124 protein-coding genes, 1 tRNA gene and 1 riboswitch (1 of these 126 cut by a window edge) are annotated in these 110617 nt (G+C 63.8%); of the genes, 35 read left to right on the top strand and 90 right to left on the bottom strand.

Translation table 11 applies throughout. The annotated features are described in order from the left end of the window. A protein-coding gene (gene coxB, locus ACQ5ID_RS11370; protein ID WP_429912560.1) for a cytochrome c oxidase subunit II crosses the window boundary here: on the bottom strand, window positions 1–67 show its beginning. Its footprint begins 800 nt before the window's first position; only the first 67 of its 867 coding nucleotides appear in the window; its start codon is at window positions 65–67; the stop codon falls past the left edge of the window. A gap of 214 nt (window positions 68–281) precedes the next feature. Between coxB and ACQ5ID_RS11365 the strand changes: the two genes are divergently transcribed. From ACQ5ID_RS11365 to ACQ5ID_RS11350, 4 genes are all read left to right on the top strand, one after another. Next, the gene (locus tag ACQ5ID_RS11365) at window positions 282–863 is read left to right on the top strand and encodes a tetratricopeptide repeat protein (protein ID WP_429912559.1); all 582 of its coding nucleotides are present in this window, start codon (window positions 282–284) and stop codon (window positions 861–863) included. Between the two features lie 454 nt (window positions 864–1317). After that, the gene (gene tldD, locus ACQ5ID_RS11360; protein WP_429912558.1) at window positions 1318–2742 is read left to right on the top strand and encodes a metalloprotease TldD; all 1425 of its coding nucleotides are present in this window, start codon (window positions 1318–1320) and stop codon (window positions 2740–2742) included. Continuing rightward, complete coding sequence (locus ACQ5ID_RS11355; protein WP_429912557.1) at window positions 2726–3628, top strand: retropepsin-like aspartic protease; 903 nt, start codon at window positions 2726–2728, stop codon at window positions 3626–3628. The genes tldD and ACQ5ID_RS11355 overlap by 17 nt, the downstream gene beginning before the upstream one ends. Window positions 3629–3753: 125 nt before the next feature. After that, window positions 3754–5766, top strand: coding sequence for a TonB-dependent receptor plug domain-containing protein (locus tag ACQ5ID_RS11350; RefSeq protein WP_429912556.1), 2013 nt, complete (start codon window positions 3754–3756; stop codon window positions 5764–5766). 45 nt (window positions 5767–5811) lie between these two features. On the opposite strand, the gene ACQ5ID_RS11345 is transcribed toward ACQ5ID_RS11350, so the two are convergent. Beyond that, window positions 5812–7719, bottom strand: a complete 1908-nt coding sequence (locus ACQ5ID_RS11345; RefSeq protein ID WP_429912586.1) for a peptide MFS transporter — start codon at window positions 7717–7719, stop codon at window positions 5812–5814. Between the two features lie 225 nt (window positions 7720–7944). Here ACQ5ID_RS11345 and ACQ5ID_RS11340 point away from each other — a divergent pair, with 225 nt between their 5' ends. Continuing rightward, window positions 7945–8616, top strand: coding sequence for a class I SAM-dependent methyltransferase (locus ACQ5ID_RS11340; RefSeq protein ID WP_429912555.1), 672 nt, complete (start codon window positions 7945–7947; stop codon window positions 8614–8616). A 200-nt stretch (window positions 8617–8816) separates the two neighbouring features. Here ACQ5ID_RS11340 and ACQ5ID_RS11335 read toward each other — a convergent pair whose 3' ends face one another. From ACQ5ID_RS11335 to ACQ5ID_RS11320, 4 genes are read right to left on the bottom strand one after another with little or no spacing between them, the layout of a single operon-like run. Further along, entirely contained in the window at window positions 8817–9245 is a 429-nt protein-coding gene (locus tag ACQ5ID_RS11335; protein ID WP_429912554.1) for a DUF1178 family protein, read from the bottom strand. Next, complete coding sequence (locus tag ACQ5ID_RS11330; RefSeq protein ID WP_429912553.1) at window positions 9242–10066, bottom strand: carbon-nitrogen hydrolase family protein; 825 nt, start codon at window positions 10064–10066, stop codon at window positions 9242–9244. The genes ACQ5ID_RS11335 and ACQ5ID_RS11330 overlap by 4 nt, the downstream gene beginning before the upstream one ends. Further along, a complete protein-coding gene (gene grxC, locus ACQ5ID_RS11325; RefSeq protein WP_429912552.1) occupies window positions 10066–10332 on the bottom strand; it encodes a glutaredoxin 3 in 267 nt (88 codons plus the stop codon). The genes ACQ5ID_RS11330 and grxC overlap by 1 nt, the downstream gene beginning before the upstream one ends. Window positions 10333–10372: 40 nt before the next feature. Next, a complete protein-coding gene (locus ACQ5ID_RS11320) occupies window positions 10373–11098 on the bottom strand; it encodes a ComF family protein (protein WP_429912551.1) in 726 nt (241 codons plus the stop codon). 47 nt (window positions 11099–11145) lie between these two features. On the opposite strand from ACQ5ID_RS11320, the gene ACQ5ID_RS11315 reads away from it, so the two are divergent. Then, window positions 11146–12069: a methyltransferase domain-containing protein gene (locus ACQ5ID_RS11315; RefSeq protein ID WP_429912550.1), complete on the top strand. Its 924-nt coding sequence runs from the start codon at window positions 11146–11148 to the stop codon at window positions 12067–12069. Between the two features lie 6 nt (window positions 12070–12075). Here the strand turns inward: ACQ5ID_RS11315 and ACQ5ID_RS11310 are convergent, their stop codons facing one another. Both ACQ5ID_RS11310 and ACQ5ID_RS11305 read right to left on the bottom strand, forming a co-directional pair. Continuing rightward, window positions 12076–12660, bottom strand: coding sequence for a hypothetical protein (locus tag ACQ5ID_RS11310; RefSeq protein WP_429912549.1), 585 nt, complete (start codon window positions 12658–12660; stop codon window positions 12076–12078). 3 nt (window positions 12661–12663) lie between these two features. After that, a complete protein-coding gene (locus tag ACQ5ID_RS11305) occupies window positions 12664–13671 on the bottom strand; it encodes an AraC family transcriptional regulator (RefSeq protein ID WP_429912548.1) in 1008 nt (335 codons plus the stop codon). A 114-nt stretch (window positions 13672–13785) separates the two neighbouring features. Between ACQ5ID_RS11305 and ACQ5ID_RS11300 the strand changes: the two genes are divergently transcribed. Further along, window positions 13786–14592: a DUF2306 domain-containing protein gene (locus tag ACQ5ID_RS11300; protein ID WP_429912547.1), complete on the top strand. Its 807-nt coding sequence runs from the start codon at window positions 13786–13788 to the stop codon at window positions 14590–14592. 26 nt (window positions 14593–14618) lie between these two features. Here the strand turns inward: ACQ5ID_RS11300 and ACQ5ID_RS11295 are convergent, their stop codons facing one another. From ACQ5ID_RS11295 to ACQ5ID_RS11285, 3 genes are read right to left on the bottom strand one after another with little or no spacing between them, the layout of a single operon-like run. Further along, a complete protein-coding gene (locus ACQ5ID_RS11295; protein ID WP_429912546.1) occupies window positions 14619–14867 on the bottom strand; it encodes a Flp family type IVb pilin in 249 nt (82 codons plus the stop codon). Then, window positions 14783–15202, bottom strand: coding sequence for a (deoxy)nucleoside triphosphate pyrophosphohydrolase (locus ACQ5ID_RS11290; protein WP_429912545.1), 420 nt, complete (start codon window positions 15200–15202; stop codon window positions 14783–14785). The genes ACQ5ID_RS11295 and ACQ5ID_RS11290 overlap by 85 nt, the downstream gene beginning before the upstream one ends. A 48-nt stretch (window positions 15203–15250) precedes the next feature. After that, on the bottom strand, window positions 15251–16294 hold the full coding sequence (locus ACQ5ID_RS11285; protein WP_429912544.1) for a peptidylprolyl isomerase: 1044 nt from the start codon (window positions 16292–16294) through the stop codon (window positions 15251–15253). Between the two features lie 146 nt (window positions 16295–16440). Here ACQ5ID_RS11285 and secA point away from each other — a divergent pair, with 146 nt between their 5' ends. Further along, entirely contained in the window at window positions 16441–19200 is a 2760-nt protein-coding gene (secA, locus tag ACQ5ID_RS11280) for a preprotein translocase subunit SecA (RefSeq protein WP_429912543.1), read from the top strand. A 96-nt stretch (window positions 19201–19296) separates the two neighbouring features. On the opposite strand, the gene ACQ5ID_RS11275 is transcribed toward secA, so the two are convergent. From ACQ5ID_RS11275 to ACQ5ID_RS11260, 4 genes are all read right to left on the bottom strand, one after another. Further along, window positions 19297–20598 (bottom strand): pentapeptide repeat-containing protein, encoded by a 1302-nt coding sequence (locus ACQ5ID_RS11275; protein WP_429912542.1) that lies wholly within the window; start codon window positions 20596–20598, stop codon window positions 19297–19299. 120 nt (window positions 20599–20718) lie between these two features. Beyond that, window positions 20719–21858, bottom strand: coding sequence for a substrate-binding domain-containing protein (locus ACQ5ID_RS11270; protein WP_429912541.1), 1140 nt, complete (start codon window positions 21856–21858; stop codon window positions 20719–20721). A 116-nt stretch (window positions 21859–21974) separates the two neighbouring features. Beyond that, entirely contained in the window at window positions 21975–23978 is a 2004-nt protein-coding gene (phnE, locus tag ACQ5ID_RS11265) for a phosphonate ABC transporter, permease protein PhnE (protein WP_429912540.1), read from the bottom strand. Continuing rightward, on the bottom strand, window positions 23975–24775 hold the full coding sequence (locus ACQ5ID_RS11260; protein ID WP_429912539.1) for a phosphonate ABC transporter ATP-binding protein: 801 nt from the start codon (window positions 24773–24775) through the stop codon (window positions 23975–23977). The genes phnE and ACQ5ID_RS11260 overlap by 4 nt, the downstream gene beginning before the upstream one ends. 215 nt (window positions 24776–24990) lie before the next feature. Here ACQ5ID_RS11260 and ACQ5ID_RS11255 point away from each other — a divergent pair, with 215 nt between their 5' ends. Next, a complete protein-coding gene (locus ACQ5ID_RS11255) occupies window positions 24991–26241 on the top strand; it encodes a type III PLP-dependent enzyme (RefSeq protein WP_429912538.1) in 1251 nt (416 codons plus the stop codon). Continuing rightward, complete coding sequence (locus ACQ5ID_RS11250; RefSeq protein WP_429912537.1) at window positions 26242–27288, top strand: 1,9-bis(guanidino)-5-aza-nonane synthase; 1047 nt, start codon at window positions 26242–26244, stop codon at window positions 27286–27288. It abuts the gene before it with no gap. Between the two features lie 170 nt (window positions 27289–27458). Here the strand turns inward: ACQ5ID_RS11250 and ACQ5ID_RS11245 are convergent, their stop codons facing one another. Continuing rightward, complete coding sequence (locus tag ACQ5ID_RS11245) at window positions 27459–28832, bottom strand: glutamate--cysteine ligase (protein ID WP_429912536.1); 1374 nt, start codon at window positions 28830–28832, stop codon at window positions 27459–27461. A gap of 140 nt (window positions 28833–28972) precedes the next feature. On the opposite strand from ACQ5ID_RS11245, the gene ACQ5ID_RS11240 reads away from it, so the two are divergent. After that, entirely contained in the window at window positions 28973–29752 is a 780-nt protein-coding gene (locus tag ACQ5ID_RS11240; protein ID WP_429912535.1) for a tetratricopeptide repeat protein, read from the top strand. Here ACQ5ID_RS11240 and ACQ5ID_RS11235 read toward each other — a convergent pair. Next, on the bottom strand, window positions 29731–30516 hold the full coding sequence (locus tag ACQ5ID_RS11235) for a 16S rRNA (uracil(1498)-N(3))-methyltransferase (RefSeq protein WP_429912534.1): 786 nt from the start codon (window positions 30514–30516) through the stop codon (window positions 29731–29733). The genes ACQ5ID_RS11240 and ACQ5ID_RS11235 overlap by 22 nt on opposite strands. Before the next feature lie 83 nt (window positions 30517–30599). On the opposite strand from ACQ5ID_RS11235, the gene ubiA reads away from it, so the two are divergent. From ubiA to ACQ5ID_RS11215, 4 genes are all read left to right on the top strand, one after another. Continuing rightward, window positions 30600–31550, top strand: a complete 951-nt coding sequence (ubiA, locus tag ACQ5ID_RS11230; RefSeq protein ID WP_429912533.1) for a 4-hydroxybenzoate octaprenyltransferase — start codon at window positions 30600–30602, stop codon at window positions 31548–31550. Window positions 31551–31616: 66 nt separating this feature from the next. Then, window positions 31617–32117: a peptide-methionine (R)-S-oxide reductase MsrB gene (gene msrB, locus ACQ5ID_RS11225; RefSeq protein WP_429912532.1), complete on the top strand. Its 501-nt coding sequence runs from the start codon at window positions 31617–31619 to the stop codon at window positions 32115–32117. Between the two features lie 39 nt (window positions 32118–32156). Beyond that, complete coding sequence (locus tag ACQ5ID_RS11220) at window positions 32157–32804, top strand: class I SAM-dependent methyltransferase (protein ID WP_429912531.1); 648 nt, start codon at window positions 32157–32159, stop codon at window positions 32802–32804. Window positions 32805–32842: 38 nt separating this feature from the next. Beyond that, window positions 32843–33280, top strand: coding sequence for a MarR family winged helix-turn-helix transcriptional regulator (locus tag ACQ5ID_RS11215; RefSeq protein WP_429912530.1), 438 nt, complete (start codon window positions 32843–32845; stop codon window positions 33278–33280). A 202-nt stretch (window positions 33281–33482) separates the two neighbouring features. On the opposite strand, the gene ACQ5ID_RS11210 is transcribed toward ACQ5ID_RS11215, so the two are convergent. The 5 genes from ACQ5ID_RS11210 to ACQ5ID_RS11190 all read right to left on the bottom strand — a co-directional run bounded on the left by ACQ5ID_RS11210 (window position 33483) and on the right by ACQ5ID_RS11190 (window position 39140). Continuing rightward, entirely contained in the window at window positions 33483–34022 is a 540-nt protein-coding gene (locus tag ACQ5ID_RS11210; protein WP_429912529.1) for a DUF3035 domain-containing protein, read from the bottom strand. 94 nt (window positions 34023–34116) lie between these two features. Continuing rightward, window positions 34117–34662, bottom strand: coding sequence for a signal peptidase II (gene lspA, locus ACQ5ID_RS11205; RefSeq protein ID WP_429912528.1), 546 nt, complete (start codon window positions 34660–34662; stop codon window positions 34117–34119). Further along, on the bottom strand, window positions 34659–37616 hold the full coding sequence (gene ileS, locus ACQ5ID_RS11200) for an isoleucine--tRNA ligase (RefSeq protein WP_429912527.1): 2958 nt from the start codon (window positions 37614–37616) through the stop codon (window positions 34659–34661). Before ileS ends, lspA begins: the two co-directional genes overlap by 4 nt. 169 nt (window positions 37617–37785) lie before the next feature. After that, a complete protein-coding gene (locus ACQ5ID_RS11195; protein ID WP_429912526.1) occupies window positions 37786–38697 on the bottom strand; it encodes a bifunctional riboflavin kinase/FAD synthetase in 912 nt (303 codons plus the stop codon). Beyond that, window positions 38694–39140, bottom strand: a complete 447-nt coding sequence (locus tag ACQ5ID_RS11190; RefSeq protein WP_429912525.1) for a MaoC family dehydratase — start codon at window positions 39138–39140, stop codon at window positions 38694–38696. Before ACQ5ID_RS11190 ends, ACQ5ID_RS11195 begins: the two co-directional genes overlap by 4 nt. A 145-nt stretch (window positions 39141–39285) precedes the next feature. On the opposite strand from ACQ5ID_RS11190, the gene ACQ5ID_RS11185 reads away from it, so the two are divergent. Both ACQ5ID_RS11185 and ACQ5ID_RS11180 read left to right on the top strand, forming a co-directional pair. Continuing rightward, window positions 39286–39672: a response regulator gene (locus tag ACQ5ID_RS11185; RefSeq protein WP_127565869.1), complete on the top strand. Its 387-nt coding sequence runs from the start codon at window positions 39286–39288 to the stop codon at window positions 39670–39672. A 49-nt stretch (window positions 39673–39721) separates the two neighbouring features. Then, on the top strand, window positions 39722–40390 hold the full coding sequence (locus tag ACQ5ID_RS11180; protein WP_429912524.1) for a protein phosphatase CheZ: 669 nt from the start codon (window positions 39722–39724) through the stop codon (window positions 40388–40390). Window positions 40391–40463: 73 nt separating this feature from the next. Here the strand turns inward: ACQ5ID_RS11180 and panD are convergent, their stop codons facing one another. Continuing rightward, complete coding sequence (panD, locus tag ACQ5ID_RS11175; RefSeq protein ID WP_429912523.1) at window positions 40464–40829, bottom strand: aspartate 1-decarboxylase; 366 nt, start codon at window positions 40827–40829, stop codon at window positions 40464–40466. A gap of 150 nt (window positions 40830–40979) precedes the next feature. Between panD and ACQ5ID_RS11170 the strand changes: the two genes are divergently transcribed. Continuing rightward, window positions 40980–41882, top strand: a complete 903-nt coding sequence (locus ACQ5ID_RS11170) for a hypothetical protein (protein ID WP_429912521.1) — start codon at window positions 40980–40982, stop codon at window positions 41880–41882. Continuing rightward, on the top strand, window positions 41879–42781 hold the full coding sequence (locus ACQ5ID_RS11165) for a M23 family metallopeptidase (RefSeq protein ID WP_429912520.1): 903 nt from the start codon (window positions 41879–41881) through the stop codon (window positions 42779–42781). The genes ACQ5ID_RS11170 and ACQ5ID_RS11165 overlap by 4 nt, the downstream gene beginning before the upstream one ends. Before the next feature lie 358 nt (window positions 42782–43139). Here ACQ5ID_RS11165 and ACQ5ID_RS11160 read toward each other — a convergent pair whose 3' ends face one another. Then, window positions 43140–43577 (bottom strand): nucleoside deaminase, encoded by a 438-nt coding sequence (locus ACQ5ID_RS11160; protein WP_429912585.1) that lies wholly within the window; start codon window positions 43575–43577, stop codon window positions 43140–43142. Between the two features lie 65 nt (window positions 43578–43642). Between ACQ5ID_RS11160 and ACQ5ID_RS11155 the strand changes: the two genes are divergently transcribed. Both ACQ5ID_RS11155 and rsmD read left to right on the top strand, forming a co-directional pair. Then, window positions 43643–44608: a pseudouridine synthase gene (locus ACQ5ID_RS11155; RefSeq protein ID WP_429912519.1), complete on the top strand. Its 966-nt coding sequence runs from the start codon at window positions 43643–43645 to the stop codon at window positions 44606–44608. Beyond that, window positions 44583–45143 carry a 16S rRNA (guanine(966)-N(2))-methyltransferase RsmD gene (gene rsmD / locus ACQ5ID_RS11150; RefSeq protein WP_429912518.1) on the top strand — a complete coding sequence of 187 codons (561 nt, stop codon included), beginning with the start codon at window positions 44583–44585 and terminating at the stop codon, window positions 45141–45143. Before ACQ5ID_RS11155 ends, rsmD begins: the two co-directional genes overlap by 26 nt. A gap of 177 nt (window positions 45144–45320) precedes the next feature. Here rsmD and mutL read toward each other — a convergent pair whose 3' ends face one another. Genes mutL through ACQ5ID_RS11135 form a run of 3 tightly spaced genes read right to left on the bottom strand, consistent with a single transcriptional unit; the run spans window position 45321 to window position 48564 of the window. Next, window positions 45321–47165, bottom strand: coding sequence for a DNA mismatch repair endonuclease MutL (mutL, locus tag ACQ5ID_RS11145; protein WP_429912517.1), 1845 nt, complete (start codon window positions 47163–47165; stop codon window positions 45321–45323). 32 nt (window positions 47166–47197) lie between these two features. After that, window positions 47198–47791 carry a GNAT family N-acetyltransferase gene (locus tag ACQ5ID_RS11140; RefSeq protein WP_429912516.1) on the bottom strand — a complete coding sequence of 198 codons (594 nt, stop codon included), beginning with the start codon at window positions 47789–47791 and terminating at the stop codon, window positions 47198–47200. After that, window positions 47788–48564 carry a TSUP family transporter gene (locus tag ACQ5ID_RS11135; RefSeq protein WP_429912514.1) on the bottom strand — a complete coding sequence of 259 codons (777 nt, stop codon included), beginning with the start codon at window positions 48562–48564 and terminating at the stop codon, window positions 47788–47790. Before ACQ5ID_RS11135 ends, ACQ5ID_RS11140 begins: the two co-directional genes overlap by 4 nt. A gap of 68 nt (window positions 48565–48632) precedes the next feature. On the opposite strand from ACQ5ID_RS11135, the gene ACQ5ID_RS11130 reads away from it, so the two are divergent. From ACQ5ID_RS11130 to ACQ5ID_RS11100, 7 genes are all read left to right on the top strand, one after another. After that, entirely contained in the window at window positions 48633–49850 is a 1218-nt protein-coding gene (locus ACQ5ID_RS11130; protein ID WP_429912513.1) for an acyl-CoA dehydrogenase family protein, read from the top strand. 15 nt (window positions 49851–49865) lie between these two features. Then, window positions 49866–50657 carry an enoyl-CoA hydratase gene (locus ACQ5ID_RS11125; protein ID WP_429912512.1) on the top strand — a complete coding sequence of 264 codons (792 nt, stop codon included), beginning with the start codon at window positions 49866–49868 and terminating at the stop codon, window positions 50655–50657. 55 nt (window positions 50658–50712) lie between these two features. Further along, entirely contained in the window at window positions 50713–52050 is a 1338-nt protein-coding gene (locus tag ACQ5ID_RS11120) for a serine hydrolase domain-containing protein (protein WP_429912511.1), read from the top strand. Between the two features lie 23 nt (window positions 52051–52073). Continuing rightward, window positions 52074–52991 (top strand): aminotransferase class IV, encoded by a 918-nt coding sequence (locus ACQ5ID_RS11115; protein WP_429912510.1) that lies wholly within the window; start codon window positions 52074–52076, stop codon window positions 52989–52991. Window positions 52992–53002: 11 nt separating this feature from the next. Continuing rightward, window positions 53003–53737, top strand: a complete 735-nt coding sequence (locus tag ACQ5ID_RS11110; RefSeq protein ID WP_429912509.1) for an HAD family hydrolase — start codon at window positions 53003–53005, stop codon at window positions 53735–53737. A gap of 28 nt (window positions 53738–53765) precedes the next feature. Beyond that, window positions 53766–54077, top strand: coding sequence for a GNAT family N-acetyltransferase (locus tag ACQ5ID_RS11105; protein ID WP_429912508.1), 312 nt, complete (start codon window positions 53766–53768; stop codon window positions 54075–54077). 213 nt (window positions 54078–54290) lie between these two features. Beyond that, window positions 54291–55790, top strand: a complete 1500-nt coding sequence (locus ACQ5ID_RS11100) for a UbiD family decarboxylase (RefSeq protein WP_429912507.1) — start codon at window positions 54291–54293, stop codon at window positions 55788–55790. 402 nt (window positions 55791–56192) lie between these two features. On the opposite strand, the gene ACQ5ID_RS11095 is transcribed toward ACQ5ID_RS11100, so the two are convergent. The 6 genes from ACQ5ID_RS11095 to ACQ5ID_RS11070 form a co-directional block, all read right to left on the bottom strand. Continuing rightward, window positions 56193–57536: a dihydrolipoamide acetyltransferase family protein gene (locus ACQ5ID_RS11095; protein WP_429912506.1), complete on the bottom strand. Its 1344-nt coding sequence runs from the start codon at window positions 57534–57536 to the stop codon at window positions 56193–56195. Window positions 57537–57538: 2 nt separating this feature from the next. After that, window positions 57539–58555 (bottom strand): alpha-ketoacid dehydrogenase subunit beta, encoded by a 1017-nt coding sequence (locus ACQ5ID_RS11090; RefSeq protein ID WP_429912505.1) that lies wholly within the window; start codon window positions 58553–58555, stop codon window positions 57539–57541. Between the two features lie 3 nt (window positions 58556–58558). Then, entirely contained in the window at window positions 58559–59788 is a 1230-nt protein-coding gene (locus tag ACQ5ID_RS11085; protein WP_429912504.1) for a thiamine pyrophosphate-dependent enzyme, read from the bottom strand. Window positions 59789–59961: 173 nt separating this feature from the next. Continuing rightward, window positions 59962–60849, bottom strand: coding sequence for a dTDP-4-dehydrorhamnose reductase (gene rfbD / locus ACQ5ID_RS11080; RefSeq protein WP_429912503.1), 888 nt, complete (start codon window positions 60847–60849; stop codon window positions 59962–59964). 5 nt (window positions 60850–60854) lie between these two features. Next, entirely contained in the window at window positions 60855–61424 is a 570-nt protein-coding gene (rfbC, locus tag ACQ5ID_RS11075; protein ID WP_429912502.1) for a dTDP-4-dehydrorhamnose 3,5-epimerase, read from the bottom strand. Between the two features lie 342 nt (window positions 61425–61766). After that, window positions 61767–61853, bottom strand: a tRNA-Leu gene (locus tag ACQ5ID_RS11070). Window positions 61854–62007: 154 nt separating this feature from the next. Between ACQ5ID_RS11070 and ACQ5ID_RS11065 the strand changes: the two genes are divergently transcribed. The 5 genes from ACQ5ID_RS11065 to ACQ5ID_RS11045 all read left to right on the top strand — a co-directional run bounded on the left by ACQ5ID_RS11065 (window position 62008) and on the right by ACQ5ID_RS11045 (window position 65263). Then, complete coding sequence (locus tag ACQ5ID_RS11065) at window positions 62008–62736, top strand: exopolysaccharide biosynthesis protein (protein ID WP_429912501.1); 729 nt, start codon at window positions 62008–62010, stop codon at window positions 62734–62736. Between the two features lie 59 nt (window positions 62737–62795). Continuing rightward, window positions 62796–63341: a disulfide bond formation protein B gene (locus tag ACQ5ID_RS11060; RefSeq protein ID WP_429912500.1), complete on the top strand. Its 546-nt coding sequence runs from the start codon at window positions 62796–62798 to the stop codon at window positions 63339–63341. Beyond that, complete coding sequence (locus tag ACQ5ID_RS11055; protein ID WP_429912499.1) at window positions 63341–63895, top strand: demethoxyubiquinone hydroxylase family protein; 555 nt, start codon at window positions 63341–63343, stop codon at window positions 63893–63895. Before ACQ5ID_RS11060 ends, ACQ5ID_RS11055 begins: the two co-directional genes overlap by 1 nt. 108 nt (window positions 63896–64003) lie before the next feature. Next, window positions 64004–64702 (top strand): pirin family protein, encoded by a 699-nt coding sequence (locus ACQ5ID_RS11050; RefSeq protein WP_429912498.1) that lies wholly within the window; start codon window positions 64004–64006, stop codon window positions 64700–64702. A 336-nt stretch (window positions 64703–65038) separates the two neighbouring features. After that, window positions 65039–65263 carry a hypothetical protein gene (locus ACQ5ID_RS11045; protein WP_371393886.1) on the top strand — a complete coding sequence of 75 codons (225 nt, stop codon included), beginning with the start codon at window positions 65039–65041 and terminating at the stop codon, window positions 65261–65263. Between the two features lie 12 nt (window positions 65264–65275). Here the strand turns inward: ACQ5ID_RS11045 and queE are convergent, their stop codons facing one another. Beyond that, window positions 65276–65905, bottom strand: coding sequence for a 7-carboxy-7-deazaguanine synthase (gene queE, locus ACQ5ID_RS11040; protein WP_429912497.1), 630 nt, complete (start codon window positions 65903–65905; stop codon window positions 65276–65278). Then, a complete protein-coding gene (gene queC, locus ACQ5ID_RS11035) occupies window positions 65902–66630 on the bottom strand; it encodes a 7-cyano-7-deazaguanine synthase QueC (RefSeq protein ID WP_429912496.1) in 729 nt (242 codons plus the stop codon). The genes queE and queC overlap by 4 nt, the downstream gene beginning before the upstream one ends. Before the next feature lie 63 nt (window positions 66631–66693). Here queC and cutA point away from each other — a divergent pair, with 63 nt between their 5' ends. After that, complete coding sequence (cutA, locus tag ACQ5ID_RS11030) at window positions 66694–67041, top strand: divalent-cation tolerance protein CutA (protein ID WP_429912495.1); 348 nt, start codon at window positions 66694–66696, stop codon at window positions 67039–67041. Window positions 67042–67306: 265 nt separating this feature from the next. On the opposite strand, the gene ACQ5ID_RS11025 is transcribed toward cutA, so the two are convergent. Further along, window positions 67307–69145, bottom strand: a complete 1839-nt coding sequence (locus ACQ5ID_RS11025; protein WP_429912494.1) for an ATP-binding protein — start codon at window positions 69143–69145, stop codon at window positions 67307–67309. Between the two features lie 118 nt (window positions 69146–69263). Here ACQ5ID_RS11025 and ACQ5ID_RS11020 point away from each other — a divergent pair, with 118 nt between their 5' ends. Then, entirely contained in the window at window positions 69264–69836 is a 573-nt protein-coding gene (locus tag ACQ5ID_RS11020; protein ID WP_429912493.1) for a DUF3299 domain-containing protein, read from the top strand. Here ACQ5ID_RS11020 and ACQ5ID_RS11015 read toward each other — a convergent pair. From ACQ5ID_RS11015 to tuf, 54 genes are all read right to left on the bottom strand, one after another. Beyond that, on the bottom strand, window positions 69833–71758 hold the full coding sequence (locus tag ACQ5ID_RS11015) for a TonB-dependent receptor plug domain-containing protein (RefSeq protein WP_429912492.1): 1926 nt from the start codon (window positions 71756–71758) through the stop codon (window positions 69833–69835). The two genes, ACQ5ID_RS11020 and ACQ5ID_RS11015, sit on opposite strands and share 4 nt — an antisense overlap. 21 nt (window positions 71759–71779) lie before the next feature. Next, window positions 71780–72535: an ABC transporter ATP-binding protein gene (locus ACQ5ID_RS11010; RefSeq protein WP_429912491.1), complete on the bottom strand. Its 756-nt coding sequence runs from the start codon at window positions 72533–72535 to the stop codon at window positions 71780–71782. Continuing rightward, complete coding sequence (locus ACQ5ID_RS11005; protein ID WP_429912490.1) at window positions 72532–73515, bottom strand: FecCD family ABC transporter permease; 984 nt, start codon at window positions 73513–73515, stop codon at window positions 72532–72534. The genes ACQ5ID_RS11010 and ACQ5ID_RS11005 overlap by 4 nt, the downstream gene beginning before the upstream one ends. Next, the gene (locus ACQ5ID_RS11000; RefSeq protein WP_429912489.1) at window positions 73512–74348 is read right to left on the bottom strand and encodes an ABC transporter substrate-binding protein; all 837 of its coding nucleotides are present in this window, start codon (window positions 74346–74348) and stop codon (window positions 73512–73514) included. The genes ACQ5ID_RS11005 and ACQ5ID_RS11000 overlap by 4 nt, the downstream gene beginning before the upstream one ends. Before the next feature lie 183 nt (window positions 74349–74531). After that, window positions 74532–74737, bottom strand: a riboswitch (cobalamin riboswitch). Between the two features lie 28 nt (window positions 74738–74765). Next, window positions 74766–75743: a type II secretion system F family protein gene (locus ACQ5ID_RS10995; protein ID WP_429912488.1), complete on the bottom strand. Its 978-nt coding sequence runs from the start codon at window positions 75741–75743 to the stop codon at window positions 74766–74768. 280 nt (window positions 75744–76023) lie between these two features. After that, complete coding sequence (locus ACQ5ID_RS10990) at window positions 76024–77010, bottom strand: type II secretion system F family protein (protein ID WP_429912487.1); 987 nt, start codon at window positions 77008–77010, stop codon at window positions 76024–76026. 6 nt (window positions 77011–77016) lie between these two features. After that, window positions 77017–78501: a CpaF family protein gene (locus tag ACQ5ID_RS10985; RefSeq protein ID WP_429912486.1), complete on the bottom strand. Its 1485-nt coding sequence runs from the start codon at window positions 78499–78501 to the stop codon at window positions 77017–77019. A 16-nt stretch (window positions 78502–78517) separates the two neighbouring features. Continuing rightward, window positions 78518–80068, bottom strand: a complete 1551-nt coding sequence (locus ACQ5ID_RS10980; protein ID WP_429912485.1) for an AAA family ATPase — start codon at window positions 80066–80068, stop codon at window positions 78518–78520. A 30-nt stretch (window positions 80069–80098) separates the two neighbouring features. Further along, window positions 80099–80752 (bottom strand): CpaD family pilus assembly lipoprotein, encoded by a 654-nt coding sequence (locus ACQ5ID_RS10975; RefSeq protein WP_429912484.1) that lies wholly within the window; start codon window positions 80750–80752, stop codon window positions 80099–80101. A 4-nt stretch (window positions 80753–80756) separates the two neighbouring features. Next, a complete protein-coding gene (locus ACQ5ID_RS10970; RefSeq protein WP_429912483.1) occupies window positions 80757–82229 on the bottom strand; it encodes a type II and III secretion system protein family protein in 1473 nt (490 codons plus the stop codon). After that, window positions 82229–83029, bottom strand: coding sequence for a Flp pilus assembly protein CpaB (gene cpaB / locus ACQ5ID_RS10965; protein ID WP_429912482.1), 801 nt, complete (start codon window positions 83027–83029; stop codon window positions 82229–82231). The genes ACQ5ID_RS10970 and cpaB overlap by 1 nt, the downstream gene beginning before the upstream one ends. A 132-nt stretch (window positions 83030–83161) precedes the next feature. Continuing rightward, a complete protein-coding gene (locus ACQ5ID_RS10960) occupies window positions 83162–83665 on the bottom strand; it encodes an A24 family peptidase (RefSeq protein ID WP_429912481.1) in 504 nt (167 codons plus the stop codon). 100 nt (window positions 83666–83765) lie between these two features. After that, window positions 83766–84539 (bottom strand): TadE/TadG family type IV pilus assembly protein, encoded by a 774-nt coding sequence (locus tag ACQ5ID_RS10955; RefSeq protein ID WP_429912480.1) that lies wholly within the window; start codon window positions 84537–84539, stop codon window positions 83766–83768. Beyond that, the gene (locus ACQ5ID_RS10950) at window positions 84536–85081 is read right to left on the bottom strand and encodes a TadE/TadG family type IV pilus assembly protein (protein ID WP_429912479.1); all 546 of its coding nucleotides are present in this window, start codon (window positions 85079–85081) and stop codon (window positions 84536–84538) included. Before ACQ5ID_RS10950 ends, ACQ5ID_RS10955 begins: the two co-directional genes overlap by 4 nt. Window positions 85082–85173: 92 nt before the next feature. Further along, window positions 85174–85620: a pilus assembly protein N-terminal domain-containing protein gene (locus ACQ5ID_RS10945; RefSeq protein WP_429912478.1), complete on the bottom strand. Its 447-nt coding sequence runs from the start codon at window positions 85618–85620 to the stop codon at window positions 85174–85176. A 56-nt stretch (window positions 85621–85676) separates the two neighbouring features. Then, entirely contained in the window at window positions 85677–86417 is a 741-nt protein-coding gene (locus ACQ5ID_RS10940; RefSeq protein ID WP_429912477.1) for an ATP12 family chaperone protein, read from the bottom strand. Then, on the bottom strand, window positions 86414–87106 hold the full coding sequence (locus ACQ5ID_RS10935) for an HAD-IA family hydrolase (protein WP_429912476.1): 693 nt from the start codon (window positions 87104–87106) through the stop codon (window positions 86414–86416). Before ACQ5ID_RS10935 ends, ACQ5ID_RS10940 begins: the two co-directional genes overlap by 4 nt. Further along, the gene (locus tag ACQ5ID_RS10930; protein ID WP_429912475.1) at window positions 87103–88086 is read right to left on the bottom strand and encodes an RluA family pseudouridine synthase; all 984 of its coding nucleotides are present in this window, start codon (window positions 88084–88086) and stop codon (window positions 87103–87105) included. Before ACQ5ID_RS10930 ends, ACQ5ID_RS10935 begins: the two co-directional genes overlap by 4 nt. A 60-nt stretch (window positions 88087–88146) precedes the next feature. After that, window positions 88147–88545 (bottom strand): fluoride efflux transporter FluC, encoded by a 399-nt coding sequence (locus tag ACQ5ID_RS10925; RefSeq protein ID WP_429912474.1) that lies wholly within the window; start codon window positions 88543–88545, stop codon window positions 88147–88149. Further along, the gene (locus ACQ5ID_RS10920) at window positions 88542–88925 is read right to left on the bottom strand and encodes a fluoride efflux transporter FluC (protein ID WP_429912473.1); all 384 of its coding nucleotides are present in this window, start codon (window positions 88923–88925) and stop codon (window positions 88542–88544) included. Before ACQ5ID_RS10920 ends, ACQ5ID_RS10925 begins: the two co-directional genes overlap by 4 nt. Before the next feature lie 53 nt (window positions 88926–88978). Then, entirely contained in the window at window positions 88979–89437 is a 459-nt protein-coding gene (locus ACQ5ID_RS10915; RefSeq protein WP_429912472.1) for a MarR family winged helix-turn-helix transcriptional regulator, read from the bottom strand. Beyond that, window positions 89434–90588 (bottom strand): Acg family FMN-binding oxidoreductase, encoded by a 1155-nt coding sequence (locus tag ACQ5ID_RS10910; RefSeq protein WP_429912471.1) that lies wholly within the window; start codon window positions 90586–90588, stop codon window positions 89434–89436. Before ACQ5ID_RS10910 ends, ACQ5ID_RS10915 begins: the two co-directional genes overlap by 4 nt. Before the next feature lie 78 nt (window positions 90589–90666). Then, on the bottom strand, window positions 90667–91044 hold the full coding sequence (locus tag ACQ5ID_RS10905) for a TonB-dependent receptor (RefSeq protein WP_429912470.1): 378 nt from the start codon (window positions 91042–91044) through the stop codon (window positions 90667–90669). 92 nt (window positions 91045–91136) lie between these two features. Next, window positions 91137–92444 carry a replication-associated recombination protein A gene (locus ACQ5ID_RS10900; RefSeq protein ID WP_429912469.1) on the bottom strand — a complete coding sequence of 436 codons (1308 nt, stop codon included), beginning with the start codon at window positions 92442–92444 and terminating at the stop codon, window positions 91137–91139. 33 nt (window positions 92445–92477) lie between these two features. Then, window positions 92478–93920, bottom strand: a complete 1443-nt coding sequence (locus ACQ5ID_RS10895; RefSeq protein WP_429912468.1) for a DegQ family serine endoprotease — start codon at window positions 93918–93920, stop codon at window positions 92478–92480. Between the two features lie 328 nt (window positions 93921–94248). Continuing rightward, entirely contained in the window at window positions 94249–94665 is a 417-nt protein-coding gene (rplQ, locus tag ACQ5ID_RS10890) for a 50S ribosomal protein L17 (protein ID WP_127565818.1), read from the bottom strand. Between the two features lie 45 nt (window positions 94666–94710). Further along, window positions 94711–95730, bottom strand: coding sequence for a DNA-directed RNA polymerase subunit alpha (locus ACQ5ID_RS10885; protein WP_429912584.1), 1020 nt, complete (start codon window positions 95728–95730; stop codon window positions 94711–94713). 117 nt (window positions 95731–95847) lie between these two features. Then, window positions 95848–96237: a 30S ribosomal protein S11 gene (rpsK, locus tag ACQ5ID_RS10880; RefSeq protein ID WP_127565817.1), complete on the bottom strand. Its 390-nt coding sequence runs from the start codon at window positions 96235–96237 to the stop codon at window positions 95848–95850. A 12-nt stretch (window positions 96238–96249) separates the two neighbouring features. After that, window positions 96250–96618 (bottom strand): 30S ribosomal protein S13, encoded by a 369-nt coding sequence (rpsM, locus tag ACQ5ID_RS10875; RefSeq protein ID WP_429912467.1) that lies wholly within the window; start codon window positions 96616–96618, stop codon window positions 96250–96252. 212 nt (window positions 96619–96830) lie between these two features. Beyond that, window positions 96831–97394, bottom strand: coding sequence for an adenylate kinase (locus tag ACQ5ID_RS10870; RefSeq protein ID WP_429912466.1), 564 nt, complete (start codon window positions 97392–97394; stop codon window positions 96831–96833). Then, entirely contained in the window at window positions 97391–98740 is a 1350-nt protein-coding gene (gene secY / locus ACQ5ID_RS10865) for a preprotein translocase subunit SecY (protein WP_429912465.1), read from the bottom strand. The genes ACQ5ID_RS10870 and secY overlap by 4 nt, the downstream gene beginning before the upstream one ends. An 88-nt stretch (window positions 98741–98828) precedes the next feature. Then, complete coding sequence (rplO, locus tag ACQ5ID_RS10860; RefSeq protein ID WP_429912464.1) at window positions 98829–99305, bottom strand: 50S ribosomal protein L15; 477 nt, start codon at window positions 99303–99305, stop codon at window positions 98829–98831. 33 nt (window positions 99306–99338) lie between these two features. Next, entirely contained in the window at window positions 99339–99530 is a 192-nt protein-coding gene (gene rpmD, locus ACQ5ID_RS10855; RefSeq protein ID WP_036512062.1) for a 50S ribosomal protein L30, read from the bottom strand. An 11-nt stretch (window positions 99531–99541) separates the two neighbouring features. After that, window positions 99542–100138 (bottom strand): 30S ribosomal protein S5, encoded by a 597-nt coding sequence (gene rpsE, locus ACQ5ID_RS10850; RefSeq protein WP_371393846.1) that lies wholly within the window; start codon window positions 100136–100138, stop codon window positions 99542–99544. A 9-nt stretch (window positions 100139–100147) separates the two neighbouring features. Next, the gene (rplR, locus tag ACQ5ID_RS10845) at window positions 100148–100510 is read right to left on the bottom strand and encodes a 50S ribosomal protein L18 (RefSeq protein ID WP_036512057.1); all 363 of its coding nucleotides are present in this window, start codon (window positions 100508–100510) and stop codon (window positions 100148–100150) included. 14 nt (window positions 100511–100524) lie between these two features. Further along, a complete protein-coding gene (rplF, locus tag ACQ5ID_RS10840; protein WP_429912463.1) occupies window positions 100525–101061 on the bottom strand; it encodes a 50S ribosomal protein L6 in 537 nt (178 codons plus the stop codon). Between the two features lie 14 nt (window positions 101062–101075). Then, a complete protein-coding gene (rpsH, locus tag ACQ5ID_RS10835) occupies window positions 101076–101474 on the bottom strand; it encodes a 30S ribosomal protein S8 (protein ID WP_429912462.1) in 399 nt (132 codons plus the stop codon). A 13-nt stretch (window positions 101475–101487) separates the two neighbouring features. Continuing rightward, entirely contained in the window at window positions 101488–101793 is a 306-nt protein-coding gene (rpsN, locus tag ACQ5ID_RS10830; protein WP_371393840.1) for a 30S ribosomal protein S14, read from the bottom strand. A gap of 51 nt (window positions 101794–101844) precedes the next feature. Next, window positions 101845–102405 carry a 50S ribosomal protein L5 gene (gene rplE / locus ACQ5ID_RS10825; RefSeq protein ID WP_429912461.1) on the bottom strand — a complete coding sequence of 187 codons (561 nt, stop codon included), beginning with the start codon at window positions 102403–102405 and terminating at the stop codon, window positions 101845–101847. Further along, entirely contained in the window at window positions 102398–102712 is a 315-nt protein-coding gene (gene rplX, locus ACQ5ID_RS10820; protein ID WP_371393837.1) for a 50S ribosomal protein L24, read from the bottom strand. The genes rplE and rplX overlap by 8 nt, the downstream gene beginning before the upstream one ends. A 2-nt stretch (window positions 102713–102714) precedes the next feature. Then, window positions 102715–103083 (bottom strand): 50S ribosomal protein L14, encoded by a 369-nt coding sequence (rplN, locus tag ACQ5ID_RS10815; RefSeq protein ID WP_371393836.1) that lies wholly within the window; start codon window positions 103081–103083, stop codon window positions 102715–102717. 46 nt (window positions 103084–103129) lie between these two features. After that, the gene (gene rpsQ / locus ACQ5ID_RS10810; RefSeq protein ID WP_127565805.1) at window positions 103130–103366 is read right to left on the bottom strand and encodes a 30S ribosomal protein S17; all 237 of its coding nucleotides are present in this window, start codon (window positions 103364–103366) and stop codon (window positions 103130–103132) included. A gap of 3 nt (window positions 103367–103369) precedes the next feature. Beyond that, window positions 103370–103573 (bottom strand): 50S ribosomal protein L29, encoded by a 204-nt coding sequence (rpmC, locus tag ACQ5ID_RS10805; protein ID WP_127565804.1) that lies wholly within the window; start codon window positions 103571–103573, stop codon window positions 103370–103372. Between the two features lie 4 nt (window positions 103574–103577). Continuing rightward, complete coding sequence (rplP, locus tag ACQ5ID_RS10800) at window positions 103578–104003, bottom strand: 50S ribosomal protein L16 (protein ID WP_127565803.1); 426 nt, start codon at window positions 104001–104003, stop codon at window positions 103578–103580. A 27-nt stretch (window positions 104004–104030) separates the two neighbouring features. After that, entirely contained in the window at window positions 104031–104735 is a 705-nt protein-coding gene (gene rpsC, locus ACQ5ID_RS10795) for a 30S ribosomal protein S3 (protein ID WP_429912460.1), read from the bottom strand. After that, window positions 104735–105115, bottom strand: a complete 381-nt coding sequence (rplV, locus tag ACQ5ID_RS10790) for a 50S ribosomal protein L22 (RefSeq protein WP_127565801.1) — start codon at window positions 105113–105115, stop codon at window positions 104735–104737. Before rplV ends, rpsC begins: the two co-directional genes overlap by 1 nt. A 4-nt stretch (window positions 105116–105119) precedes the next feature. Beyond that, a complete protein-coding gene (gene rpsS, locus ACQ5ID_RS10785) occupies window positions 105120–105398 on the bottom strand; it encodes a 30S ribosomal protein S19 (protein ID WP_036512026.1) in 279 nt (92 codons plus the stop codon). 17 nt (window positions 105399–105415) lie between these two features. Further along, complete coding sequence (gene rplB, locus ACQ5ID_RS10780) at window positions 105416–106252, bottom strand: 50S ribosomal protein L2 (protein ID WP_429912459.1); 837 nt, start codon at window positions 106250–106252, stop codon at window positions 105416–105418. A 25-nt stretch (window positions 106253–106277) separates the two neighbouring features. After that, on the bottom strand, window positions 106278–106571 hold the full coding sequence (locus ACQ5ID_RS10775; RefSeq protein ID WP_429912458.1) for a 50S ribosomal protein L23: 294 nt from the start codon (window positions 106569–106571) through the stop codon (window positions 106278–106280). After that, window positions 106571–107209, bottom strand: coding sequence for a 50S ribosomal protein L4 (gene rplD / locus ACQ5ID_RS10770; RefSeq protein WP_429912457.1), 639 nt, complete (start codon window positions 107207–107209; stop codon window positions 106571–106573). Before rplD ends, ACQ5ID_RS10775 begins: the two co-directional genes overlap by 1 nt. Next, on the bottom strand, window positions 107206–108006 hold the full coding sequence (rplC, locus tag ACQ5ID_RS10765; protein WP_429912583.1) for a 50S ribosomal protein L3: 801 nt from the start codon (window positions 108004–108006) through the stop codon (window positions 107206–107208). The genes rplD and rplC overlap by 4 nt, the downstream gene beginning before the upstream one ends. Before the next feature lie 22 nt (window positions 108007–108028). Next, window positions 108029–108343 carry a 30S ribosomal protein S10 gene (rpsJ, locus tag ACQ5ID_RS10760; protein ID WP_371393829.1) on the bottom strand — a complete coding sequence of 105 codons (315 nt, stop codon included), beginning with the start codon at window positions 108341–108343 and terminating at the stop codon, window positions 108029–108031. Window positions 108344–108581: 238 nt separating this feature from the next. After that, a complete protein-coding gene (locus ACQ5ID_RS10755; RefSeq protein ID WP_429912456.1) occupies window positions 108582–109334 on the bottom strand; it encodes a 2OG-Fe(II) oxygenase in 753 nt (250 codons plus the stop codon). Window positions 109335–109454: 120 nt separating this feature from the next. After that, a partial coding sequence (tuf, locus tag ACQ5ID_RS10750) for an elongation factor Tu (RefSeq protein WP_429912455.1) occupies window positions 109455–110617 on the bottom strand: 1163 nt, incomplete at its 5' end.

Below are 110617 nucleotides of genomic sequence, written 5' to 3'. Positions count from 1 at the left end.
TCGTGGCCGATGCCGCGCCGGTCAGTACGGCGGCGAGACCCGCTCCGGCTATGAGCTTCAAACGCATGGAACCCCCAAGACTTTTTCTGGCAGCCTGCAGGGCGCGGCCCTGCTTCGTGCAGCGGAATATAGAACCGGCCTGCGCCGGTGTCATTGCGACATGAGCGCCTTTTTGTCGCAAGGCACCCACATAATTCAGTTCCGCCCGGACATTCGGTTTGATGCGGGCTTGCGCTGTCTGCTAGCCTTACACGAAGAAAATCTCAAGCGCCGGAGACGTCATGAACGCCCTTATTGCGCACAAGCGCCGTCAGATCGCCTGCCTCGCCGGCCTTGTAATTGCCGTCACCAGCAGCGCCGGAGCCTTTGCCCAGGAGCGTGCACCAGCGGTGCGTTCGGCCATTTCCGAATGTGAGGCGGCAGCGCTTTCAGGCACTGATGCTGCCCGCGCGCTTGGCGCATGTGACTTTGCGCTGCGTGATTCGAGCCTCGGTGACGAGGAGCGCGCCCGTCTGCATCTCAATCGCGCCGCCCTGTCGGCGGCACGCGGCGATGGCCGCAATGCCATGACGGACCTGAATGCCGCGCGCACGCTGCTGGACGATCTGCCGCAGCTTCATCTGACGCTCTCGGCAGCGCAGATACGCATCGGGGATTTCAACGGTGCGCAGGCTTCGGCCCGCCGCGCGCTGGAGCTGGGACTGGAGCCATCGCATCTGGCCCATTTCAACCGCGCCATCGCGCTGGAACGCCTCGGCCAGTATGACGATGCCTACGACGCCTATCGCGAAGCAGCGCGCCTTGCACCGGAGAACGCGCTGCTGGCCGCCCAGCCGCGCCGTTTTGCAAGGCATCAGCCTTAGGGCGTAAACCTTTCATCCTCTTCCGCCTCCATCTGTCATCACCCGCTTCATGCGGGTGATCCATGCCTCTTTTAGTTCCGCAACGCGTCCTCCGGCTTGATCGGGGATCGTGCTTTTCAGGCCGCTTTGCGGCCTGTCAGATATCCTGCAAGCCCCCTCCACCGGGGTCCCCCGCCCCGACGGGGGACCCATGGAATGTTTCGAGAGCTGAAAACATGGGTCCCGGGTCAAGCCCGGGAACCCGGTTGAAAGGCTCGATGGCAACCACCGGGGTCCCGGCCTCTGAGCCGGGATCCATGCCATTTTGCACGGACTTCGCTCTTCGATCTCTGGATCCCCGCCTGCGCGGGGATGACGAGGTGTTGAGCATCAGGAAAAGACCTGCGAGAGCAGGGTCGATAAGGCGGGCGCACGTCCCTATGTTGGGTGCTAGACGCCCAAGCAGGAGAGCCCGATGGCCAGCACGCCTTCCACCGATCCGTTTGACGGATTTGCCTTCGATGCCGAAGACGCTGGCCGCGTATTGCGCGACAGCCTTGCCGGAGCGGACGATGGCGAGCTGTTCCTTGAAACAGAAGCCAACGAGACTCTGGCCTTCGATGATGGACGGCTAAAAGCGGCGAGCTTTGATGCCGGGCGCGGTTTTGGCCTGCGCGGCGTGTTTGGCGAGACCACCGGCTTTGCGCACTCCAATGATGTAAGCCTTGCCGCGCTCAAACGTGCCGGCGAAACAGCCGCAGCCGCCCGGCAGGGCCGCAACGCGGTGATGGCGCCGCCCCCGCACGGCACCAACGTGAAGCTCTATGATGATGTCGATGTGATCGGCGAGCCGGGCTTCGAGGCAAAAGCCGCCCTTCTGGGCGAGATAGACGCATGGCTGCGCGCGCGCGATCCGGAAGTGGTGCAGGTGGGCTGTTCCATCGCCGCCTCGCGCCGTGTCATCGGCATTGTGCGCGCCGATGGCTACATGGCCCATGATGTACGCCCGCTGGTACGGCTGAACATCTCCGTCACCGTGGAGCGCAATGGACGTCGCGAAAGCGGCAGCGCTGGTGCCGGTGGCCGCGCGGAATTCTCCCAATGGCTGTCGCCTGAAAGCTGGCAGGGTCTTGCCGACGAGGCCCTGCGCGTGGCCAAGGTCAATCTCGAAGCAGTGGACGCCCCCGCAGGCGAATGGGAAGCGGTGCTGGGCGCAGGCTGGCCAGCTATTTTGCTGCACGAGGCGGTGGGCCACGGCCTGGAAGGCGATTTCAACCGCAAGGGCACCAGCGCGTTCGCCGGCCGGGTCGGCAAGCGTGTTGCCGCGCCGGGCGTCACCGTCATTGATGACGGCACCATTCCCAATCGCCGCGGCTCTTTGACCATTGATGATGAAGGCACGCCGACGGGCCGCACGACGCTGATCGAGGACGGCATTCTGGTCGGCTTCATGCAGGACCGGATGAATGCCCGCCTGATGGGCGTTGAACCCACGGGCAATGGACGGCGCGAAAGCTATGCCCACGCGCCCATGCCACGCATGACCAACACGATCATGACCGGTGGAGAGCACGATCCGAAGGAGATCCTCGAAAGCCTGGACGACGGCATCTATGCCGCCAATTTCGGCGGCGGGCAGGTGGACATCACCTCTGGCAAATTCGTCTTCCGCTGCACCGAGGCCTACCGCGTGCGCGGCGGCAAGATCGCCGAACCGATCAAGGGCGCAACCCTGATCGGCGACGGCCCCAGCGCCCTCACCCGCATCTCCATGATCGGTAATGATTTTGCCATGGACCCCGGCATCGGCACGTGCGGCAAGGCAGGCCAGGGCGTACCGGTTGGCGTTGGCCAGCCGACCCTGAAAATCGCCGGGATCACCGTTGGCGGCGCAGGCTAAGCCCCTCACAGCTGCCTCTGCGGCTCTGGCCGTAGCGGTTCTGGCCGTAGCGGTTCTGACCCTCTGCCCGGCCGCCTTCGCCGATCCCGTTTCCTTAAGCCGCAGCGCGGACGGCCACGCCGTGGTGGAGCTTTCCACCCCGTCCGGCACTCTGCGGCTGGCGCTCGATACCGGGGCGGAAACCAGCGCCCTGACCGAAGCGGCCATTACGCGATTGGGCCTCGCCTCTGCATCCACAGGCAGTGCGTCCCTCACCGCCCTTACCGGCCAGTCCCGTGTGGACCGCTACACCTTGACTGGCGCGCAGTTGGGCGGGCTGGACCTGCCTGAGCTTTTGCCCGTAGCCCTGTCTGACGCTCCGGATTCGGGCGGGCAACTGGACGGGTTTCTGGGACTGGATGCGCTGATCGGGCGAAGTTGGCGCATTGATCTCGCCGCGAACCGGCTGGAACCGGTCCCCGACCGGCCCTGCACACCGGGTGCGCCATCCCTCCCGGCCATCGAAGGCGAGATCAACAGCCGCGCGATTCTGATTATGGTCGATACCGGCCTGACCGGATCGGTGGGCAACCCTGCTCTCGCCCGCCAGCTATCGCCTGTAGCAGGACGCACGGGACGCGCCACAATCATCGGAGCGGATGGCGAGGCGATCCCGGCCCGCATGATGCGCGCCCGGCTTTTGCGCGCTGGCGGCCTGGATCGGCGCAATGTGGAAATCGCCATCGCCGCCCTGCCCGTCTTCGAGGCGATGGGCATGACGGACCACCCCGCCCTCTTCGCTGGCATGGATTTGCTGAACGCCAGCATTATCACGCTGACCGTAACCGGCGGCACAGCCTGTGTAGAGTTAAGCGCAGCCCGGCACACCTCATTTTCGGCAGAATAGCTGCAGCGCAACATTACAGGAAAGCAATTAAATAACTGAAATGTGAGGCACATTTCTGCATCGTAACTATTATATGACGCGCAGGAAGCGCACACACCCTCCCATGTCTTGGGAGGGACCATATTGTGAAACACCTGTTCTGTTCGGCGGCCATCGCGCTCGCCATCACCGCCCCCGCTGCGCTCGCGCAGGAAAGCCTGCCTGCCCAGAGCGGCGCGGCTGAAAACATCCTCGTCTACGAACCGGACTTCTTCGCGGCGGCCAATCCGTCCAATGCGCTGGACATGGTCAATCGCATTCCCGGCTTCTCGGTCAGTGACGGTGCCTCGGTGCGCGGGTTTGCGGGCGCCGGCGGCAATGTGCTGATAAACGGAGCGCGGCCGGCCTCCAAGGACGATACCGGCACATCCGTGCTGACGCGCACCCCGGCAAGCCGGGTGGAGCGGATCGAGCTGATCCGTGGCGGCGCGCCGGGCATCGACATGCAAGGCCAGAGCGTGGTCGTGAACGTCATTCTAAGCCGCGAGATGTCACGCCAACATACCGTTCAGGCCCAGCTTCACGCCTTCGAGGGCGGCCCTGCAATGCCGTCTGCGCGCTACGAGTTCTCTTCCAGCAACAACGACACCCAGTGGGGCTTTCAGGTGGGGCGCACAATCGCCATGAACGATTCCACCGGCTGGGGCACATCAACCCGGCGCGACGCATCCGGCGCAATTATCTCCGAGGAGCGTCAGCGCAACCGTTTCGACGGCGGGGGCTGGAGTACGCGCGGCAACTGGTCCGGGCCGGTTGGCCAGGGGCGGCTGGAAATCACCGGCGGCTATAACTGGTTTGAATTTGAAGATGAGCTGTCGTTCAGCGTGCCGGGATCGCCTGAGCGGCTATTCACGTTCGACGATGATGTCAGCCGGGCCGATCTGGGGCTGAGATATGAACGCGCGCTGGGCGAGACGCTGAACCTGGAAACCCGCCTGATCCAGAATTACCGCTGGGGCGGGTTTGCCAACAGCGCGCAAGGCCCCGGCCTCGACCAGCGGTTCGAAGCGGACCGCACCTCCGGCGAGACGATTGCGCGCGGCGTGCTGCGCTGGGAGCGCAGCGAGAGCCTGACCTGGGAAGGCGGCGGTGAGCTGGCCTACAACTTCATGGACACCGACCAGAGCTTCTTCAGCGATGGCGCGCCGGTTGCCCTGCCGCTGGCGTCCACGCTAGTGGAAGAAATCCGCGGTGAAATGTTCGGTCAGGCCAGCTGGAGACGCTCCGAACGGCTGCGCCTTGAAGCTGGCTTGAGGCTGGAACACTCCACCATCCGCCAGAGCGGAGACGCCTCGGCCGAACGCAGCTTCTTCTATCCAAAGCCGCGCCTTGCCCTGACCTTCGACCCGGTTGAGAACCGCCAGATACGCCTGCGGTTCGAACGCGAGGTCGGCCAGCTCAATTTCGGTGATTTTGCTGCCTCCAGCTCGCTGTCGAGCGATCAGGTGCGCGGTGGCAATTCGCAGATTCGCCCGCAACAGAACTGGGTCAGCGAGGCGGTATTTGAGCAGCGTTTCAATGGCGAGGGGGTCGCCACACTGACCTTGCGCTACGACACGATATCCGACGTGATCGATGTCATTCCGCTAGATGACGGGCTGACGGCCATCGGCAATATCGGCGATGGCAGCCTGGCACGCATTGCCGCCAATGTTCGCCTTCCCTTGCGCGATGTGGGGCTGGAGCGCGGGCGCGTCACCTTCGATGTCCGGTACGATCATACGCGCGTGACCGATCCCACAACGGGTGCGGACCGTCAGATATCACGCGTGCGCCCGCTGACCGGTAGCATCAACTTTGAAAACGACGTGCCGGACTGGAATTTGCGCTGGGGCGTGAACTACCTGCCATACTACCGCGAAACGAGTTTCCAGCCGGACCAGAAGCGCTGGTTCGAGCTGCACAACTACGTCACGCTGTTTGCCGAGTACACGTTCGACAACGGGTTGGCAGCCTATCTGGCCGTGACGGTCTGGGACGATTTCCGCGTCGACAGGGAGGTTTACGCAGACAGGGCGACACAGGCCCTCGCCTTCCGCGAGGAACAGCGCATCGATCCGCGTGATTTCCTTCAATTCCGCCTGCGCCGGACGTTCTAGGGATCAGAAAATGCGGCCCGGAGGTCACACCTCCGGGCCTGCCTTCTAGTCCCGCACCGGCACGTCCGGTCCCGGCTCTGAAGGTCTGGCCATCTGGTCCTCGGCAAGGCCATGGCCGAGGCGTTTGAGCCAGAAGCTCGCCAGCCCCATCACGACGCCCAGCCCGATCCCGACCAGCCCCACCGTGCCGAACACGTCCGCATAGCCCGCAAGCGCACGCTCAGGGTCCAGCACCTGCCCGGCCACGGTGTCGGTGGCGGTCAGGGCGGCCAGCAGGCCCGCCACATATTGCGAGAAGGCGAGTGCGAGGAACCAGCCTGCCATCATGAAGCTGACCACCGCTGCCGGGGAGAGCTTGGTAATCGCGGAAAGGCCCACGGGCGACAGGCACAGCTCGCCGGTCGTGTGTAAGAGATAGGCCAGCGCCAGGAAGAAGAGCGGCACGCGGTAATTATCGTCGGCGAACTGCATCCCCCAGACCAGTACGAGGAAGCCAAGCCCCACCTGCACCAGAGCCAGTCCAAACTTCAGCGGCGTGTTGGGATTGCGCTGCAGCTTCGCCAGAAACGCCCACAGGCCCGCAAACAGCGGGGCGAAGATGAGGATGAAACCGGCATTGAAGGACTGGGTCTGGGAGGCGGTCAGCGTCATATCGAGCGCAATCGGGCCAAACGCGATCAGGCGTTCAGGCGACAGCTCCAGATTGGTATTGCGCGCGGCAAACAAATTCATCGACGAACCGGCCTGTTCAAACAGCGCCCAGAACACCACCGAAACCACGGTGAGGATGAGCGCGAGGATGAGCCTTTGTGTCTCCTCGGCCGTGCAGTTGGCGCGCATGAACCAGCCGATATAGCCCATGAAGAGCACTGCTCCGGCGATCAGCAGAAGCAGCATCGCGTCCACCCCGCCAACACCGGGCAGCTGCAGGCTGAGCTGGTGGGCCTGGATGAGGAACCAGACACCGCCCACGCCCAGAAAACCGAGCAGATAGATTACCGTCTCACGGCTGAGCGGCCCCAGCACGCGCGCTTTCAGCGCCACCGGATCGGGTGGATTGCCAACATCGGCGATCTGGCTCTTGCCGGGCAGGAAGAAAGCCAGCCGGCCGCGCACGAAGACGATCCAGCCGAACGCCATGCCAAGGCCGGCCAGCCCGAAACCGGCCCACCAGCCGACCGTCTCGCCCAAGAGGCCGCACAATATGGCCGCCCAGAAAGCTCCCAGATTGATGCCGTAATAGTAGAGCGTGAACCCGCCATCGCGGCGCGGATCGTGCTCCTCGTAGAGCTGGCCGACGATTGAAGAGATATTCGCCTTGAGAAAGGCTACCCCCATGATGATGAGCGAGAGCGCAAAATAGAGGATGGCGAGGCCGCGCCCGTCGCGATAGGTGACTTCCGTTTCAAAGCTGCCGGCAGGCAGGAGGGCGGGCAGGCTGGCCTCTGCGGGCAGGTCCGCGATGATGAGATCGCCTTCCCGGTTGGCCGAGAAGCTGTAAAGCGCGCCATCGACCTCCAGCTGGACGGTGCGCAAGCCCCCGCGCCCCTCGGCAACCAGCGAGTAGCCCGCACCGTCATAGCGCAACTCTTCCTCTGACGGGCGGCCCTCAATCCCCATGGCGAGGTGCCCGGCGACCAGCAGTAGCGCGCCGTAAGCAATGGCTTTGCGCGTGCCCAGATACCGGTCGGCCAGGAAACCGCCGATGAGCGGCATCAGATAGACCAGCGCCGTATAGGCCCCGTACTGGGTGCTGGCGAAGGCATCATCAAAGAGGAAATGCTGGGTCAGGTAGAAGATGAGGAGCGCGCGCATCCCGTAATAGGAGAAGCGCTCCCACATCTCGGCAAAGAAGAGGATATGCAGGCCCTTGGGGTGCTTTCGCATCTGGGTGATGACCGGCACTATCGTCACCAGCGTGACGAGAATCCCCACCAGCACAACGATATTGATGACCATGACTGCCCCCGACACGGGCCGGTCTCTGACGGCCGCCCCTGATCCTGATGTGCGCAACAGGATCACGCTCCGGCCCGTTCGGCAAGGTGGCGGGCGTATTGAAAGGCGCGGTGCGCAGGTATATTCAGGGCGCTGCTCTGGTGGAGCCGCGGGCTGTGACCACGCGAAAACTAAGTGCCCCGCGCCGGACGGTCTCCGGTCTGCGATGGAGCACGACCCATGAAAACCCCTATCTTCCTTGATGTCGAAACCGCCTATGATCGCTGGGCAGCAAGCTATGACGCCTACGATAATCCGATGGTGTATGCCGCCACGGCGGCGCTGGAACGCCATCTGGAGCGCTTCGCCGGTCAATCCGTGGCAGAGCTTGGCTGTGGCACTGGGCGCAATCTGGCGGCTCTGAGGCGTGCTAGCGCTGCCCGTCTATGGGGCTGTGACCTTTCGGCTGGCATGCTGGAAAAGGCGAAGCACGCCGCACCGGGTGCCACACTGGTCCAGCACGACATCACGCTGCCCCTGCGCGTTGAAACCGGCCATTTCGACGCCGCCCTTGTCAGCCTTGCCTATGAACATGTCGCAAAGCTGGACGAGCCAGCCGCCGAACTCGCCCGCATCGTCCGGCCCGGCGGGTTCGCGCTGATCCTCGAAATCCACCCCTTCATGACGCTTTCCGGCGTCGGCGCGCATTTCCCGGACGGTGATCACGACATTCACATGCCAAGCTATCCGCACAGCTTTTCAGACTGGCTCACGGCCTTTCGTCACGCAGGCCTGACGGTTTCGGGCTGCACCGAATGGCGGGGCCGCGACTTCGGACCGGACGCGCCTTCCAAACTGCGCGAGCGCTATGCCGACACGCCCTTCCTGGTGGAGTGGTCGGTGAGCCGGTAGGGCAATAACGTGCGAGCCAGTGTCTCCCCCCGCCTGCGGGGGGAGTGCCGCGAAGCGGCGAGGGGGGCAACTTAAAAACTTCCCCCCTCCGGTCCTTCGGACCACCTCCCCCGTAAACGGGGGAGGAAATCGCGTTGCAGGTATGGGTCCGCCGGACCTTGCTATCGCTCGGCCGGAGGATGACAAACGAGCGACAGCCCCTAATTCGCCTTCTTGGGCGGGGTGGGCGCAAAGGGTTCCGGCAAGGGTGCGCACGGCACCCCGTCCTCGGCCAGCTTTGCGCGTTCCTCCGGCGTCGTCTCGCCATAGATCAGGCGCTCGGGCTTTTCGCCCTCATGGATGGCGCGGGCTTCTGAGGCGAAGTCCGGGCCGACATAGTCGTAATTTTTACGGATATGGGCGCGCACCTTGCGGGCGACCGCTTCCATGTCCGGCTCGCCATTAGTGCTGGTTTCCCGGCCCTTGCTGGTACGCACAGAAGGGGCCATCACCGCGCGCGTGACAGCGACAGAGCCGCATTCAGGGCATTCGACCAGGCCGCGCGCTTCCTGGCTTTCATAGTCCTCGCTGGAGGAGAACCAGCCCTCAAAGCCATGGCCCTCATCGCATTGCAGGGCGTAGCGGATCATGGGCCGGTAAACTCCCGCCCGCCCTTTAGCGCCGGGATGCGCTGGCGGGCCGACAGCGCGTCTTCCGCGTCGATATCGGTATAGAGAATGCCCGGCTCATCATGGTCCAATACGCCGATCACATCGCCCCACGGACCCACCACCATGGAGCGTCCCCATGTCTTGCGGCCATCCGCGTGCGTGCCGCCCTGCGCGGGCGCGAGGATGAAGCTGCCCGTCTCAATGGCGCGGGCGCGCAAGAGCACCTCCCAGTGCGCCTTGCCGGTCGGGCGGGTGAAGGCGGCCGGCACTGTGATGGCGACCGCGCCGCCTATCGCCAGCGCGCGGTAGAGATAGGCAAAGCGCACATCGTAGCAGATGGTGAGGCCCAGCTTCATGCCCGCCGCCTCGGCGATCACCGCATGGGCGCCGGGCGCGTAATTGGTGCTCTCCGACCAGATCTCACCATTGCCGATGGCGACATCGAACATGTGGATCTTGTCGTAATGGGCTTTCAGCGCCCCATCCGGCCCGAACAGCATGGAGCGGTTCACCGCCCGGGCATCTGTGCCTTTAAGGGCCATTGAACCCGCCAGCAAATCGATCTTCAGCTCGGACGCCAGCGCCGCGAGGCGTTTGACGCCCCCATCCTCATCCGGCGCACGCAGGGTCTCGAACAGGGCCTTGGCATCCTTCTGCACCAGATTGGTCACTTCCGGCGTTGCCACCAGCTTTGCGCCCTCGCCCGCCGCCTGACGGATCGCAGCCTCGGCAGCGTCCATATTACGCTCCGGGTCCGTCCCTGAGCGCATCTGGACAAGGGCGATCTTCGTCTTCGCCATTACGCACCAGCCTTCAGTAGGGAATCGAGCCTGCCTTCAGCCTCCAGCGCGAAGAGATCATCGCAGCCGCCCACATGCGTCTCGCCGATAAATATCTGCGGGAAGGTATTGCGGCCCGAACGCTGCTGCATCTCTGCGCGCAAGACCGGATCAAAGCCCGCCTCGATCTCCTTCACCTCAACGCCCTTATCCTTCAGCAGCGACAGCGCGCGCGAGCAGAAGGCACAGAAGGGGCGGGTATAGATGGTGATGGCGGGAATGGTCATGGGCTTGGCTTTCGTGAATCAGCAAAATCAGGTCTGGCGCTTATGTAATGACGTCGCTGGTTCTGACAACGCGCGCAAGCGTCAGGGCATCAACGCGCGCCGCCCCTGCCCGTTTCAGGGCACGCGCGCACGCCTCCAGCGTCGCCCCGGTGGTGTAGACATCATCGATGAGGATCAGGCGCGCGCCCTTGATCCTCTCTTTTGCGCTTTGGCGCACCGCAAAGGCACCGGCGACATTGCGCCTGCGCCCCTTCGCGCTCTGCCCGCCCTGGCTGGGCGTGGCGCGGCGGCGCATGAGAATATGCGGATCGCATGTCACGCCGGAGAGCTTGGCCAGTGATTGCGCCAGCAATAGCGACTGGTTGAAGCGGCGCTGGCGCAGGCGGCGCGGATGCAGCGGTACAGGCACCAGATAATCGGCCTCTGCCAGCATGTCCCTGCCCGCCCGGCGCATCCAGCCGCCAAAGGCGGCAAGCCCGTCCACCCGCCCGCCATGTTTCAGCGAGAGGACGAGGCGGCGGCTTTCCGGCGTGTAGACGAAGGCGGAACGCGCGGTATCAAACGCGGGCGCACGCGCGGCGCACGGCCCGCACACCGCTCCTTCGCCCGGCGGCCAGTCGAACGGAAACCCGCACGAGGCACACTGCGGGTCATCAAGGAAAACGATCTTCGACCAGTCGGCAGGCGATAGCTGGCCATGGGCCGATACCGGCTCGTAGGAGAGCAGCGAAACCGGCGGCCAGATGAGGTCGGCAAAACCCCTCATCACCCGCGAGGCTTCCCTCGCGAGGCGTGCCGGTCCATATCCGCCCCATGGCATCATCCTCTGACACCCCGCCTCATCTGTTTGACCGCGCGCTGCTGCGTCGGCGCCGGACCCGTGCGGCAAGAGGCTATGAGGAATTTGCCTTTCTGGCGAGCCGTGCCGCCGACGATCTGGCCGACCGGCTGATGGCGGTGAACCGCACGTTTGACCGCGCGCTGGTGATCGGCGGGGCGGGCGCAGTGGGCCGGGCGATTGCCGCGCGCCCGGAGCTCGCCTCGAAAATCGGAACGCTGATCGAGGCGGATATATCGCCCGCCATGGCCACCAAAGCATCAGGCGCGGCACTGGTGATGGACGAGGAACGCCTGCCGATCGCCGACGAAAGCGCCGATCTCGTCCTCTCCTGCCTCTCCCTGCACTGGACGAATGATCTCGTTGGCGCGCTGATCCAGATCAATCGGGCCTTGAAGCCCGATGGCTTCTTTGCCTGCGCCATGCTGGGCGGAGCGACCCTGACAGAGCTGCGCCAATCCCTCATGGCTGCAGAGGACGAAATCTACGGACAGGTGTCGGCGCGCGTCTCGCCCTTTGCCGACACGGTGGATCTCGCCGGTCTGCTGGCGCGCGCTGGCTTTGCCATGCCGGTCTCGGATGTGGACCGGCTGACCGTGCGCTATGGCAATGCCTTCGTGCTGATGCGCGATTTGCGCCGCATGGGCGAGACGAGCGTGCTCGCGAGCCGCTCGCGCACGCCCGTCCACCGGCAATTCTTCGTCAAAACCGCGCAAGTTTACGCCGAGAGCTTCGCCGAAGCCGATGGCCGCATTCCGGCCAAATTTGAAATCCTGCACGCAGCCGGCTGGGCGCCCCATGAGAGCCAGCCAAAGCCCTTGCGCCCCGGCTCGGCGAAAGTGCGTCTCGCTGACGCGCTAGGGGTGACTGAGACAGGCACAGGCGAAAAGGCGGGCTAGCCCGCCTCACTCCGCGCGTATGGCCTCCCATACATTCTCCCGGCCGACGCGGGCCTCCCATTCGCGGTACTGCCCGGCCCAGCCTTGCGCATAATCCGGCAGGCCGCCCGGCGGCGGATCGCTGACATGAAAGGCCATGCCTTCCTTGAACCAGATAGGCGTGCGCTCGCGCCCCAGCAGGCCAAGCTCCTGCGCCTGCACCATGTGTATCAGCTCATGTTCCACGATATATGTCTGCCAGGCATGGGGCGCGATCACGATGCCCAGATCAAACACCGCAACACCGGCGCCCCTGCCCCCGAACGCGCGATAGCATGCGCGCGTCGAGCAGAAGACGGCGCGCGGCGGACGGTTCAGCGCGGTAAGCTTGGCGGCAACGTTCGCCATCCCTTCGGCATAGAGCTGCTCTGCCATGGGCAGGGCCGCGATATCGTCCACACAGACCGGCCCGGCGCAGGTAACGCCATTCAGCTCAGGGGCGATGATCCGGATGGGCTTGAAAAAGAGCCAGGCCGCCGCCGGTATCATCACGGCAATCAGCAGCAACGCACCGGCCAGCGCAATAACCAGCCCACCACGGCCAAACCGCATGCCCTAACCCTTCATCATGCTGGGCGGCTCGCCCGTCCAGCGCTTGAACGCACGTGAAAACGCCGCCGGATCGGAAAAGCCCAATAGATAGGCCGTCTCCTTCACCGACACCTTGCATCCGGCTAAGTAATGCAGGGCGAGCTGGTGGCGCAAGGCGTCAAGTATCTGCTCAAAGCTGGTCCCCTCGCCCTTCAGGCGGCGATAGAGCGTCTGGCGGCTGATGCCGAGCTGGCCAGCCACCGCCTCGGCGGACACCGTGCCGGTGTGCAGGGCAGGCAGTGCGGCAGCTTCCACCCGCGCGCGCAGGCTCTGCCCCTGCCCGATCCGCTCCAGCATCCGGTCAGCATGGGCGGCCAGCACGCCAAACACATAGCGCGGCTGCTCGGCAATGGTGTGGGAGAGCCACGCCTCGTCGATCCGCATCGCGTTCCAGCTCGCTCCAAACCGTACCGGTGCGCGGAAAATCTCCTGATACACGTCGCCATAACCCGGGTCGGGATAGCTGAGCTGTACTTCATGCACGAAGGGCGTATCGCCAAAACGGCGCGTGCCGCTGACCATCAGGGCAAAGCTGGTTTCCACCAGTTCGGGAAAGTCCGGCGGGATCACCCGGTTATCCACCAGCCACAAGGCACCGCCCTTGCGTTGCAGGGAGAAGCGCTCACCGCCATCGGCATTGGCCGCCTCCACCACCAGCTGGCCATAGCGGTTCATCTGGGCGAACGCGTCCAGCATGGTTTCCGACGCCAGGCAGATCAGGCCCAGTATCGAGATGTCCGACAGATCCACTGCCGCGCCATAGCGCAGCGCAAGAGCCGGATCGCCCGTCATCGCCTTGGCCGCGCGCATGAGGGCCACATAGCGCTCGAATGGAATGCGGGCATCGTGGTCGGCTAGGCTGTCAGGGGCGATGCCCGCAGCCTGCAACAACGCGTGGCGGCTGGCACCGCTGCGCTGGGCAAAATCCACCAGCGTAGCGGCATACCCGGCTGCGACCGTCGGCCCGCTCAACGGCAATCACCCGTGCTGGGTCCGCAGATCATGCCCGCGATACGTCCGGTCATGGAGCACCATCCGCGCAGCGATAAGCTCGCGGCAGGTCGATAACTCAAGGATAACAAACCCATGACTCGTCAAACTCCGCCCGGCGGCCTGCCCGCACGCCTGCTGCAAGCTTCGGCCGCACTCTGGTTCATCATTGCCGCCGCCTTCCAGCTTCTCTTCGCGTTCTACATCGCCGCGCTTTACGGCACCGGCACGTTACGCGGCGATAGCGCGGTGTGGAACCTCATCATGCGCAACGGGCATATCGAGGGCGATCCTGCAGGCAATGCAGCCATGATGGCCCATGTGCTGCTGGCCTGCCTGATTACGATTGGCGGACTGGCCCAGCTCACCCCCCAGATACGCAACCGGTTTCCGGCCTTTCACCGCTGGAATGGACGCTTTTACCTCACGCTGGCGGTTGTCATCTCGCTGGCCGGCCTGTTCCTGACCTGGACGCGCCCGGCGGCCAGCGGGCTTTCCAACGACGTCTCGATCTCGCTCAACGGCGTGCTGATCCTGATTTTCGCTGCCTTCACCGTGCGCCACGCCATGGCCCGCCGGATCGATACTCACCGGCGCTGGGCCACACGGCTCTTTCTGGCGGTCAGCGGGGTCTGGTTCCTGCGCATCATGATCTCCGGCTGGATCATGCTCCATCAGTCACCGCTCTGGCTGGGCGACCGGCTGGATGGCCCGGCAGGCGTATTCTTCGGCTTTGCCTCATTCCTCCTGCCGCTGGCCGTGTACGAGTTCTATCTGCGCGCTGGTGATGGCCAAAAAGCGGGAACAAAGCTCGTCATGGCGGCTCTCATCACCGGTCTGGCCGGGCTGACAGCGTTCGGAGGGTTTGCCGCCGCCATGATCATGTGGCTGCCGCACGTCTGAGCATTACGGAAGGTGGAAGCGGGCCGTTAGCTCCCCTCGCCCGATAGTGCGCTGGTAACCTCGGCCTCGACATTGGCCCACATGCCGCCATTGCCGCCGCTCAGAAGCGTCAGCGCGCTAATAAGCACGAGCGCGATCAGGCCCGCCATCACGGCGTACTCGATGGCGGTAGCGCCGCCTGTATCGGCTATCAGAGCCGGTCGCGCAGCTCTGCGGCCAAGGGAATGTCGGCGGGCAGAAGCGCATACCTGCTCAAATCGTGCGGTTTCACCCACGCGATGTCCTGGCCCTCTTTCGGGTCCGGGAACCCGTCCCATTTCCGGCACACATAAAGCGGCATCAGCAGATGGCGCCCGTCCTCCAGCGGATGGGATGCAAAGGCGAAGGGCTGCAGGCAACGCTCGCATGGCTCCACTCCCAGTTCCTCGCGCAGCTCGCGTACGACGGCCGCTTCGGGGTACTCACCCGGTTCCACCTTGCCGCCGGGAAACTCCCATTGCCCGGCAAACGCCTTGCCTGGCGGGCGCTGCGCGATCAGCACCCGGCCATCGGGGTCAATGAGAGCGCACGCCGCCACCAGCAAGAGGTGGGCTTTCTCAGCCGGCATCATGCCTCATCCTTCGTTAAATCGGAGTGTGTGGACACGGTTAGCGCGAACCTAACGCTCAGATGCCTCGCCGGCGTCATCCAGGTCGGCATCATCGGGTTCGTCATCGCCGGATTCTTCAGGGTCACCGGGCTGAACAGGGCCGGGCGCGCGTATCTGGGAGGGGGCAGGCACGCCACTGCGGGTGACCGGATATGTCTGGCGCACAGTGTCCAGCAACGTCTGTATCCCCTCCAGCGTCAGGAAGCGCACGATATTGCCGCGCAGGGATTCCAGCCCCGGGCGCGGCTGTACCCGCCGGTCGGCGACGCGCAGAACATGCCAGCCATAATCGGTCTGGAAGGGCTCGGAGATCACGCCCACTTCGGTGTCAAATGCCTGCCGGGAGAAAGCCTGCACCATGCCGTCGCGCGTGAAATAGCCCAGATCCCCGCCATCAAGGCGTGTGCCGGGATCCTGGCTGACCTGCCGGGCCAGCTGGGCGAAGTCCTCACCCTCGGCCAGCAGGCGGGCAACTTCCTCTGCCTCCTCTCGCGTCGTGACGAGGATGTGGCTGGCGCGCACTTCCTCCACACGCGGGGCAAGGCGGTTCTGCTCCTGGTAAATCCGCTCAATGGCCTCGTCAGTGATGGAGTTGGCCACCACGGTCTCGACCAGGATATTGCCCAGAATGCGTTCCTCGGCAGCGGCCAGACGGCGGCGCGCCTCGATATCGCGGTCCATGCCACGCCGCAGCGCTTCCAGGGCCAGCAGGCGCTGCTCGGTCAGCTCTGACAAAACCTGCTGGAAAATGGGGTCTGACGGCGCGACGCTGGCCGGGCTGTCATGCAGGCTGCGCGCAGCAATTTCGCGGCGCACATCAGAGGCATAGATGACGGTAGTCCCCACCTCTGCGACCACGGAATCGTCCGGCCCGGCAGGCTCCAGCGCGAGGAAGCGCGCCAGCACATCTACCCGCCCCTCGGCCCGCACGGCGGGTTCAACAGGTTCTGCCTGACGGTCAGGTTCAGCGCCGCACGCGGCGAGCACAGCAGCAGAGACGAAGATTGCGAGAGCTGCACTGCAGCGTCTGGCGGTCCGGTTCGATTGACACACTATGCCTGCCTCCTTAAGTCCCTGATCTAGAGCGCGCTGCTTCAGGGCCAGCGCCGCACAGGCGCCAGGGCCGCGTACGGGGACTGCCTTGTACACTGGCCCGGTGCGTCTGATCACCCATTTCGCCCCGCGACGGCTGATAAAACATGCTTTCTTTTACCCGCAAACTCTTTGGCTCCTCAAACGACCGTACCGTAAAGCGCATGATGCCCAAGGTGCATCAGATCAATGCGCTGGAGCCGGAATTCGAGCTGCTCGATGACGCAGCCCTGCAGGCCAAAACCGGCGAATTCAGGGCAAGGCTGGAAAAGGGCGAGACGCTCGACAGCCTGCTGATAGAAGCGTTTGCCGCCGTTCGCGAAGCCGCCAAACGCTCCCTCGGCCAGCGCCATTACGATGTGCAGCTGCTCGGCGGGATGGTACTGCACGAGGGCGGCATTGCCGAGATGAAGACCGGCGAAGGCAAGACGCTTGTCTCCACGCTCGCCGCCTATCTCAATGCGCTGCCGGGTAAAGGCGTGCATGTGGTCACGGTCAACGATTACCTGGCCCAGCGCGACTCCGAGTGGATGGGCAGGGTGTTTGAACGCCTCGGCATGAAGACCGGCGTCATTCTCAACCAGATGCTCGATGAAGAGCGCCGCCGCGCCTATGCCTGTGACATCACCTACGGCACGAATAACGAGCTTGGCTTCGACTATCTGCGCGATAACATGAAGTATTCGCTGCGCGAGATGGTGCAGCGCGGCCATGCCTACGCCATTGTCGACGAGGTGGACTCCATCCTGATCGACGAGGCGCGCACCCCGCTCATCATTTCCGGGCGCACAGATGACCGCTCCGATTTCTACAAGACGATCGACAAGCTGATCCCCTTCCTGAATGACGAGGATTTTGCGCTCGACGAGAAGAACCGCTCCGTCACCTTCACCGAGGAAGGCAACGAGCATATCGAGGAACTTCTGCGCGAGCACGGCCTGCTGGATGAGGGTGATCTCTACGATATCGAGAACATCGCGACGGTTCACCACGTGAACCAGGCCCTCAAGGCCCACAAGATGTTCCAGCGCGACAAGGATTATATCGTCCGCGACGACAAGGTGATGCTCATCGACGAGTTCACCGGGCGGATGATGACGGGACGGCGCCTGTCGGACGGCCTGCATCAGGCCATCGAGGCGAAGGAAAATGTCGAGATCCAGCCTGAGAACCAGACGCTGGCCTCCATCACCTTCCAGAACTATTTCCGCCTCTACAAGAAGCTGTCAGGCATGACCGGCACGGCCTCGACCGAAGCTGAGGAATTTGCCGGCATTTACAGCCTTGGCGTCTCGGAAATCCCGACCAATCGCCCCGTCCAGCGTATTGACGAGGAAGACGAGCTCTACCGCACCGCCAAGGAAAAATACGACGCGATCATTACCAGCATCGAGGAAGCGCACGGGCGCGGCCAGCCCATCCTCGTCGGCACTGTGTCCATCGAGAAATCCGAAGTGCTCTCCGAGCTTCTGAAGAAGCGCAAGATCAAGCACCAGGTCCTCAATGCGCGCTATCACGAGCAGGAAGCCTCCATCATCGCGCAGGCCGGCGTTCCCGGTGCCGTAACCATCGCCACCAACATGGCCGGGCGCGGCACCGACATCCAGCTCGGCGGCAATGTCGACTTTCTGGTCAATGACTGGCTGAGCGAAGAGCGAAAAGCCGGTCGCGAGCCGGACGACACGGCCGTTTCCGAAAAGCGCAAAGCCATCGAGGCCGAAGTCGCCGAACGCAAGAAAGCCGCGCTGGAAGCAGGCGGTCTCTACGTGATCGGCACCGAGCGCCATGAATCGCGCCGGATCGATAACCAGCTGCGCGGTCGGACGGGCCGTCAGGGTGATCCGGGCCGCTCGAAATTCTTCATTTCGGTGGAAGACGACCTGCTGCGCATTTTCGCGCCGGAGCGCCTCGACACCATCATGCGCACCATGGGCATGAAGGAAGGCGAAGCCATCCAGCACCCCTGGATGTCCAAAGCGGTCGAAACCTCGCAGAAGAAAGTCGAGCAGCGCAATTTCGACATCCGCAAGAACATTCTCAAATACGACGACGTGATGAACGATCAGCGCAAGGCGATCTTCGAGCAGCGCATCGAGTTCATGGAATCGGAGAATGTGTCCGACGTCGTAAAGGACATGCGCCATCAATGCGCCGAAGACCTCGTCGAGCGTCACATGCCGCCGCGCGCCTATGCCGACCAGTGGGATACTGACGGCCTGCAGGAAGAGGTCGAGAAGCACTTCAACGTCCAGCTTCCGATCAAGGAATGGGCAGCAGAAGACGGCATCGCCAACGAGGAAATCCTTGAGCGCATCCTGAAAGCGGCTGATGAGGCGTACGCCGAGAAGGCCGCCAATACGGGGCCGGAGCTGATACGCCGGATCGAAAAGCAGATGCTGCTGCAGACTATCGACCATAACTGGCGCGAGCATCTGCACCAGCTTGACGCGCTGCGTTCGGTGATTGGTCTGCGCGGCTATGCCCAGCGCGATCCGCTGAACGAGTACAAGAGCGAGGCGTTCGCGCTGTTTGAAAGCCTGCTGGACAATCTGCGCTTTGAAACCACGCGCATCCTGTCCTCCATCCGGGTCGAGCCTGCCGCGCCGCCTCCGGAAATGCCGCGCGCACCGCAAAACATGCAGGCCAGCCGCGTCGATCCGACGACCGGCGAGCCTGTCTCGGGCGATGGTGCGCCCCGGACACCGGCGCGTGGCCCGGCGGTCAGCCGCGCTGCTGCCGCGACCTTGGACCCGAACGACCCGTCCACCTGGGGTCGCGTGCAACGCAACGCCCCCTGTCCGTGCGGATCAGGCAAGAAGTACAAGCATTGCCACGGGGCTATCGGGGCTGAATCCCCCGCGCCCTGAACTCCCGGAAGCCCGAAGGGCTATCCGGGACCTCGTGCAAGAGAAGCGGAGAGAGACCCCGGCTAGCTGCTGCGCAGCGTCCGGGGCTTCACCGTGTCAGGCGGCATCCAGATCGACAACACCGTCAAGGTCATCGGCATGCTCGCGGAAACCGTCCGGCAGGGCCGTGCCCGTAAAGCATGAGCCGGTAAAACGGCCACGCCGCACGTCACAGTCTTTCAGGCTGGCGTAGGAGAAATCCGCGCCCGTCGCGCTGATATCGCGCAGATCCGCTCCCTCAAGATCGGCATAGCGCAGCACGGCGGCAGCAAGGCTCGCCGCCAGCTTGCGGTCATTGGGCAGCAGGAGCGCGCCTATCTTCGCACCGCGCAGATCGGCATTGTTCAGGCGCGCGCCGGTAAGGTCGGCCCCGCGCAAATCCGCACCGCGCAAGGACGCCATGCGCAGATCAGCCCTCTCCAGCCGCGCGCCCTGCAGCTGGGCACCGCCCAGATCAAGCCCGTAAAGCGTCGCACCGCGAGCCTGCAAGGCTGTGAGATTGCGCCCGGAGAGCGTTTTCAGCCCACGCATATCGGCACCGTCAAACGTCGATGGCGCGCCTTGCGCCCCGCCGGTTTCGCACCACAGCGCATGGGCCTCCAGCGCCTTGGCCGTCTCGTCGGCATTGGCCGCCAGCTCAGGCCCGGTCGGCGTATCGGTCAGTGCACCGTCAGTGCGCATGCCGCGCGTATGCGCGGAATCGAGCTTGGTGCCGATGAGCACGGTGTGCGTCAGGTCGGCTTCGGTCAGGTCCGCGCCCGACAGGTCCGCCCCTTCCAGATTGGCACCGGGAAAGCGCGAACCGCGCAGGTTTGCCCGCTGCATGCGCGCGCCAATCAGCACCGCATCAGAAAAGTCCGCGCGCTGGGCGATGGCACCTGTCATCTTGGAATTGGAGAGGTTCGCGCCGGAAAAATTGGCTTCCACAGCCTCGTTGGGGCGCTGTTCGTGGGTGATGATGGCCAGACCCTTTTCCCGGTCCACCTGGGCTATCGCGCCCTCGCGCAGATCAGCCTGGCTGAGATCGGCCCCCGTCAGGTTCGCCCCGCGCAATATGGCCCCTCGCATATCCGCCCGGCGCAAGGTCGCCCCGGCCAGATTGGCCCGGCGCATATCGGCAGCAAACAGGTTGGCGCTGGTGAAATTGGTGCCGGCCAGATTGGCACCGGCCAGCACCGCGCCGGAAAAGTCGGCATCGGTGAGATTGCGGCCCGACAGGTCCAGCCCCTCAATCACCTTGTAGGCGAAGCTGGCGCGCGCGCCATTCATCCGCCCCTGTAGGAGATTGGCGTGCCGCTGGCAGATATTATCGACCTCGTCCTGCGAGAGCCGGTGATAGGTAACGGGGCGTCCGATCATTCCGCGCGTCAAGTCCCTGCCACTTCGCCGGATCCGAAAAGGACCCGCCTACGCGTTACAGGATAGCCCGGACGGGCTTAACGCCGCGTTGATAGACCGAACGCCCGGCCGAACGGCACTCTAGTGCGCGTCAATGCCTGTCATCGGCGTGAGAGAGAGCGAGCGTTCGCGCACCTCATCGCGGGCGGCTTCCGGCAGCGCGACAAGGCCGCGATCAGCCAGATAGCCAAACGGGCCGAAGGCATCTTCGCTGGTAAGCTCTTCAACCCATTCGCGGATACCCGGAACGGCCGCAACGTGCTGGTTCTTCACATAGACGAACATGGAGCGGGCAATCGGATAGACGCCTTCGGAAATGTCGTCATACTCCGGCTCGACGCCTTCAATGGTCGCGGCCACCAGCCGGTCCATATTCTGTTCGAGATAGGAATAGCCGAACACACCAACGGCGGTGCCGGAATTGGCCACGGTCTGGACGATCACATTGTCGTTCTCGCCGCCATCAATCCAGGGGCCGTCCTCGCGCAGGCGGCTGGAGATTTCCTCAAACCGGTTGCGGTCGCTGCTGCGCAGCGCATCAAGGCACTCGATCTGGCGCGCGCCCGGCTGGATACCAAGTTCGATCAGGGAATCGCGCGTACCGGAGGTCGGGGGCGGGCCGATCACCTCGATCCGGTCAGACGGCAGATCATTGGAGACATCCGACCAGCGCCGGTGCGGATTGGGAATGAAGGCTTCACACGAATAACCGGCAACATCGTTGAAATCGCGGCCCGCGAGCATCTGCCCGCTGGCGCTGAACACCGGCTCGCCAGCGTCATCAACCGGCATGGGGATGGTGAAGGCGAGCGCAAGGAACAGATCGCGGCGCTGGAAATCGATAGAGGGCGTACCGGCCGCGCGGGTGATGACGATACCGTCATAGCCAACCGGGATTTCGGTGATTTCGCGCACGCCATTGCGCCGGCACAGCTCAAACTCGCTCGGCAGCATGCGGCGCGACGCGCCGGTAATATCGGGATGGCGCAGGCCCACACCGCCGCAGAACAGATTCATTCCGCCGCCAGTACCGGTCGATTCCACCACCGGCGTGCGAAAACCGGAGGTCGCTCCAAAGTTCTCCGACGTGGCCGTGGTGAACGGGAACACGGTGGAAGAACCGACAATGCGGATGGAATCGCGCGATTGCGCCTCAACGCCTGCGCTCAGTGAAACAGCGAGCACGGCAGCAGAAGCAAAAGCAAGAGCGGCAAGTTTCATGGGTCATCCCTTCGGAACTGGCTGGACACCTACATGACGCCGCTATTGTCACAACTCCATGTCAGCACCGATACAGAAACGTGTCAGTCCTGTGACAACCCGGCCTGTCTGCGGCGTCAGACCAGCCGTCTGCGCAGCATTTGCGAGATCAGATCCACCGCTGTCACGGCTGCGATGATGATCAGCAGGATGGTTGCCGTCTTACCGTATTCGAACGAGCGGATGTTCTGGATCAGCACCTGGCCGATACCGCCCGCACCGATGAGGCCCAGAATGGTCGCCGCGCGGGTGTTGGATTCAAACCGGTAGAGGGCATAGGACGCCCAGAGCGGGATGACCTGCGGGATCACGCCCCACACCACCTCGTTCATCGGCCCGGCGCCGGTGGCGCGCACGCCCTCCACAGGCCCGTCATCAATGGCTTCGACGGCTTCGGAGAACAGCTTGGCGAGAACCCCTGTGGTGTGCAGCGCCAGCGCCATCACACCGGCAAACGGGCCAAGCCCGACCGCTGCCACGAAGATGGCGGCCACGACCAGCTCGTTGATGGCGCGGAACGCGTCCATCAGGCGGCGCACAGGCTGCACGATCCACACAGGCGCGATATTGCGCGACGCCATGAGACCGAACGGAATGGCCGCGATAACGGCCACCACCGTGCCCCACAGCGCGATCTGCACGGTGATGAGTGTCTGGCGGGCATAGGTCTCCCAGCCGTCCAGATCGAGCTGGAAGAAGCCGGCTATGTACTCGCCCATGCGCGGCGCGTTCGTACCCAGAAGCGGGATTTTGAACATTTCGGCCGGCCAGAAGCTCCAGATCAGCAGACCAAACAGACCCGACCAGATGGCGGCATCGATCAGCCGGTCGCTCATCAGGCGTGACGGCCCGAAGCGGGGCGGACGCGAGCGGATCATCAGTACCGCGAAAAGTGCCAGCCCCGATCCAAGGCCAATCATGCCGCGCGTGAGCTCTCCGGCGGTGACGCGGCGTATCCGGCGCTCCACCTCGATGCGGGGCTGGGCTGCCAGGAAAGCAGCCACAAGGGTCGTGATCTCGGCACTGGCGGCATCGGGCTCGGCATCCATCCGGGCGCGTGCATCCATGAGATTGTCGGCAAGGTCACGCACGGCGACGCGGCGCTCTTCAACGGCCAGCTCGCGCATGGCCAGCTCGATCTGTTCCAGCCGGGCCGAGCGCTCGCCCTCTTCGAATGCCTCGCTGGCCTGCGTCTCGGCCAGATCACGCATCAGCTCCAGGCGGCGGATCGGCAGAAGATGTTCGTCCGTGGCGGGCAGGAAGCCGCCCAGGAAAAGGGTATCGAGAACCCCCTGCTCGTATTCGCGCTGCGCGGCATCTCCGCGGAACCCGTAAGTGAGGAAGAAGGAGAGGAGCTCGGCCTTCGTCTCCTCGGACAGGTCGCGGCGCCAGACTATCGGGTCTGTCTGGATCAGCGGCGAGGACCAGAGAATGCGCAGACCCGCCAGCGCTTCGGGGCGGGTCTGGGCAAGCCGGCCCAGATTGGTCGTGTTATTGGTGCCCGCATCGACGAAACCGTTGGCGACAGCGAGCGCTGTCTGCTCGTGATTGGCGTTGGTCACTTGTGCAAAGCAGGACTGCGGGTCGATCCCGCGCGGCGCAAAGATATAGGCCAGCGGTACCAGCGTGCCTGAGGTGGAGTTGGGATCACCCAGCGCGAAAGACATCGAGCCATCGCATACCAGCAGGTCTTCCAGCGTGCGGATCGGGCTGTCTTCGCGTACCAGGATGACGGAGCGATAGCCCTCCTGCCCGCCCGGATAGAGCGTCTTGGCGAACACCTCCGCATCGGCCAGCCGGATCGCCTGCAGGCCGGAGAGGTTGGAGAACCAGCCCACATCGACCTGACCAAAGCGCATCGCCTCGATCACACCGGCATAGTCGATGGCCGAGACCAGCTCGATATCAAGCCCGGTCGTCTCCTCCATGTCTGCTACGAAGGGCTGCCACAGGGCTTCTACGGCCTCTGTCTGCTCGGTGGAAATGACGGAGAACACGATACGCTCGCGCTCCTGCGCGGTGGCCACACCGCTGACACAAACCAGCGCGAACGCGGCGAGAATACGGACGAAGGCCATCATGCGCGCACGGGCTCCTCGTCCATCACATCGCGGTATTCATCGCCGTAGATCTCGATCAGGCGTTCACGCGTCAGCCCGGAAATAGGGCCGTCATAAATGATCTGGCCTGCTTTCAGCGCGACCGCCCGGCGGCAGTATTTCAGCGCGTAATCGACCTGGTGGAGCGTCACCACCACCGTCATGCCGTCCTGTTCGTTCAGCTCTGCCAGGAGACGCATGACGCGGCGCGCAGACACAGGATCGAGCGAGGCAATGGGTTCGTCGGCGAAAATCGCCTCGGCGCGCTGCACCAGAGCGCGCGCAATCGCGCCGCGCTGCTGCTGGCCGCCAGACAGATTGGCCGCGCGCTTGCCAGCATGCCCGGCCACGCCAACGCGCTCCAGCGCCTCCATGGCGCGCTTGCGTACATCATCCGGGAACGAGCCGGTAATGCCGCGCCAGGGCGCAATCTGGCCGAGCGATCCCAGCATCGCGTTGGCGTAGAGGCTGGCGCGGGTAACAAGATTGAATTGCTGGAAGATGAAACCGACCCTGGCACGTGCCCGGCGCACGCGCGCCGACAGCTTGCCATTCTCCTGCACCTTCTCGCCAAACAGGCGGATAGCGCCAGAACCGGCATCAGCCAGCACCAGGCCCGAGGCCAGACGCAGCAGGGTGGACTTGCCTGAACCCGAAGCGCCGATCAGCGCCACCATCTCGCCCGGCTCCACGCTCAGGCTGGCGCCAGAAAGGGCGACCGCCGTGCCGTAGGTCTTCGTAACCTGGTCGACCGACAAGGCGAGATTCTTCGCTGTCATTTTTATCCCCTCCACCCGGCACTTTTTGGCCGTTGGCGCGTTCGTGTTATGCCATACGAAACTGTGTGTGCCACCCTTTCCGGCACCGGTTGCCGCATGTCTTTGCGCTGCTGTGCAATTTCTCTTTACAGCGCCGCAGCGAGGCCCTAAATGCGCAGTCCCGGCGGAGGTGACGATGCCGGATTGGGTTAACTGCTAACAGGGGGTCTCGTGAGTTGTCCGAGCACCATACGCCCCTGGACCTGGTCCGCCTTCGGCCCGTCGATGGCCCGGTCGCGTGCGCGCGGCCTGACCGTCTGGCCGTAGCGTCCCGCTGGTTCCAGGAACATTTTCCGGGTGAAGTTCTCTACGCCGTGAAGGCGAACCCTTCGCCATGGGTGATCGATGCGCTGTATGCAGCGGGTCATCGCTGGTTTGACGTCGCCTCCCTGCCGGAGGTCGAGCTGATTGCCAGCCGGTGTCCTGATGCCACCATGGCCTTCATGCATCCGGTGAAGAGCCGGCGCGCCATCGCGTCCGCCTATCACGACCATGGCGTGAAAATCTTCGTCCTCGATTGCGAAGCCGAACTGCAGAAAATCCTGCAGGAGACCGGTCATGCCCGCGACCTGACGCTGGTGGTGCGCCTGGCTGTCTCCAATGACGGCGCGACCCTGCCACTGGCCGGCAAGTTCGGCGCGACCGAGGCTGAGGCCCCTGACCTGATCCGGCTGGCCCGCGCCCACGCGCACGAGCTGGGTGTGAGCTTCCATGTCGGCAGCCAGTGCATGGCGCCCAGCGCCTATCGCGCGGCCATGATGGAAGCCTCGCGCCTGATCGCGCGCGCCGGTGTGACGGTGGATATTGTGGATGTGGGTGGCGGTTTTCCGTCCATCTATCCCGGCCTCACCCCGCCGCCGCTGGAAGACTATGTGCGCGCCATCGAGCACGCCTTCGAGGACATGATGGTCCTTGAGAACGCCGATCTGTGGTGCGAGCCGGGCCGCGCGCTGGTTGCCGAGGCCGTATCCGTGCTGACGCGCGTGGAGCTGATCAAGGGCGACGCGGTTTACATGAATGACGGCTCTTATGGCTGCCTGTTTGACATCGTGCATGCGCGCTGGAGCTATCCGATGCGTGTGCACCGCGCCAATGGCGAGCTGAGCCCGCAGACCGCGCCGTTCCGGCTCTATGGCCCGACGTGTGATTCCATCGATTCCATGCCCGGCCCGTATGACCTGCCTGCCGACCTGAAGGAAGGCGATGTCATCGAGTTTGGCATGCTGGGCGCTTATGGCACCGCAATGGCCACGCGCTTTAATGGCTTCGGGGATGTGGAGACTGTCACGGTTTCCGACTACCCTTGGCATTCGCTGTACGATCAGCCCGTGCTGGCTTCGCCCGAACGCGAGCAGCAGAGCGAAGGCTCGGTCGTCCCCTTCACCCGGCTGCGACGCCGCCGGCAACGCCTTATCAAGAGACGCTAAATGAACGATCAAACCAACCGTAAGGCCGAGCTGCTCTCCAGCCCGGTCGAGCATATCGATATTGCGAGCTTTGATGGCCGCGTCATCATCGATGCGTGGGAGAAGATGAGCTTCTCCAGCCGCGATGCCGCGCGCGCTGCCCGCATCCTGCAAGCGGCCGTGGCCGACAAGGACTGCTCGGTCATCCTCACCCTCGCCGGTTCAACCAGCGCAGGCGGCTGCATGCATGTCTGGCGCGACATGGTGCGCAACAACATGGTCGACGCCATCGTCGCTACCGGCGCATCCATCGTCGACATGGATTTCTTCGAGGCTCTGGGCTTCAAGCACTATCAGGCCAAGGAAATCCCGGACGACCGCATCCTGCGTGATCTCTATATCGACCGGATCTACGACACCTATATCGACGAGGAAGAACTGCAGACCACCGATCACACTATCGGTGACATTGCCGACAGCCTTGATCCGAAGCCGATCTCGAGCCGCGCCTTCATCAAGGCGATGGGCAAATGGCTGGCCGATGGTAATGCGAAGAAGGAAGGCTCCCTCATCGAGGAGTGCTATAAGCACGGCGTGCCGATCTTCGTGCCGGCCTTTGCTGACTGCTCGGCGGGCTTTGGCCTCGTGAAGCACCAGGTCGAGCGCATGAAGGCGAAAAAGCCCTATCTCGCCATCGACGCCGTGGCCGATTTCCGCGAGCTGACCGACATCAAGATCAAGGCCGGCAAGACGGGCCTGTTCATGGTCGGCGGCGGCGTGCCGAAGAACTTCGCGCAGGACACGGTCGTGTGCGCCGAAATCCTCGGCCACGAAGTGCCGATGCACGAATACGCGGTGCAGATCACGGTCGCCGATGTGCGCGATGGTGCCTGCTCCTCCTCCACGCTGAAAGAGGCATGCAGCTGGGGCAAGGTCGATGTCACGCTGGAGCAGATGGTCTATGCCGAAGCCACCACCGTGGCCCCGGTCATCGTCTCTGACGTCTTCCATCGCGGCGCGTGGAAAAACCGTCCGCGCCGGCGCTTTGCGGACATGTTCGAGGACTAGGCTTCACGCCTCTTCAAGAACGCGAAAACCCCGGATGGCAACATCCGGGGTTCTTTTTATTCCTCGTCCTTCGAGACGGCCTTCGGCCTCCTCAGGATGAGGAATAAAGGGCGTTTCCCCTCATCCTGAGGGCGAGCGAAGCGAGCGTCTCGAAGGACGAGGGGAACCCCCTAATACGCCGCTTCCTTGAAGATCGGCTCCACAGAGCCATTCCACGGTCCGTTATAGAGCGCCAGCAGGCGCTCGGCGGGCGTGATGCCGCTGGCCGCGATTTCATCGAGATCATCGAGGAAGACCGCCTCGTGCTCGCCATGATGGTTGAGGCGGGCGCGCGCTTTGAGGCCCGAACGGGCGATGGCCAGCACCTCCTTGGTGAGGTCCTGCATCGTGGTGTTGCGGAAGGGTGTTTTCAGCCCGCAATGGGCCGCGCCAAGGCGCAGCGCGACGCGTTCTTCCGCCGTCCAGTCCTTCACAAGGTCCAGCGCAGCGTTGAGGGCAGTATCGTCATAGAGCAGGCCCACCCAGAGCGCAGGCAGCGCGCACAGATTATTCCACGGCCCGCCATCGGCGCCGCGCTGTTCCAGGAAGGTCTTCAGGCGCACCTCGGGAAAGAGCGTGGAGAGGTGATCTTCCCAATCACCCATGACGGGCAGCTCGCCCGGCAGGGCCGGCAGCTTGCCTTTGAGGAAGTCGCGGAAACTCTGCCCCGACGCATCGAGGAAGCGCCCCTCGCGCTTGACGAAATACATCGGCGCATCGAGCGCCCAATCGACATAGTGCTCGTAGGTGAAGCCCTCATCGAACACGAACTGGAGGATGCCGGTGCGGTCCGGGTCCACATCGGTCCAGACATGGGCGCGGTAGGAGACAAAGCCGTTCGGGCGGCCATCGGCGAAGGGCGAGTTGGCAAAGAGCGCCGTGGCGATGGGCTGCAGGGCCATGGAGGCGCGAAACTTCGCGCGCATATCGGCCTCTGACCCAAAATCGAGATTGGTCTGCACCGTACAGGAGCGGAACATCATCTGATGGCCCAGCCCGCCGACCTTGGGCATATAAGCCTTCATTATGTTGTAGCGGTCTTTCGGCATCATCGGGGTCTCTTCCAGAGACCATTTGGGCGAGAAGCCCAGCCCCAGGAATCCTGCACCAATCTCATCGGCCACTTCACGCACTTCGCGCAGATGCCCGTTCACCTCGGCACAAGTCTGATGGAGATTTTCCAGCGGCGCGCCCGAAAGCTCAAACTGCCCGCCCGGTTCCAGCGTGATGGACGCGCCCTTGCGTTTGAGCGCAACCGGCTTGCCGTTCTCCTCGATCACCTCCCAGCCAAACCGGGTGAGACCTTCGAGCATCTTGCGCACACTCGGCCCGTCGCCCTCATAGGGGAGTGGGCGGTGCCCCTCCAGCGTAAAGCCGAACTTCTCGTGCTCGGTGCCGATGCGCCAGCTTTCGCGCGGCTTCTCGCCCGAGGCGAGATGGGCGATGAGCTGATCCTTGCTTTCAATGGGGGGGCCTTCGCCGCCGGGCGTGTAGGTGCCGCTCATCGTGTCCCGGTCTCCCAGCCGTTCGAGGTCTCCGTCACTTATGCGGGCGAACGCCAACCGGCAAGGGCATGGCCTGTCGATATTTGTCAGATGGCCACTCTCACCGGTGCGCTAGAGTGCGGCAAACGGCAGGAGGGGGTATGCGCAGCTGGCTTTCGAGTGCGGTTCTGGCGATGGCCGTCACGGGCATGGCGTCCGCACAGGAAATGCATATCGCGCCCTTCGCCGAGCTGCATGCGTCTGCCATGGCCGCCTATGAGGCCGCTGCCGCTGACCCAAATACCTGGTCGCACGATCTTGCAGCCCGTCTGCTCAACCATGCTATTGGCGTGCAGGAGGTCTCCGGTCACGCCGCCGCCCTGCCTCTGCTGGAAGCGCACTACGCCATCCTCCGGCGCATTGATGGCGAGGCGGGCCTTGAGACAGCCGCAGCGTCCGAGCGCGTCTGGAGGGCGCTGTTCGCGCTGGGTCGTTTTGCCGAAGCGGAAGCCAATGCGCGTGAGCGCTACGACGCGTTGGCGGCGCGCGCCGACTTTCCAAGGGCCCAAATCGCGCGGGCGCTCAAACACCTCGCCCTGTCGGTCCACATCCAGAACCGCCCGGATGACGCCGCACCCGCATTTGCACACGCGCTCCGGGTGCTGGGCGATCATCGATATGCGGGCGATAGACTGGATGCGCACGCAAGCATTCTGGACGCTTATGCCCTTCACCTCGCCGTTCACGGCAGCCCGGAAGAAGCGCTGGACATCGCAATGCAGAATCTGGAGGTCCGGGCCCGCCTTGGCAGTGAGGACAGCCCTGTTTACGCGCGCGGCCTCCACACGCTCGCCGCCGTCCAGCATCGGCTGGGAATGATTGATGCGGCGCTGGCCTCACTTGAGGCCGCTCAGGCGATCTATCTGTCGGCCGACAGATAGCGCCAGTCCCCCAGCGCCGCCTGCCAGAGTGTGAGCGCGGCCACCGCAGCCGTGTCGGCCCGCAATATGCGCGGCCCCAGCGTGACGGCACGCACGAATGGCAGCGAGCGCAGGTGCGCCCTCTCCGCCTCGTCAAACCCGCCCTCCGGGCCGATGAGGATGGACCACGGGCCTGACGGGTCCGTCTCGCTCTGCAGCATGTCCGCCATGGGCCGCGCGCGGCCTTCCGGCCCGCCCCAGGCGCCCTCCCCGTCCCCTGCCTCATCACAGAAGATCAGGCGCTCGCCCTCCGCCCAGTCGGCCAGCAGGCGCTCCAGCGTCACCGGCTCTGACACCCCCGGCAGGCAGAGCCGCTCGGTCTGTTCAGCCGCTTCGGTGGCAAGGGCGAGCAGGCGGTCGGTACGCACGCGCTCGGACTGGGTGCGGCGGGTAATGACGGGCTGGATCCGCGCCACGCCCAGCTCGGTCGCCTTCTCGACGATGAAATCGGTGCGCGCCTTCTTCACCGGCGCAAAACACAGGCGCAAAGGCGGTACGCCTGTCTGCTCGAGCAAGCGGCTTTCAACCAGCAGGGACGCGCCCTTGCGCGAGGCTTCGGCGACAATCGCCTGCCATTCACCGTCCCGGCCATTGAACACGCGCACTGGCGAACCGGCCTCGCGGCGCATGACATTGACGAGATAGTGCGCCTGCTCGCGCGGCAGGATCAGCTCAGCGCGTTCGCTCAGCGGCGCATCGACAAAAAGGCGGGGTGTGGTGACCATGACCTCCCCTCTAGCGCCGGTGCGTCCATACGCCAAGCGTCAAGGGCTATGCGGCAGGCATCCGGCACGATAACTAGTCGGACATGAACGCTAAACGCCCCCACAGCAAGGCACGCGACCGCCGCGTAGCCGATTCCGTCCCGCGCACCTTTGTGGACCGCGCGCCGGAAAGCTGGCGGCCATACTTGCGTCTTGCCCGCTATGACCGGCCGATAGGCTTCTGGCTGCTGGCGATTCCCTGCTTCCAGGGGCTGGCGCTGGCGGCTATCGAGACGGGCGTGAGCTGGACCATGGCCGGATATGCGGCCCTGTTTGCCATCGGTGCGATTGCGATGCGCGGGGCGGGCTGCACCTGGAACGACATTGCCGACCGCGATCTCGACGCGAAAGTGGCGCGCACGGCAGACCGCCCGCTGGCCGCAGGCACGATCAGCGTCAGACAGGCGCTGATATTTCTGGCCGCGCAGTGCGCGGTGGGTGCGCTGGTGCTCCTGTTCCTGCCACTCATGGCAATCGGTATTGCTCTGGCGGCATTGCTGCTGGTGGCCGCCTATCCGTTTATGAAGCGCATTACCTGGTGGCCGCAGGTCTGGCTGGGCCTCACCTTCAACTGGGGCGTGCTGGTGGGCTATGCGGCGCTGGGCGGCACCGACTGGATCGCGGCCAGCCTGCTCTACGCCGCCGCGGCCCTTTGGACGCTGGGCTATGACACGATATACGCCTGCCAGGACATGGAGGACGATGCGCTTGTGGGCGTGAAATCCTCCGCCCGCGCGCTCGGCAGCGCTATCGGCCCGGCAGTCGGCGCCATATACGGCGCATCGCTGGTGCTGACCGCTCTGGCGGCCATCAAGGCCGGTGCCGGGCTGGTGTTTGCGCCCGTCTTTGCCGCCTATGCGGTGCATCTGGTCTGGCAGGCTTCGCGTTTCCGGCCCGATGATGGCCCGGCCTGCCTTGCCCATTTCAAGTCCAACCGCGAGGCGGGCCTGATCCTGCTGGCCGCGCTCTTGCTGGGCGCACTCGCGCCGATGTGATGGGGCGCAACTGGCCGGACCACCGTCTCACGCTACATTGTGGAGCGTGATGTAAGGGAGCCTGCCATGCTGACGCGCCGCCTTGCCCTTCTCTCCGGCATATCGCTGGCCGCCTGCGGGCCTGCCAATAGCGGCTCTGCCAGCCCACCGCCCGCCAGCGAGGATGGCATTGACTGGGCCAACCTGACCGAAGCGCAGTGGCGCGAGCGCCTGACCCCTGCCGAATTCAACGTGCTACGCCGCGAAGGCACCGAGCGGCCCGGCTCCTCCCCGCTCAATGACGAGACCCGTGAGGGCATTTACGCCTGCGCCGGGTGCGGCCTGCCGCTCTTCTCGTCTGAAACCAAATACGAATCCGGCACGGGCTGGCCGAGCTTCTGGCAACCGCTGGACGGGGCGGTGAACACAAAGCCAGACTATCGTATCTGGACGCCGCGCACCGAGTATCACTGTGCGCGCTGCGGCGGGCATCAGGGCCATGTGTTCGAGGATGGCCCACAGCCCACCGGCCAGCGCTGGTGCAATAACGGCATTGCGCTGCGCTTCATCCCTGCCGGAGACGCATAGCTGCTGGCGCAGCGCCTCGCGCGGGGTTAGACGGCAAGCATGATAGCCGATCCGCAATCCTTCATCGCCGCCCACACACGCATCGCCTCCGCGCCGCTGACGCCGGAGCTGCGCTTTCATCTGGCCGATGAGACCATAGCCATCTGGCAGCAGACCGAAGAAGCGCTGGGTGAAGCGGGTCTGCCGCCGCCCTTCTGGGCGTTTGCCTGGGCGGGCGGACAGGCGCTGGCGCGCTATCTGATGGACAATCCCGCCCTCGTGGCGGGCCGCCACGTGCTGGATTTTGCCAGCGGCTGCGGCATTGCGGGCATTGGCGCAGCCAGGGCCGGTGCCACACGCGTGGATGCCAGCGAGATCGACGCGTTTGCGGTAGAGGCGATTCTGGCCAACGCCGCACTGAACGGCGTGACGATTCAGGCGGAGAAAGCTGATCTGGTCGGCACCGACAAGGGTTGGGATGTCGTGCTGGCCGGGGATGTGTTCTATGAGGGAGCGGGCGCACAGCGCATCGCAGACTGGCTGCAGACGCTGCACCAGCGCGGCTGCGTGGTGCTGATCGGCGATCCGGGGCGTCATTTCCTGCCGAAGGAAAAGCTGGAGCCGCTGGCGCGGTATGACACGCCGGTCAGCCGGGACCTCGAAGACCGCGACGTGCGCCTCGCACGCGTCTGGCGATTTACCGGATAGTTCTTTCCAGACGCGCTTGAATCAAGCCATCAAGGGCTATGGCACGCGCTCGCGCCGTCGACCGGCGGCTATACCTGCTATTGGAAATCACCGCCCGGCGGCTGCACCGGCAGGCGGACGCCCGTCTGCGCAGTGAGGCGGGCGTAACGGCGGCGCAGTCTGCCGTGCTCTTTCTACTGATGCGGCGCGGTGAACGGCGCATGGGCGCGATCTCCGAGACGCTGGCGCTGGGCGCGCCTGCCGTTACCGGCCTTGTCACGCGCATGGAGGCGGCCGGTCTTGTCACGCGCAGCCAGGACAGCAGCGACAAGAGGGGTGCCATCGTCACCCTGACCGAGGCTGGGCGCGAGCTTGCCATCAAGGCCGATCAGGCTCTGCGCGAGATAAATGCCGAACTGGCCGAGCGGCTCGGCGAGGATGATGCCGGCCGGTTGCACGACCTGCTGGGCCGGTTGAATACGGACGAGACGGGGTAGGGCCCGCCTGGTTTCTCCCCCCGTTTACGGGGGGAGTGGTCCGAAGGACCGAGGGGGGAGATCTTGAAAAGAAAGGTTTCCCCCCTCCGTCAGCTGCGCTGACACCTCCCCCACAGGCGGGGGAGGAAACCGGCAAGAGGCAACAAAAACCCCGGATGTTGCCATCCGGGGTTTTCAATTCACTGGCTGGCAGACGTGAAACCTAAAGCCCCGGCAGTTTCCGGCCCGAACGGCGCGGACGCACGATGGTGACATCACCGCCGCCGGTCACTTCCGCAATACGGCGGCGCTCTTCGTCCACATCAATGGGCGTTGCACGGTCGGCACCGGGCACAGAGGTTTCCGAGCGCCAGAAAATCAGCCGGTCAGCGAAGCCTTCATTCTTGCGGACGACAGCCGCCGTCTCGCCATCGATGAGCGCGCGCACATTCGGGTTGGCATCTGCACCGCCGGCGCGGGCTGCCAGAAGGATCTCGCCGCGGCTGGCATTCTCTGAGGAGAAATCACCAAACAGGGCGCGGCGCGCCTGCTGGTCCGGGAAGATGTCTTCCGGGCGCAGCTGGCCGGGGGCCGGCGGGCGCAGGGAGTATTCCGGCGGCACGGTCAGCGGCGCGATGGTCACGACGCGGAACTCGTCCGGCGCGGTGCGCTCCGTACCCAGAGCCTGACGGACGCCAGACGTGCAGGCGCTCGCGCCGACAAGGGCCATCGCAGCCACAGCAAGAATATTTTGGACGCGCATGGATCAAGACGCTCCTGAAACTGGAAAACTCTTGCCTACTTCTAACAGAGGCTTGGCGGGGAACGCCACCCTTAGCGGCAGGGATGAGGATAGTTTAATCTGACATTCCGTCTACGGGCGGCACCGGTTTGCGTTCGCTACCGTTTACGAAGACATCCAGAACCAGCGCGGCCACGCCCACCGAAATGGCCGCATCGGCCACGTTGAAGACGTAAGGAAACCACAGGCCGGAAAAGTCCAGAAAGTCCGCCACCGCGCCATAGGCGACGCGGTCAATCACGTTTCCAACGGCTCCGCCAATGATGAGGCCAAAGGCCAGCGCCTGCAGCTTGCGCTCTGCCCGTGTCATCCAGAAGGCGATCACGCCAGCAACAGCCAGTGAGAACACAATCAGCACAATGCGTACCCACAGGCTGTCGGCAGCAAAGAGGCCAAAGCTCACGCCCCGGTTCCACACCATGGTCAGATTGAACCAGGGAGGCAGCACCTCGATCCGCGTGCCTGCGCCGCTTTCCATGAAGCCCAGCCCGTGCAGCACCCATAGCTTGGACGCCTGATCGAGCACGATCACAAGCACGGCAAGCCCTGCGCCTATCGCGGCGAGCCGCGCGGACGGGATATAGCGGGCGAGCGCACTCATGCGGCATTGCCCTTGCGCGCATCATACCAGGCCACGGCGTCCGCATCACGCGCCGACAGATCGGGATAGCGCGCATCGGAGCCGACATCGGTGGTGATCCGCCATGAGCGGGCGCATTTCTTGCCCTCGGCAGGTTTGAAGACCACGGCGACGCCCGGCGCGTCTTCGGTACGGAAGGCGTCTGCAGGCCCCTCCCCGTCTTTCAGATGGGCCTGGCTGGTAATGCACAGCTCGGCTAGAAAATCGTCCACGCCGCCGGGCGCTTCGGCGTCCAGCGCGGCACGGTAGGCCGGATCGGTGACATAGACCTCCGGCGCAGCCTCAAGGCTGGAGCCGATCACCTTGTCGCGGCGCATGATTTCCAGCGCGGCGGTCACGCCCCGGCGCAGACGGCGGATCGTGCGCCAGCGTTCGGCGCGCGTTTCGTCCAGCCAGTCCGCTGGCACGTCCCTGAACGTCTCCAGATGGACGGAAGGCGCGTCTGCGCCATAGCCCGAGGCCCACACCTCCTCCATCGTGAAGGGAAGCAGCGGCGCCATCCACAGGGCGAGGCGGTCCAGCAATTCGGCCATCACGGTGCGCGCGGCCCGGCGGCGGAGCGCGTCGGGACGGTCGCAATAGAGGCTGTCTTTACGGATATCGAGATAGAAGGCGGAGAGATCATTGACGCAGAAATTGAACAGCGCCGACCAGGCCCGCTTGAAATCATAGGCCGCATAGGCCGCCTTCACACTCGTATCGAGCTCTGCCATGCGATGCAGCATGAAGCGCTCCAGCGCAGGCATGTCTGCAGGCTCAACGCGCTCGGCATCGCTTAAGCCATCGAGCGCACCGAGCAGATAGCGCAGCGTGTTACGAAGCTTGCGATAAGCGTCGACCGCCGATTGCAGGATGCGTTCGCCAAAGGCAGGGTCGGAATTGTAATCGACACTTGCCACCCACAGGCGGAATATGTCCGCGCCATACTGCTCGGCCAGCGCGTTCGGCGCGAGCACATTGCCGAGCGATTTGGACATCTTCATGCCCTTCTCGTCGACGATGAAGCCGTGGGTCACGACGGCCTTATAGGGCGCGCGCCCGCGCGTGCCACAAGCCTCCAGCAGCGAGGACTGGAACCAGCCGCGATGCTGGTCGGAGCCTTCCAGATACACGTCTGCCGGCCACTCGCCCTCACGCAGGGCAAAGGCATGGGTGGAGCCGGAATCAAACCAGACATCGAGAATATCGGTGACCTGCTCGTAGTCTGCCGCGTCGTATTGATCGCCCAGCAGGTCTTGCGCGTCGGCCTCGAACCACGCATCCGCGCCAGAGGCTTCCACCGCTTTCACGATGCGGGCATTGACGCCTGCGTCATTGAGGATTTCGCCCGTCGCCTTGTTGACGAAGATGGTCAACGGCACGCCCCAGGCGCGCTGGCGCGAGATCAGCCAGTCCGGCCGGTCCGACACCATGGCATGGATGCGGTTACGCGCGGTTTTGGGCGTCCATTCGGTGGCGTCGATGGCCTCCAGGGCGCGCTGACGCAGCGTCGTGCCATCGCCCATATCCTTGTCGATGGCGATGAACCACTGATTGGTGTTGCGGAAGATGACCGGAGCCTTCGACCGCCATGAGTGCGGATAGGAGTGCTCCAGCCGCCCGCGCGCCAGAAGATTGCCCGCCTCGATCAGCGTATCGACCACAGCCTTGTTGGCCGGGCCTTCCTGACCGGCCTTCTTGCCGTCCGTGCGCACGATCTCCATGCCCGCAAACAGCGGGATGTGGGGCAGATAGGCCCCGTCAGGCCCGACAGTGTGCGGGATCGGCTCCTTGGGATCATGCCAGACCTTGTTGGCCATCCAGGCGACATAGTCTTCCGCGCCATGGCCCGGCGCGGTGTGGACAAAGCCCGTACCCTGCTCGTCGGTGACGTGATCGCCATCGAGCAGCGGCACGCGGTAATCCCAGTACTTGTCGGTCTTGGCAAACGGGTGGGAGCAGATCAGCCCTTCCACATCGGCGTCGCCCAGACGCTTGGCCTTTACGATGAAACCCGCTTTGGCGACGTCTTCCCACAGCGCGTCGGCCACGATCAGCTTGTCGCCGGGGCGCGCCCAGGGGAGGAAGTCAGCGCCAGTATCCGCGCCCTCGACCTCATAGAGACCGTAGGAAATTTTCTTCGAGTAGCAGATCGCCCGGTTGGCCGGGATCGTCCACGGCGTCGTCGTCCAGATGACCACGCTCGCGCCTGCCATCCCCGGAGCAATGCCCGAACCATCCATTTTCACGCCGCGCACCGGGAATTTCACCCAGATCGTGGTGGAAACCTTGTCGTGATACTCCACCTCGGCTTCGGCCAGAGCCGTCTGCTCTACCGGCGACCACATCACCGGCGATGAACCGCGATAGACCAGGCCCTTGTCGACGAACTTCAGAAACTCCGAGACAATCGCCGCTTCGGCATCGAACGCCATGGTGGTGTAGGGATCGTCCCACTCACCGGCCACGCCCATGCGCTTGAACTCGGCGCGCTGCACATCGATCCACTCGGCAGCATAGTCGCGGCATGCCTTGCGGAATTCGGCAACCGGCACATCGTCCTTCTTCTTGCCCTTGGCGCGGAAATTCTGTTCCACCTTCCATTCGATGGGCAGGCCGTGGCAGTCCCAGCCCGGACGGTAGGGCGCATCGAACCCGGCCATGCGCCGTGTGCGCACGACAAAATCCTTCAGGATCTTGTTCATGCCGGTCCCAAGGTGGATATGCCCGTTGGCGTAAGGCGGGCCGTCATGGAGCACGAACAGCTCCCGGCCTTTGGCCGTTTCGCGCATCTGTTCGTAAAGCTTTGCCGCCTCCCAGCGTTCCAGCCATTTCGGCTCGCTCTGGGGCAGGCCCGCACGCATCGGAAAATCGGTCGCGGGCAGGAAAAGCGTGTCTTTGTAGTCGCGGGTGTCGGTGGCAGTCGCGTCGCTCATGGCGGCGTATCCCGTTTCTGATATCGGTCGTTTCAGATCATCGTGACTTGGAAAAACCCCGGCTGACGCGCGGCCCGTTGGAGAACGGGATCAGGCGCGGGCCGGGCCGGTAATTCGCGGGATACGCGCGATGATATGAAAGCGCTGTGTGCTCATGGCTGCCGGTCTATCAGGCCCCGCGCTGGCGGTCCAGAAGCGCGCGCGCCTCATCGCTGTCAGCTGCGATCTGGTTTTTCAGCGCGTCCAGCCCGTCAAAGCGGCGCTCCTCGCGGATAAAGCCAATCAGCTCCACCTCCAGCGTCTTGCCATAAAGATCACCGGAAAAGTCGAAGAAGAAGACCTCGAGACGTTCTTCTGTCCCCTCCACGGTCGGACGCCTGCCGATATTGGCCACCCCGCCCACCGGTTCTGCCCGGCCCGGCAGCTTTGCCCGCACTGCATAGACGCCCGCTTTCGGGCGCAGATAGTCGCCAAGGGCGATATTGGCCGTGGGAAAACCCAGCGTGCGCCCGCGCTTATCGCCATGGGCCACCTCGCCTTCAATGGCCCAGGGACGGCCCAGCAGGCTGGCGGCCGCCTCCGCATCCCCTTCACGCAGGGCATTGCGCACCGCGCTGGAGGAAAACTTGCCCCGCTCTTTGAGATCATCGGCAATCAGCGTCGGCGCGATATCGACGGCAAGACCATACTGCGCACCGAGGGCTTTAAGCGTATCGGCATTGCCCGCCCTGCCCTTGCCGAAGCAGAAATCAGCCCCCGTCACAACGCCGTCCAGCGCCAGCTGCCCCACCAGCACATCGCGCACGAAAGCCTCTGGCGTCATCGCGGCCAGCGCCGCATCAAAACGGATCGTGTCCACGCGCTGTGCACCGGCCGCCAGCAGCGCGCGTTCGCGCTGGGCGTCGTTCATCAGGCGGAAAGGCGGCTCGTCGGCGCGGAACAGGCGGCGCGGATGCGGGCTGAAAACAGCCGCGACAGGCACCGAGCCGATACGGTTCGCAAGATTGCGGGCAACATCCAGCACCGCACGATGTCCTGCGTGTACACCGTCGAAATTACCCAGAGCGGCAACGCCGCTCATTCGGATGCGGCCCGGCGCTTGCGGACCATCACCTCGGCTTCGGCCTTCATGCACAGCTCGCCTTCGACCTCGCAGGTACAGTCGAGCATGACGCGGCGCTGCTTGATATCGATGCTGGTCACGGTCGCGCGGGCAATCACGGTGTCGCCAAGGCGCACCGGGCGTTCAAAGCGCATCGTCATGCCGGCAAACACCGCGCCGGGACCGGGCAGATGATTGCCCAGCACGCACGAGATATAGGAGGCGATCAGCGCGCCATGGGCGATGCGCCCGCGAAAAGGTGTGCGCGCCGCGTACGCCTCATCAAGGTGCAAAGGATTGAAGTCACCCGACACCTCGGCGAAGCGGCGCACCGCCTCATCGTCCACCATACGTGTGATGAAGGCCGTCTGGCCGACTTCCAACTCGTTGATTCCAAAGCCCTGCATAAGGTCCATCCGCATTTTCGCGCTTTTCTGCCGGGTGTTTAACCGAATTTTGACTGCACTTGTCTAGCTTTGCCACATCGGGAGGAGAAAAGAGCGGGGAAAACCGCCCTGTCCTGCCGGAAACTGGGATGACAAACAAGGTCTGGATGGAGGTGCGGGTATGGCTGTCGAAATGTCGATGCCGATTCTGGTGGTAGATGATTACAAGACGATGATCCGGATTATCCGGAATCTTCTCACCCAGATCGGGTTTGAGAACGTCGATGAAGCCTCGGATGGCACAGAAGCCTTCGAGAAGATGAAAAAGCAGAAATACGGTCTCGTGATTTCCGACTGGAACATGGAACCGATGACCGGCTACGAGCTGCTGCAGCGCGTACGGGCCGATGACGCGACCAAAAGTGTCCCGTTCATCATGGTCACGGCTGAGTCCAAGACGGAAAACGTGATCGCGGCGAAAAAGGCTGGCGTGAACAACTACATCGTCAAGCCGTTCAATGCCGGCACGCTGAAAGCGAAGATGGTCGCCGTTATCGGCGATTTCTAGCCCGCTCTGACGACCGGAATATTGCTGCTTTTTATGAAGGAGGGATGCTATGCCCGCCGCTGAAGTTGCCGCGCGCGTGCGCGAGTCGCTCGCCAGTTTGAAGACCAAGGACCTGAAAGACGGTCAGGTGATGGAAGTGCTGTCGCTTGCGCAGCAGCTGACCGACACCATGCAGCTCTTCTTTGGATCGCTGGATCAATCGATCCACAAGGAATTTGTCTATATCGCCGACTATATCGCCCGGACCCGCACCGAGATTTCCAAGCTGCGCCCGAACGATATCAAGGAACAGCGCATTCCGACCGCAGGCGCGGAACTGGAAGCCGTTGTCACCGACACCGAGCGGGCGACCGAGACCATCATGCAGGAAGCCGAGACCCTGCTTGGCGAGAAGCCTGATGACATCGCTGCCTACAAGGCCCAGGTCGATGAGGCGATGATGCGCATTATCGAAGCGTGCTCGTTCCAGGATCTGTCCGGCCAGCGTGTCTCCAAAGTGGTGGAATCCCTGCGTCATGTGGAGAAGCGCGTCAGCCGCTTTGCCGCCACCATGGGCGTGCACGATGCCGAGGCCGACGAGGACGAAATCGCCGAGGCCGAGCGCAAGAAGAAACTCCACCTCAATGGCCCGGCCATTGGCGGCCCCGAGGTCGCGCAGGACGCGGTTGACGAGATGATCGCGCTCGACCAGGACGCCATCGACTCGCTGTTCGACTAGGCGGCGCTGAAACGCACAAAAAAAACCCGCCGGCGCAAACCGGCGGGATTTTTTTATTTTAAAGCAGGAAGCCTCACGCCGCCTTCGGGGCGCTCACGACCTGATTGTCTTCATCCAGCAGCACCACGTTCGGCACGAACTGGCGCGCGGTCTCTGCGTCCATCTGCGCATAGGCAACCACAATGATGCGGTCTCCAACCTGCGCCAGGCGTGCAGCCGCGCCATTAATCCCGAATGTCTTCGAGCCGCGCGGGGCCGGAATGGCATAGGTGGTGAAGCGGGCACCGGTATTGATGTTGAGCACATCCACCTGCTCGTTTGGCAGAATGCCCGACGCATCAAGCAGATCGGAATCGATCGAGATCGATCCTTCATAGTGGAGATCGGCGCGCGTCACGCTGGCGCGGTGAAGCTTGGCCTTCATCATGGTGAGCTGCATTGGGTTTCCCCGGCTGGCTGATGTTGCACCGCATATAATGCATGAGGGCGCGCAATAACAGACCTGCCCGCACAGCCTTCCCGGTTTTCGCTGCCGTGAATGCGCGCGGTGTGGTAGACTGACCTCTCATACCCTGCGGCGGGAGGGGACATGAGATTGCAACGATCAGGCTTCCACATCCTGGCGGCTATTGGCACCAGCGTCGCATTGGCGGCACCCGGCCTTGCCCATTTCAGCCAGCAACAACAGGAATCCGCGCCGCCAGCCACGGTGCGTGAACAGGCGCTGACGCGCGAACGCATCCTTCAGGCCATGGAGGCTCAGCCACAGCGCGAGCAGATCCGGCAACTCGACGCCACGACCCTGCGCGAAGCCCTCGCCCAGCAAGCCCAGACCGGACAGCAAACGCAGGACGCAGGTGCACAGGCCCAGGAGCCTGAACACGACGCGCAAGGGCACCCCCTCGCGCCGATAGACTGGAACACGGCGGCCGTCGATATGCGCCGCGACATGGCGCAGATGAACCAGGACACGCCAGCAGCCTTTGTACCCACCCAGCCGCCACCGCGCGTACCGCCCTTCACCAACACGCTGCCCGAAGATCTGATGCGCCCGCGCCTGCCCGTCCTTCTGCCGCTGGAAACAGAGCCGGCACACACGCGCGGCGAGGAAGAAGGCGGCGGCGTTGCCGGTATGATGTTCTTCGCGTCGGACTATTTCTACAGCGCCAGCTTTCACCGGCGCGGCATCATGTACCAGATCACCGGCAGCCGGGTGATCCATGCGGTGGAGACCAGCGCGGCGATAGCGGGCCAGTACATGGCGATGACCGACGCGCAAGGCCAGCTGGTTACGCGCACCGAATACGGTCAGGAGCTGAGCTTTAATCGCTATGGCGCGGCCTATACCCTGCTGATCGCCTGCTCCAACCCGGACGAGAACGCCGAATGCCGCGATGAAAACACGATCCGCGCCTTTGCCGGACGGCTGGTGGTCGCGGGCGGATCGCCTGAAGGGCTGCCGCCGCGCAATAACGGGCGGAGGCCAAGATGAGCGTTGCACGCGACTACACACTGGCCGCCATTATAGGTGGGGGGGCGCTTATCGCCGCCATTTTCTGGCCGTCTGCGCCGGAGGATGCACCGGACCCGGTTGATCCGCCCGAAGAAACCGAAACGCTGGAGCCGGAAGAACCGGAAATCCCGGAACCGGAACCAGAGCCGGAACCTGAACCGGAACCCGAGCCCGTACCTGCGGTGCTGGAGGACTGGCTGGGCGATGAGCCGTTCTACACGCCGGCTGGCGAACTGCCCGAAGGGTCAGGCAGCGGCGTTGAAACCGCTACCGTCTATTCGGCCCATATGCGCTTCCCGGTGGAGGTGCCGCGCGCCTTTGCCAACACCCAGCTCTGGCGGCCCGGCGGCATGCATGCCAGCCCGCCCTGGAACCAGTGCGCGGAAGAAAATTACGACTATCCCTGGTTTGACAATTTCTGCGAGACGCGCGGCTGGTCCACGCCCTTCTGCCCCGGCGGCACTGGCCATCAGGGGCAGGATATCCGCCCGCCGCGCTGCCCGCGCAGCCCTTACGGGGCCGAAGACCGCTTCTGGGCGGTGGCGGCAGATAATGGCGTCATCAGCGGCATTTCCAGCCACACCGTCACCCTGCTGGCCGATGACGGCACCAGCTATCTCTACCTGCATCTCGACCCGGCGCGCCTCGACGTGGAAACCGGCGATGAGGTCGCGCGCGGCGAGCGCATCGGCGTTATCTGGAACCATTTCGGTGCCACGCCGACCACTTTCCACCTGCATTTCGAGATCCGCCAGAGCGTGCTGATCGGCGATCAGATACGCCTGACGCCGGTGCCGCCCTACACCTCGCTGATCGAATCCTTTGAGCGCCTTGCGCGCGGGGACGACCCGGACGGCGACTATCCGGAGCCTTATTAGGCGACTTTTGTAGCGCAGCGCATCCGCGCTGCGATGTTCCGCGCACGAGCGCGGGCGGCCGGTCGGCCTTGCGGCCCCTGACGGGGCCGGAAGATTCTGAGCAGTTCCAAAAACCGGGTTCCCGGGCTTGCCTGTCCCCGTGATAACGGGGAACCCGGGATCCATGCATTTCCCCGACGCAAGTCGGGGTCCAGAAACCGTAAAAGCTGGACACCGGCGTACGCCGGTGAAACGCGAGATAGCGTGGATACCTACGGTGCGTTGGAAACATGGATCCCGGCTCGGGGGCCGGGAACCCGGCTGCGCTGTGCCGGGTATACTCTACCCGCCCAAGCGCGCTGGTAGGTAGCCAGAAAACCTACCCCCGTCTCGCCCTGAAAAACCCTTTCAGGAGCGCAGCGCTCTGCTCTGCCAGCACACCGCCGGTCACATCTGGCCGCCAGTGGCAGGTGGGTTGGTCGAAGAAGCGCGGGCCATGCTCTACCGCGCCGCCCTTCGGGTCTGATGCGCCATAGACGAGACGGCCAATGCGCGCGTGGCTGATCGCGCCTGCGCACATGGCGCACGGCTCCAGCGTCACGAACATTTCCAGCCCCGTCAGCCGGTAATTGCCAATTTTCTGGCCCGCCAGGCGCAGGCTGAGAATTTCCGCGTGTGCGCTCGGATCATGGCCTGCAATCGGCGCATTATGAGCCAGCGCGACCACTTCATCCGTCAAAGGATCGACGATAATCGCGCCAATCGGTGCCTCGCCCGCGGCGGCGGCGGCTTGCGCCTGACCCAAGGCTAGTTCCATAAAGCGTATGTCGCGGCTGTCGCTCATGGGAGCCGCTTAAGCCTTCACCGGAGCGCCTGCAAGCCTTGGCCAAGCCCCCTGCCCCCAAATCAGCTCAAGACGGCGAACGCATCGCCAAGGTGCTCGCCCATGCGGGCGTCGCCTCGCGCCGTGAAGCCGAACGCATGATCGAGGATGGGCGGGTGAGCCTGAACGGCAAGATTCTGCGCACGCCTGCGGTGAAGGTCGGCCCCGGCGACGATGTGCGCGTGGATGGCAAACCCATTGCCGAGCGCCCGCCCACGCGCCTGTGGCGTCACCACAAGCCCGATGGCCTGGTTACCACCCATGCCGACCCGCAGGGGCGCGAGACGGTCTTCCAGTCCCTGCCTAAGGAAATCGGCCGAGTGATCTCGATCGGGCGGCTGGACCTCACCTCCGAAGGTCTGCTGCTGCTGACCAATGATGGTGAGCTGGCGCGCGTGCTTGAATTGCCCTCAACCGGCTGGACACGCCGCTACCGCGTGCGCGCCTATGGCGACATCACCGAGGACGCCATCGAGAAGCTGAAAAAGGGCATCACAGTCGAGGGCGTGAAATACGGCCCCATCGAGGTGGTGGTAGACCGGCGCACCGGGTCCAACACCTGGCTAACCGTCGGCCTGAAAGAAGGCAAGAACCGCGAGGTGAGGAAAGTCCTCTCCGCGGTCGGCCTGACCGTGAACCGTCTGCTTCGCACCGCCTATGGCCCGTTCCAGCTTGGCGCGCTGGAAAAGGGCAAGACGGAAGAAATCCGCCGCTCTGTCCTGCGCGAACAGCTGGGCAAGCTCTATCCGCTGGATGGCGATGGCTATCCGATGAAGGAGGGCGCGCGCGAGGCCGACATGACCGGCAAGGCCGTCTCCAAGCCGGAACGCTCCCGCCCGCCCGCGCTCGCAGGCAAGGGACCGGCACGCCCCTCGCCCGGCGCGCCGCGCGGCAAGCCCGGCCCCGGCAAACGCCCCGACAACAAGGCCCGAAAGCCCGATGCGCATCATCGCCGGAAGCCATAAGGGCCGCGCGCTCAGCGCGCCCAAGGGCCGCAATACCCGCCCCACCGCCGACCGCATCCGCGAAAGCATTTTCAACAAGCTGGCCCATGCCAGCTGGTCAGAAGGGCTTGAGAACAAGCGCGTGATCGACCTCTTTGCAGGCTCCGGCGCGCTGGGCTTCGAAGCGATGAGCCGGGGCGCGGCCTTCTGCCTGTTCGTCGAGACCGATGCCGGCGCCAGAGGCGCGATCCGCGACAATGTCGAGGCGTTGCAGCTCTGGGCGACAACCCGCCTCCACCGGCGCGACGCCACCGCCATGGGGCCGAAACCGGCCAATCTTGGGCCACCCTTTGATCTCGTTTTCCTCGACCCACCCTATGGCAAGGGCCTTGGCGAGCTGGCCCTCTCCCGCCTGCTCGATGGCGGCTGGCTCAGCCCCGATACAATCGCTGTTCTGGAAGTGGGTATCGACGAGACGCCTGAAACACCCGGCTGGGAGCGCCTCGATGAGGGCGAGTACGGCGCTGCAAGGGTGGTGTATCTGAAGAGGGGGTGATTGAAGCCCCCTCTTTCGTCATTCCGGGCGGAGCGCGTCAGCGCGCAGACCCGGAACCCAGAAAGCCCCCGTGCTTCGAGACGGCTTCTACGAAGCCTCCTCAGCATGAGGGGCGTGATAGCTGGTAGCCCTCATCCTTGCGGACGCAGTGGCGCTCGAAGGATCGAGGGCCACCCCTCACTTCCGCCCAAACAGCCGCTCAATATCGGAAAGCTTCAACTCGACATAAGTCGGCCGGCCGTGATTGCACTGGCCGGAATGGGGCGTGGCTTCCATCTCGCGCAGGAGCGCGTTCATTTCCTCGCCCGTGAGGCGGCGGCCCGCCCGCACCGAGCCATGGCAGGCCATCGTGCCGACCACTTCTTCCAGCTTCTCTTTCAACGACAACGCCTCGTCATATTCAGCGAGCTCGTCGGCGAGATCACGGATCAGGCCCTGCACATCGAGGCGTTTGAGGAGGGCGGGCGTTTCGCGCACCGCAATCGCGCCGGGGCCGAAGGGTTCGATGACGAGGCCAAGCTCGGCCAGCTCCTCGGCCCGGTCGAGCACGCGGCGCGCCTCGCCCTCGTCCATCTCGACAATCTCCGGCACCAGCAGCGCCTGCCGGGCAACGCCAGTGGAGGCCAACGCCGCCTTCATCCGCTCATAGACGAGGCGCTCATGGGCGGCGTGCTGATCGACGATCACCAGACCGTCCGCCGTCTGCGCGATCACATAGGTCTCATGCAGCTGCGCGCGCGCCGCGCCCAGCGGGAAATCTTCCAGCTCACGGGCTGGCTCGGCCTCAACGCGAGCGGCATAGGCCAAGCCGGAGGGTTCGGCGCGCGGCGCTCCGGCATCGAACTCGTGGGCAGTACGCTCGGCGAGCGAGGCTTCATAGGCGGGCGATACCCGCGCGCCGTATTCACTGCGGGAGGATGCCCAGAGCGAGCCTGTGGGCGCGCTCTGCGGCTGCAGCCTTCCAAGCGTCTGTGCCGCAACCGTAGTGGAAGCACGATGTCCCGCCCCCGCCAGCGCATGGCGCAGCGCGCCGACAATCAGCCCGCGCACCAGGCCTGAATCGCGAAAGCGCACCTCGGCCTTCGCGGGGTGCACGTTCACATCCACCTCATCGGTCGGCAGATCGACATAAAGCGCCACGACCGGATGGCGGTCGCGGGCAAGGAAATCCTGATAGGCACCGCGCACAGCCCCCACCAGCAGCTTGTCGCGCACGGGACGTCCATTGACGAACAGGAACTGGTGCTGGTTCGTGCCGCGATTATAGGTAGGAAGGCTGGCCCAGCCGGTCACGCTGACGCCCTCGCGTACCGTATCGATCGCGAGCGCATTTTCGGCAAAATCCCGGTCGAGCAGGGCGGCAAGGCGGGTGCGGCGCGCTTCGGGCGTGTCCACCATGCCCGGTGCCTGCAAAGCGAGGCGCGAGCGGCCATCAAGACTGAGGAAAAAGCCGACATCAGCTCTGGCGAGCGCAAGGCGCTTCATCACGTCGGTGATGGCCATGCTCTCGGCGCGTTCGGACTTGAGAAATTTCAGGCGCGCAGGGGTAGCGTAGAACAGATCACGCACCTCGATGCGCGTGCCGGTGCGCCCCAGCGGCGGGGCGGGGCGGGGCTCGCCGGTCTTGCCACCTTCCACCTCCAGCGCCCAGCAATCGCCAGAGGCGTCCTGCGTGGTGATGGAGAGCCGCGCGACCGAGCCGATGGAGGGCAGAGCCTCGCCCCGGAAGCCCATGGAGGCGATGTTCAACAGATCATCCGCGCCGTCGGTCCCCACCGGCAGCTTGGAGGTGGCATGGCGCTCCACCGACAGGGCAAGGCTGTCACGATCCATGCCATGGCCGTCATCTTCAACGATCAGACGCGTCAGACCGCCCTGCTCTGCGCGTACATCAATGCGCGTGGCACCGGCGTCCAGCGCATTCTCGACCAGCTCTTTGAGGGCCGAGGCCGGACGCTCGACCACCTCGCCCGCGGCGATGCGATTGACGGTTTCAGGGGTGAGTCGGCGGATAATGGCCATGGGCGGGAAAGTCGGGTCTGGGGCCGGGCCGGTCAAGCCGGAGGGGCAAATGCCTGCAGGCGGCGCTCCAGCCCCTCGCGCACACCAGGCCATTCATCGGGCAGGACAGAGAAATAGACGGTATCGCGCCGGTCGCCAGTCCAGGTGGCATAGTGACTGCGCAGCACGCCCTCGTGCACCGCGCCAAGCCGCGCGATGGCGCGCTGACTGCGCAGATTGCGGCCATGGGTTTTCAGCTCCACGCGCTGCGCGCCTGCCTCAAACGCACGCTCCAACAGGAGGTGCTTGCAGGCGGGGTTGATCGCGCCGCCCCGGACGCTGGCACCATACCAGGTCCAGCCAATTTCCACACGGGCATGGGGCACGCTGATTTCCAGAAACGCGCTATGGCCCACACACATCCCGGACGCCGCGTCGAACACAGCATAGCTGATCTGGGCCGGTCCGGCGCTGGCAGCGAGCATATTGTCGAACCAGGCATCATAATGCGCCCCGTCACCGCGCTGGGTCATGAAGGCCCAGATTTCGCTGTCATCGGCCAGGCTGCGCATCTCCTCGCGGTGGGAATCCTCCAGCGGCTCAAGGCGCACATAGGCGTTTTCCAGTATCGCTGGCTCCAGCCTCATCCCGCCCCTCCATTGAGCAACCACAGTCCTTGCACGAAATAGTACGCTCCTATCCCGGTCACCAGCCGCTTTGTCCAGCGGCGGAACACATCCTCGCTCATCCGGTCGAGCGCTCTGGCGCCCAGCGTCGTGCCGATCACCGAAAGCGGTATCGCCACCGCGATGAGCCAAAACGACCCGCCCTCGCCCGCCGCCAGCGCCGGAGCGATATAGTAAGCGATCTTCACGCCGTGGGCGGCGACCTGGGTCGCGGCCTTGGTGGCGACGATTGAACGCCGGTCAGCCTCGACATTCTGGTAGAAAGTATCGAGCAGCGGCCCCGACACGCCCGCGATCACGTTCAGCCCCGTCACGCTGACCCCGCAGGCGACGCCCTGCCCCGGCTTTGTGGCATCCAGCGCGAAGACCGATTTGGGCAGCCACACAATCAGCGGCACCAGCCCCAGCACGATGAAGAGCCAGGGGCGCGGCAGGATGAGGGTGAAGCTGAGAAGGATGAGCGCGACGGCGGCCGAGCCCACCATGTACCAGCCGATGGATTTCCACAGGATGTAGCGGCGCAGGAGCACGGCCCGCCAGCCATTGGACACGCTCTGCACCGCGCCATGCATCACCATCGCGGCGGGCACCGGCAGGACGGCGGCCAGAACGCCCATCAGGATCAGTCCGCCCGCCATTCCGAAGACAGCCGACAGGAAGGCGGTCGCGAGGACCGCAAAAAGAATGAGGATAGATGTCATGTCACAGATGGAATCAGCGGCGGGAAGTGCCATGATAGTCCGGACAAACGAAATTGCCCCATGACGGGCACACGCGAAAACCGCGAGGGAGGACACCCAAGATGAACTTTGAATACTCGGCACGCTGCAAGGACTATCTGGCCCGTGTACGCGCCTTCATGGACGAGCACGTCTACCCGAACGAGAAGACCTATCACGACCAGCTGGCCGGATTCGGAACCAATCGCTGGCAGGTCCTGCCCATCATCGAGGAGCTGAAAGCCAAGGCGAAGGCGCAAGGGCTGTGGAATCTCTTTCACCCGGACGACAAGCACGGCGCTGGACTTTCCAATGCGGACTATGCGCCGCTGGCAGAGGAGATGGGCCGGGTAGTCTGGGCGAGCGAGGTGTTCAACTGCTCCGCGCCCGATACCGGCAATATGGAAGTGCTCTCGCGCTACGGCACCAAGGAACATCAGGAGACATGGCTGAAACCGCTTCTGGCTGGCGAGATCCGCTCCGCCTTCCTGATGACGGAGCCTGCGGTGGCCTCGTCCGACGCTACCAATATCGAGTGCTCGATCCGTCGCGATGGCGATGAATACGTCATCAATGGCCGCAAATGGTGGAGCTCTGGCGCCGGTGATCCGCGCTGCGCGGTCTATATCGTCATGGGCAAGACCGACCCCGATGCCGAGCTGCACAAGCAGCAATCCATGATCCTGGTGCCTGCCGACGCCAAGGGCGTGAAGGTGCTGCGTCACCTGCCCGTGTTCGGCTATGACGACGCCCCGCACGGCCATATGGAAGTCGAGCTGAAAGACGTGCGCGTGCCTGTCAGCAATATCCTGCTCGGCGAAGGCCGGGGCTTTGAAATCGCGCAAGGCCGCCTCGGGCCGGGCCGCATCCACCACTGCATGCGCACGATTGGCGCGGCAGAGCGGGCGCTGGAACTGATGGTGAAGCGCGCGATGAGCCGCACCGCCTTCGGCAAGCCGGTCATCAAGCACTCGATCTGGGAGCACCGCATCGCGCGTGCGCGCATCGATATCGAGACCTCGCGCCTTCTCACCCTGAAAGCCGCCTGGATGATGGACACGGTCGGCAACAAGGCTGCGCGCGGCGAGATCGCCATGATCAAGGTGGCCGCGCCCATCATGGCGCTTAAAGTCATCGATGACGCCATTCAGGCCCATGGCGGCGGCGGCGTGTCAGACGACTTCCCGCTCGCCTCCTCCTATGCCGGCATCCGCACGCTGCGCATCGCCGACGGGCCGGACGAGGTGCATGAGCGCACCATTGCCCGCCTTGAGATGAAGCGCTGGCTCAACGAAGCCTAGGGTGAGGACCGCTCCATGAATGCTCCAGCAGGCTTTGCCGACATTCTGATCGAGGATCGTGGTGCGGTCCGGGTCATCCGCTTCAACCGGGCGGGCAAGAAGAACGCCATCACCCGCGCCATGTACTCGGCCATGGCCGAAGGGCTGGAGACGTCAGAGACCGACAAGGCCATCCGCGTGGTGGTGCTGGCCGGGACAGAAGGCGTCTTCACCGCCGGCAATGATCTGATGGACTTCATGGAGGCCCCGCCCACCATTGGCGGGGGCGATATGCCGCCCGTGGAGCGCTTCATGCGCGCTCTGCTGGGTGCCTCAAAGCCGGTCATTGCCTGCGTGGACGGGCTGGCCATCGGCATTGGCGTGACCCTGCTCCTGCATTGTGATCTTGCCTATGCGTCCGACAGGGCGACGTTCAAGACGCCGTTTGTGGATCTGGCCCTGGTGCCGGAGTTCGGCTCCAGCGCGGTCCTGCCGGGCATTGTGGGGCGCGTAGTGGCGTCAGAACTTCTCCTGCTCGGCGAAACTTGGGACGCGAACCGCGCCGAGGCGAAAAACCTCGTCAATGGTGTCTTCCCGGCAGCTGATCTCGAAAGCCAAGTGATGAAGCGCGCCGAAGCGCTGGCGGCAAAAGCCCCCAACGCGGTGAAAAAGTCCAAGGCGCTGATGACCAAGGGCGTCGAGAGCGTCTACACGCTGATGGCCGAGGAAGGCGCAGAGTTCGCCGCCCAGCTGGCTTCTGAGGAGTTCAAGGAAGCGGTAACCGCCTTCCTCGAACGCCGCGCGCCAGACTTTTCGCGGTTCGGCTGAGGCGTGCAGGCCGCCGGGCCGTGGCGGTGGCGAGTGACGACCCCGGGGGGATTGGATGAAACGGATAATTGCCGGTATTGCCGGTGTAATCATCGCTGCCAGCATTGGCGGTTGGTTCTACATATCCGGCTCGCCGATCGGCCAGATCTATGTGCCGTCAGGCACTGGCATCACCGCCAAGCAGATATGCTCGCTGACCTTCGTGTCGGGCCTCGAGCCTGAGCGCGCCAGAGCGCTCTATACCGATCCCATTCTGGGCGATGCCCGCTCACTGCTTCAAGTTCGCATCGACCATGAGAGGGAAATGGTCACGGCCTCGGCGCTTGGCATCGCGTTCCGGCAGACCGCCATCCACCGCGAAGGGCTGGGCTGCACGCTGGTCCACGATCCGCGCGCGTTTGACCCCGGCCTGTCCCTGCCGCTGAGCAGGCAAGCTGACCTTATGACGCTGGATGCAGGCTGGCGCGACACCCATTTCGACGCCGGAGCACTGGACGCGGCACTTGACCTTGCCTTCACCGATGACGGGCGCAACACGCTGGCAGCTTTGGTGCTGCATGACGGGCGGCTGGTCGCGGAACGCTATGCACAAGGCGTCACAGCCGAAACGCCGTTGCCCGGATGGTCGATGTCCAAATCGTTTGCGGCGACGCTGGCGGGCGTGCTGGTCCAGCGCGGCCTGCTGAACGTGCATGCAGAAGGGCTGGTTCCGGACCTGGCCGCGAATGGCCGCGGGGCCATCACCGTTGACCAGCTCCTGCGGATGACGGCCGGACTGGACGGATTTGAAACCGGAGATGGGTTTGATCCCAACTCGCAAATGCTGTTCACACAGGCGAACATGGCGCACTACGCCGCCAACCGGAACGTGATCCATGCGCCCGGCGAACACTGGGATTATCAGAGCGGCAACACCATCCTCGCCGGGTCCGCACTAGCGGGGCATCTGGGCGACACGGTGCCAGAACGGCAGGCCACGCTCAGGGACTGGCTGCTTGATCCGCTGGGCATGCACCATTCGGTGGTGGAGATCGATGAAGCCGGAACGCTCCAAATGTCCAGCTATATATATGCCAGCGCCCGCGACTGGGCACGCCTTGCGCAGCTCTATCTCGATGGCGGGCAGGCACCGGATGGGACGCAAATCATTCCGGCTGACTGGATCAACTATGTCACAACCCCGACGGCCCACTCCCGTGGGCGATACGGAGCCGGCTTCTGGCTGAACAATCCCGGCCTGCCGGGTGACGCCTTCATGATGGACGGCTTCCAGTCGCAGCGCACCGTCATCATTCCCTCTGATGAGCTGGTGATCGTGCGGCTGGGCGCCACAAACGGTATCAACGAAGACACACCGAGCTTCGTCAACGCGGTAATCGCCGCGCGGCGCTGAGTTTTAGCGATTTTGGATGAGACATGACCAATACCAGCAAGGGCACACACGAATACGTGGATGATCCGCGCAATGCGGACATCCTCATTTCGGTCAATGGGGAGTTGTTCCCGCGCGAGAAAGCCGTCGTTTCGGTCTTCGATTCCGGTTTCATACTGGGCGATGGCGTGTGGGAGGGCCTGCGCGTCCATCATGGCCGTATCGTCTTCCTGGACCGGCATCTGGAGCGGCTCTACGAGGGTGCCAAGGCCATCGACATGGATATCGGCATCTCGCCTGATGCGCTGGAAAAGCGGCTCTACGAGACGCTGGAAGCCAACGCCATGCATGACGGCGTGCATATCCGCCTGATGGTCACGCGCGGGCTGAAGCGCACGCCCTATCAGGACCCGCGGGTGAATATCGGCCCGGCCACCATCGTCATCATCCCCGAATACAAGAACCCGAAACCCGAAGCGGCCACGCGCGGGATGAATCTCTTCACCGTGCATGTGCGCCGTGGATACCCGGACGTGCAGGACCAGAAGCTCAATTCCCACTCCAAGCTGAACTGCATCACGGCCTGCATACAGGCCGCCAAGGCCGGCGCGGACGAGGCCCTGATGCTGGACCCGCACGGCTTTGTCGCCACCTGCAACTCGACCCATTTCTTCATCGTGAGGAAGGGCGAGGTGTGGACCTCGACCGGCGAGTATTGCATCCCCGGCATTACGCGCGGCGTGGTCATCGAGCTGTGCCAGGAGGTAGGCATACCCGTCTTTGAAAAGCGCTTCTCGCTGACCGATGTCTATGGCGCGCAGGAAGCCTTCGTGACCGGTACATTTGCCGGCATTGCCCCGGTTTCGAGCGTGGACGGAAGAATTTTAACCACGGAACGCGGACCGATGGTGGAACGCCTGCAAAAACTGTATCTTGCCCGGATCGCACGCGAGAGCACATAAGGCCGCTCCCCATGAAAACCATCCGCATCTGCCTGTGGTCAGGCCCGCGCAACATCTCCACCGCGATGATGCGCAGCTTTGAAAACCGGGCAGATTGCGAAGTGTGGGACGAGCCGTTCTACGGCTTTTATCTCGACTGCACCGGGCTGAACCATCCCGGCCGCGAGGCGGTGCTGGAACTGTGGCCGACCGATCCGAAGAAAATCGCCGCGCGCTGCGCCGGATCAGCGCCCGAAGGTTCGCCCCTCTTCTTCCAGAAACATATGTGCCAGCACATGCTGGACGAGGTGGACCTGACCTGGACGGCCCGCTGCCGGCATATCTTCCTGATCCGCGATCCTGCCGATGTGGCCGCCAGCTTCAACGCGACCATGGGCGAGGTGCGCCCCGAAGACCTTGGCGCCGTGCGCCAGCACGCGCTCTATGAGGTGATTGCCGCCAATACCGGAAAGCACTGGCCGGTCATTGAAGGCGCGGACGTGCTGGCTGATCCGCGCGGCATGCTGACCGCGCTCTGCGCCGCGCTGGATATCCCGTTCGACGAAGCCATGCTGACCTGGCCGGAAGGGCGGCGCGCCAGTGACGGGCCGTGGGCGCCGCACTGGTACAGCCGTGTGGAGGCATCAACAGGCTTTGAAGCGCCCGCGCCTTCGGGCCATCCACGGCCCGCCACGCTTCAGGGCGTGATAGACGCCTGCCTGCCCGCCTATCAGACACTCAAAGAGCTGAAGCTGACCCCCGCCTGACACTGTTCACAACACGCTGGAGCGCGCCATGACCGACAAGCCGGACTATACGATCACTAGGGAAGTTTCCGGCTCAAAGGGCCGCTATGTGGCGCGCGCGCCGGGACTGCCGGACGCGGAGATGACATTCTCCATCCTCAACCCGCAAATGATCATCATCGATCATACGGGCGTGCCCGATGAATGGCGCGGCAAGGGGGTGGGCAAGGCGCTGGTGGAGCGTGGTGTCCTGGATGCCCGCGCAGAGGGTGTGCGCATCGTGCCGCTCTGCCCGTTTGCGAAAGCGCAGATAGAGCGCCATCCCGAATGGCAGGACGTGCTGGGTGGCAAGGCGAAATAGCGATTACCGCACCCCCAAACAGAAACGGGCCGGCGGTGGGGGGTGCCGGCCCGCTCCTTCAAGGAGTCGCACCGAAAGGGGGTATCGGTACGTCCATGAGTGAAACGCGCCGCACGTTTACGCTCCGTTACACATCTTGCGCACATGGCCGCACTGGCAGGCGCGGCTGCCGGCGCTATAACCCGTTATCGGCTATAAGGCAGGACGGCAGGTATGGCGTACAAATCCCTTCGCGAATTCATGGCTCTGCTGGAGGCGGAAGGCGATCTCAAACGCGTCGCCGCCCCGGTCTCCACCCATCTGGAGATGACGGAGATCCAGACCCGCCTGCTCGCCAGGGGCGGCCCGGCAGTCCTCTTTGAAAATCCTGTGCATGAAGATGGCCGGGCAAGCGAAATGCCCGCCCTGGTCAATCTCTTCGGCACGGTGGAGCGCGTCGCGCGCGCTGTCACCATGGGCGGCGAACCCCGCCGTACGGCGGCAGACTTGCGCGAGGTCGGCGAGCTGCTGGCCTTCCTGCGCCAGCCTGAACCGCCGCGCGGGCTTCGCGACGCCATGGACCTCCTGCCGCTCGCCAAGACCGTGATGGCGATGCGCCCCGGCACGGTGAAGAAGGCGCCGTGTCAGGAAGTGGTGCTGACCGGCGACGACATTGATCTCGATCGCCTGCCCATTCAGGGCTGCTGGCCCGGCGAGCCTGCGCCGCTGATCACATGGCCGCTCGTCGTCACCAAGGGCCCGTCAGAGGACAAGCAGGACGACTATAATCTCGGCATCTACCGGATGCAGAAGCTGTCAAAGAACCGCACGCTGATGCGCTGGCTGAAACATCGCGGCGGCGCGCAGCATTATCAGCGCTGGAAGGGCGCGCGCCCCGATCCCCTGCCCGCCGCCGCCGTGATCGGCGCTGATCCGGGGACGATCCTGGCTGCCGTCACGCCGGTGCCGGACACGCTTTCCGAATATCAGTTTGCGGGGCTCCTGAGAGGCCGCAAGGCCGAGCTGGTCGAATGCAAGACGGTGCCGCTGAAAGTGCCGGCCGAGGCCGAGATCGTCATTGAGGGTCATGTCCTGCTGGATGAGGACGGGCCGGAAGGCCCCTATGGCGACCATACCGGCTATTACAACTCGGTGGAGCGCTTCCCCGTGTTCGAGATCAGCGCCATCACCATGCGCTCTGACCCGATCTACCTCACCACTTTCACGGGCCGCCCGCCCGACGAGCCGAGCGTGCTCGGCGAGGCGCTCAACGAGGTCTTCATCCCGCTCATCCGCCAGCAATTTCCAGAGATCATCGATTTCTGGCTGCCGCCCGAAGGGTGCAGCTACCGCATCGCCGTCATCTCGATGAAGAAAGCCTATCCCGGCCACGCCAAGCGCGTGATGCTGGGCGCGTGGTCGTATCTTCGCCAGTTCATGTACACCAAATGGGTGATCGTGGTGGATGACGACATCAATGCGCGCGACTGGAAGGATGTGATGTGGGCCATGTCCACGCGCATGGACCCGGCCCGCGACTGCACCATCATCGAACACACGCCGATTGATTATCTCGACTTCGCCTCGCCCGTCTCCGGCCTCGGCTCCAAGATCGGGCTCGATGCCACGAACAAGTGGGAAGGCGAGACGAACCGCGAATGGGGCGAAAAGCTCTTCATGGAGCAGGAGATCATCGACAAGGTAGACGCGATGTGGGGGGAGTTGGGGCTTTAGTTTCCCGCCTCGCTCTAATCTCGCGTTTCACCGGGGTGGGCCGGTACCCAGAATAAGAGTGGACCCCGGCTCGGGGGCCGGGGACCCGGTTGTGTTACCGTTACGATAATTCTGACAGCTTCAACGCCGACCTCTCAACCGGGTTCCCGGGCTTGACCCGGGATCCATTTTTCAGCCCTCATCGCGCTGTCATGGCCCGCACTGCCCTTCCCCCTTCGTCATTCCGGAAAGCGCGTAAGCGCTTATCCGGAACCCAGCCGGCGCGCAGCGCCTAGAAGCGCGACCGCGCGCCCGCAGCTTTAGCGAGGAGCGACGCACGGATGTGCGGAGCATCAAAAAAGAACCTGGGTTCCGGGTGTCGCTAACGCTCCCCCGGAATGACGATGTTGGAGAGGCGTCACCTCACATGAACAGGGTCGCCGGGTTTTCCAGATAGCCTTTGAGCGCCTGCACCAGCAAAGCGGCCTCATAGCCATCGACGATACGGTGATCGAAGCTGGAGGAGAGGTTCATGATCTTCCTCGGCACCACGCGGCCCGCCTCGTCATAGCGCGGCAGGGTCTGCATCTTGTTCACGCCGATAATCGCCGTCTCCGGCAGGTTGATGACCGGCGTCGTCACGATGCCGCCAATCGCGCCCAGAGACGTGATTGTGATGGTGGAGCCGGAAAGCTCCTCCTTGGTGGCCTTGCCATCGCGGCAGGCATCGGCCAGGCGCTTCACCTCGTCTGCGATCTGCCAGATATCCAGCGCCTCGGCATGGCGGATCACCGGCACCATCAGCCCGTTGGGCGTGGCCGTGGCGATGCCGCAGTGGACGCCCTCATACTTGGTCAGCACCGACTCTTCGGTGTCGAAATGGGCGTTCGCCTGTGGGAATTGCGGCAAAGCGCGCGTCATCGCGGCAACGAGGAAGGGGATGAGGGTCAGCTTGGGCTGGCCATCCTTGCGGGTCGCATTGAGGTGCGCACGCAAATCTTCCAGCGCCGTCAGATCGATCTCGTCCACATAGGTGATGTGGGGGATGGTGCGTTTCGACGCGGCCATGTTCTGCGCGATCTTGCGGCGCAGGCCGATGACCTTTTCTTCGCTCACACCCTTGCGGGGGGCGCGTGACGGGCCGGAAGCCGAGCCGCCAGCCTTGGAGGCGAGACGCCCGCCAGAGGCGATAAAATCATCCATGTCGGCATGGGTGATCCGCCCGGCAGGGCCGGTGCCCGGCACGGCAGAAAGGTCAATATCGGCCTCCAGAGCGCGCTGACGCACGGCGGGGCTGGCCAGCGGGCGCTCGCCGGACGCGCGGGCGGGGGCGGCAGAGCTTTTGGGTGCCGGAGCAGCCGGCTTTGCCGGAGGCACCGCCTGCTTGCCGCCCGCGGGGTCTTCGCTCTTGTCTGCGGTCCGGTCCGGCCCTTCGGCCAGCGCCTTGCCCTTTTCCGGATCGGCAGCAGGCTTCGCCTCTTCTTTCACTTCCGGCGTGGGCGCTTCCTCCTCGGTGGGAGGCGAACCGTCGATCTCGATGACGAGGATTTCGGTGCCCACGGGGAGCACGTCGCCCGGCGCGCCAACAATCTTCTTCACCACGCCATTGACCGCGCAGGGGATTTCCACTGTCGCCTTGTCGGTCATCACGTCGAGGATGTGCTGGTCCTCGGTGACCTTGTCACCTTCCTTGATGTGCCATTCGACGATCTCGGCCTCGACCACGCCTTCGCCGACATCGGGCAGCTTGTACTTGTATTCGCTCATGGCTAGCGTGCCTCCGTGACCGTCTGCAGCGCGCGGATAAAGCGCGCCTGACCGGGGAAATAGGCCCATTCATGGGCGTGGGGATAGGGCGTGTCCCAGCCCGTCAGGCGGAAAATCGGCGCTTCGAGCGCATAGAAGCATTCTTCCTGAATCTGCGCGGCCAGCTCCGCCCCGAAACCGGACGTGCGCGGTGCCTCATGGGCCACCACCACCCGGCCCGTCTTGTTCACCGAGGCGACAATCGTCTCGATATCATAGGGGGCGAGGGTTTTCAGATCGATGATTTCCGCGTCAATGCCTGCCTTTTCAGCCGCATTGACCGCAACATGGACCAGCGTGCCATAGGTGATGACGGTGCAGGCTTCGCCCTCGCGCACGATTTCGGCCTTGCCGAGTTCGACGCGGTAATGGCCTTCGGGAACCTCGCCCTTGGGGTGCCTGGCCCAGCTGGACAGCGGAGCATCCGGCACGCCGTCAAACGGGCCGTTATAAATGCGCTTCGGCTCAAAGAAGATGACCGGGTCATCGCCCTCGCTGGCCGCGATCAGCATACCCTTGGCATCGTACGGGTTGGACGGCACCACCACTTTCACGCCCGGCACATGGGTGAAGAAGGCTTCAGGGCTCATGGAGTGCGTCTGCCCGCCCCGGATACCGCCGCCCCAGGGCGAACGCACCACGACCGGCGAGACGAACTCTCCGGCAGAGCGATAGCGCAGACGGCTCATCTCCGAGACGATCTGGTCAAAGGCCGGGAAGATATAGTCCGCGAACTGGATTTCCGCGATGGGTTTGAGGCCCTTGGCCGCCATACCGATGGCCATGGCGGCAATAGCCGCTTCGTTGATCGGCGCGTCAAAAACGCGGTCCAGGCCATATTTCTTCTGCAGGCCTTGCGTGGCTCCGAAAACGCCGCCGAAATAACCGGAATCTTCGCCGAAAATGACGGTCTCGGGGTGCTTGTCGAGCAGCACGTCCATGGCCGAATTGAGGGCCTGCAGCATGTTCATCGCTGGCATCGGTTACACCCCCAAGTCTTGCCGCTGACGGCGCAGGCGCCAGTCTTCGGTCGCGTAGACATCTTCAAAGATGGTGTGGGTCGGAGAGAGCGGGCCATCGTGCAGCGTGCCGTGGCTTTCCGCTTCCTTGTAGGATTTCACCACCAGCGCGGTCATCTGCTCTTCCAGCTTCGCGTGGCGTTCCTCATCCCACTCGCCAAGCCCGATCAGATGGTTTTTCAGCCTCTCAATCGGATCACCCAGCGGCCAGACCTCGAATTCGTTCTTCGGGCGGTAGCGGGCCGGATCATCCGAGGTGGAGTGCGCATCGGCGCGGTAGGTGAAAAGCTCGATGAAGGTCGCCCCGCCGCCTTTGCGCGCGCGGTCGGCAGCCCATTTGGTGGCCGCATAGATGGCCAGGAAATCATTGCCGTCAACGCGCAGCGAAGCCAGGCCATAGCCTAGCCCCTTGGAAGCAAAGGTCGCCGCATCGCCCTTGGCAATCCCCTCATAGGTGGAGATGGCCCACTGATTATTGACCACGTTCAGGATCACCGGCGCGCGATAGGTGGAGGCCAGCGTCATCGCCGCGTGGAAGTCCGGCGCGGCCGTTGTGCCATCACCGATCCAGCTGGCGGCAATCGTGTCCTCGCCCTTGTAGGCGCAGCCCATCGCATAGCCGACGGCTTGGGGAAACTGCGTACCCAGATTGCCGGAGATGGAGAAGAAATTGCCTTCCGCCCAAGTGTAGTGCACGGGCAGCTGGCGGCCTTTGAGATTATCGCGGCTGTTGGAGATGCAGTGGCACATCATGTCCACGATATTGCGCCCGCGCGCGAACAGAATGCCCTGCTGGCGGTAGGACGGGAACACCATGTCGGACTTGTTCAGCGCCATCGCGCCAGCCACGGCCACCGCCTCCTCGCCCAGCGACTTCATGTAGAAGCTCATCTTGCCCTGGCGCTGGAGCTTGAGCATGCGCGCGTCATAGATGCGCGTCAGCACCATGTGGGAGAGGCCCTCGCGCAGGATTTCGGGAGACAGGCGCGGATCCCACTCACCCACGGCCTGATGATTGTGATCGAGCACACCGATCATGCCGAAAGCCAGATCGGTCATCTTCACCGGAGCGGTCAGCGGATCGGGGCGTTTGGCCTCGCCCGCCTTTTGCAGGTCGAGATGGGAGAAGTCGGGCGCGTCGCCAGGCCGGAAGGGCGGGGCGGGCACATGGAAGCGTGATTGGCCGTTTGACATGAACTTTGTCCGTACCTTTTCGCCTTGTACCATAAGGGTTTTCGCGCATTTGCATGCGTCGGGGGGCGGGTTAGCGGCACGCGGCGGGTTTGTCTACATGCACCGCAGGTGCGAAGGGCATGCTGCAGGCGCGAAATACGCTGGCGCCACAAGAACATTCGCGCATATTCGCGCTATTTCTCTGATATGAGAATTTTTTGCACTATTTCGCCGAGTGACGCCTCCCAGCCAGCGGGGCGCGTACCGAACTCTGCCTCGAACCGGCTGGAATCCAGCCGGGAATTGGCCGGGCGCGGCGCAGGCGTGGGATACTCGGCACTGGTGATGCGGGTCACCGCCGGACGGCGGCCCCAGTGCGGCGCAGCACGGTCAAAGGTCGCATCGGCAAACCCGGCCCAGCTCGTCTCGCCCTCTCCGGCGAGGTGATAGACGCCGCCAGCCCTGCCTCCCTCTGCCATCGCCCGCGCCGCCACCAGCAGGCAGCGCGCCAGTTCATGCGCGGCGGTCGGGCATCCATGCTGATCGTCCACCACGCGCAGCTCATCACGATCAGCACCGAGGTGCAGCATGGTCTTCACGAAGTTCTGGCCGTGCGCGGAATATACCCATGAAGTGCGCGCGATCAGGCTGCGGCCACCAGCATCCAGAACGGCATGCTCGCCTGCCAGCTTGGAGCGGCCATAAGCACTTTGCGGAGCGGCGGGATCGGTTTCCACATAGGGGCCGGGCTTGGAGCCATCAAACACATAGTCGGTGGAGACATGGATAAACGGCACGCCCCGCCCGGCGCACAAGGCGGCCAGCCTGCCCGGCGTTTCGGCGTTGATGGTATGGGCCAGCGCCTCCTCGCTCTCGGCGCGGTCAACGGCCGTATAGGCCGCCGCATTGATGACGGCGTCTGCGGGCAGGTGCTCGCCAAGCGCTGTGGCACAGGCCAGAGGATCAGCAAAGTCCGCCATGTCGCGGCCCAGAGCCATCGCATCCCAGCCTTGCCCGGGTGCCTGTGCGACAAGCTCGCGGGCCAGCTGGCCGGTACGGCCAAGGATGAGAAGGCGAAGCATCGCCCCTAACTGCCCTGCCACACGAAGGGCGAGGTGAAGTCACGCCAGAGCGGGGCAGCGGCGTCCTTCTCCGACAGGATCGCGCGCGCCGCTGGCAGGCCCCAGTCTATGGCGAGATCAGGATCGTCAAAGCGCACCGCGCCATCGCTCGCTCTGTCGTAATGGGCATCGACCTTGTACTGGACGTGGCACTCATCCTCCAGCGTCATGAAGCCGTGCAGGAAGCCGGCCGGCACGAAGAGCTGCAGGCCATTCTCCGCGCTCAGCTCTGCCTTGAAGTGCTGGCCGTAGCTGGGAGAGCCACGTCGCGCATCCACCGCCACATCCATCACCCGGCCCTGAGAGACGCGGACCAGCTTGGCCTGCGCAAAGGGCGGGGCCTGATAGTGCAGCCCCCTCACCGTCCCGGCCTTCACCGAGCGGGAATGATTGTCCTGCACAAAGCGCGTATCAATGCCGATAGCGGCGAAGGCACGCGCATTCCAGCTCTCGGTGAAATAGCCGCGCTCATCCTCGAACCGGCGCGCGCGCACCAGCTTCACGCCATCAAGGGCCTCTGCGACCAGTTCAACCATGAGCGGGTGCAACTCCATTGCAATCCGCTCACCCATACAGGGCTGCGCCGTGCAGGGGCAAGGCGCGAGGCGTCCCGCCCCTCGTTTCCCCGACGAAAGTCGGGGCTCAGTCCTTTTCTGGGTCCCGGCTTGCGCCGGGAGAACGCAGCTACACCCGGAATGACGACAGAAGGCAGTGGAAAAGCAATCTGGATCCCCCGTCGGGGCGGGGGACCCCGGAGGATAGGTCAGTGGTGAAGCTGGAGAAATGACGCAATCGGCTACACAGCCGGGGTCTCCCGCACCGACGGGAGACCCAGCTTTTCTTGATGCGCAGCGCATCCGCGTTGCGGAAACCAAGAGTGGTACGGGCGGCCGGAATCGAACCGGCAAGGCCTTGCGGCCGGCGGATTTTGAGTCCGCTGCGTCTACCAATTCCGCCACGCCCGCAGCCTGACTGGTAACGGGGTTCTAATAGGCGAGGCATGGCTTCACGTCGAGTGGGAATGGGCAGGCAGGGCCTGCGCTGGACGCAATGCGCCCGCCATGCCAAACAGCGCGTCTATCCTTGTTCCAGCCCCTCCCGCCCCGAAGGCCGTTACCCATGGAAAACACGGCGCACGACACCGGCATGATCTCCCGTCTGGAGGCGATAGCGGCAGATGCGCCTGAAGAGGGGCTGACGCTGGGTGAGCTGACCGGAAGGCTCGGCGAGCAGGCGTTTGGTGTGGTGCTGTTCGTGCTGGCCGTGCCGGTCTGCATGCCTTTCCTCTATGGCATCCCCCAGATCGTCGCCCTGCCCATGCTGGCGATCTGTGCGCAGCTGGCTCTGGGGCGCGATTCGCTCTGGCTGCCAGAGCGCTTCGCCGCGCGGCGCCTCTCCAGGGACGATCTGGTGAATACCGCCAGAGGCGCAAAGAAATGGTTTGGCTGGATTGAGCATTTCGCCGCGCCGCGCCTTGCCTTCCTGTCCGGGACACTCGCCCACCGGATTGCGGGCGCGATGTTCTGCCTGTTCTGCCTCTCCATTCTTGTGCCCCTGCCCCTCACCAATTCCGCACCCGGTGTCGCGCTGGCGCTGGCCGCTCTTGGCCTCATCAACCGGGACGGACTGCTGGTGCTGGGGGGCGTGATCATCGGAACGGGCTGGATCATCATCCTCTATGGCGGTCTGATCATCCTCGGCCCGGCCTTTATCGAGCTGCTGATCGACCTGCTCCGCCGTGCGCTTGATGAGGGGGTGTGGGCGATTGTCCTGCTGGGTATGCTCGGCCTTGCCGCACTGACAGCCATCGTCATCTGGCGGCGCAGGCAGACACGCACAAAGCCCTGACCGGCCCTGCGGCAGTTCTGCCTCTCGCCGGGCATCGGCAAAGCGCCTAGAGTGAACCCATGAGCCTGTTTGCGCCCCTGCCCGCTCCGCTGCGTATTGCGCTGGAGCCGCGAAACTGGCCGCTGATCGCGGCGGGTGTTTCGCTTGCCCTGCTGGCAGGTGCTTTCGCGTTTGAATATATCGGCGGGCTGCTGCCTTGCCCGATGTGCGTGACCCAGCGCTGGGCGCACGCCGCCATCGCAGGCGCGGGCATCACCGTGTTTCTCGCGCTGCGCGCCTTGCCGCTGCCAGATCTGTCAGCACGCCTCGGCGTCGGGCTGGTCGGCGTGCTCAGCCTCGTCAGCGCGTGGCATGCGCTCCATCATGTTCTGGTGGAGTATGAGATCCTTGACCTGCCGCCCTCATGCGTGGGCGTTTCCAGCGGACCAGTCAGCCTGGCCCAGATGGAGGCCCTGTTCGACAGCGCGCGCACCATTCCGCAATGCAATGAGGTGGTCTGGTCGCTGTTCGGTGTATCCATGGCGGGCTGGAACGCGATTGCATCGCTCGGCCTTGCCGCAATCTCATTTCTTGTCCTGATAAACGCCATGAGGAGGCCCCGCTAATGGCTATCCGGCGCCCCGGACCCGCCCGCAATGCAGACGCCATCGCCCGGATGATCCGTATCGACCATGCGGGCGAATATGGCGCGGTCCACATCTATCGCGGCCAGCGCGCCGTGTTTGGCCGCCTGCCCTCCAAGACCCGCATTGCGCGCCAGCTGGAACATATGGAAGCCGACGAGCAGGCCCATCTCGACGCCTTTGACGACTATATCGCCGAACGCGGCGTGCGCCCGACGGCGCTCAGCCCGGTCTGGCGGCTCGCCGGTTTCGGTCTTGGCGTTGCCACCGCCCTGATGGGCGAGAAGGCCGCCCACGCCTGCACAGAGGCCGTGGAAAGCGTGATCGAGGGCCATTACGGCGAGCAGGTCAAAGAGCTCGAAGCCATGGGCGAAACCGGGCTCGCCGCCGATTTTGCCCGCTACCAGGAAGAAGAAGTCGCCCACAAGAATCTCGCCGTGGAAGAAGGCGCACACGACACGCCGGGCTATCCCTTGCTGTCCGCGCTCATCAAGACCGGCTGCCGGATCGCCATCAAGGTGACAGAGCGCATCTGATCATTTCCAACCCGGCAACACTGAGCAGCCATTCGGCATGATTATGCCGCGCGGCCGATTGCCTACATTTCCGGTCAACGTTCAAGGGCTCAACAAGGAGGTCTTGCCATGATCGTGAAACGCGAATTTTCCAGCCTTGGCGGCTTTTCCAACACCTGGCTCAATGCCCGTCACCATTTCAGTTTCGGCCACTACTATGACCCCAACCGGATGGGCTGGGGTGCCTTGCGAGTCTGGAATGATGACGCCATCCGGGCGGGCACGGGCTTTGATCCCCACCCCCACTCGGACATGGAAATCATCACCTATGTGCGCGACGGGGCCGTCACCCATATGGACAGCCTTGGCAATGAAGGCCGCACGGTGGCCGGTGATGTGCAGGTGATGAGCGCAGGCTCTGGTATCCGCCACGCGGAGTATAACCGCGAGGATGAAATCACCCGCATCTTCCAGATCTGGATCATGCCCGATCAGCGCGGCGGTGAGCCGTACTGGAATGCGCGCGAATTTCCCAAGGATAGTCGCGCGGGCGAGCTGGTCGTGCTGGCTTCCGGCATTGAAGGCGACAATGACGCCCTGCCGATCCGCGCCAATGCCCGCGTGCTGGGCGCAACCGTGAAGGCCGGTGACAGCATCGAGTACAGGCTGGCCGACGGCCGTCACGCCTATCTGGTGCCTGCCAAGGGCAAGGTCGAGGTGAATGGCGTGACGCTTGATGCCCGTGATGGAGCGGCGATCAAGGACGAGCCGGTCATCACCATCACTGCTCTGGAGGAATCCGAAGTCGTGATGGTCGATAGCTTGTAGTTCAGATGGCGGAGGTATCCTCCCCCGTTTACGGGGGAGGTGCCTTCGAAGAAGGCGGAGGGGGGAGCCGGGACCTGAACTCCAGACATGTTTCCAGTGTTGTCATCCTCCGGTCGCGAAGCGATCCGGGGGACCCATGCCTCAGATCTCCCGCTTGATCATCGCTCTCAGGCATGGGTGGCCCGGATAAACCGGGCCATGACAGGATTTAAGCTTTGTGAAATTTCTGCCCGGTTCCCCCGCGCGTAACGCTGCAAAACACCTCCTGTGCAATACACCATACTTCGCTAACCATTTGGGAGCAGGATCAGGGCTGACCAGTCCAAAGGATGCTCCATGCCCCGCTCCACAAACTGCACACCGCGCCTGCTGGCTCTCGCCGCAGGCTTGAGCCTTCTCATGCTGCCGGGCTGTCTGGCGGCAGCGGCCACCGGCGCTGTTGTCGGCGCTGCCGGGGCGACCATTGGCGTTGCAGGCGATATCGCGGAAGGGGCGGTCGATACCGTGACGACCAGCGACGAGGAAGAAGAGCGTCGTAACCGCAGACGCGAACGCGACTAGGTCGTCCCTCCCCTAATCCACCCCGATCCATTTATGGGTCTGGAGAGAGAGACTCCATTGCGGGTGGGCGAGGCAGTACTCAAAAGCAGCTTTCGCGTTTTCCATCTGCTGCGGCCCGTCCATGGGCTGCAGGCGGAACGCGCTGAAATTCAGCCCCTCGAACAATTCCGGCATGGCGTCTGCCTGCGGATAGACCAGCTTCAGCTCGTCGCCTGAAACCTGTTTCAGCGGCGCGGTGGATTTGGGGCTGACACAGATCCAGTCGAGGCCATCAGGTGCCTCGACAGTGCCATTGGTCTCCACCGCGATCTCGAAGCCCTCGGCCTTCAGGGCCGCAATCGCGGCCTCATCCAGCTGCAATAGCGGTTCACCGCCCGTGCACACCACCAAGGGCTTCCCGCCGCCTGGCCAGAAGCCTTTCACATGAGCGGCAAGGCTCTCAGCGCTGGCAAACTTGCCGCCGCCCGGACCATCTGTTCCGACAAAATCGGTATCACAGAACTGGCAGACGGCCTTCGCGCGGTCGCGCTCCAGCCCGCTCCACAGATTGCAGCCGGCAAAGCGCAGGAACACGGCCACGCGGCCCGCCTGCCCGCCCTCGCCCTGCACCGTCAGGAAGGTTTCCTTGACCGCATAGCTCATAGGCCTGCCCATTCCTTCCAGCCGGCCGCGCGCAGCTCGCACGCCGGGCAGGTGCCGCAGCCATAGCCCCAGTCGTGGCGATGCTCGCGGTCGCCCATATAGCAGGTGTGGGAATGCTCCACGATCAGGTCGACAAGCGGTTTGCCGCCCAGCGTCTCCGCCAGCTCCCAGGTCTCACCCTTGGTCAGGAACATGAGCGGCGTATCGATCGTCACCGGCATGTCCAGACCCAGCGAAAGCGCGCGCTCCTGGGCTTTCAGCGTGTCTTCGCGGCAATCTGGATAGCCGGAATAATCGGTCTGGCACATCCCGCCCACCAGCACATCCAGCCCGCGCCGCCAGGCATGGGCTGCCGCCATGACCAGAAACACCAGATTGCGCCCCGGCACGAAGCTGGTCGGCAGGCCGCTTTCGCCCATCTCGATCACGCGCTCATAGGTCAGCGCGCTTTCAGCCAGCTGGCCATAGCCGGAAATGTCCACCGTCACATCGCCGCCAAGCCTTGCCGCCCATTCCGGCTGCAGCGCGGTCATCGCCTCGCGCACGGTCAGCCGGGCCTCCATCTCCACGCGGTGGCGCTGGCCATAGTCAAAGCCGATGGTCTCCACGCGCGGATAATGCGTCAGCGCATGGGCCAGACACACAGCCGAATCCTGCCCGCCCGAAAACAGGACGAGCGCGCCTTTCGCGCCGTGTGCAGCCGCTTTGCTTGCCTGGACAGCCATGATCTAACCTCTGTGCTATCCGCTATATCCGGGCAGATGGCCCCGACTGCAAGAGAGGCAGCCATGACAACACACAGTGATGCCACTGCCGATGGCGTGGTTGTGCTCTACACCACCTGGCCAGACGGTGCCGGCGCAGAGACCGCCGCGCACACATTGCTGGATGAAAGACTGATCGCGTGCGCGAACATCTTCCCCGCCGGGCGGTCTGTCTTCCGCTGGGAGGGGGAGGTGCGGACGGAGGCCGAAACCGTAGCGCTGTTCAAGACGTCAAAGGCGCGCGCGGGAGCTGCCCGCACGCGCCTGACTGAACTTCACCCCTATGACGAACCGTGCATTCTGGCCCTGCCCGCAGACACGGACTTCAGCGCCGCTGGCTTCGTCCAGTGGGTCGTATCAGAAACCCGCTAGGGCCTGTACTCATAAAGGGTTTGGAGCGTGATATGCGCGAAAATCGTTCAATATCAGGAGCAGGCCCGACGGAAGGGCTGTCCCCTTTCGAGGGGCTGCGACGCAAGAGTGGGCGATTTTCGCCATACTCCTGCGGAGCGCGGCGGATTTCGTCACTGACCGCGTCGAGCCGTCCTTGTGGAGGGATGCTCCACGGCGGGCGTCTCTCCTTGTCAGCAACCAAATCCGCTACGCGTCACGCCCGAAACCTTTATGAGTACAGGCCCTAGGCCGTCCGGCGCAGATAGGCGATAGCCGACGGATCCTCGGCCAGCGCCTCCTCCAGAGCCTGCAGGAGAGGTTCCGAGGTCACCGGCGCGCGTACCAGCACCTCGCCGCCGGCGCGCTGTACGGGCGTCTGAAGGCCCGGCGCGAGGCGTACAATCGGGGTAAGCGAAGCGGTCGAGGCCAGCATGCGGATATCCTGCAGCGCGTCCTCCGGCTCGATATTGCCAAGATTCATGCCCAGGATGATGCAATCATAGGCTGACGCACCCAGACCTTCGATCATTTCACTGATGCTGGTGGCGCAGCTGACCACACAGTTGAAGGATTTGAGATACCCCAGCAGAACCGCGCGGCGGGCCGGATCAGCTTCGCACACCAGCATGCGCAGGCGGCGATTGGCAAAGGCGAGGCGCTCATCGCCGATCCGGCCAGGCCGGTTGGCTGTGCGCACAGGCACCTCATACCAGAAGATGGAACCGGGATTCCCCGGCGTATAGCCCACCTCGCCGCCCATCATCGCGGCGATGCGCTTGGCAAGGTGCAAGGAAAGCCCAGTGCCGCCGCCAGAGCCGGGCTTGGCCGCCTTTTCGGCGAACACGTCAAACAGTCCGGCGCGATGGCCCTCAAGCACGCCGCGGCCAGTATCGCTGACGGCGATCCGCAGGCGGCTGGTGCCATCATTGCCCGGTTCCGAAACACTGAAGGTAACGCACACTTCACCGGACTGGGTGAAACGCACCGCATTGGCAACGAAGATTTCGGCCATCTGCACAAGCCTGTCCTGATCGCCGCGCAGGTGCAGTTTTTCGTCGATATTCATCTCGACGCGGAAATCCAGCCCCTTGGGCGCCGCGCGCTTGGTGCCGAAACGCTCCAGGCGCTCACGCAGGCGCTCGGCCGGAAAGTCATCCAGACGCAGCTCAAAACTGCCTGCCTCAATGCGCGATACATCCAGAATTTCAGCCACCAGCCCGGCAAGGGCATCCCCGGACTCCGCTATGCGAGCAACCATGCGCCGGGCATCAGGAGACAGGGCGGCATCTTGCAGCATCTGCGTCTGGGCAAGAATGGAGTTGAGCGGCGCGCCGAGCTCATGGCTCATATTGGCCAGCATGGCGGCCTTGTGGCGGGCTTCGCCTTCGGCAGCGCCTGCCGCGGCCTCGTGACGCTCGGCAAGACGGGCCAGCGCCTCGCGCTGCGCCTCGGCATCCTGGCGCGCCTCTTCCAGATCAGCGGTCGCCTCGACGGTCTCGACCAGGCTCTTGCGATAGGTTGCCGCCAGCCGTGTTGTCACCACGAAGAACAGGAGTGTCATGCCCGCCAGGACAAACCCTGTCATGGACGCAAACGACGCATACCACAGCGCCGCCAGCGACAGGCAGGGTATGTTATAGGCCAGCACGACGCGCGGCTCGGCCGCCGATGTCATGGCAGCACCCGCTGACATGCCCGAAATCATTACCGCTACTGCCAGCACGGCGCCCATGGGCGCATCAGAAGGCAGCAGAAAGCCAGCCCCGCCCCAGAGCGCACCGACAAAGCCGGTGCAGATCATATAGCAGGTCATCTGGCCAGGCGTCGGCACGGCACCCGATTTGCGGGCGCGGTGTAGTGACAACAGGCGCAGGACCGAGGCAACAACCATCGCGGCGACCCAGGCCGCCAGAAGCGGCAGGGGAGCCGACCCGTAGAGCATGGCGCCCACGCCCGCAGCGCCGATGATATTCATCGGCACAGCCTGCTTGGCGCTGCTGGTTATCAGAAGACGCGCGGCTTCACGTACGCGCTGCGCAGTCTCTTGCTCACGCGCAATTGCGCGCGCCTCGGCAAACCCCATATCACACCCTCCAGCCGCTTTTTTCTGCGGTTCTGAAGCGACTATGCGCCAAGGTGCGTTAAAACGGGGTGTGTGGCCCGTTAACCTCGCAGCGAGATTTCATCCGGAGCATTGCCCTATGCGTACCACGACCCCGCTGGCCCTGATGGCAGCCCTCCTCCTCGCAGCCTGCTCCCCTGCCGAAAACGGCGCTGGCGGGCAGCCTGTTGCGGAGGTTGAAGGTGATCTGCATGTCGATCCCGCCGCCGAGGCCGAACTGCTCAACTGGCGCGACCTGCTGCCCGAGGGGGAGCTGGAAATGCTGCTGGCGCTTGAGGAAGGCATCGCGCCGCCCACGCTGATGAGCCAGTTCCAGACCCGCCGGGACGAACAGATGGGTACGTTCAACGTCGTAGACGAGCTTGATGGCCTCATCGTGCGCATGCCGGGCTATATCCTGCCGCTGGACTATGCCCAGCGCGGCCAGGCGCGCGAGTTTCTCTTCCTGCCCTATCACGGGGCCTGCATTCATTATCCCCCGCCCCCGCCGAACCAGATCGTCTATCTGCGCTCGGCGGAGCCGATCCGGTTCAGCCAGCTCTGGGATCCTGTCTGGGTGGAGGGGCGCATGGAGATACAGCGCGTCGAAACAGACCTGGCCGACGCAGCCTATGCCATGGCTGTGCGCTCCGTGCGCCCCTATGACGGCTAGTACGCCACCCGCAAACCAGCCACCACCATGCGCGGCGCACCAGCAAAAGCGGCCGGCTGTTCGTAAACCGTATCAAACGCGTTCGTCACAGTGACATAGGCGCTGAGCTGTTCGCTGAACCGCCACTGGCCTGAGACATTGACCAGCTCATAGCCTGCCACCGGCGCATTGCCGCTGACAAAGAAGCCGTCATCATCATAGGTCACATCGCGCCGCGCGCCGGTGCGCTGATAACGCGCCGACAGGGAAAGCGCCTCGACCGGCCGCCAGACGAGACCGGCCGACCAGCTATGGCGCGGACGGCGCAAAAGCGGCGTATCGGTGACGGCGTTGGTGGCCTCCACATAGGCATAATCGACATCAAGCTGCAGATTGGCCGTCAGGTCGAGCGTGCCAGCGACTTCGACGCCTGAAAGCTCGGCCCGGCCTACATTCTGGTTCGAACCGGTAAAGGTCACGAAATCGAACACGTTCTCGATCAGGTTATCGATGTCGGTCTCGAAATAGCTGATGGACACGTTGGCCAACCGTTCGCCAGCCAGCTCGAAGCTGGCGCGCGCGCCCACTTCCCAGCTTTCAGCCTCTTCAGGCTGCAGATCGGGGTTTGGCGTGGTGAAGGCCGAGCTGGTGAACCGCTCTGACAGGGTCGGCGCCTTGAAGGCGGTGGCATAGCGGGCAAACAGCTGGAACGGCGTTTGCGGAACACTCCAGACGCCGCCAAGCGACCAGGTGGTCTGTGTGCCAAATCCGCCGAAATCATCCACGCGCAACGAGCCGGACAGATCAAACATGTCCGCTGCCAGCGCCTGTACGTTCACATACGCACCGACATTATTTTCCGAGCGCGAGAGCGGATTATCCCACGCCGTGGCCGTGTTGATGGAATCCCGTTCGGCCTGCACGCCGAACGCGACAACCGGCTCCAGCGCTGCAAGCCCTTGCGGCTGCCAGGTGTTCAGCCATTCCACGAAGCTGCGGCGCGCGCCATAGGTGTCGGTGACAGCGCCTGCATCGCTGCTTTCGCGGTCATGACGCACCTGGCCCAGGCGCAGCGCGCTGGTCAGGCGGGCGTCCGTGCTCTGCCAGCCAAGACCGGCCCGCCAGAGCGTCTGGTCATTGCGCGACAGCTCAAGACCTGGATCGTCCGCGCGCTGGGAGAAGCCCGGCCCGCCGGAGAAGGTGTCAAAATCGCTCGTGGATTCCCGGTGCCGGACGATGCCTGTCAGGCTGAAACCATTGCCGAGATCATAGGCGGCATTGGCGGTGATGGTGGTGATCTCCCCGCCATCGCGCTCATTGCCAGACAGCGCCATGCGGGCGGGCGTCACGTTAAAGCCATCGCTCTGATAGCGCTCTGCGCTGAGCCCGTATTCCAGCGAACCGGTAGTGCCGGATGCGCCCGCCAGCAGGCGGATCGTGTTGAACGAGCCTGCCGACAGATCGAGATACGGCGAGAATTCGCTGTCCCCGCCCCGGCGCGGGACCAGATTTATAACGCCGCCAATCGCATCCGAGCCGTAAAGCGAGGAGAGCGGCCCGCGCGCAATCTCCACCCGGTCGAGATCACCCAGCGAATCCTGACCAGCATCAAACTGGCCCGAAGGGGTAGAAGCATCGTTTACGCGAATGCCGTCAAACAGGACCAGCGTGTGCTTGGCATTGGTGCCGCGCGCAAAGATGGAAGTTGTCGCCCCGATCCCGCCCGACTGGACGACGGAAAAGCCCGGATAACGCGACAGGGCGCTGGCCAGATCGGTCAGGCCTTCCACTTCAATGGTGTCGCGGTCCAGCGTATCGACGCGCAGCGCCAGGCGTTCGGCGGCAACCGGCACGCGCGTGCCGGTGACGGTCACGACATCAGAGATATCGCCCGCCTCGCTGGCCAGAGCGGCCGATAGCGCAAGAACACTGACTGAAAACATAAGACTTTCTCCTGGTTGAAATCAGACCGGCGAGAAGCCCCCGTCCGGGGCCTCCCGGACGGCAAAAACGTTGGCAAGGATGGTGGAACTCAGAGCGGTTGCGGGCGGGCCATCGGCAACGATGCGCCCTTCATCCAGCACAATGACGCGGGTCGCGTGGCGGCGCGCCATCGCCAGATCATGCAAGGCGAGGATGATGGCGGTGCCGCTTGCCGCCTCTGCCCGCAACAGCGCCATCACATCAAGCTGATGACGCGGATCGAGCGCGTTAAGCGGCTCGTCGAGCAAGAGAAGCGGCGCACAGGCTGCGAGCGTGCGGGCCAGATGGATGCGCGCTTTCTCGCCGCCTGACAGCGTATCAACCGGACGGTGCGCAAAGCCGGATGCCCCGCACCGTTCAATCGCTGTATTGACGCTTTCGCGGGCGGCGTCAGGCAGGCGCTCATAGGGCCGCCCCTCATGGGCAAACCGGCCCAGCGCGACAATATCCACGCCGCGCATGGCCCAGGCCGCACCGCGCTCCTGCGCCAGCCAGGCCATGTGAGACGCACGCTCGCGCGCGGACATCGCGGACGCATCCTGCCCGCCAAGACGCACTTCGCCCGTCCGGGCAGGAAGGATCCCGGCAGCAAGTTTCAGCAGGGTCGACTTGCCTGCGCCATTGGGTCCGACAAGACAGATAAGCTCACCCGGCTGCACGCAGAAGGTCACGTCACTCAGCACGGTGCGCGCGTCGTGGCCCGCGCTGGCGGCGATGATGTCGAGGCGCGCACTCATTGGCCCATCCTCCGCGCCCGCGCCGCTATCCAGATGAAGGCAGGCGCGCCGATAAGCGCCGCCGTCACGCCAAGCTTCATCTCGATAGCAAACGGCAAGACACGAACCGCCATATCGGCCAGCACCAGAACCGTGCCCGCCAGCAGGGCCGATGGCAGCAACAGATCACCCGGATCATGGCGCACGAAAGGCCGCACCACATGCGGCGCGACAATGCCGACAAAACCGATAATCCCGGCAATGGCGACGCTGGCACCGGTCAGCAGCGCACTGCCAATGATGACCAGCAGGCGTATGCGCGGCACGTTTGCGCCCAGCCCCGATGCGCCTTCTTCGCCCAGCGTCAGCGCGCGCAGGCCCGGCCCGGCCATCAGCACCAGAACAAGGCCAATCACCCAGAACGGCGCAGCAAAGCCGATATCGGCCCAGGAGCGGTTGGCAACCGATCCCAGAAGCCAGTTGATGAGGTCGGAGAGCGAAAACGGATTGGGCGCGAGATTCATCAGAAGCGCCATCAAAGCGCCCGCGAGGCTCGACAGGCCCACACCGACAAGGATCAGCCGTGTAGTCGAGACAGAGCTGGCACCCAGCACATAGAGCAGGACGGTCGTGCCCAGCGCCATGAGGATGGCAAGGCCCGGCATCGCCCAGACGCTCAACGCCGCAAGGTTGAAATAGACCGCAATCACGGCGCCGAGCGCAGAGGCACCTGACACGCCCAGCACACCGGGATCGGCCAGCGGGTTGCGCAAAAGGCCCTGCAGGGCGGCCCCGGCAAGACCCAGCGCTGCACCAACGCCAAACGCCGCCAGAATGCGTGGCAGGCGGATTTCCAGCACCAGAATGCGGGCCAGCTCGCCCTCTGCACCGGACTGGCCAAGCGATGCGATATCGGCCCAGCCACTGGCAGGGGCCAGAGCCGCCAGCACGGCAAGGAGCGCCACGCCCGCCATCACAAGATTGAACCTGATCGGCATCATGGCTGTTCCCCGCGCAACATGGGTTGATGGTCTCTGGCGAATGCATGAAGGCGCGCCGCTTCTGCGCCTGCCAGCCACGTGGTGCAGGCGATGACGCCGGTATCGAGAGCCAGCACAGGGCGCGCGCCTAAAGCCCGGCGCATAACCGGGTGCCGGCTGGCGCTCCAGCGGTCCACCCGGTCAGTGGCACTATTGGCAAAGCCGGTCACGAAGATGGCGGGCACCTGCGTTGCCACCGCTTCCAGCGGCATGCTGACCCAGCCTGTCTGGCCGCCAGCAGCGTTGCGCAAGCCCGCCGCACCCAGAAGCGCGTCGATAAAGGTGCCCTGCCCTGCCGTGACGCCGCCGGGCGTGACGTAAAGCGCCGGCATTTCGCTGGCGGCAGACGCGCTGGCCAGCGCCGCGTCCATGGCCGCGAGCACGGCGTCACCACGCTCTGCCTGGCCGAAGGCCGACGCCGCGCCGCGCGTCTCACGGCGGATATCGTCAAAGTCTGCGATATAGCCAATCTGGTGAACGGGGATATCGAGCCGCTCGAACAGGGCAAGAATACGCGGATCACCGCCCCAGCTGCGCACAACCATGTCGGGCCGGTGCGCGATTATCTCTTCGGCCAGCGGACGCGCCTGCGCGATACCTTCGGCGATAGCGGCATGGGAGGAGAAATCTGCGCGCGCATCAGGTGAAAGCGCGGCAATCTGGCTGCGGTCAGCCAGCCCCAGCACATACTGGTCAGCGCAGTAATCCAGCGAGACAATGCGCTGCGGCTGGGCCACAGCGCCGCTGGTGAGCAGCAGCCCCCCGATTACGGTCAGCAATATACGCACGCGCATGGCAAATGCCCCGCCCTGCCCATGCGGGACGGCGAACCGGCCCGCTACAAACGTTTCGGGCTGACGGAACTGCGCTTAAGCGCCTCGCGACGATCCGCGAAACGCAATGCGCAGGCCGTACGGCCCGGCTGTTTGCCGCTATGACGGAGTAAATCCGTGTGCCGAAGGACTGGACCCGGTCCTGCACAAGCGACTGCGGTGGCAGGTCTCCTGACTTGCGGGTCCACGCCTTGTCTGATGCCGCCTTCCCGGGATCGCTCCCAGTGGCTTCATGGCATCAAGGCTCGCCGCCTACAGTTGCGGGCACAGTCCCGGACTTGGGGATAAATCCCCTCACCGGTGTTCCCTCTTGGCTTCCTCGCGAAAGCACCACCGGCGACAGGGTTAGCTGCAATGTCGCGGGTGCGTCAAGCGCGCTCACATCTCCTGGAAGGAGATGATGGCCGGGCCGAGGATGACGATGAAGAGGACCGGCAGGAAGAAGATGATCATCGGCACGGTCAGTTTGGCAGGCAGCGCAGCGGCCTTTTTCTCTGCCGACGCCATGCGCATATCCCGGTTTTCCTTGGCCATCACCCGCAGGGCCTGCCCTAGCGGGGTACCGTAACGCTCGGCCTGAACAAGAGCCGTTGCCACGCCCTTCACGCCGGGATGGTTGGTACGCACCGCGAGATTCTCGTACGCCTGGCGGCGATCCTGCAGATAGGCAAGCTCGGCCGTGGTAAGAGACAGCTCCTCGGCGAGCTCGATAGAGTTCGAGCCGACTTCTGCGGCCACTTTCTGGAAAGCCGCTTCAATGGACATGCCGGCCTCAACGCAGATCAGCAGCAGATCCAGCGCATCAGGGAAGGCAAGCATGATGGAATCGCGCCGCTTCTGCGCGGCGTTGGACAGATAGATGCCCGGCGCATAATAGCCCAGCAGCGTCAGCCCCATGACGATAGCGAGGCGCTGAATGGTCGGCAGGCCAAAATCGTTCAGCAGGAACAGATAGGCCAGCGACAGCGCAAACAGCACAATCGGCGCGATCAGGCGTGCAAAATAGAAGGCGAAAACCGGCCCCTGCCCGCGCATACCCGCCTGCACCAGCTTGTTCTTGAGATTGGGGTCTTCAAGAAGTGTCTGAAGGTTCAGGCGCTCCACCACCTTGCGGTAGAGCGAGCGGGTATCCTTGCCCCTCAACGCGCTGCCACGCGCTTCAAGCTCCAGGGCTTCACGCGATTTGCGGCGCAATTCCTCGCGGCGATTGGCCACCGACTTGATCCGCTTGTCCAGCTTGTTTCCGCCCAATGCCGGGCCGGACACGGTCAGTACGGTTGCGAACACGAGGAAAAAGGCCAGCACGCCGAACAGATTGGCCGGGGTCGTTATCCACTGGGCGAACTGGGTGAGCATCACATATCCGCCTAGGGCCTGCACTCATAAAGGTTTCGGGCGTGACGCGTAGCGGATTTGGTTTCTGATAAGGAGAGACGCCCGCCGTGGAGCATCCCTCCACAAGGGCGGCTCGACGCCGTCAGGGATGAAATCCGCCGCGCTCCGCAGGAGTATGGCGAAAATCGCCCACTCTTGCGTCGCAGTCCCTCGAAAGGGGACGGCCCTTCCATCGGGCCTGCTCCTGATATTGAACCATTTTCGCGCATATCACGCTCCAAATCCTTTGTGAGTACAGGCCCTAGTGCTTGAAGTTGATCATGCCGCGCATGACGAAGATGCCGATCGCCATCCACACCAGCCCGACAAGCAGCATGAGCTGCCCCAGCGGGTGGGTGAACATCAGGCTCATATAGTCGGGTGCCACCACCATCACGATGCACAGCACGAGTGGGGGCAGCGCACCGATAATCATCGCGGACGCCTTGGCCTCTGACGACAGCGCCTGGATCTTCTCACCCATCAGCTTGCGCGCACGCAGCACCGTCGAGAGATTGCCCAGCGCCTCTGCCAGATTGCCGCCGGTCTTGGCCTGGATCACCAGCACGATGGCAAAGAAGTTGAGCTCGGGTACCGGCATGCGCTGGGTCATGCGCCGCATGCCCTCGTCCAGATCGACGCCTACCGCGATACCCTCATTGAGCTTTTCAAACTCGGTGCGGACAGGCTCGGGGCTTTCCCGGGCAATGATCTTCAGGCACTCGTTCAGCGGCAGGCCCGACTTCACGCCGCGCACAACGATATCAATCGCGTCTGCGAAATTATTGGTGAAATTCTTCTGACGGCGCGAAACGAGAAATCCCACCACCCAGCGCGGCAGGCCAAAACCGGCTACAAAGCCCGCCGACAGGGTAATCAGCACGTTCATGCCGCTGAGAAAAACGGCAAAGGCTGCCACCACCCCGATCACCGCTGAGCCGATCCAGAAATGCTGCGGCGTCCAGCTGACGCCTGCCTGCTCCAGCTTGGCGCGCAAGGTAACGGCGCGCTTGCGCGCGGCCTTCTGACGCTCTTCCAGCTCTTTGAGTGTTTCCTGGACCTGACGTTTTTTCTGCGCGGTCTGATCGAGCGCGCTTGTCTGGCGTCTTCCGGCCTGCAAAGGCGCGCCCACGGCGATCTGTACCCGCTGGGCCTGACGCTTATTGCCCCCGCTGGTGAACGCAATCCCGACACCCGCCACGGCCACGAAGGCGGCGATTGCAGCGATGATGAAGGAGAGGTCGCCCATCGCGCGTCAGGCCTCCGATGCGTCGAGAGCGGCGGCCAGTTCGCGTTCGAGGCCGAAATACCGGGCACGGTCCCAGAATTTCGGCCGGGCAATCCCCGTCGAGACGTGGCGGCCGGCAATATTGCCCTGCTCATCCTCGCCCGTGATCTCGTAGACAAAGAGGTCCTGGGTGACGATGACATCGCCCTCCATGCCCAGCACCTCGGTGATATGGGTGATCTTGCGCGTGCCATCGCGAAGGCGCGCCGCCTGGACCACCACATCAATCGAACCGGAGATCATTTCCCGGATGGTCTTGGTCGGCAGGTTGTAGCCGCCCATCGTGATCATGGACTCGATACGTGACAGTCCCTCACGCGGGCTGTTGGCGTGCAGCGTACCCATGGACCCGTCATGGCCGGTATTCATCGCCTGGAGCAGGTCAAAGGCTTCAGGCCCGCGCACCTCGCCGACGATGATGCGCTCCGGGCGCATACGCAGGCAGTTTTTCACCAGGTCACGCATCGTAACCTGGCCTGTCCCTTCCAGATTGGGCGGGCGGGTTTCAAGGCGCACCACGTGGGGCTGTTGCAGCTGCAGCTCGGCGGCGTCTTCACAGGTGATGACCCGCTCTTCCTCGCCGATGAAACCGGTCAGGCAGTTGAGCAGCGTCGTCTTGCCCGAACCCGTACCGCCGGAAATGAGCACGTTGCAGCGCGACGCGCCGATGATCTGCAGCACCTTGGCACCTTCGGGCGTGATCGACCCGAAATCGACCAGATGCTGCATGGTCAGCTTGTCTTTCTTGAACTTCCGGATGGTGAGCGTGGGACCATCAAGAGCCAGCGGCGGCGCGATGACGTTGACGCGCGAGCCGTCGGCCAGGCGCGCATCGCAGATCGGTGAGCTTTCATCCACGCGCCGGCCCACCTGGGACACGATACGCTGGCAGATATTCATCAGCTGGCCGTTATCCCGGAACCGGATATTGGTCTTCTGGACGCGGCCATTGACCTCGATAAACACGTCGCCCGCGCCATTGACCATGATGTCGGCGATGTCGTCGCGCGCCAGCAGCGGCTCCAGCGGACCATAGCCCAGCACGTCATTGCAGATGTCCTGCAGCAGGCTTTCCTGCTCGGCAATCGACATTGCGACGTTCTTGATCGAGATGATCTCGGTGACGATATCGCGGATTTCTTCGGCCGCCGTCGCGTTGTCGAGCCGGGCCAGCTGGCCAAGATCAATCGTATCGATCAGCGCGTTGAAGATCGTCGTCTTGATCGCGTAGTACTCGGCCGAGCGCTCCTGACCGACCTGCACGGCAGGGCGCGGCTTCGGCCTGCTGGAGGGTTGCGGCGCGGCACTGGCACGCGGCTGGGGCGCTGGCGCAGCGGGACGCGGGCGTGGCTGGGCTGCAGGTGCCGGAGCTGGCCGCGGCGCTGGTGCAGCCGCAGCAGGCGTGGCCGCCGCTGGTGTCGCCTGTGGGGTTGTTGTGCGCTTGCCGAACATGCCTTGCGTGCCGTTTCTAGCCTTTGCGTCCGAACAGGGATTTCAGACCCGAGCGCTGCTGGCGCACAGGCGCAGAGCTGCGCCCCGTCAGCTGGCTTGCCACATGCATAAATCCGTCAGCGGCTTTCGACTTGGCATCGACCTCGGCAATCATCTGACCGTTATTGGCCGCAGCCCCGAACAACGCCGGCTCGAACGGCAGCACCAGAGCGGGTGCCGTGCCGAGCGCGTCGGAGAAGTCTTTGAGCGGAATATCCGGCTTTTTCGGGCATCCGGCCATGTTGACGATGACCTTGGGCGGCTCGTCATTGGGCCGGTTCTGGCGCACCAGATCGAACAGATTCTTGGCGTTGCGCAGGCAGGCCAGGTCCGGCGTGACCGTGACAACCACCTGCTCTGCCGACAGCAGCGTGCGGCGCACCCAGGGCGACCAGGCATGCGGCAGGTCCAGCGCCACATAAGGCGCCTGCCGACGCACTTTTTCCAGCACCGTCTCGAACGCCTCGGGGCCAAAATCCCAGTCGCTTTCCAGCGTTGCCGGGGCCGAGAACAGGCTGAGGCGCTCCCCGCACTTGACCAGCAGGCGGTCGAGAAGCGCATCGTCCAGCCGGTCCGGGTCCGCCAGTGCCTGACTGATCGTCTGGGCGGGATCCTGATTGAAATCGAGACCGGCGGTGCCAAAACTCAGATCAAGATCGACCAGCACGGTTTCCATGTGCTGCAGCTCGCCCATGCACCAGGCGATATTGTGGGCGATGGTGGAAGAGCCCACCCCGCCCTTGGCACCGATAAAGGCGATGGAGCGGCCTGCAAACGGGGCATCGGGATCAACAAACAGGCCAGAAATCGTGCGGATCAGATGCAGCGGCGTCATCGGCGGCACGAGATACTCGCTCACGCCTCTGCGCATCAGTTCGCGATAAAGTCCGATATCGTTGGCCGCGCCAATGATGATGATGCGCGTGTCGCCATCACAGACCGAGGCCAGCTCATCAAGCTGGGCGAAAAGCTGCGCGCCGCGCATGCCCGTCTCGATAATCAGCAGATTGGGCGTCGACTCGTCATGGAAGCGCTCGATAGCGCCCGCCAGCCCGCCAAGCTCGACATTGACATGGGCGCGGGCCAGCCGCCGGTCAGCACCGGCATTGTGGATGAGAGCGCCCGTCTCGGGCCGCTCGCAGAAAGCCTCGATCGAGATGCGCGGCACAGGCTGGATGACATCGCCTGCATCGGCATCGACCTCGCCATAGAGCCCGGGCGAAACAGCCGACAATTCCTGGCCGCGCGCCTCAGGCTGGGTGCGCGCCGGTGTGGGGTCGGCCTCGCTGAGGAAATCGGGAGCCACCCGGTTGGCCGCAGCCAGTTTCGCACCGAATCCCGGCGCCGGACCCGGCTGGGGCGCAGGCTGTACAGGCTCGTCAAACGTGCCTGCCGCAACCTCGCCGCGCAGGCGCGCCTCAACCGTAGCGGCATCCAGAAACGGATCTGACGGCGTGGAGAAATCATCACCCAGGAACTCGTCCCCGGCGTCAAACCCGTCATCTTCGTATGGTCTGGGCTGTGTCATTGTGTGTCTGTTTCCGGCTGGGCGTTTTGACTATTCAACGGCGCGGCTGACCGTGCCGCTTTCGCTGGCACTGCGTTCGCTTGTGGTGGACTGGCCCTGACGCCAGCGGTCGAGAACCGTCTGGCGGCGGGCCGCATCGGGATCATCAAAGGTGCGCGGCGTGACCAGATCGCGCGGGTCAGCAACCATCGCGGCGAGATTCTGCTCGGTGGCGCAGCCAAAGCCGCCCCAGCCGCCGCCCGGCCGGGCATTGCGCACATCGCTCCAGCGGTTCTCGCACTCACGCGCTACCGCGCGGTAGCGCGTGAAAGAAAAGACCACGGGCGCCTGGGCGTAGCCGCGCGCCTCATAGGCCCCGCCGCCAATCTGGCGCCAGTCCAGCCCGTGTCCGTAAAGCGCGTTGCGCACATCGGCGATGGCGCCCAGCGCCGCGTCTGCATTACCGGCATTCTGGGGATAGGAGATCACGAACGGTCCGTGACCGCGCGCCTTGTACTCGCCCGCCAGCGCCTCGATCAGTTCCAGCTGCGCCCAGGTAAGGCCGTTATCGCGCGGATCGACAGGCATTTCGACACGCACGGTTTCAGGCACCGCGCTGGCTCGCGGCAGGTCGCGCGGAGCGGTGGCGCAGGCAGCCAGCGAAAGGGCAGCGGCAAGCGACAGACAAAGAGCTCTTATCATCATGGCGCTACTCCACGCTGAAGCCGACAGGGCCGTTCCAGCCCTGTCCATCCACCTGCGCGCCGGGCGCGGCATAGACACGGTTCAGACGGCCGAGAAACACGTGAGAGGCTGTCGAGGCAGGCTCGAACCCGTCACCGGGCGATGCCAGAGCGCTCGGATTTGTCGGATCGACGAGGTAGGGCGTGACCACAATCACCAGCTCGGTCTCGCTATTGGCAAAATCACGCGAGCGGAAAAGCGCGCCCAGAACCGGCAGACGCTCCACCCCCGGAACGCCGTCCATGGCCTGCCGGGTCTCTTCCTTGATCAGGCCGGCAATGACCAGACTGCCGCCAGAGGGCAGCTCCACCGTCGTTTCCGCGCGGTTCACGGTCAGCGACGGAATGGTCAGCGCCGGAACGCCGCCAACGACATTCCCATCCGCATCCGTCTGCGCACTGCCGCCCAGCGTAATCGAACCCTGATTGGAGAGCTCCGACACCTCCGTGGAGATGCGCAGCGAAATGCGCCCCTCCGACAGTACGACCGGCGTAAATCCGAGACCAACCCCGAAGGGCTTGTATTCAATCGTGATATTGCCGTCGCGATCACGTCCGACAGGCACGGGGAACTCGCCGCCCGCCAGGAAGTTCGCAGACTCACCGGAAATCGCGCTCAGATTGGGCTCGGCCAGCGTGCGTACCAGTCCGACGCGCTCCAGCGCGGCAAACGTTGCACCCAGCCGGGTATTGGGACCAAGCGCGTTGAGAAGGTCAGCCCGGGCGGTCAGCCCGCCAAGCGCGCGGCCCGCCAGACCGAACGCGTTCTCGGTTTCGATGCGGTTTACCGTCGGGCTGGCGGTGTTCAGATTGGCGCTCAGATTGATGCCGAGCTGGCGCACCAGCGTGCGTTGCATTTCCACAATACGCACACGCAGCAGCACCTGATCGCGTCCTTCAACGGTCAGGAAGCTGATGACCTGCTCAGGATCGTCCGCCCAGCGGCGCGCTACCTGCAGCGCGGTGTCGGCGGCGCTGGCGGACGGCACAGTACCCGACAGCACGATATTGGCGTTCATGGATTCAGCGGTGATACGGCCATCAGGCACAAACCGCCGGAGCGCGTCGCTCAGCCCGTCCATATCGCGCTCGACACGCACCGCCAGATCCAGGATCAGTGCGCCATCGCTATCAAAGAAGAAGACATTGGTGCGCCCCACACCTTGGCCCAGAAGCACGGCGCGGGTGGGCGTGCGCACAACCGCATCGGCCACCGCCGGGCTTGCCACCATCACGTCGGCAGCATCAACAGGCAGGTGGATCACGGCGGCCTGACCGAGCGGCAGGGTGATGCGCTCCGATACCGGCCCGTCACCGGGATGGCGGATCGTCACCTGCATCGTGTTGTTGCGCTCTACGCCTGTGCCTTGTGAATGGGCTGGCGCACACAGCAATAGCGGCGCAAGCGCCGCCAGCGTGGCAAGAAATCTCCCCGCCATCACTCCCCTCCCCGCGCACTGAGCGCAACACGCTCTTCACGCCCGTAACGGAACACGCGCACGACGCGCTGCCCGTCATCCGCCATCTCGCCAGTGTCGGCCGATGGCTCGCCCGCATCCGACAGGCTGCGCAGCGACAAGGTCAGCGTGCCGCCTGCTATCGCCTGCGCGGCGACTTGCGCCTGCCGGGGCGTCACTTCCAGCGTCGCCGTGGAACCAAGGACTGCGCCCGACCCGTCCTCGGAAAAGGACTGGTCAATCGCCAGCACGCGTACATTTTCCAGCAGGGTCTGCGCGGAGAAAGCGTTGCGCTCGCCTTGCGTGGTGACGATCAGGTCAACCCGGTCATTGGGCAGGATGAACCCGCCAGCGCCCGCACGCGCCGATGTCGGCACGGCAATGGCGCGCATGCCGGGCGAAATCACCGCTGCCATGAAACCGCTGGCGCCGGGAGCCACCAACCGGCGCTCCGTAATGGGTTCACCGCGCGCAATGGCGGCGCGCACGACCGAACCGGCCAGCCGGTTCACCGCGTCCCGGTCAGCTGATTCGCGGATATAGCTGGACGAAACCGCTTCTTCCGGCCAGGGCTGCCAGTAGAGGTCGCCGGGTGCCACGCGCTGGCCCATGGCCAGATCAGACCGTGCCGCCAGCACCCTGACCGAAGGCGCTTCCGCCACGGGGGCTTCTGTTACTGTGCGCTCGATCACTTGTGGCTGCATGGCATTGCGCACGAAGAAAGCCGCAACAATTGCGGCCAGACCGGCGGCGACGAGAATGGCTATACGGGTGGCGTTCATGGCAGCTCGCGGATCCCTCGGCGCGAAAAGGCAGTTGTGCCTGATCTCACCGCCAAAACCTCAAGGCCGCGTTAATAATCGAAGCTGTTGTGTGTCCCGCGCAGGGAATGTGCCAGTTGGGTCACCAGGACGTTAACCGCCGAACGCCGCCATTAGCGGCGAGTGGGGAAGCGTCCATAGCATGCCGCCCGCAATCGCCACGCCGTATGGCACCGGCGCACCCTGGGCCAGCGGGCTGGCCGCAAGACGGGCCGGAGACATGGGCAAAGCGGGCGCAAACCGGCGCAAGAGCAGCAGGATAGCCGCCAGAACGCCGCCACAGATCATCGCCAGCAGCAGGAAGGTGAGAACGGACGGCCAGCCGAACCAGAGCGCCAGCGCGGCAATCAGCTTGGCATCACCGCCACCCAGCCAGCCCGGCATCCACAACACCATCATCAGCGCCAGCACGCCAAGCCCCGTCAGCAGGCTAAGGCCAGCGCCCTGCCATCCGATGCCGGAAAACGGCGCATAAACCAGCCAGAGGGCGATCAGCGCACCGGGTATCCAGTTGGAAATCGTGAAGCGGCGAACGTCTTCCAGCGCCGCCAGAAGGGTGAGCAGAATTGCAGCACTCACGCAAAAATAGATCAGCATCACGCCCGGCACATCTTCAGTTTCCCAAGACGGCCAGCCCACCACAACAGGCTTAAGATTGGGTGCACAGGGTATCCGGTTAGCGAGCGCTCAACGCGTGCTAACGGCAGAGCAAGGCGGCGAGAACGCCGGTAAAGCGGCAGCTATTCCCGTTCCCGTTCCCGTTCCCGTTGCCGTTGCCGTTGCCATTACCGTTGCCGTTGCCGTTGCCGGGGTCAGTTTCACCACCCGCGCCATCGCCATCACCGGATTCCGAACTGCCTGAGCCGGTACCGGGACCACCCTCAGATCCACCGTCCGACCCGCCACCATTGGCCGGAACTTGCGGCTCATCATGTTGCCACTCACCGCTGACAAACCCGACGCGGCGCGGGCGCATATAGACGGTTTCGCTCAGATTGAACTGGCCAAAGCTGCTGCCGGTCAGCGGCGTATGATAGGTATAATTCGCTTCCACGACGACAACGCCGCCATCAGGAAGCAGCATGCCCACCGGTAGCGGCGGCAGGTCAGCGCCCAGCCGTCCCGCCAGACCAAGCCCCTGGCTCCACTCCAGGCTCGGAACACCGAGGCTATTGGCGCTGATCGAGGTGACACGTACATTCAGATTGTCCGGCGCGTAGGGGGCCATGATCGCCCGGGCGGCGGCCAGCACATCGGCCAACGCCTCATCATTCAGATTGTCTGATTGGGCCACCAGATCGGCAATCGCGCTGGAGGCCGCCGTCAGCTTGCGGTCAGCCGACAGGACGAGCGTCACCTGAACTACCCCGACATAGAGCGCGATCAGTAAAGGTGCCAGCAGGGCAAACTCGACCGCCGACACGCCCCTGCGGTCAGAGCCGAACCGTCTGATCCGGTTAAGGGCGCTCATTGCACGGCCTCCTGGAAGGGTTCGTTGCGGAACGCAGCCGTGGCCGTGAGAAGGCGGCGATTGCCCGGCATGTTCGAGAGGCCGAGGCCAAGATTGGGCACGATCAGTGACCAGTCGTAGAAGGCACGCACCAGCACGATCTCGCCCGGATTGCCCGGCAGGAAGCTCACCTCGTCGAGATCCACCATGCCGTCGTCATCGACCGGCAGAGCGGTGGCACCACCAAAACTTTCCAGCGTACGCACATCGATGCGCAGGCGGTTGCAACGCAGCAGGCCCGCAGAGCGGCTGCACACCGAGTTCCTGAACGCCTCTGACGACCCGCCCGCCAGCTGAAGCTGCCCGGTGCGTATCTCGCGGGCGGACTGCGACAGCCCGTGTTCCAGCATCATCCCGGCGAAGAACACCAGAGCGGTTTCAAGAATGGCACCCAGCAACGCCAGAAATGGCAAGGCGACAAGGGCGAACTCGACCGCGGTCGCGCCCTTCTTGTCCTTCGCCATGCGTGATGCCACGCGCTTTACCGGGCTCTTCAGAAACACGCCTTACGTCTCCCCGCCATGTTTGCTGGGCAGGAGTATCGCGCGGCGCGCTTAATTCGCGGTGAAAAAACCTGGTTAAAAAAGCGTGATGTCTAGCGTCCGCCGCCAGCCGCCGTGCGGTCGGCCTGCTGGCCGGAAACGCCGGAGAACCAGTCTGAAGCATCGCCGATCACCGGCACGGCCTGGCACTCGGGCGCGCACACATAGCTCTGGCGTTCGGTGTTGCGGAAGACCTGTACGCTGCCCCGGCCCGACTGGGTGACCAGCAGGTCCGAGGTGTAGAGCACGCGGCCATTATCATCGAGCGCGATCATGTTGGTGCGCCCGAACACACGCCCCGTCACGAAGATGGTGCGCGCATCATAGAGCGTCGCATCCGCGATATTGGGATTACCGATAATGATGGCGGCCGCATCGCCGGGCAGGCGAATGAGCGCGGTATGGTCAGCCGGCACCTCAAAGCCGCGCGACTGCGCCTGCGCTACAGCCGCGCAGGTCAGTGCAAGAAGGCTCGCAAGAAAGAGCTGAACAGGCTTCATGGCCATTATCCCGGTGCAATTCTGCGCCAAGCATCGTTGCGGGCGATGAAGGAAGTCTAAACGCCCGCCTCATCCAGCAGGCGGAAGACGCGTTCACAGGCCAGGAGGTCACGCTTGCGGTTGGCGGCTGCCTCGGCGGCCTCGCTGTCCTCGCCCCAGCGTTCGCCCTGATAGTCCTCATCCAGCCATGAGAGCGCGAATGCCTGCTCGCCATCGATCTCGGCTTCCAGCAGCGCAAAACCGAGCACGGCAGACCCCAATAGTGGCACCGCGCTGGTCAGCGCTGTCAGCCGCCAATTGTCCAGCGCGCCCGCACGGGCTCGCAGGGCCCCCAGAGAGGCTTCCGGCTGCTCCAGCGCCAGCACCGTCGCCGCGCTCTTCAGCGGGGCTTCCAGCGCCTTTGCAGACCATTCCAGCAGCGGGTCCCACCCTGCCGCCTGACGGGCCGCGAGTTCTGGGTCATCACTGCGATGGGAGAGAAGGTCGGTACCCGCAAACCGGACAATTTCCTCTGCCGCCGCCGCGCGCGCCGCTTCCATCCGGTCGATGGCCACGTGCGCCAGGCGCGTCAGCGGCATGGTGAAGGGGTCGATCTCCTTGGCTTGCGCGTCCCACTCGGCCGCCATCTCCACGGCCAGCGCCTCGCAAGGCGCCGCCAGCACATGGCGCTCAGGTGTCTTCACCGCCCGCCCGTCGAGGAATACGGCCCAACCCGCATCCGAAGGGGCTGCGCTGGCTTCGGAATAGAAGCGCTTGGGCAGGGGGCGGTTTTCCGCCTTCGCCTTGGACATGCTCATGGTACTGCTATCCCCTCACCCGGCATAAACCGGCTCAATGCGCCATTGAGCGTGTCGTAGCTGTCGTGAATCTCATGGGCACCGCCAGAGGCAATTTCATCTGCAGTGTGAAAGCCCCAGCTTACACCCAGAGCCGTCGTGCCCGCAGAACGGGCCATAGCCATGTCAAAACTGGTATCACCGATCACGACCGTCTCATGCGGACGCACACCCGTCTCGGCCATCGCATCCAGCACCATGCGCGGATTGGGCTTGCCGACACCGTGATCGACGGTCTGCAGGGTCTGGAAATACCGGTGCAGGCCATGATGGCCAAACACGATATCAAGCCCCCTGCGCGCCTTGCCGGTGGCCACGCCCAGCAGCCAGCCCTCATCGCTCAGGCGCACCAGCGTATCGAGCGCACCCGCATAGAGCGGCTCTTCAAAGCCGGGGTCGGCGCGCTGTTCGACGAAGGCTTCCTTGTAGTAATTGCACAGCAGCGAGAGGCGCTCATGGCCAATATCCTGCGGCGCCAGCCGGGCAATCGCCTCGGACAGTTCAAGGCCGACAATCATGCGCACCCGGTCATAAGACATCTCGCCAAGCCCGGCGCGCGTGAAGGCGCGGTCCATCGCCCGGTGGATGATCTCCCGGCTGTCGATGAGCGTGCCATCAACGTCAAACACGGCGAGCTTGAGACCGCTCATCCCAGCTGCGCCTCTACCGCGCGCATATCCATACCGGCATCAAAGCCTAGCGCCTCGAACGTGTCGGTCATGTGCTTGGGCATCGGCGCTTCGAGAACCAGCGGCTTCTTGCCCTCACGCGGGATGACCAGCTTGCGGGCATGCAGGTGCAGCTTTTGCGATACCCCGCCCAGCGGTGGCACATCACACACATATTTTCCGTCGCCCTGAATGGCGTGACCGGCAGCGGCCAGATGCACCCGCAGCTGGTGGGTGCGGCCCGTCTCCGGGCGCAGGACCACCCAGCTCGCGCGGCGGCCCGCCTCATCTGCCGTGGCATAGCGGGTAAGCGCGTATTGCGCGCCCTCCTCGCCATGACGGGCAGCCACCATCAGCTCCCGGTCACCCTGATTGGACACCGTCTTCTTCATATAGCCGGTGATCTCGCCCGCGCGTGGCACCATGATGCCCAGCGCAATCGCCCAATAGGTCTTTTCCAGATCGCGCCCCTTGAACAGGGAGGCGAGCCAGGCCGCGTTAGATGCACCCTTGGCCACCACGATGACGCCGGATGTATCCTTGTCCAGCCGGTGAATAAGGCGCGGGCGCCTGTCACCAGTACCGAACGCGTCCAGCAGGCCATCGAGATGGCGCACCACTTTCGAGCCGCCCTGCACGGGCAGGCCCGGCGGCTTGTTCAGCGCGATGAGCGTATCATCCTCATAGAGCACCATGGAGCGGGCAAACGCCTTGTCCTCGGCACTGATGGTCTTGGGCGGCGCAGCCTCGCCCGGCGCAGGCAGCGGCGGAATGCGCACTTCCTGTCCCGGCTCCAGCCGGTGATTGCCCTTCACCCGTCCGCCATCGACACGCACCTGCCCGGTGCGCAAAAGCTTTTCCAGTGCGCCATGCGTGACATGGGGAAAATGCCGCCTGAACCAGCGGTCCAGCCTGATATCAGCCTCGTCAGGGGCCACGGTGCGGGTTTCAACCTTGCTCATGGCGCGAAGGGATAGTGCTGTGCAGGCTCGCCTGCAAGGCAGACGCTCTGCTGGCGGTGGTCAGGGCCGGGCCGGGCTCAGCCTTGCACCGGCCAGCTTCCAGCCCGTGGCCACGCCGGCAAACCACAACACGATCGACAGGGCGAGGTAGAGAAGGGCCAGGCCCGCCTCGCCCGTTCCGGCAAGCAGAACGATCTCCAGACTGAAGATGGAGAAAGTGGTGAACCCGCCGCAAAACCCCGTCACCACGAAATGCCGCTGCACCGGTCCGGGCTGTATCCGTCCGCACACCATCGCGCCGGCATAAAGGCCAATCAGCAGGGAGCCAGATCCGTTGGCCGCCAGCGTCCCCCACGGCAAACCGTCACCTGTCAACGCCAGCGCCAGCGCATAGCGGGCAAGCGCGCCAAGCGCGCCTCCGGCGGCCACTGCCAGCAGGATGGAGGCACGCACCGTCATGCGCCCGCCAGCATGGCCACAAGCGCAAACCCGCCCCAGGCCAGCATCAGGCAGCCTGTCAGCGACAGGAGGGCCAGCGCGCCAGCCGCCGCGATGCGGCCCGCCTGAAACAGTTCCAGCGTCTGCAGTGAAAAGGACGACACGGTCGTATAGCTGCCCAGCACGCCGATCACGAGAAACATCCAGGCCGTGCCCGCCGCACCGTCATCTGACAGCCATAGCCCGGCCAGGGCGCCGATCAGGGCAGCGCCTGTGAAATTGACCGCGAGCGTACCCCACGGAAAGCGCCCGCCCAGACGCCCGTCGACAAACGCCGCCAGCGCGTAGCGTCCGAGCGCCCCAAGCGCGCCGCCCGCAGCGATGAGAAGAAAGGGAACCATCGCCAGCAGGGTTAGGCCCGCTCCATCACCCACGCAAGGGCGGGCGTGCCCAGTCAGCCTGACCGGGCTGCATCCAGATGTACGCGCAAAGCCTGCAGGTCCGGCAGGAGGCGGGTAAAGAGCTCACCGCCAAGCGCGGCTTCCAGCGCTGCCAGTTCCGGCCCGAGGGCGGCAAGGCAGCGCTGATGCATTGCCCTGCCCGCTTCGGTGATGAACACGCGCTTGGAGCGGCCGTCAGCCGGGTCAGGCTCGATGCGCACCAGAGCGCGCGCCTCAAGGCGCTGCAGCGTATTGGTCATCGCGCCCTTGGTAACCTGAAAGGCGCTGGCCAGCCGCACCGGCGTCCAGCCATCACCCAGCCGGACCATGTGGTTGAGCACGCCGAACTGGGCAAGCTGCAGCCCGTCGGGCATCACTTTCAAAAAGGCATTGCCGGACAGCTGGCCGATGATCGCAATCTCGTTGAGCGCCGCGAAAATCGCTTGCCCTGCCTGTCCGCTATCCTTGCTCAAACGCTCACAATCCTTGTTTCCAGCGGCCAGCGCGGGGTGGGCGCCGTTTGGGGGCCATATCCCACCCGTCCCAGCATTTGCACGGTGCCGCCATCGGGGGCAAGGCGCGCATGCGCCTCCTCATAATGCGCCGCCATCTCGGGAAATTCCTGCAAAGCCTGGCTGAGCGGATGCAGGCCCAGCCCCGACGCGGTAGCGGCCAGGTTCAGACGCAGCCAGTCACGCCCGGCCCTGATCTGCTCTGCACGCGTGTTACCCGGCGAGACCAGCGCGATATGGGCCATGGCCGAGTACGTCAGGCTTTCATAGAGGGTGAGCGTCTGACCGAAAGCAGGTGAGCGCGGATCAGACAGGCTGGCGCGGGTGACCAGCCCGGCCCGGTTCATCAGCTCCATGGCCGCGCCGGACAGCGCAATACCGTCCGGATTCGCCTCTATCTCGGCCCGGCCAATGCGCATCAGCTCGATGCTCTCATTGAGGGCATCGGCCGTGGTCAGCTCTGTCTCCATGGCGCGCCATGTCAGCGCGCGCAGCGCCGCAATGCCCTCCGGGTCAGCCATCACCTCGGTTCGCAGGAGAGGAGCAGCGTGGCCCACCAGATCCGACAATACCTGCGCGCTGACCGGACGGCGGGTGTCAAACACCTCCTTGTTGGAGCGCCTTGAGCTTGCATGCGCAAAAAGCGGGTCTGCCTGCCCGCCCGCCTCCAGACGCACATGGGCGATTGCGCGTCCATCAAGGCGCGGCTGCGGTTCACCTTCCGGAAAAAGCTCGATATGCGCGTAATGGCCCTGCTCTGCCGCCGCCATCCTTAGCAGCTCCAGCATGCAGCCAAAGCCGATGACGATCTGCCGGTCGAACGGATCGGTTTGCGGCAGCCGCCGGGCCAGGTCGCAATGGACCATGATCGTGTCATCGCCCGCGAGCGCGAACAGCCAAGGCTGGCGATTATGCGGATTGGGCGCAAGGATCGCCCAGGCCAGCGCTTCGAGACGCGGCTCGCCAAAACCGCCCCGTGCTGCGTCAGACCACGGGCGCTGGGCCGCCACCGGTTCGCGCGTGGCCACGAAGGCCGCCCCGCCTGCACCGATAGCGGCCAGAGCCGCCGCTGAACCCCCGATAAGCCGTAATACCTGTCTGCGCGATGTCATGGCTCGCCCTTTCGTTTAGCGTTGAACTTTTTAGTTCAACGCTAAACGATTGGCAAGCCGGTTCCGGCTATCGCGTAATCAGGAATCCTTGTGGCGGACCATGAACCAGAACATCAGCGCCATGCTGGCGGTGACGAGTGCGCTGGCAATGCCCAGGATCGGGCCGATCTGCTCTTCAGGCATGATCGCGCCATAGAGCATGTAAAGCCCGATCACCATGATGATGGCGCCGATATGGTGCAGGGCGAACTGGATCAGCGCCAGCAGGCCCTGCGCCAGCCCCCAGACCCGGTAAAGAATGGCGTAAACCGCCGACACCACAAACCCGACCAGAAGGGCGTGCGCGTGGGTTACGTGCTGGGTGTGATCGCCCGATTCGGCCATCACCATGCCGAGCACCATGCCCGCAAGGGCATACACAAGGCCAATAATAATATGGAGTTTCTCGACTTTCATTCCCCTGTCCTCCCCGTGAAATGAAAAGTGGAGGATTCATTACAGAAACAGGGAAGTTCGCAAGAGATTTCGCCTTCGCGATATAGTTGGGGCTACCCCCGCCGCTTCTCCCTCAGCGCACGCCAGCGCGTCAGCCGCTCGGCAATGGCCGCTTCGCGCCCTGAATCCTTCGGTTCATAGAGGCGTGGGCGGTCTTTCATGGCGTCCGGGAAATAGTCCTGACCCGACACGCCGCCCGGCGCATCGTGATCGTATTCATAGCCCTTGCCATAGCCCTGATCCTTCATCAGCCGGGTTGGCGCGTTGAGGATATGGGCGGGCGGCATGAGCGAGCCGGTCTCTCCGGCGAGGCGCTGGGCGCCCTTCCACGCTACATAGACAGCATTGGATTTGGGCGCGCAGGCCAGATGCACCACCGCCTGCGCCAGCGCCAGCTCGCCTTCCGGGCTGCCCAGAAACTCATACGTTTCCTTGGCGGCCAGCGCGGCATGAATGGCGGTCGGGTCGGCAAGGCCGATATCCTCATTGGCCATGCGCACGATGCGCCGGGCCAGAAACAGCGGATCCTCGCCCGCACCCAGCATGCGCGCCAGCCAGTAGAGCGCCGCATCAGGGTCTGAGCCTCTCACCGATTTGTGCAGGGCGGAGATGAGATTGTAGTGCTCCTCGCGGTCCTTGTCATAGACGGGCGCGCGGCGTTGCAGGAACTGGCCCAGCTCCGGCGTGGACAGCGGGGCTTCAAGCTCCAGCCGCAGCACTTCCTCGGCAAGGTTCAGCAGATAGCGCCCGTCCCCGTCCGCCATCGCTATCAGCGCCTCGCGGGCCTCCGGCGACAAGGGCAGTTCATGGCCCTCTGCCGCTTCCGCCCGCTTCAGCAGTAATTCCAGCGCAGCCTCATCCAGACGTTTGAGCACCAGAACCTGACAGCGAGACAGAAGCGCGGCATTCAGCTCAAAGCTGGGATTCTCGGTCGTCGCCCCGACCAGCGTCACCACCCCCTCCTCCACCACGGGCAGGAAGCCATCCTGCTGCGCGCGGTTGAAGCGGTGTATCTCGTCCACGAACAGCAACGTGCCCTTGCCTGCCGCGCGGCGGCCACGCGCCTGCTCGAACGCTTTTTTCAGATCGGCGACACCGGAGAACACCGCAGAGAGCGGGTGAAACTCCAGCCCTGATGCCTCGGCCAGCAGGCGGGCAATGGTAGTCTTGCCGACGCCTGGCGGTCCCCAGAGAATGATCGAGGATAGCCGCCCCTGCGCCAGCATGCGCCCCAGCGGGCTGTCAGGCCCCAGCACATGGTCCTGCCCCACCACCTCGTCCAGCTTTTGCGGACGCAGACGGTCGGCCAGCGGACGCGGAGCGTCGCTTTCAAGGCCGGCGGGTTGAAACAGATCGCTCATCGGGGGCAACATGCCCCCTAAGCGCCCGGGCTGCTAGAGGCGCAATGTACGTGCGATACGTTCCCCGCGCCGTTCAATCTCGACGGGCCATTCGCGCGCATCATCATGGCGCGACAGCTCACGTTCGATCTCTCGCACGCTGCGCACGGCACGCTCGTTGACGCCCAGAATGCGGTCGCCCGGCCGGAAGCCGAAAAACTCCGCCGCAGAACGCCGCTGAACGCGCGTGACGACCAGCCCGTCGGTGAACGGGTCCATCCCGTTGGCCTCATTGAAGGCCGGAGACAGCTCCACCACTTCTGCGCCCTGGAACGGGTTACGGCCTGTGAGCACCACGCGTTCGCCCTCGCGGTCACCGGGAGGTGCTGCGGCGGTGACGGTAAGGTCGCGCTCGCTTCCATTGCGCATCACACGCAAGACGGCCTCATCGCCAATGGCGCGTGTGGCAAAGCGGAAGCGCACCGCCGCCTCGTTATTTACCTCCGCGCCGTCCACCGACAGGATCACATCGCCCTGACGCAGCCTCGCCCGGTCTGCCGGCCCGCCCGGATAGATATCGGCCACCAGCGCGCCGCGCGGCCGGTCAAAGCCCATGGACAGGGCAATATCGCTGGTCACCGGTTGCAGGCGCGCGCCCAGCCATGGGCGCACCAGCTCGCCGCCTTGCGTGGCGGCGTTTACAACGCTGCGCACCATCTCTGCAGGGATTGCAAAGCCAATGCCCTGCGACCCGCCGGAGCGCGAGAATATCGCCGTGTTGATGCCCAGAAGCTCGCCATTCATGTTGACCAGCGCGCCGCCGGAATTACCCGGATTGATGGCGGCATCAGTCTGGACGAAGAAGGCATAGTCGGTAATGCCGACATCGGTGCGGGCAAGCGCCGACACGATGCCAGACGTCACGGTCTGGCCGACGCCAAACGGGTTGCCGATGGCCAGCACCAGATCACCCACTTCCGCCGATCCGGACAGATCGAAAGGCAAAACGGCCAGCGGCTCGTCGGTGACAACGCGGAGCACAGCCAGATCGGTGCGCTCGTCTGCCAGCAGGATTTCCGCTTCCAGCTCGCGCCGGTCATAGAGGACCACGCGCAGCTCCTGCGCGCCGGCCACCACATGGTTGTTGGTAACGATCAGGCCCGCCCCGTCCACGATCACGCCTGAACCAAGCGACTGGACCTCGCGCTGGCGCGGAGACTGGCGGCCAAAGAAGCGCTCGAACATGGGATCGCCCGCAAACGGGTTGCGATCAGCCACCACGCGGCGCGAATACACATTCACCACCGCTGGCGCGGCCTCGCGCACCACTGGCGCAAAGGAAAGCTGCATGTCGCCGCGCGACTGGGGCAAGGTGCGCTCTGTGCTGCCGGCACCGGCCAACGTCTCTTCCTGGCCATTGGCCGGATTAACCGCGATGGCGGCAAGACCAAACGCGGCGATCAGCGCCACACAAATGGCTGGCAGTTTCCAGTTCATGGATGCGTGCTCCCTCACACTGTTCTCCCGACCGATTTAAGGTGTGCGAATGCGGCTGAACAGAGGCTGAAAGTTACAAGTGCGGTAAGGGGGAGGTTCAAGGGCTTAAATGGCCCGGCGCGCAGCGCCGCAAGCGCGATCCCCGATCAAGCCGGGGACAGGCCGCGCGCCCGAGCCTATGCGAGGAGCGACGCACGGATGTGCGGAGCATCAGGAAAAAGACTGGATCCCGACTTTCGTCGGGAAAACGCGGGGTAAATATTGGCCCAGCAAACAAAAAGCCCCGGCGTTTCCACCGGGGCCTTTTTTGTCTGGTCTGGCGTGAAGCCTATTCCTCGCCAGCGAACTCTTCGGCGCGGGCGCGGTCGACAGCGCCCTTGGCGTCCACATCGCGGTCAACCAGCTCGATAACGGCCATCGGCGCGTTGTCGCCATGGCGGAAGCCGGCTTTGAGAACGCGGGTATAGCCGCCATTACGCTCGCCATAGCGCGGGCCGAGCGTGGCAAACAGCTTGGACACCTGGTCCTTGTTGCGAATCTGCGCAATCGCCTGACGGCGGGCGTGCAGATCACCCTTTTTGGCCAGCGTGATGAGCTTGTCCATGATGGGCTTGAGCTCTTTGGCTTTCGGCAGGGTCGTAACGATCTGCTCGTGCTCAATCAGCGAAGCCGCCATATTGGCGAACATGGCGCGCCGGTGGGACGCGGTGCGGTTGAGCTTGCGATATCCATTCCCGTGACGCATGGGATGTCTCCTTCACTCCGGGCAAGGCGCCTCGCGGCGGCCTGCCTAGATCTGATCCTCGAATTTCTTTGCCAGGTCCTCGATATTCTCCGGCGGCCAGTTGGGCGCCTCCATACCGAGGTGCAGCCCCATCTGGGCCAGCACTTCCTTGATCTCATTGAGCGACTTACGGCCGAAGTTCGGCGTGCGGAGCATTTCCGATTCCGACTTCTGGATCAGGTCGCCAATGTAGACGATATTGTCGTTCTTCAGGCAGTTCGCCGAGCGCACAGACAGCTCCAGCTCGTCCACCTTTTTGAGGAGGGCCGGGTTGAAGTCGAGCGACGGCGCATCGTCTTCCGGACCACGGGCCTCGGAAGGCTCCTCGAAGTTCACGAAAATCTGGAACTGGTCCTGCAGGATGCGCGCAGCATAAGCCACCGCGTCTTCCGGCGTGACAGCGCCATTGGTCTCGATGTCGAGGATGAGCTTGTCATAGTCGAGCACCTGGCCTTCGCGGGTGTTTTCCACGCGGTAGGCGACCCGCTTGACCGGGCTGTAGAGCGCATCAACGGCGATATAGCCGATGGGCGCATCTTCCGGACGGTTGCGCTCGGCCGGGACATAGCCCTTGCCGGTATTGACCGTCAGGACGAAACGCACGCTCGCGCCTTCATCCAGGGTGCAGATCACGTGATCGCGGTTGATGACCTCGATATCTGCCGTTTCCTCGATATCGCCAGCCGTCACCTCGCCGGGGCCGCTCTTGCGCAGCACCACGCGGCGCGGGCCTTCGCCATGCATGCGCAGGGCAACCTGCTTCAGGTTCAGCACGATGTCGGTGACGTCTTCACGCACGCCGGGGATGGACGAGAACTCGTGGAGCACGCCGTCGATCTGCACAGCCGTCACGGCCGCGCCCTGAAGCGAGGACAGCAGCACGCGGCGCAGCGCATTGCCCAGCGTCATGCCGAAACCGCGCTCGAGCGGCTCGGCAACGATCTTGGCGTTGCGCGCAGCGTCGTGGCCAGCCTGAACGACGGGCTTCATCGGGCGGATAAGTTCCTGCCAGTTCTTCTCGATCACGGAACGTCCCTTCAAGCGAAAGGCGCGCCCGGTATCAGACCGATTGCCTGATGCCAGCGCGCGACACATTAAACTGTACCGGAGCCGCAGCGAGAGACGCGCGGCTCCGGTGATAAACTAGACGCGGCGGCGCTTCGGCGGGCGGCAGCCATTGTGCGGGATCGGCGTCACGTCATGGATCGTCGTGATCGTGAACCCGACAGACTGCAGCGCGCGCAGAGCCGACTCGCGGCCCGAACCGGGGCCAGACACCTTGACTTCAAGGGTCTTCACGCCGTGTTCCTGCGCCTTGCGGCCAGCATCTTCGGCAGCCATCTGGGCGGCATAAGGGGTCGACTTGCGCGAACCTTTAAAGCCCATCGTGCCAGCCGATGACCAGGAAATCGCATTCCCTTGCGCGTCAGCGATGGTGATCATCGTGTTGTTGAAGCTGGCATTCACGTGCGCCACGCCGGACGTGATATTCTTGCGCTCGCGGCGGCGTACGCGTGTCGGTTCCTTGGCCATTGCGCCTGGTCCTTACTTCTTCTTGCCGGCAATCGGCTTGGCCGGACCTTTGCGGGTCCTGGCATTGGTGTGGGTACGCTGACCACGCACGGGCAGGCCGCGGCGGTGGCGCAGGCCGCGATAGCAGCCAAGGTCCATGAGACGCTTGACGTTTACAGCGGTCTCGCGGCGCAGGTCACCTTCGACCATATAGCCAGCATCAATCGTTTCGCGGATCTGAAGCACTTCAGCATCGGTAAGCTGGTTAACCCGTTTTTCAGACGGAATGCCTACCTTCTCACAGATCTCCCGCGCCATGGCCGGGCCGATACCGTGAATATAGCGAAGCGCGATCGTTACGCGCTTGTTCGTCGGAATGTTGACGCCTGCTATGCGGGCCACAACGCTACTCCCTGTTCAATATGCCGCGCGCAAAAGGAACCGACACGTACAGGGCGCGACACACATTGCGCGCGCCATGCCTCGTGGCCGGCCCCTCAGAGCGAAGGGCGCTTCTTATAGTGCCGATGCCATACCCGTCAACCGGGCTTTAGCGCCGTCACTCCACAAAACTCACTCCCCCGCGCACATGCCTTGCGGCGTGCGAACGGGCCTTATGCATCCAGCGCCGCATTGATGCGGGCCGAAACCTCATCCATCGAGCCCATTCCATCCACATCCACCAGCTTGTTCTGGCCGGTATAGAAGGGAATCAGAGGGGCTGTCTGGTCGTTATAAGCCTTCAGGCGGACCTTGAAGGCATCAACCGTGTCGTCCGCGCGGCCTTCTTCGCCAGCGCGCTTTTCCACCCGCGCGACCAGCTCGTCCTGGTCGACCACAAGGCGGACAACTTTCGCAATCGGGCTGCTGCGTTCAGCCAGCAGCCTGTCGAGTGCTTCAGCCTGGGGAACCGTGCGCGGGAAGCCATCAAAAATGGCTCCGCCAGCCGCTTCAGCTTCCGGCAGGCGTTCGGCAATCAGCGCGATCACGATCTCGTCGGAGACCAGCTCGCCGCGATCCATGATCCCGGCCACGCGATTGCCCAGCTCGGTACCGGCCTTGCGCGCATCACGCAGCATGTCGCCAGTGGAAAGCTGTACCCAGCCGCGCGTCTCAACGAGGCGCTTGGCTTGCGTTCCCTTGCCTGCGCCGGGCGGCCCGAACAGGATGATGTTCATCGCTTGCGGCCCCTCAGCTTCGTCTTCTTGATCAGCCCTTCATACTGGTGGGCCAGCAGGTGGGACTGGATCTGGGAGACGGTGTCGAGCGTCACCGACACGACGATGAGCAGGGCCGTACCGCCGATATAGAACGGAATGTCCAGCTCGGCGCGCAACACTTCAGGCAGCACACACACAAAGGTGAGATAGGCCGCGCCGATCACGGTCAGGCGCGTCAGCACGAAGTCGATATACTCCGCCGTGCGCTTGCCGGGCCGGATGCCGGGCAGGAAGCCGCCATACTTCTTCAGATTGTCCGCCGTGTCCTCCGGATTGAAGACGATGGAGGTGTAGAAGAAGGTGAAGAAGACGATCATCGCGCCGTAGAAGATGATGAAGAGCGGCTGGCCAGGACCCAGCAGCGCCGTCATCGTGCGCAGCCATTCCGGGCCGGTATCGGCCGAGAAGCCTGCAATGGTCGCGGGCAGCAGCAGGAGCGAGGAGGCGAAGATCGCCGGGATCACGCCAGCCGTGTTCAGCTTGAGCGGCAGGAAGCTGGATTCCCCGCCCATCATGCGGTTGCCGACCTGTCGCTTGGGATACTGCACCAGCAATCGCCGCTGCGCTCGCTCCATGAAGACGACAAACACCAGCACCGCGATAATGCCAAGGATCATCGCTATGATGAGGCCGGCAGAGAGATTGCCCGTGCGGCCTTGCTCCAGCGTCTGGAACAGCGCACGCGGCATTTCCGCGATAATACCGGCGAAGATGATGAGCGAGATACCATTGCCCACGCCGCGCGCGGTGATCTGTTCGCCCAGCCACAGCAGCATCATCGTGCCGCCCACGAGCGAGACAACAGCCGTGATGCGGAAGAACCAGCCCGGATCAATCGCGATGGTGGCACCCGTCGTCGGGTCCGGATTTTCCATCGATACGGCGATCGCAAACGCCTGCAGCGCGGCCAGCACCACGGTCAGATAGCGCGAATACTGGTTGATCTGCTTGCGGCCCTGCTCGCCGCCCTCTTTTTTCAGGCGCTCAAGGCTCGGCACGGTGGCGGCCATGAGCTGCATGATGATCGAGGCAGAGATATACGGCATCACGTTGAGGGCGAAGATCGCCATACGCTCAACCGCGCCGCCGGAGAACATGTTGAAGACGCCCAGAATGCCCTGCTGCTGCTGCTGGAAGGCGCCGGCAAACACGTCCGGATCAATGCCCGGCATGGGGATATAGGTGCCCACGCGGTAGATGATCAGCACGAACAACGTAAAGAGGAGCCGCTTTTGCAGCTCCTTGGCGCGGGCAAACGCGCCGAAATTCATGTTAGCGGCAAGTTGTTCTGCGGCAGATGCCATGGACTGGTCTCGCTCCCTTGCGGCCCCGGTCAGGCCAGGACGGAATTGGACGGCTCAACCCATTTGGGGAGCCGTCCAGTAAACCGCATCAGGCTTCGCTGTCTTTGGGTGCCGGCAGGGTGATGGACCCGCCCGCTTTCTCAACCGCGGCGATGGCAGGCTTGGATGCGCCCGCCGCCGTGATGGAGAGTTTGGCCTTGAACGCGCCGCCGCCAATGATGCGTACGCCGTCCTTGGCGCGGCGGATGACACCGGCCTTGATCAGCGCGTCGGCATCGACCGTCGCCTTGGCGTCCAGCTTGCCCGCATCAATCGCCTTTTGCAGGCGGCCGAGCGTGACTTCGGCAAACTTTGCACGGTTCGGCTTGGTGAAGCCGCGCTTGGGCAGGCGCTGGTGAAGCGGCATCTGACCGCCTTCAAAGCCCTTGATCGCAACGCCGGAGCGCGATTTCTGACCCTTGACGCCACGGCCGCCGGTCTTGCCCTTGCCCGAGCCGATGCCGCGACCCACGCGGGTGCGTTCTTTCACCGCGCCGGGATTATCCCGCAGTTCGTTCAGACGCATGACTATTCTCCTTATCAAGGACGCGAACGGTTGTTAGCCGCGCTCCTCGACGATTTCTACAAGGTGGGCGACCTTGGCGATCATGCCGCGCACAGACGGCGTATCCTCAAGCTCGCGCTGTTTGCCGATACGCCCCAGGCCGAGCCCGGTCAGCGTCTGCAGCTGGTCTTTGGGGCGGCGGATATGGCTGCCCGTCTGACGCACGATGACTGTTTTCTTGGCCATGGCCGGTATTCCTAGCTCTGGCTGTCGACGGCTTCGGGTGCGCTGGCACCGTCATTCCGGCGGTTGACGATGTCAGCCACTTTCAGGCCGCGCTTGGAAGCAACCGTACGCGGGCTGTTCTGGCCTTTGAGCGCGTCGAACGTGGCGCGGATCATGTTGTAGGGGTTGGACGAGCCGACCGACTTGGCCACCACGTCCTGAACACCCAGGCTTTCCAGCACGGCGCGCATAGGGCCGCCTGCGATGATACCGGTGCCCGGAGGCGCCGCACGCAGCGTCACCTTGCCCGCACCCCAGCGGCCGTCTGCATCGTGATGCAGGGTCCGGCCCTCGCGCAGCGGGATGCGCACCATGGTTTTCTTGGCCTCTTCGGTGGCCTTGCGGATGGCTTCCGGCACTTCGCGCGCCTTGCCCTGTCCGAAGCCGACACGGCCCTTCTGGTCGCCGACCACTGCGAGCGCGGCAAACTGGAAGTTCCGGCCGCCCTTCACCGTCTTGGCAACGCGGTTGATGTGGACGAGCTTGTCGACGAGTTCGCTTTCCGGCTCCTCGTCGCGGCGGCGGCGGTCGCGTCCGCCCCGGCCTTCGCGTTGGTCTTCCCGAGCCATGGCGCTCTCCTAGAAGTTCAGGCCGCCCTCGCGGGCAGCATCTGCGAGCGCCTTGATGCGCCCATGATAAATGTAACCGCCGCGATCAAACACGACATCGGTAAGGCCCTTGGCCTTGGCGCGCTCGGCGACGAGCTTGCCGACAGCGGCAGCCGCCTCGACATTCGCGCCAGCCGGCTTGCCGCCGCGCACATCGGCTTCGAGGGTCGAAGCTGCTGCGAGCGTGGCGCCGTTGGAGTCGTCGATGATCTGGGCGTAGATATGCTTGGACGAGCGGAAGACCGACAGGCGCGGACGGCCGCCCGAGAACTTGGCAAGCCGCGAGCGCGTACGCTGCGCGCGGCGTTGCATCTTTTCGCGAGACGATTTCATGACCTGACGGTTCCCTACTTCTTCTTGCCTTCTTTCCGGCGCACGTATTCGCCGGCAAGACGGATGCCTTTGCCCTTGTAGGGCTCTGGCGGACGATACTTGCGGATCTCGGCAGCGGTCTGACCGACTTCCTGCTTGTTGGCGCCCTCGATCTTGATCTCGGTAGGCTTGGGAGCCGTGATCGTGATGCCGGGACGCGGCGTGTAGATCACTTCATGGCTGAAGCCAAGCGAGAGCTTGAGGTCGCGGCCCTGCAAGGCGGCGCGGTAACCGACGCCGACCAGTTCGAGGTTCTGTTCGAAGCCTTCCGAAACGCCCTTCACCATGCTGGCGATATTGGCGCGCGTCGTGCCCCACATGGCACGGGCACGGGTGGACTCGTCCGCCGGCTTTACAACCAGCGACTTGTCTTCGGCTTCACTAATGGTGACCAGGTTGGACACCACGAGCGACAACTCGCCCTTGGGTCCCTTCACCTTCACCGTATCATTGGCAACGGTCGCGCTCACTCCGCTAGGAAGGCCGACCGGCAATTTGCCCAGACGTGACATGGATCATGCCTCCCTTAGCTGATGTGGCAGAGAATCTCGCCGCCGACATTCTGGGCGCGGGCAGACGCATCGCTCATCACACCGCGCGGCGTGGAAACGATGGCAATCCCGAGCCCGTTCTGAACGAGCGGAAGATCCCTGGCCTTGGAGTATTCGCGGCGGCCCGGCTTGGAAACGCGCTTGATCTCGGAGATCACCGGCGCGCCTTCATAGTATTTCAGTTCGATTTCGAACTGCTTGAAGCCGTCAGCATCCAGCGACTCTGAATAGCCGCGGATATAGCCTTCTTCCAGCAGAACATCGAGCACACGCTGGCGCAGCTTCGACGCGGGCGTCACCACACTGGTGCGCCGGCGCATGAGCGCGTTGCGGATGCGGGTGAGCATGTCACCGAGCGGATCGATCATCGACATTGGCTTGCCCTCCCTACCAGCTCGACTTGACCAGGCCCGGAATCAGGCCGTGGCTACCCAGTTCGCGAAGCGCGATACGGGACATTTTCAGCTTGCGGTAGTAACCGCGCGGACGGCCCGAAACCTTGCACCGGTTGCGGATGCGGGTCGGGGCCGAGTTGCGCGGAAGGGCAGCCAGCTTCAGCTGGGCTGCAAACCGCTCTTCGACGGGCAGCGACGTGTCGCGCGCGACAGCCTTCAGTGCCTGACGCTTGGCCAGGTACTTTGCGGCCAGACGCTCGACGCGGGCATTACGCTCGGTTGCGCTCTTCTTAGCCATTCAATTCATCTCCTGCGTGCGGACCCGGGATGGGCCTGCGTTCCTGCTGCGTCAGTTCGCGAACGGAAAGTCGAACTCGGCCAGCAGGGCCTTCGCTTCTTCATTGTTACGTGCGGTGGTGCAGACAACGATGTCCATGCCACGCACTTTTTCGACCTTGTCGTAGTCGATCTCGGGAAACACGATGTGCTCTTTCATGCCCATCGCGTAATTGCCGTTGCCATCAAAGCTCTTGCCATTGAGGCCGCGGAAGTCGCGGACGCGCGGCAGGGCGATGGTGACGAGGCGGTCGAGAAACTCGTACATGCGGTCCTGGCGCAAAGTCACCTTCGCGCCGATCAGCTGGCCTTCACGCAGCTTGAAGCCCGCGATGGACTTCGTGGCACGCGTGGCGACCGGCTTCTGACCGGCAATCGCTTCCAGGTCAGCCAGAGCCCCCTGGAGCTTCTTGGAGTCCTGTGCAGCTTCGCCGACGCCCATATTGATGACAATCTTGTCAAGGCGGGGGATCTGCATGTCGTTCGTGTAGCCGAACTTTTCCTTCAGACGCGCGCGAATTTCCTCGCGGTAGCGCGTCTTCATGCGCGGCTCATATGTCGCGGTCTCAGCCATTGATGACCTCACCAGATTTCTTCGCAACCCGGACCTTCTTGCCATCACGCACCTCGAAGCCGACACGGGTCGCTTCGCCGGATTTGGGATCAGCAAGAGCCACGTTGGACACGTGGATCGGGGCTTCTTTTTCCTCGATACCGCCAGGCGTGGTCTGGGTCGGGCGGTTATGGCGCTTGACCATATTCACGCCGCCCACGAACACGCGGTTCTCTGACGGAACCACCTTGGTGACTTCCCCGGTCTTGCCCTTGTCGCGGCCAGCCAGGATGACGACCTTGTCGCCCTTCTTGATCTTCGCAGCCATGACTACAGCACCTCCGGCGCCAGCGAGATGATCTTCATGTGGTTCTTCGCCCGCAGCTCACGCGGAACCGGGCCGAAGATACGCGTGCCGAGTGGCTCCATATTATTGTTCAGGAGCACAGCGGCATTGGTGTCGAACCGGATGACGGAACCGTCGCGGCGTTTGATGTCGCGCGCGGTGCGCACGACAACGGCCTTGCGCACTTCACCTTTTTTCACCCGTCCCTTGGGCGTGGCTTCCTTGACCGAGACGACAATGATGTCGCCCACGCCGGCATAACGGCGCTTGGCTCCGCCCAGCACCTTGATGCACTGCACGCGGCGGGCCCCGGAATTGTCGGCCACGTCCAGATTGGATTGCATCTGGATCATCGTGATCCTCCGTTAGAACTAGGAAACGATCCTCTCCAGACCCGGCTTACGCCTGGTCGGAGACGACCTCCCACCGCTTCAGCTTCGATTTGGGCGCACATTCCTGGATCTGGACTGTGTCGCCGACTTTCTTGGCGTTGGCCTCGTCATGGGCATGATAGTTTTTCGAACGCCGCACCGTCTTGCGAAGAAGCGGGTGCAGGAATGTGCGCTCCACCTTCACGACAACGGTCTTGGCCTGCTTGTCGCTGACCACGACGCCTTGCAATACGCGCTTCGGCATCGCCTAGCTCCCTTGCTTTTCGATCTGGCGCCGGCGCATGTCGGTCTTCAGGCGGGCAATGTCCTTGCGCACCTTGGAGAACCGCGCCGTGTTTTCCAGCTGGCCCGTGGCCTGTTGGAAGCGCAGGTTAAATTGCTCTTTTTTCAGCTTCAGGAGATTGTCCTGGAGCTGGTCATCGGTCATGGCGCGTACGTCTTGCATTTCCATCGCGCTACTCAGCTCCCTGCTCGCCCGGACGGGTTACGACACGGGTCTTGATCGGCAGCTTGGCGGCGCCAAGGCGCAGCGCTTCACGCGCTACCGCATCCGGCACACCGTCGATCTCAAACATGATGCGGCCGGGCTTCACGCGGGCCACCCAGTATTCCGGCGAACCCTTACCTTTACCCATCCGCACTTCGGTCGGCTTTTTCGACACCGGAACATCCGGGAAAATGCGGATCCAGACGCGGCCGGCCCGTTTCATGTGACGGGTGATCGCGCGGCGGGTGGCCTCGATCTGGCGCGCCGTGACGCGCTCAGGCTCGACTGCTTTCAGCCCGTACGAGCCGAAATTGAGCGTAAAGCCGCCCTTTGCGTTTCCGTGGATACGGCCCTTGTGGGCCTTCCGGAATTTTGTGCGCTTCGGTTGAAGCATCTTTCAAACTCCCTCTTGGCCCTGGGCTTAGGCGTTCTGGCGGGCCGAACGGGTCCGCTGCTCGCCGGTTTCCTGCATACGGCGCTCGGACGCCATCGGGTCGTGCTCCATGATCTCGCCTTTGTAGATCCAGACCTTGATCCCGATGATACCCATCGCGGTTTTCGCCTCAGCAAAGCCGTAATCGATATCGGCACGCAGCGTGTGCAGCGGCACCGAGCCTTCATTGTACTGTTCCGAACGCGCGATCTCCGCGCCGCCCAGACGGCCGGCACAGATGATCTTGCAGCCGAGCGCGCCCATGCGCATGGCAGACTGCATGGAGCGCTTCATCGCACGGCGGAACGCCACACGGCGCTCCAGCTGCTGGGCGATGCTGTCGGCAACCAGGTTGGCGTCCGTCTCGGGCTTGCGCACTTCAACCAGGTTCAGGAACACTTCCGCGTCCGTCATCTTGGCGACTTCGCGGCGCAGCTTCTCGATATCGGCACCCTTTTTACCGATCACCACACCCGGACGGGCCGTGTAGATGGTGATGCGGCATTTCTTGTGCGGGCGCTCGATGATGATTTTCGAGATCGAGGCGGCTTTCAGCTTTTCCTGAAGGAATTTGCGGATCTTCAGATCCTCGTGGAGGAGCGTTGCATACTCTTCCCCGCGCGCATACCAGCGCGACTCCCAGGTGCGGTTGATGCCGAGGCGCAGGCCGATCGGATTAATCTTCTGTCCCATTACGCGGCCTCCTCGACTTCGCGAACGACGATCGTCAGCTCGGAGAACGGCTTGAGAATCTTCGCACCCCGGCCGCGTGCGCGGGCCCGGAAACGCTTCATCACAAGGTTCTTGCCGACATAGGCTTCCGACACGACAAGGCTGTCGATGTCGAGGCCGTGATTGTTCTCGGCGTTGGCGATGGCCGATTCCAGAACCTTCTTAACGTCAGCGGCTGCACGCTTGCGCGAGAACGCCAGATCGTTCAGCGCGCGCTCGACCTTCTTGCCGCGGATCATCGCAGCAACCAGGTTCAGCTTTTGCGGGCTGATGCGGATCATCCGCAGCTTGGCGCGCGCTTCGTTCTCAGCCACGCGGCGGGGATTGGTTTCCTTGCCCATCGCGCTACTTCCTCTTGGCTTTCTTGTCCGCCGCGTGACCGTAATAGGTCCGCGAAGGCGCAAACTCGCCGAGCTTGTGGCCGACCATGTCCTCGGACACCAGAACCGGAACGAACTTGTTCCCGTTGTGGACCTGGAAGGTCAGGCCGACAAATTGCGGCATGATGGTCGAGCGGCGCGACCAGGTTTTGATAGCCTGCTTGCGCCCGGCTTCGTGGGCGGCATCGGCTTTCTTCAGGAGGTATCCGTCTACAAACGGACCTTTCCATACAGAACGGGGCATGACGGTCGGTCGCTCCCTTAGCGTTTCTTGCGCTCGTGGCGCGAACGGATGATGAATTTATCGGTCGCCTTGTTACGGCGGGTCTTGCGGCCTTTGGTCGGCTTGCCCCACGGGGTCACCGGGTGACGGCCACCAGAGGTACGGCCCTCACCACCACCATGGGGGTGATCGACCGGGTTCATGGCAACACCGCGCACGGACGGGCGCTTGCCCATGTGACGCTTGCGGCCAGCCTTGCCCAGATTGATGTTGAGGTGGTCGGAGTTCGACACCGCACCAATCGTGGCCATGCAGTTCTCGTTGACCTTGCGCAGCTCGCCGCTCATCAGGCGAACCTGGGCGTAGCCGGCTTCACGGCCGACCAGCTGGGCATAGGCACCGGCCGAACGGGCGATCTGGCCACCTTTTTCCGGCTTCATCTCCACATTGTGGATGATGGTTCCCACCGGAATGGTTTTCAGCGGCATGGCGTTGCCCGGCTTCACATCAGCCTTGGCGCTGGCGACCACGCGGTCACCGGCGGCCAGGCGCTGCGGTGCCAGAATATAGGCCAGCTCGCCATCCTCATACTTGATGAGGGCGATGAACGCCGTGCGGTTGGGATCATACTCAAGCCGTTCGACCGTGGCGGGCACGTCGAACTTGCGGCGCTTGAAGTCGATCATGCGGTAAAGCTTCTTGGCTCCACCACCGCGGCGGCGGGCGGTGATCCGCCCGGTATTGTTACGCCCGCCCGTACGGCGCAGGCCCTCGACCAGCGTCTTTTCCGGCTTGCCGGCGTGCAGCTCGGACCGGTCCACCAGCACAAGAGCGCGGCGGCCAGGCGAGGTCGGCTTGAATGTCTTCAGCGCCATGGTTCAAACTCCTTCAAGCGCGCGCCTAGAGGCCCGTGCTCACGTCGATGGAATGGCCCTCTTCCAGGGTCACCACCGCCTTCTTGATATCGTCGCGACGGCCTTCAAGGCCCCGGAAGCGCTTGGTCTTGCCCTTCTGGCGCAGTGTGTTGACCGCTTTCACCTTGACCTTGAAGAGCGCTTCAACGGCCTCGGTGATGTCTTTCTTCGTCGCGGCCAGAGGAACCTTGAACACAACCTTGTTCTCTTCAGAGAGCAGGGTCGCCTTCTCGGTGATCACCGGCGCGATAATCGTGTCATAGTGCTTGGGCGAGGCCATTACGCACTCTCCTTGGCGGCAAAGCGCTCATTGATCTTCTCGATCGCCGACTTGGTGAGCACCAGCGTGTCGCGGCGCAGCACGTCATAGACGTTGAGACCTTGCGCGGGCAGCACATCCACGTGCGGGATGTTGCGCGCGGCAAGCGCGAAGTTCTCGTCCAGCGTCTCACCATCGATGATGAGCGCATTGGTCAGGCCAAGCTTGGCGAACGATGCCTTCAGGGCTGCCGTCTTCGGCTTGTCCAGACGCGCCTCGTCCAGAACGATCAGCGAGGACGAACCCGCCTTCGAAGACAAGGCGTGCTTCAGGGCCAGAGCGCGGACCTTCTTGGGAAGCTCGGTCGCGTGGCTGCGCACTTTCGGGCCGTGCGCCTTGCCGCCGCCGACAAAGATCGGGGCGCGGCGCGAACCGTGACGGGCCGAACCGCCGCCCTTCTGGCGGCCGAACTTCTTGCCCGTGCGGGCAATTTCAGCGCGTTCCTTGGCGCGGTGCGTACCGGCCTGGCGCAGGGAAAGCTGCCACTTCACAGCACGCTGCAGGAGGTCGGCGCGCACTTCGCCAATGGCGAAGATGTCGTCGCTGAGCTCAACCGAGCCTGCCTTGCCGGCATCAAGGGTGATTACATCGAGTTTCATGACTTGGCGTCCTCTTCACCCGCCGCGTCCACTGCTGGTGCGTCGGCAACCGGCGCGCCTTCAGCAACCATTTCAGCTTCTTCAGAGCCGGGCTCGGGATTGTCGACCGGCTTGGGCTCATCACCCATGCGGAACTTGCCCGGATAGGCGAGGCCCTCGACACCGGCGCCTTTGACAGCGTCACGGATCTCGACCCAGCTATCGGCAGAGCCCGGAACCGCGCCGCGCACCAGAACCAGGCCACGCTCCACGTCCACGCGAACCACTTCGAGGTTCTGGATCGTTACGCGTTCCTGGCCGAGATGGCCGGCCATTTTCTTGCCTTTGAACACCTTGCCCGGATCCTGACGCTGACCGGTAGAACCGTGCGAGCGGTGCGAGACGGACACGCCGTGCGTGGCCCGGAGACCACCGAAATTCCAGCGCTTCATCGCACCGGCAAAACCCTTACCGATGGTCAGGGCGGCAACATCCACCTTCTGGCCTTCGACAAAATGGTCAGCCGTAATCTCGGCACCGGCATCAATGAGATTGCTCTCGCTGACGCGGAACTCGGCCAGCTTGCGCTTGGGCTCCACGGCAGCCTTGGCAAAGTGACCGCGCTCGGCTTTCGTAGCGCGCTTTACCTTGGCTTTGCCGGCACCCAGCTGCAGCGCGGTGTAGCCGTCACGATCATTGGTACGCTGGGCAACGACCTGGACACCATCAAGGTGCAGCACCGTCACCGGAATATGCGAGCCGTCCTCGGCGAAGATGCGCGTCATGCCCATCTTCTTCGCGATAACGCCCGTGCGCAGGTTTTGGGCCTGGCTCATTGGCTTAAGCTCCCAGCTTGATCTCGACATCCACGCCAGCCGAGAGGTCGAGCTTCATCAGCGCGTCCACGGTCTGCGGGGTCGGGTCGACGATGTCGAGAACACGCTTGTGCGTGCGGATCTCGAACTGTTCGCGTGATTTCTTGTCGATGTGCGGGGACCGCAGCACCGTAAAACGCTCAATACGCGTAGGCAGCGGGATCGGCCCGCGCACGTTTGCGCCTGTGCGCTTCGCCGTCGAGACGATCTCGCGCGTGGACGTATCCAGCACGCGGTGATCAAACGCCTTCAGGCGGATTCGGATGTTCGTTTGTGCCATCGCTCCGGTCCCAACATACGCAGACGCCGCGTCAGGGACTCACTCGCCCGCCGCAGCATTCGCGTAACAAATTTTATTCGCTTCAAAAGCCGCGTTTACCCGGACAGGGCACAGCCAGCTCGCTAGAGGGCGGGTTGATACTCTGGCCAAACCCTCCCGTCAACATCTGCGCACAACAATCACAAGCCATTATGCACCTGCGCGCACTGCTTTGTGACCGCGCCGGTATGGCAGGTGCTCAGCCCCCTACCGGATCGTCACGGAACCAGCCCGTGATCTGATAGCGCCCGGTGCCGGCGAACGGCGATACAGGGCTGACCGAATGCATCATCCGGCCGTCAAAAATCGACAGCACATTGAAGCGGGGCACGAAGGCGCGGCTAATGTCCAGATTGTCATCGAAAAAGGTCAGCAGACCTCCCCAATCCGGTTCCCATTTGCGTGTCAGACCAATCGTGTAGGCGGCCCGGCGCTCCAGGTCGTGCCCTTCATCGGTATGGCGCGTCAGGAAGTTGCCCCGCGCGTACAGCGTCGCCTGTGCGTCTGCCTTTGTAATCGTGTCGGCGCCGATAACGGCGCGGCCGAACTCCAGAAACTCTGGCGAGTTCAGAAACTCCGTAACCTGATGGATAGGATGGCCCGGATCCCAGCCGGAAATATAGGCCTGGATCATCGGATAGGCCTGATAGAGATAGCCATAATTGTTCTGCGCGCGCTGCATGACCGCCTGCATCCGCTCAGCCATGGCCTGGCGCCCCATCGACGCGATGTCCTCCTGACTGAGAATGGCAACATTCTCGCGCCCGCCAGGCGTGGGTTCAGGAAAGACCAGGCGCCATTTCAGATGGCGTGCGAGCAATTGCTCGATGGCGTCAGCCGTCTCCGGCGCGAACACATCGGGGATTCTCACAAGCTTGTCGCGCGCATAGGCCGGCGCGAATGCGGCCGGGTCCAGGCCGGGATTCACCCGCAGTTCAACTTCGTTCGCCATGGGGGTCTCCAACGCGGATGGCCATGAGTGACCGCACTCTAGCTGCCCGCGCGCAAAGAAAAAGGGCAGCTGCGCATCGCAGCTGCCCTTCTGGCAACACAGATGTGATCGCCGAACCTCTTAATCGAGGATTTTGGATACGACGCCGGCGCCGACGGTGCGTCCGCCTTCACGGATGGCGAAGCGCAGCTTCTCTTCCATCGCGATCGGCTGGATCAGGTCGACCGTCACTTCCACATTATCGCCCGGCATCACCATCTCGGTACCCTCTTTAAGGGTCACGATCCCGGTCACGTCCGTCGTGCGGAAGTAGAATTGCGGGCGGTAATTGGTGAAGAACGGCGTGTGACGCCCGCCCTCTTCCTTCGTCAGGATATAGGCTTCCGCCTCGAACTTCTTGTGCGGCTTCACAGAACCGGGCTTGGCCAGAACCTGACCACGCTCGATACCGTCACGCTCCACACCGCGCAGCAGCGCGCCCACATTGTCGCCCGCCTGACCCTGGTCAAGCAGCTTGCGGAACATCTCCACGCCCGTGCACGTCGTCTTCGACGTGTCGCGGATACCCACGATCTCGATCTCGTCACCCACTTTCAGGATGCCGCGCTCGATACGCCCCGTCACCACCGTGCCGCGGCCAGAGATCGAGAACACGTCCTCGATCGGCATCAGGAACGGCATGTCGATCGGGCGTTCCGGCGTCGGGATATACTCGTCCACAGCCGCCATCAGCTCACGGATCTTGTTCTCGCCGATCTCAGGGTTGTTACCCTCCATCGCGGCCAGAGCCGAACCGGCAATGATCGGAATATCGTCGCCCGGGAAGTCGTACGAGCTCAGAAGCTCGCGGATTTCCATCTCGACCAGTTCGAGCAGCTCAGGATCGTCAACCTGATCAACCTTGTTCATGAACACGACCAGAGCCGGCACACCAACCTGACGGGCCAGCAGGATGTGCTCGCGCGTCTGCGGCATCGGGCCGTCAGCCGCGTTCACCACCAGGATCGCGCCGTCCATCTGCGCCGCGCCCGTGATCATGTTCTTCACATAGTCAGCGTGGCCAGGGCAGTCCACGTGCGCGTAGTGACGGTTATCCGTCTCATACTCGACGTGGGCCGTCGAAATCGTGATCCCGCGAGCCTTCTCTTCGGGCGCACCATCAATCTGGTCATACGCACGAAACTCGCCGAAATACTTCGTAATCGCCGCCGTCAGCGTCGTCTTGCCGTGGTCAACGTGACCAATCGTGCCAACGTTCACATGCGGCTTGTTACGCTCAAACT

Source organism: Glycocaulis sp. (assembly GCF_050485565.1).
GTDB lineage: Bacteria > Pseudomonadota > Alphaproteobacteria > Caulobacterales > Maricaulaceae > Glycocaulis.
The sequence above is the reverse complement of the archived record's forward strand: the minus strand, read 5'-3'. Positions and strand labels throughout refer to the sequence as shown.

Coding starts and splice junctions, on each gene's coding strand:
- ACQ5ID_RS11365 (WP_429912559.1), top strand. CDS start 282: ATGAACGCCCTTATTGCGCACAAGCGCCGTCAGATCGCCTGCCTCGCC.
- tldD (WP_429912558.1), top strand. CDS start 1,318: ATGGCCAGCACGCCTTCCACCGATCCGTTTGACGGATTTGCCTTCGAT.
- ACQ5ID_RS11340 (WP_429912555.1), top strand. CDS start 7,945: ATGAAAACCCCTATCTTCCTTGATGTCGAAACCGCCTATGATCGCTGG.
- ACQ5ID_RS11335 (WP_429912554.1), bottom strand. CDS start 9,245: ATGATCCGCTACGCCCTGCAATGCGATGAGGGCCATGGCTTTGAGGGC.
- ACQ5ID_RS11330 (WP_429912553.1), bottom strand. CDS start 10,066: ATGGCGAAGACGAAGATCGCCCTTGTCCAGATGCGCTCAGGGACGGAC.
- grxC (WP_429912552.1), bottom strand. CDS start 10,332: ATGACCATTCCCGCCATCACCATCTATACCCGCCCCTTCTGTGCCTTC.
- ACQ5ID_RS11320 (WP_429912551.1), bottom strand. CDS start 11,098: ATGAGGGGTTTTGCCGACCTCATCTGGCCGCCGGTTTCGCTGCTCTCC.
- ACQ5ID_RS11315 (WP_429912550.1), top strand. CDS start 11,146: ATGGCATCATCCTCTGACACCCCGCCTCATCTGTTTGACCGCGCGCTG.
- ACQ5ID_RS11310 (WP_429912549.1), bottom strand. CDS start 12,660: ATGCGGTTTGGCCGTGGTGGGCTGGTTATTGCGCTGGCCGGTGCGTTG.
- ACQ5ID_RS11300 (WP_429912547.1), top strand. CDS start 13,786: ATGACTCGTCAAACTCCGCCCGGCGGCCTGCCCGCACGCCTGCTGCAA.
- ACQ5ID_RS11290 (WP_429912545.1), bottom strand. CDS start 15,202: ATGATGCCGGCTGAGAAAGCCCACCTCTTGCTGGTGGCGGCGTGCGCT.
- secA (WP_429912543.1), top strand. CDS start 16,441: ATGCTTTCTTTTACCCGCAAACTCTTTGGCTCCTCAAACGACCGTACC.
- ACQ5ID_RS11275 (WP_429912542.1), bottom strand. CDS start 20,598: ATGATCGGACGCCCCGTTACCTATCACCGGCTCTCGCAGGACGAGGTC.
- ACQ5ID_RS11270 (WP_429912541.1), bottom strand. CDS start 21,858: ATGAAACTTGCCGCTCTTGCTTTTGCTTCTGCTGCCGTGCTCGCTGTT.
- phnE (WP_429912540.1), bottom strand. CDS start 23,978: ATGATGGCCTTCGTCCGTATTCTCGCCGCGTTCGCGCTGGTTTGTGTC.
- ACQ5ID_RS11260 (WP_429912539.1), bottom strand. CDS start 24,775: ATGACAGCGAAGAATCTCGCCTTGTCGGTCGACCAGGTTACGAAGACC.
- ACQ5ID_RS11250 (WP_429912537.1), top strand. CDS start 26,242: ATGAACGATCAAACCAACCGTAAGGCCGAGCTGCTCTCCAGCCCGGTC.
- ACQ5ID_RS11245 (WP_429912536.1), bottom strand. CDS start 28,832: ATGAGCGGCACCTACACGCCCGGCGGCGAAGGCCCCCCCATTGAAAGC.
- ACQ5ID_RS11240 (WP_429912535.1), top strand. CDS start 28,973: ATGCGCAGCTGGCTTTCGAGTGCGGTTCTGGCGATGGCCGTCACGGGC.
- ACQ5ID_RS11235 (WP_429912534.1), bottom strand. CDS start 30,516: ATGGTCACCACACCCCGCCTTTTTGTCGATGCGCCGCTGAGCGAACGC.
- ubiA (WP_429912533.1), top strand. CDS start 30,600: ATGAACGCTAAACGCCCCCACAGCAAGGCACGCGACCGCCGCGTAGCC.
- msrB (WP_429912532.1), top strand. CDS start 31,617: ATGCTGACGCGCCGCCTTGCCCTTCTCTCCGGCATATCGCTGGCCGCC.
- ACQ5ID_RS11220 (WP_429912531.1), top strand. CDS start 32,157: ATGATAGCCGATCCGCAATCCTTCATCGCCGCCCACACACGCATCGCC.
- ACQ5ID_RS11215 (WP_429912530.1), top strand. CDS start 32,843: ATGGCACGCGCTCGCGCCGTCGACCGGCGGCTATACCTGCTATTGGAA.
- ACQ5ID_RS11210 (WP_429912529.1), bottom strand. CDS start 34,022: ATGCGCGTCCAAAATATTCTTGCTGTGGCTGCGATGGCCCTTGTCGGC.
- lspA (WP_429912528.1), bottom strand. CDS start 34,662: ATGAGTGCGCTCGCCCGCTATATCCCGTCCGCGCGGCTCGCCGCGATA.
- ileS (WP_429912527.1), bottom strand. CDS start 37,616: ATGAGCGACGCGACTGCCACCGACACCCGCGACTACAAAGACACGCTT.
- ACQ5ID_RS11195 (WP_429912526.1), bottom strand. CDS start 38,697: ATGAGCGGCGTTGCCGCTCTGGGTAATTTCGACGGTGTACACGCAGGA.
- ACQ5ID_RS11190 (WP_429912525.1), bottom strand. CDS start 39,140: ATGCGGATGGACCTTATGCAGGGCTTTGGAATCAACGAGTTGGAAGTC.
- ACQ5ID_RS11185 (WP_127565869.1), top strand. CDS start 39,286: ATGGCTGTCGAAATGTCGATGCCGATTCTGGTGGTAGATGATTACAAG.
- ACQ5ID_RS11180 (WP_429912524.1), top strand. CDS start 39,722: ATGCCCGCCGCTGAAGTTGCCGCGCGCGTGCGCGAGTCGCTCGCCAGT.
- panD (WP_429912523.1), bottom strand. CDS start 40,829: ATGCAGCTCACCATGATGAAGGCCAAGCTTCACCGCGCCAGCGTGACG.
- ACQ5ID_RS11170 (WP_429912521.1), top strand. CDS start 40,980: ATGAGATTGCAACGATCAGGCTTCCACATCCTGGCGGCTATTGGCACC.
- ACQ5ID_RS11165 (WP_429912520.1), top strand. CDS start 41,879: ATGAGCGTTGCACGCGACTACACACTGGCCGCCATTATAGGTGGGGGG.
- ACQ5ID_RS11160 (WP_429912585.1), bottom strand. CDS start 43,577: ATGGAACTAGCCTTGGGTCAGGCGCAAGCCGCCGCCGCCGCGGGCGAG.
- rsmD (WP_429912518.1), top strand. CDS start 44,583: ATGCGCATCATCGCCGGAAGCCATAAGGGCCGCGCGCTCAGCGCGCCC.
- mutL (WP_429912517.1), bottom strand. CDS start 47,165: ATGGCCATTATCCGCCGACTCACCCCTGAAACCGTCAATCGCATCGCC.
- ACQ5ID_RS11140 (WP_429912516.1), bottom strand. CDS start 47,791: ATGAGGCTGGAGCCAGCGATACTGGAAAACGCCTATGTGCGCCTTGAG.
- ACQ5ID_RS11135 (WP_429912514.1), bottom strand. CDS start 48,564: ATGGCACTTCCCGCCGCTGATTCCATCTGTGACATGACATCTATCCTC.
- ACQ5ID_RS11130 (WP_429912513.1), top strand. CDS start 48,633: ATGAACTTTGAATACTCGGCACGCTGCAAGGACTATCTGGCCCGTGTA.
- ACQ5ID_RS11125 (WP_429912512.1), top strand. CDS start 49,866: ATGAATGCTCCAGCAGGCTTTGCCGACATTCTGATCGAGGATCGTGGT.
- ACQ5ID_RS11120 (WP_429912511.1), top strand. CDS start 50,713: ATGAAACGGATAATTGCCGGTATTGCCGGTGTAATCATCGCTGCCAGC.
- ACQ5ID_RS11115 (WP_429912510.1), top strand. CDS start 52,074: ATGACCAATACCAGCAAGGGCACACACGAATACGTGGATGATCCGCGC.
- ACQ5ID_RS11110 (WP_429912509.1), top strand. CDS start 53,003: ATGAAAACCATCCGCATCTGCCTGTGGTCAGGCCCGCGCAACATCTCC.
- ACQ5ID_RS11105 (WP_429912508.1), top strand. CDS start 53,766: ATGACCGACAAGCCGGACTATACGATCACTAGGGAAGTTTCCGGCTCA.
- ACQ5ID_RS11100 (WP_429912507.1), top strand. CDS start 54,291: ATGGCGTACAAATCCCTTCGCGAATTCATGGCTCTGCTGGAGGCGGAA.
- ACQ5ID_RS11095 (WP_429912506.1), bottom strand. CDS start 57,536: ATGAGCGAATACAAGTACAAGCTGCCCGATGTCGGCGAAGGCGTGGTC.
- ACQ5ID_RS11090 (WP_429912505.1), bottom strand. CDS start 58,555: ATGCCAGCGATGAACATGCTGCAGGCCCTCAATTCGGCCATGGACGTG.
- ACQ5ID_RS11085 (WP_429912504.1), bottom strand. CDS start 59,788: ATGTCAAACGGCCAATCACGCTTCCATGTGCCCGCCCCGCCCTTCCGG.
- rfbD (WP_429912503.1), bottom strand. CDS start 60,849: ATGCTTCGCCTTCTCATCCTTGGCCGTACCGGCCAGCTGGCCCGCGAG.
- rfbC (WP_429912502.1), bottom strand. CDS start 61,424: ATGGTTGAACTGGTCGCAGAGGCCCTTGATGGCGTGAAGCTGGTGCGC.
- ACQ5ID_RS11065 (WP_429912501.1), top strand. CDS start 62,008: ATGGAAAACACGGCGCACGACACCGGCATGATCTCCCGTCTGGAGGCG.
- ACQ5ID_RS11060 (WP_429912500.1), top strand. CDS start 62,796: ATGAGCCTGTTTGCGCCCCTGCCCGCTCCGCTGCGTATTGCGCTGGAG.
- ACQ5ID_RS11055 (WP_429912499.1), top strand. CDS start 63,341: ATGGCTATCCGGCGCCCCGGACCCGCCCGCAATGCAGACGCCATCGCC.
- ACQ5ID_RS11050 (WP_429912498.1), top strand. CDS start 64,004: ATGATCGTGAAACGCGAATTTTCCAGCCTTGGCGGCTTTTCCAACACC.
- ACQ5ID_RS11045 (WP_371393886.1), top strand. CDS start 65,039: ATGCCCCGCTCCACAAACTGCACACCGCGCCTGCTGGCTCTCGCCGCA.
- queE (WP_429912497.1), bottom strand. CDS start 65,905: ATGAGCTATGCGGTCAAGGAAACCTTCCTGACGGTGCAGGGCGAGGGC.
- queC (WP_429912496.1), bottom strand. CDS start 66,630: ATGGCTGTCCAGGCAAGCAAAGCGGCTGCACACGGCGCGAAAGGCGCG.
- cutA (WP_429912495.1), top strand. CDS start 66,694: ATGACAACACACAGTGATGCCACTGCCGATGGCGTGGTTGTGCTCTAC.
- ACQ5ID_RS11025 (WP_429912494.1), bottom strand. CDS start 69,145: ATGGGGTTTGCCGAGGCGCGCGCAATTGCGCGTGAGCAAGAGACTGCG.
- ACQ5ID_RS11020 (WP_429912493.1), top strand. CDS start 69,264: ATGCGTACCACGACCCCGCTGGCCCTGATGGCAGCCCTCCTCCTCGCA.
- ACQ5ID_RS11015 (WP_429912492.1), bottom strand. CDS start 71,758: ATGTTTTCAGTCAGTGTTCTTGCGCTATCGGCCGCTCTGGCCAGCGAG.
- ACQ5ID_RS11010 (WP_429912491.1), bottom strand. CDS start 72,535: ATGAGTGCGCGCCTCGACATCATCGCCGCCAGCGCGGGCCACGACGCG.
- ACQ5ID_RS11005 (WP_429912490.1), bottom strand. CDS start 73,515: ATGATGCCGATCAGGTTCAATCTTGTGATGGCGGGCGTGGCGCTCCTT.
- ACQ5ID_RS11000 (WP_429912489.1), bottom strand. CDS start 74,348: ATGCGCGTGCGTATATTGCTGACCGTAATCGGGGGGCTGCTGCTCACC.
- ACQ5ID_RS10995 (WP_429912488.1), bottom strand. CDS start 75,743: ATGCTCACCCAGTTCGCCCAGTGGATAACGACCCCGGCCAATCTGTTC.
- ACQ5ID_RS10990 (WP_429912487.1), bottom strand. CDS start 77,010: ATGGGCGACCTCTCCTTCATCATCGCTGCAATCGCCGCCTTCGTGGCC.
- ACQ5ID_RS10985 (WP_429912486.1), bottom strand. CDS start 78,501: ATGTTCGGCAAGCGCACAACAACCCCACAGGCGACACCAGCGGCGGCC.
- ACQ5ID_RS10980 (WP_429912485.1), bottom strand. CDS start 80,068: ATGACACAGCCCAGACCATACGAAGATGACGGGTTTGACGCCGGGGAC.
- ACQ5ID_RS10975 (WP_429912484.1), bottom strand. CDS start 80,752: ATGATGATAAGAGCTCTTTGTCTGTCGCTTGCCGCTGCCCTTTCGCTG.
- ACQ5ID_RS10970 (WP_429912483.1), bottom strand. CDS start 82,229: ATGGCGGGGAGATTTCTTGCCACGCTGGCGGCGCTTGCGCCGCTATTG.
- cpaB (WP_429912482.1), bottom strand. CDS start 83,029: ATGAACGCCACCCGTATAGCCATTCTCGTCGCCGCCGGTCTGGCCGCA.
- ACQ5ID_RS10960 (WP_429912481.1), bottom strand. CDS start 83,665: ATGCTGATCTATTTTTGCGTGAGTGCTGCAATTCTGCTCACCCTTCTG.
- ACQ5ID_RS10955 (WP_429912480.1), bottom strand. CDS start 84,539: ATGAGCGCCCTTAACCGGATCAGACGGTTCGGCTCTGACCGCAGGGGC.
- ACQ5ID_RS10945 (WP_429912478.1), bottom strand. CDS start 85,620: ATGAAGCCTGTTCAGCTCTTTCTTGCGAGCCTTCTTGCACTGACCTGC.
- ACQ5ID_RS10940 (WP_429912477.1), bottom strand. CDS start 86,417: ATGAGCATGTCCAAGGCGAAGGCGGAAAACCGCCCCCTGCCCAAGCGC.
- ACQ5ID_RS10935 (WP_429912476.1), bottom strand. CDS start 87,106: ATGAGCGGTCTCAAGCTCGCCGTGTTTGACGTTGATGGCACGCTCATC.
- ACQ5ID_RS10930 (WP_429912475.1), bottom strand. CDS start 88,086: ATGAGCAAGGTTGAAACCCGCACCGTGGCCCCTGACGAGGCTGATATC.
- ACQ5ID_RS10925 (WP_429912474.1), bottom strand. CDS start 88,545: ATGACGGTGCGTGCCTCCATCCTGCTGGCAGTGGCCGCCGGAGGCGCG.
- ACQ5ID_RS10920 (WP_429912473.1), bottom strand. CDS start 88,925: ATGGTTCCCTTTCTTCTCATCGCTGCGGGCGGCGCGCTTGGGGCGCTC.
- ACQ5ID_RS10910 (WP_429912471.1), bottom strand. CDS start 90,588: ATGACATCGCGCAGACAGGTATTACGGCTTATCGGGGGTTCAGCGGCG.
- ACQ5ID_RS10905 (WP_429912470.1), bottom strand. CDS start 91,044: ATGAAAGTCGAGAAACTCCATATTATTATTGGCCTTGTGTATGCCCTT.
- ACQ5ID_RS10900 (WP_429912469.1), bottom strand. CDS start 92,444: ATGAGCGATCTGTTTCAACCCGCCGGCCTTGAAAGCGACGCTCCGCGT.
- ACQ5ID_RS10895 (WP_429912468.1), bottom strand. CDS start 93,920: ATGAACTGGAAACTGCCAGCCATTTGTGTGGCGCTGATCGCCGCGTTT.
- rplQ (WP_127565818.1), bottom strand. CDS start 94,665: ATGCGTCACGGGAATGGATATCGCAAGCTCAACCGCACCGCGTCCCAC.
- rpsK (WP_127565817.1), bottom strand. CDS start 96,237: ATGGCCAAGGAACCGACACGCGTACGCCGCCGCGAGCGCAAGAATATC.
- ACQ5ID_RS10870 (WP_429912466.1), bottom strand. CDS start 97,394: ATGAACATCATCCTGTTCGGGCCGCCCGGCGCAGGCAAGGGAACGCAA.
- secY (WP_429912465.1), bottom strand. CDS start 98,740: ATGGCATCTGCCGCAGAACAACTTGCCGCTAACATGAATTTCGGCGCG.
- rplO (WP_429912464.1), bottom strand. CDS start 99,305: ATGCGTCTGAACGAACTGCGGGATAATCCCGGCGCGGTGAAAGAACGC.
- rpmD (WP_036512062.1), bottom strand. CDS start 99,530: ATGGCCAAGAAAACAGTCATCGTGCGTCAGACGGGCAGCCATATCCGC.
- rpsE (WP_371393846.1), bottom strand. CDS start 100,138: ATGGCTCGGGAAGACCAACGCGAAGGCCGGGGCGGACGCGACCGCCGC.
- rplR (WP_036512057.1), bottom strand. CDS start 100,510: ATGAAATCGTCTCGCGAAAAGATGCAACGCCGCGCGCAGCGTACGCGC.
- rplF (WP_429912463.1), bottom strand. CDS start 101,061: ATGTCACGTCTGGGCAAATTGCCGGTCGGCCTTCCTAGCGGAGTGAGC.
- rpsH (WP_429912462.1), bottom strand. CDS start 101,474: ATGTCGATGATCGATCCGCTCGGTGACATGCTCACCCGCATCCGCAAC.
- rpsN (WP_371393840.1), bottom strand. CDS start 101,793: ATGGCTAAGAAGAGCGCAACCGAGCGTAATGCCCGCGTCGAGCGTCTG.
- rplE (WP_429912461.1), bottom strand. CDS start 102,405: ATGGCTGAGACCGCGACATATGAGCCGCGCATGAAGACGCGCTACCGC.
- rplX (WP_371393837.1), bottom strand. CDS start 102,712: ATGGCTGCGAAGATCAAGAAGGGCGACAAGGTCGTCATCCTGGCTGGC.
- rplN (WP_371393836.1), bottom strand. CDS start 103,083: ATGATCCAGATGCAATCCAATCTGGACGTGGCCGACAATTCCGGGGCC.
- rpsQ (WP_127565805.1), bottom strand. CDS start 103,366: ATGCCGAAGCGCGTATTGCAAGGCGTCGTGGTCAGCGACAAGCAGGCC.
- rpmC (WP_127565804.1), bottom strand. CDS start 103,573: ATGGAAATGCAAGACGTACGCGCCATGACCGATGACCAGCTCCAGGAC.
- rplP (WP_127565803.1), bottom strand. CDS start 104,003: ATGCTTCAACCGAAGCGCACAAAATTCCGGAAGGCCCACAAGGGCCGT.
- rpsC (WP_429912460.1), bottom strand. CDS start 104,735: ATGGGACAGAAGATTAATCCGATCGGCCTGCGCCTCGGCATCAACCGC.
- rplV (WP_127565801.1), bottom strand. CDS start 105,115: ATGGGCAAGGAAACCAATCCCCGCCGCGTGGCTGAGAACGAAGCGCGC.
- rpsS (WP_036512026.1), bottom strand. CDS start 105,398: ATGCCCCGTTCTGTATGGAAAGGTCCGTTTGTAGACGGATACCTCCTG.
- rplB (WP_429912459.1), bottom strand. CDS start 106,252: ATGGCGCTGAAGACATTCAAGCCGACCTCGCCTGGCCGCCGCGCTCTT.
- ACQ5ID_RS10775 (WP_429912458.1), bottom strand. CDS start 106,571: ATGGCCTCGCCCAAGCACTATGACACGATTATCGCGCCGGTGATCACC.
- rplD (WP_429912457.1), bottom strand. CDS start 107,209: ATGAAACTCGATGTAATCACCCTTGATGCCGGCAAGGCAGGCTCGGTT.
- rpsJ (WP_371393829.1), bottom strand. CDS start 108,343: ATGGCACAAACGAACATCCGAATCCGCCTGAAGGCGTTTGATCACCGC.
- ACQ5ID_RS10755 (WP_429912456.1), bottom strand. CDS start 109,334: ATGGCGAACGAAGTTGAACTGCGGGTGAATCCCGGCCTGGACCCGGCC.